The sequence below is a fragment of the Mycolicibacterium vulneris genome, from assembly GCF_002104765.1.
Classification (GTDB): domain Bacteria; phylum Actinomycetota; class Actinomycetes; order Mycobacteriales; family Mycobacteriaceae; genus Mycobacterium; species Mycobacterium vulneris.
Map to the genome: position 1 here is coordinate 1 of NZ_NCXM01000023.1, position 102,557 is coordinate 102,557.

General features: G+C 67.4%; 76 protein-coding genes, 1 tRNA gene and 1 pseudogene. 50 read left to right on the plus strand and 28 right to left on the minus strand.

Going from position 1 to position 102,557, the window contains the following annotated elements:
* Positions 1-485: 485 nt before the first annotated feature.
* On the minus strand, positions 486-1,154 hold the full coding sequence (locus B8W69_RS20430; protein WP_085291601.1) for a TetR/AcrR family transcriptional regulator: 669 nt from the start codon (positions 1,152-1,154) through the stop codon (positions 486-488).
* Positions 1,155-1,383: 229 nt separating this feature from the next.
* Between B8W69_RS20430 and B8W69_RS20435 the strand changes: the two genes are divergently transcribed.
* The 3 genes from B8W69_RS20435 to B8W69_RS20445 all read left to right on the plus strand — a co-directional run bounded on the left by B8W69_RS20435 (position 1,384) and on the right by B8W69_RS20445 (position 4,200).
* Complete coding sequence (locus tag B8W69_RS20435; protein WP_085291602.1) at positions 1,384-2,310, plus strand: oxygenase MpaB family protein; 927 nt, start codon at positions 1,384-1,386, stop codon at positions 2,308-2,310.
* A 161-nt stretch (positions 2,311-2,471) separates the two neighbouring features.
* Positions 2,472-3,755: an oxygenase MpaB family protein gene (locus B8W69_RS20440; RefSeq protein WP_085291603.1), complete on the plus strand. Its 1,284-nt coding sequence runs from the start codon at positions 2,472-2,474 to the stop codon at positions 3,753-3,755.
* A 103-nt stretch (positions 3,756-3,858) separates the two neighbouring features.
* Positions 3,859-4,200, plus strand: a complete 342-nt coding sequence (locus B8W69_RS20445) for a nuclear transport factor 2 family protein (RefSeq protein WP_281255244.1) — start codon at positions 3,859-3,861, stop codon at positions 4,198-4,200.
* 56 nt (positions 4,201-4,256) lie between these two features.
* Here B8W69_RS20445 and B8W69_RS20450 read toward each other — a convergent pair whose 3' ends face one another.
* The 4 genes from B8W69_RS20450 to B8W69_RS20465 are packed head-to-tail and all read right to left on the minus strand — an operon-like array spanning position 4,257 to position 9,915.
* Positions 4,257-5,504, minus strand: coding sequence for an Rv1490 family membrane protein (locus B8W69_RS20450; RefSeq protein ID WP_085291605.1), 1,248 nt, complete (start codon positions 5,502-5,504; stop codon positions 4,257-4,259).
* A complete protein-coding gene (locus tag B8W69_RS20455) occupies positions 5,504-6,841 on the minus strand; it encodes a hypothetical protein (RefSeq protein ID WP_085291606.1) in 1,338 nt (445 codons plus the stop codon). Before B8W69_RS20455 ends, B8W69_RS20450 begins: the two co-directional genes overlap by 1 nt.
* Positions 6,841-8,487, minus strand: a complete 1,647-nt coding sequence (locus B8W69_RS20460; RefSeq protein ID WP_085291607.1) for an ABC transporter permease — start codon at positions 8,485-8,487, stop codon at positions 6,841-6,843. Before B8W69_RS20460 ends, B8W69_RS20455 begins: the two co-directional genes overlap by 1 nt.
* Positions 8,488-8,523: 36 nt before the next feature.
* On the minus strand, positions 8,524-9,915 hold the full coding sequence (locus B8W69_RS20465) for a condensation domain-containing protein (protein ID WP_085291608.1): 1,392 nt from the start codon (positions 9,913-9,915) through the stop codon (positions 8,524-8,526).
* Between the two features lie 985 nt (positions 9,916-10,900).
* On the opposite strand from B8W69_RS20465, the gene B8W69_RS20470 reads away from it, so the two are divergent.
* From B8W69_RS20470 to B8W69_RS20480, 3 genes are all read left to right on the plus strand, one after another.
* The gene (locus B8W69_RS20470; RefSeq protein WP_085291663.1) at positions 10,901-12,565 is read left to right on the plus strand and encodes an NAD-dependent malic enzyme; all 1,665 of its coding nucleotides are present in this window, start codon (positions 10,901-10,903) and stop codon (positions 12,563-12,565) included.
* Between the two features lie 337 nt (positions 12,566-12,902).
* Positions 12,903-14,240 carry a PPE family protein, SVP subgroup gene (locus B8W69_RS20475; protein ID WP_085291609.1) on the plus strand — a complete coding sequence of 446 codons (1,338 nt, stop codon included), beginning with the start codon at positions 12,903-12,905 and terminating at the stop codon, positions 14,238-14,240.
* Between the two features lie 276 nt (positions 14,241-14,516).
* Positions 14,517-15,578 carry a 3-deoxy-7-phosphoheptulonate synthase gene (locus B8W69_RS20480; RefSeq protein ID WP_085291610.1) on the plus strand — a complete coding sequence of 354 codons (1,062 nt, stop codon included), beginning with the start codon at positions 14,517-14,519 and terminating at the stop codon, positions 15,576-15,578.
* Between the two features lie 30 nt (positions 15,579-15,608).
* On the opposite strand, the gene B8W69_RS20485 is transcribed toward B8W69_RS20480, so the two are convergent.
* A complete protein-coding gene (locus tag B8W69_RS20485; RefSeq protein WP_085291611.1) occupies positions 15,609-17,273 on the minus strand; it encodes a (2,3-dihydroxybenzoyl)adenylate synthase in 1,665 nt (554 codons plus the stop codon).
* 106 nt (positions 17,274-17,379) lie between these two features.
* Here B8W69_RS20485 and B8W69_RS20490 point away from each other — a divergent pair, with 106 nt between their 5' ends.
* The 10 genes from B8W69_RS20490 (at position 17,380) to B8W69_RS20535 (ending at position 40,101) form a co-directional block, all read left to right on the plus strand.
* Entirely contained in the window at positions 17,380-20,895 is a 3,516-nt protein-coding gene (locus tag B8W69_RS20490) for a non-ribosomal peptide synthetase (RefSeq protein ID WP_085291612.1), read from the plus strand.
* Complete coding sequence (locus B8W69_RS20495; RefSeq protein ID WP_085291613.1) at positions 20,892-21,647, plus strand: thioesterase II family protein; 756 nt, start codon at positions 20,892-20,894, stop codon at positions 21,645-21,647. The genes B8W69_RS20490 and B8W69_RS20495 overlap by 4 nt, the downstream gene beginning before the upstream one ends.
* The gene (locus tag B8W69_RS20500; RefSeq protein ID WP_085291614.1) at positions 21,644-22,972 is read left to right on the plus strand and encodes a beta-ketoacyl [acyl carrier protein] synthase domain-containing protein; all 1,329 of its coding nucleotides are present in this window, start codon (positions 21,644-21,646) and stop codon (positions 22,970-22,972) included. The genes B8W69_RS20495 and B8W69_RS20500 overlap by 4 nt, the downstream gene beginning before the upstream one ends.
* The gene (mbtD, locus tag B8W69_RS20505) at positions 22,972-26,007 is read left to right on the plus strand and encodes a mycobactin polyketide synthase MbtD (RefSeq protein ID WP_085291664.1); all 3,036 of its coding nucleotides are present in this window, start codon (positions 22,972-22,974) and stop codon (positions 26,005-26,007) included. Before B8W69_RS20500 ends, mbtD begins: the two co-directional genes overlap by 1 nt.
* A gap of 1 nt (position 26,008) precedes the next feature.
* Positions 26,009-32,590 carry a non-ribosomal peptide synthetase gene (locus B8W69_RS20510; RefSeq protein ID WP_085291615.1) on the plus strand — a complete coding sequence of 2,194 codons (6,582 nt, stop codon included), beginning with the start codon at positions 26,009-26,011 and terminating at the stop codon, positions 32,588-32,590.
* The gene (locus tag B8W69_RS20515) at positions 32,587-37,026 is read left to right on the plus strand and encodes a non-ribosomal peptide synthetase (RefSeq protein WP_085291616.1); all 4,440 of its coding nucleotides are present in this window, start codon (positions 32,587-32,589) and stop codon (positions 37,024-37,026) included. The genes B8W69_RS20510 and B8W69_RS20515 overlap by 4 nt, the downstream gene beginning before the upstream one ends.
* On the plus strand, positions 37,023-38,309 hold the full coding sequence (gene mbtG / locus B8W69_RS20520) for an NADPH-dependent L-lysine N(6)-monooxygenase MbtG (RefSeq protein WP_085291617.1): 1,287 nt from the start codon (positions 37,023-37,025) through the stop codon (positions 38,307-38,309). Before B8W69_RS20515 ends, mbtG begins: the two co-directional genes overlap by 4 nt.
* On the plus strand, positions 38,290-38,505 hold the full coding sequence (locus tag B8W69_RS20525; RefSeq protein ID WP_085291618.1) for an MbtH family protein: 216 nt from the start codon (positions 38,290-38,292) through the stop codon (positions 38,503-38,505). Before mbtG ends, B8W69_RS20525 begins: the two co-directional genes overlap by 20 nt.
* 228 nt (positions 38,506-38,733) lie before the next feature.
* Complete coding sequence (locus B8W69_RS20530; RefSeq protein ID WP_085291619.1) at positions 38,734-39,270, plus strand: MTB12 family secreted protein; 537 nt, start codon at positions 38,734-38,736, stop codon at positions 39,268-39,270.
* Positions 39,271-39,579: 309 nt separating this feature from the next.
* The gene (locus B8W69_RS20535; protein ID WP_085291620.1) at positions 39,580-40,101 is read left to right on the plus strand and encodes an MTB12 family secreted protein; all 522 of its coding nucleotides are present in this window, start codon (positions 39,580-39,582) and stop codon (positions 40,099-40,101) included.
* Here the strand turns inward: B8W69_RS20535 and B8W69_RS20540 are convergent.
* The 3 genes from B8W69_RS20540 to B8W69_RS20550 form a co-directional block, all read right to left on the minus strand.
* Positions 40,095-40,991 (minus strand): sigma-70 family RNA polymerase sigma factor, encoded by an 897-nt coding sequence (locus B8W69_RS20540; RefSeq protein WP_085291621.1) that lies wholly within the window; start codon positions 40,989-40,991, stop codon positions 40,095-40,097. The two genes, B8W69_RS20535 and B8W69_RS20540, sit on opposite strands and share 7 nt — an antisense overlap.
* Positions 40,988-41,584: a carboxymuconolactone decarboxylase family protein gene (locus B8W69_RS20545; RefSeq protein WP_085291622.1), complete on the minus strand. Its 597-nt coding sequence runs from the start codon at positions 41,582-41,584 to the stop codon at positions 40,988-40,990. Before B8W69_RS20545 ends, B8W69_RS20540 begins: the two co-directional genes overlap by 4 nt.
* A 77-nt stretch (positions 41,585-41,661) precedes the next feature.
* Entirely contained in the window at positions 41,662-41,976 is a 315-nt protein-coding gene (locus tag B8W69_RS20550; RefSeq protein WP_007770254.1) for a type II toxin-antitoxin system VapB family antitoxin, read from the minus strand.
* A 247-nt stretch (positions 41,977-42,223) separates the two neighbouring features.
* Between B8W69_RS20550 and hrcA the strand changes: the two genes are divergently transcribed.
* Genes hrcA through era form a run of 8 tightly spaced genes read left to right on the plus strand, consistent with a single transcriptional unit; the run spans position 42,224 to position 50,482 of the window.
* Positions 42,224-43,255, plus strand: coding sequence for a heat-inducible transcriptional repressor HrcA (hrcA, locus tag B8W69_RS20555; RefSeq protein ID WP_064954092.1), 1,032 nt, complete (start codon positions 42,224-42,226; stop codon positions 43,253-43,255).
* Positions 43,256-43,313: 58 nt separating this feature from the next.
* Positions 43,314-44,462, plus strand: a complete 1,149-nt coding sequence (dnaJ, locus tag B8W69_RS20560) for a molecular chaperone DnaJ (RefSeq protein ID WP_085291623.1) — start codon at positions 43,314-43,316, stop codon at positions 44,460-44,462.
* Positions 44,463-44,485: 23 nt separating this feature from the next.
* Positions 44,486-45,334: a 16S rRNA (uracil(1498)-N(3))-methyltransferase gene (locus tag B8W69_RS20565; RefSeq protein ID WP_085291624.1), complete on the plus strand. Its 849-nt coding sequence runs from the start codon at positions 44,486-44,488 to the stop codon at positions 45,332-45,334.
* Positions 45,335-45,390: 56 nt separating this feature from the next.
* Positions 45,391-46,449 carry a PhoH family protein gene (locus B8W69_RS20570; RefSeq protein WP_085291625.1) on the plus strand — a complete coding sequence of 353 codons (1,059 nt, stop codon included), beginning with the start codon at positions 45,391-45,393 and terminating at the stop codon, positions 46,447-46,449.
* Positions 46,450-46,468: 19 nt separating this feature from the next.
* Entirely contained in the window at positions 46,469-47,002 is a 534-nt protein-coding gene (gene ybeY, locus B8W69_RS20575) for an rRNA maturation RNase YbeY (protein ID WP_085291626.1), read from the plus strand.
* Positions 46,999-48,267, plus strand: a complete 1,269-nt coding sequence (locus B8W69_RS20580) for a hypothetical protein (RefSeq protein ID WP_085291627.1) — start codon at positions 46,999-47,001, stop codon at positions 48,265-48,267. Before ybeY ends, B8W69_RS20580 begins: the two co-directional genes overlap by 4 nt.
* 12 nt (positions 48,268-48,279) lie before the next feature.
* Positions 48,280-49,590, plus strand: coding sequence for a hemolysin family protein (locus B8W69_RS20585; RefSeq protein ID WP_085291628.1), 1,311 nt, complete (start codon positions 48,280-48,282; stop codon positions 49,588-49,590).
* A complete protein-coding gene (gene era, locus B8W69_RS20590; protein ID WP_085291629.1) occupies positions 49,583-50,482 on the plus strand; it encodes a GTPase Era in 900 nt (299 codons plus the stop codon). Before B8W69_RS20585 ends, era begins: the two co-directional genes overlap by 8 nt.
* A 197-nt stretch (positions 50,483-50,679) precedes the next feature.
* Here the strand turns inward: era and B8W69_RS20595 are convergent, their stop codons facing one another.
* Complete coding sequence (locus B8W69_RS20595; protein ID WP_085291630.1) at positions 50,680-52,158, minus strand: amidase; 1,479 nt, start codon at positions 52,156-52,158, stop codon at positions 50,680-50,682.
* A gap of 61 nt (positions 52,159-52,219) precedes the next feature.
* On the opposite strand from B8W69_RS20595, the gene recO reads away from it, so the two are divergent.
* From recO to B8W69_RS20610, 3 genes are read left to right on the plus strand one after another with little or no spacing between them, the layout of a single operon-like run.
* On the plus strand, positions 52,220-53,017 hold the full coding sequence (gene recO / locus B8W69_RS20600; protein ID WP_085291631.1) for a DNA repair protein RecO: 798 nt from the start codon (positions 52,220-52,222) through the stop codon (positions 53,015-53,017).
* Positions 53,010-53,927 (plus strand): decaprenyl diphosphate synthase, encoded by a 918-nt coding sequence (locus tag B8W69_RS20605; RefSeq protein WP_085291632.1) that lies wholly within the window; start codon positions 53,010-53,012, stop codon positions 53,925-53,927. The genes recO and B8W69_RS20605 overlap by 8 nt, the downstream gene beginning before the upstream one ends.
* A complete protein-coding gene (locus B8W69_RS20610; RefSeq protein WP_085291633.1) occupies positions 53,927-54,355 on the plus strand; it encodes a hypothetical protein in 429 nt (142 codons plus the stop codon). The genes B8W69_RS20605 and B8W69_RS20610 overlap by 1 nt, the downstream gene beginning before the upstream one ends.
* A gap of 4 nt (positions 54,356-54,359) precedes the next feature.
* Here the strand turns inward: B8W69_RS20610 and B8W69_RS20615 are convergent, their stop codons facing one another.
* Both B8W69_RS20615 and B8W69_RS20620 read right to left on the minus strand, forming a co-directional pair.
* Positions 54,360-54,755, minus strand: coding sequence for a Fur family transcriptional regulator (locus tag B8W69_RS20615; protein ID WP_085291634.1), 396 nt, complete (start codon positions 54,753-54,755; stop codon positions 54,360-54,362).
* Positions 54,752-55,180, minus strand: a complete 429-nt coding sequence (locus B8W69_RS20620) for an ArsR/SmtB family transcription factor (RefSeq protein WP_110882005.1) — start codon at positions 55,178-55,180, stop codon at positions 54,752-54,754. The genes B8W69_RS20615 and B8W69_RS20620 overlap by 4 nt, the downstream gene beginning before the upstream one ends.
* A gap of 190 nt (positions 55,181-55,370) precedes the next feature.
* Between B8W69_RS20620 and B8W69_RS20625 the strand changes: the two genes are divergently transcribed.
* From B8W69_RS20625 to B8W69_RS32290, 3 genes and pseudogenes are all read left to right on the plus strand, one after another.
* Positions 55,371-56,762, plus strand: coding sequence for a glycine--tRNA ligase (locus tag B8W69_RS20625; protein ID WP_085291665.1), 1,392 nt, complete (start codon positions 55,371-55,373; stop codon positions 56,760-56,762).
* A gap of 252 nt (positions 56,763-57,014) precedes the next feature.
* Positions 57,015-58,241, plus strand: a complete 1,227-nt coding sequence (locus B8W69_RS20630) for a PPE family protein (protein WP_085291636.1) — start codon at positions 57,015-57,017, stop codon at positions 58,239-58,241.
* 517 nt (positions 58,242-58,758) lie between these two features.
* A pseudogene (locus B8W69_RS32290) lies at positions 58,759-58,909 on the plus strand (hypothetical protein); the annotation flags it as partial.
* Positions 58,910-59,090: 181 nt separating this feature from the next.
* Here the strand turns inward: B8W69_RS32290 and B8W69_RS20640 are convergent.
* The gene (locus B8W69_RS20640; RefSeq protein WP_085291638.1) at positions 59,091-61,082 is read right to left on the minus strand and encodes a TPM domain-containing protein; all 1,992 of its coding nucleotides are present in this window, start codon (positions 61,080-61,082) and stop codon (positions 59,091-59,093) included.
* Between the two features lie 143 nt (positions 61,083-61,225).
* Between B8W69_RS20640 and B8W69_RS20645 the strand changes: the two genes are divergently transcribed.
* From B8W69_RS20645 to dnaG, 3 genes are all read left to right on the plus strand, one after another.
* Positions 61,226-62,491, plus strand: a complete 1,266-nt coding sequence (locus B8W69_RS20645) for a deoxyguanosinetriphosphate triphosphohydrolase (protein WP_085291639.1) — start codon at positions 61,226-61,228, stop codon at positions 62,489-62,491.
* A 66-nt stretch (positions 62,492-62,557) separates the two neighbouring features.
* Positions 62,558-63,175, plus strand: a complete 618-nt coding sequence (gene sodC / locus B8W69_RS20650) for a superoxide dismutase[Cu-Zn] (RefSeq protein ID WP_167665836.1) — start codon at positions 62,558-62,560, stop codon at positions 63,173-63,175.
* A 29-nt stretch (positions 63,176-63,204) separates the two neighbouring features.
* On the plus strand, positions 63,205-65,160 hold the full coding sequence (gene dnaG, locus B8W69_RS20655; RefSeq protein WP_085291640.1) for a DNA primase: 1,956 nt from the start codon (positions 63,205-63,207) through the stop codon (positions 65,158-65,160).
* Here dnaG and B8W69_RS20660 read toward each other — a convergent pair.
* On the minus strand, positions 65,144-65,416 hold the full coding sequence (locus tag B8W69_RS20660) for a hypothetical protein (protein ID WP_085291641.1): 273 nt from the start codon (positions 65,414-65,416) through the stop codon (positions 65,144-65,146). The genes dnaG and B8W69_RS20660 overlap by 17 nt on opposite strands.
* 147 nt (positions 65,417-65,563) lie before the next feature.
* Here B8W69_RS20660 and B8W69_RS20665 point away from each other — a divergent pair.
* Positions 65,564-65,636: transfer RNA gene (locus B8W69_RS20665), tRNA-Asn, on the plus strand.
* 28 nt (positions 65,637-65,664) lie between these two features.
* On the opposite strand, the gene B8W69_RS20670 is transcribed toward B8W69_RS20665, so the two are convergent.
* The 6 genes from B8W69_RS20670 to B8W69_RS20695 all read right to left on the minus strand — a co-directional run bounded on the left by B8W69_RS20670 (position 65,665) and on the right by B8W69_RS20695 (position 72,399).
* Complete coding sequence (locus B8W69_RS20670) at positions 65,665-67,050, minus strand: NtaA/DmoA family FMN-dependent monooxygenase (RefSeq protein WP_085291642.1); 1,386 nt, start codon at positions 67,048-67,050, stop codon at positions 65,665-65,667.
* On the minus strand, positions 67,047-68,168 hold the full coding sequence (locus B8W69_RS20675) for an LLM class flavin-dependent oxidoreductase (protein WP_085291643.1): 1,122 nt from the start codon (positions 68,166-68,168) through the stop codon (positions 67,047-67,049). Before B8W69_RS20675 ends, B8W69_RS20670 begins: the two co-directional genes overlap by 4 nt.
* Entirely contained in the window at positions 68,165-69,280 is a 1,116-nt protein-coding gene (locus tag B8W69_RS20680) for an LLM class flavin-dependent oxidoreductase (protein WP_085291644.1), read from the minus strand. The genes B8W69_RS20675 and B8W69_RS20680 overlap by 4 nt, the downstream gene beginning before the upstream one ends.
* Before the next feature lie 213 nt (positions 69,281-69,493).
* A complete protein-coding gene (gene cysE, locus B8W69_RS20685; RefSeq protein WP_085291645.1) occupies positions 69,494-70,177 on the minus strand; it encodes a serine O-acetyltransferase in 684 nt (227 codons plus the stop codon).
* A gap of 2 nt (positions 70,178-70,179) precedes the next feature.
* Positions 70,180-71,112 carry a cysteine synthase A gene (gene cysK, locus B8W69_RS20690; protein WP_085291646.1) on the minus strand — a complete coding sequence of 311 codons (933 nt, stop codon included), beginning with the start codon at positions 71,110-71,112 and terminating at the stop codon, positions 70,180-70,182.
* Positions 71,113-72,399, minus strand: a complete 1,287-nt coding sequence (locus B8W69_RS20695) for a TQXA domain-containing protein (RefSeq protein WP_085291647.1) — start codon at positions 72,397-72,399, stop codon at positions 71,113-71,115.
* Positions 72,400-72,773: 374 nt separating this feature from the next.
* On the opposite strand from B8W69_RS20695, the gene B8W69_RS20700 reads away from it, so the two are divergent.
* Both B8W69_RS20700 and B8W69_RS20705 read left to right on the plus strand, forming a co-directional pair.
* Positions 72,774-73,697: a family 2A encapsulin nanocompartment shell protein gene (locus tag B8W69_RS20700; RefSeq protein ID WP_085291648.1), complete on the plus strand. Its 924-nt coding sequence runs from the start codon at positions 72,774-72,776 to the stop codon at positions 73,695-73,697.
* Positions 73,684-75,525: a family 2A encapsulin nanocompartment cargo protein cysteine desulfurase gene (locus B8W69_RS20705; protein ID WP_085291649.1), complete on the plus strand. Its 1,842-nt coding sequence runs from the start codon at positions 73,684-73,686 to the stop codon at positions 75,523-75,525. The genes B8W69_RS20700 and B8W69_RS20705 overlap by 14 nt, the downstream gene beginning before the upstream one ends.
* 57 nt (positions 75,526-75,582) lie before the next feature.
* On the opposite strand, the gene B8W69_RS20710 is transcribed toward B8W69_RS20705, so the two are convergent.
* From B8W69_RS20710 to stf0, 3 genes are all read right to left on the minus strand, one after another.
* Positions 75,583-76,713 carry a YeiH family protein gene (locus tag B8W69_RS20710; RefSeq protein WP_085291667.1) on the minus strand — a complete coding sequence of 377 codons (1,131 nt, stop codon included), beginning with the start codon at positions 76,711-76,713 and terminating at the stop codon, positions 75,583-75,585.
* Positions 76,707-76,859 carry a hypothetical protein gene (locus B8W69_RS30700; RefSeq protein ID WP_165762656.1) on the minus strand — a complete coding sequence of 51 codons (153 nt, stop codon included), beginning with the start codon at positions 76,857-76,859 and terminating at the stop codon, positions 76,707-76,709. The genes B8W69_RS20710 and B8W69_RS30700 overlap by 7 nt, the downstream gene beginning before the upstream one ends.
* A gap of 136 nt (positions 76,860-76,995) precedes the next feature.
* Positions 76,996-77,799 (minus strand): trehalose 2-sulfotransferase, encoded by an 804-nt coding sequence (gene stf0, locus B8W69_RS20715; RefSeq protein WP_085291650.1) that lies wholly within the window; start codon positions 77,797-77,799, stop codon positions 76,996-76,998.
* Between the two features lie 619 nt (positions 77,800-78,418).
* On the opposite strand from stf0, the gene B8W69_RS20720 reads away from it, so the two are divergent.
* The 12 genes from B8W69_RS20720 to B8W69_RS20775 are packed head-to-tail and all read left to right on the plus strand — an operon-like array spanning position 78,419 to position 90,748.
* A complete protein-coding gene (locus B8W69_RS20720) occupies positions 78,419-79,186 on the plus strand; it encodes an MlaE family ABC transporter permease (protein WP_065026702.1) in 768 nt (255 codons plus the stop codon).
* Positions 79,183-80,031, plus strand: coding sequence for an ABC transporter permease (locus B8W69_RS20725; RefSeq protein ID WP_085291651.1), 849 nt, complete (start codon positions 79,183-79,185; stop codon positions 80,029-80,031). The genes B8W69_RS20720 and B8W69_RS20725 overlap by 4 nt, the downstream gene beginning before the upstream one ends.
* A gap of 4 nt (positions 80,032-80,035) precedes the next feature.
* On the plus strand, positions 80,036-81,304 hold the full coding sequence (locus tag B8W69_RS20730) for an MCE family protein (protein WP_085291652.1): 1,269 nt from the start codon (positions 80,036-80,038) through the stop codon (positions 81,302-81,304).
* Positions 81,301-82,329, plus strand: a complete 1,029-nt coding sequence (locus tag B8W69_RS20735) for an MCE family protein (protein WP_085291653.1) — start codon at positions 81,301-81,303, stop codon at positions 82,327-82,329. Before B8W69_RS20730 ends, B8W69_RS20735 begins: the two co-directional genes overlap by 4 nt.
* The gene (locus tag B8W69_RS20740; protein ID WP_110882007.1) at positions 82,326-83,510 is read left to right on the plus strand and encodes an MCE family protein; all 1,185 of its coding nucleotides are present in this window, start codon (positions 82,326-82,328) and stop codon (positions 83,508-83,510) included. The genes B8W69_RS20735 and B8W69_RS20740 overlap by 4 nt, the downstream gene beginning before the upstream one ends.
* Positions 83,507-84,853, plus strand: coding sequence for an MCE family protein (locus B8W69_RS20745; protein ID WP_085291669.1), 1,347 nt, complete (start codon positions 83,507-83,509; stop codon positions 84,851-84,853). The genes B8W69_RS20740 and B8W69_RS20745 overlap by 4 nt, the downstream gene beginning before the upstream one ends.
* A complete protein-coding gene (locus B8W69_RS20750; RefSeq protein WP_085291654.1) occupies positions 84,850-85,971 on the plus strand; it encodes an MCE family protein in 1,122 nt (373 codons plus the stop codon). Before B8W69_RS20745 ends, B8W69_RS20750 begins: the two co-directional genes overlap by 4 nt.
* Complete coding sequence (locus B8W69_RS20755; protein WP_085291655.1) at positions 85,972-87,444, plus strand: MCE family protein; 1,473 nt, start codon at positions 85,972-85,974, stop codon at positions 87,442-87,444.
* Between the two features lie 17 nt (positions 87,445-87,461).
* Positions 87,462-88,130 carry an Rv1363c family protein gene (locus tag B8W69_RS20760; RefSeq protein WP_085291656.1) on the plus strand — a complete coding sequence of 223 codons (669 nt, stop codon included), beginning with the start codon at positions 87,462-87,464 and terminating at the stop codon, positions 88,128-88,130.
* Positions 88,127-88,750 (plus strand): hypothetical protein, encoded by a 624-nt coding sequence (locus tag B8W69_RS20765; RefSeq protein WP_110882006.1) that lies wholly within the window; start codon positions 88,127-88,129, stop codon positions 88,748-88,750. Before B8W69_RS20760 ends, B8W69_RS20765 begins: the two co-directional genes overlap by 4 nt.
* A 14-nt stretch (positions 88,751-88,764) precedes the next feature.
* Positions 88,765-89,262, plus strand: coding sequence for a CAP domain-containing protein (locus B8W69_RS20770; RefSeq protein WP_085291671.1), 498 nt, complete (start codon positions 88,765-88,767; stop codon positions 89,260-89,262).
* A 34-nt stretch (positions 89,263-89,296) separates the two neighbouring features.
* The gene (locus tag B8W69_RS20775) at positions 89,297-90,748 is read left to right on the plus strand and encodes an MBL fold metallo-hydrolase (protein WP_085291657.1); all 1,452 of its coding nucleotides are present in this window, start codon (positions 89,297-89,299) and stop codon (positions 90,746-90,748) included.
* On the opposite strand, the gene B8W69_RS20780 is transcribed toward B8W69_RS20775, so the two are convergent.
* The 3 genes from B8W69_RS20780 to B8W69_RS20790 all read right to left on the minus strand — a co-directional run bounded on the left by B8W69_RS20780 (position 90,637) and on the right by B8W69_RS20790 (position 96,005).
* Entirely contained in the window at positions 90,637-91,269 is a 633-nt protein-coding gene (locus B8W69_RS20780; protein WP_085291658.1) for a rhodanese-like domain-containing protein, read from the minus strand. The two genes, B8W69_RS20775 and B8W69_RS20780, sit on opposite strands and share 112 nt — an antisense overlap.
* 71 nt (positions 91,270-91,340) lie before the next feature.
* On the minus strand, positions 91,341-91,613 hold the full coding sequence (locus B8W69_RS20785) for a hypothetical protein (RefSeq protein WP_181447449.1): 273 nt from the start codon (positions 91,611-91,613) through the stop codon (positions 91,341-91,343).
* Positions 91,614-91,763: 150 nt separating this feature from the next.
* The gene (locus B8W69_RS20790; RefSeq protein WP_085291659.1) at positions 91,764-96,005 is read right to left on the minus strand and encodes a bifunctional nitrate reductase/sulfite reductase flavoprotein subunit alpha; all 4,242 of its coding nucleotides are present in this window, start codon (positions 96,003-96,005) and stop codon (positions 91,764-91,766) included.
* Positions 96,006-96,343: 338 nt separating this feature from the next.
* On the opposite strand from B8W69_RS20790, the gene B8W69_RS20795 reads away from it, so the two are divergent.
* Entirely contained in the window at positions 96,344-96,802 is a 459-nt protein-coding gene (locus tag B8W69_RS20795) for an LppP/LprE family lipoprotein (RefSeq protein WP_245843320.1), read from the plus strand.
* A gap of 353 nt (positions 96,803-97,155) precedes the next feature.
* Positions 97,156-98,559 carry a nitrate/nitrite transporter gene (locus B8W69_RS20800; protein WP_085291660.1) on the plus strand — a complete coding sequence of 468 codons (1,404 nt, stop codon included), beginning with the start codon at positions 97,156-97,158 and terminating at the stop codon, positions 98,557-98,559.
* Here B8W69_RS20800 and B8W69_RS20805 read toward each other — a convergent pair.
* Together B8W69_RS20805 and B8W69_RS20810 are read right to left on the minus strand one after the other, a co-directional pair.
* On the minus strand, positions 98,549-100,501 hold the full coding sequence (locus B8W69_RS20805; protein WP_085291661.1) for an acyl-CoA dehydrogenase family protein: 1,953 nt from the start codon (positions 100,499-100,501) through the stop codon (positions 98,549-98,551). The genes B8W69_RS20800 and B8W69_RS20805 overlap by 11 nt on opposite strands.
* A 101-nt stretch (positions 100,502-100,602) precedes the next feature.
* Positions 100,603-102,557, minus strand: a 1,955-nt coding sequence (locus B8W69_RS20810) for an ABC transporter ATP-binding protein/permease (RefSeq protein WP_245843319.1), incomplete at its 5' end; no start/stop codon positions are given.

The window sequence follows — 102,557 nt, forward strand, 5'->3', positions numbered from 1 at the left end:
GTCGAACAGTTCCTCGACTCGCTCGGCAGGGCTCACCGCCACCGGAGACGACGCAGTCGAGGACATAACGACATCATGACAGCCGGGTACGACAACTTTCGGCCATCGATTCGCGCCTCTTGGCGGCGCAGCCGCATTGGCCGCTGAATACGACATTGAGGATCGTCGGCCACTTTTCAGTATCTCGTCAGCGCTTGAAGCGACCGTGCTCGACAGCTCGTTGTCGCTTCGATATCGAACCGATCGTGCGGCTATCACAGCCCGGGTGGAAATCGCGTCAATGTTGAAGCAGCTGTGCCAACAGCAGCTGCTTCGAACTCGAAGCAAACGGGAAGGGCAGACTCACGAAAGCCGTGCGATACCACCGTTATTGCGGTAGAGAAGTCCTGCAGTACGAGGAGACTCCACGACCGGTGCCTGGCCCGGGGCGGGTGCGTGTGAGATGAGCGGCCAGCGGCCCCCGCGATGGCGCCGACACGCTCCGCTTACCGGCTGTCAGGTTGGGATTCTTGGGTGGTGAAGCAGTCCTGTGCCGGTAGGGGCCGCAGGTAGTTGAGGGCGAGAATTGTTACCTCGTCGAGGAATTCGTCTCGACTGATCGATGGTTGGTCGAGGATGTAACGGATTGTGAGGTGTTCAACCATCCGTACCAACATCCAGCTGGCTGTGCCGAACGCGACATCGGGACGGAGTTGCTGGCGGTTGAGCGTCAGGTACGCCAACGTCAATTCGCCGATCCGCTGTTCAAACGCCACTAGCTTGCTGGCCGTTCCCAGCCGCGGGGTGTGCTCCATAACCGCTCGTAGAAACTCCGGATGGACATCGAGTGCGTCGAGTAGCGCTGCGATCGTGCTACGCACATAGTCGGGCGCGGGCTCGTTGAGCCGTTCGGCGACCGCGGCCGCGAGACGCCCGGACAAGTTGTCGCTGTAGCGGTCGATGACGGCGCCGGCGATCGCGTCTTTATTCGGGAAATATTGATACAGCGAGCCGGGACTGATTCCGGCGGCCTCGGCGATGCGGTTCGTGGACGCGCCTTCGTAGCCGTAATTGATCAACACCTGCTCGGCGGCATTCAGGATGCGCTCGACCATGGCGCGCGACCGGTCTTGGCGCGGGGTGCGTCGGGGCTTTGCCGGTGGAGGTCGCTTCATCAGAACGCGAGTTGAACATGAGTTATTGCTCGTGTCAGCATGCTGCCCATGCTCGCACATGCTTGGTCGTTCGTACCCCTGGGGGTGCGGGTCTTGGTGGCCTCTTTCGAATCGCCTGCGGCGCAACAGCCGAGCAGACGCGAGTTCTTCCAACCCGACGGAGTCGCGAAATCCGGCGCGCATGCCGCGGGCAAATTTTTCTAGAACGACACCGAAGGAAGGCGACAACATGGCCAACGAGCCGACGCGCCTCGACCACGACCGCCTCGGGCTAGGTCCGGATTCGCTGTTGTGGCGGTGGGCGGGCGATATGCGCATAGCGTTCGAGGGTGGTACCGCAGGGCTACTGCAAACCATGCATCCCGCGATCGGCCAAGGCCTTGTCGATCACTCCGACTTCTTCAACGACCCGGTCGACCGAGTCTTTCGCTCATTGCCGGGCATCCTCGGCACCGTTTACAACGGCCCGCAAGCCGTCGTGACCGGAATCCAAGTGCGCGACTTTCATCGCGATATCAAAGGGACGCTCCCGAACGGCCAGCACTATCACGCGTTGAATCCAGAAACGTTCTGGTGGGCACACGCCACATTTCAGCGCATGGTCGACCGAGTTGCCTCCCATTGGGAACGTCGACAGCTCACCGCGCGCGACAGCGAATTGCTCTACATCGAAGGTTGCGAGTGGTACCGGCGCTACGGCATGGCCGACACGGTCTTACCGCGTGATCGCGCCGCTTTCGAACGCGAAGTCGATCGCTACTGCCGTGAAGTGCTGCAGCCAAATCCGGCGTCGGACTATCTCATTCAATACATCAAGCGGCCGGCCATCCCTGACATGAGCGCCTCCTCGCAGTACCCCGCCCATCCGCGATTACGTCCACTCGCCGATCTGCTGTTGCCCACTTTGCCGGTGCGTGCCGCGCTGGCGCCACCAATGCGGCTGGTGATCTTCGGCGGCCTGCCGCCGCTCGTGCGTCGCCGGTTCGCCATCACCTGGACCCACCGCCACGAGCGTGCTTACCGAGCCGTCCGGTCCGCTATCGCGAGGACCTGGTTACTGACTCCCGCATCGCTGGCCTGGCACCCGACCGCCCGTAAGGGATGGCTGGGGCAGACCGGTCATGTGCCGAGCCCACGCGTCGTAAACGCCAACTAGTAGCGCTCTCCATGCGCATTCCAATGTGAATTGAATGCGAGTAAAAGCTCGTGTCACCATGAGATCATGAAATTCCCGACGCATGGCACCGGCGATCCGACTGAAGGTCCGTGTTGACCCACGCCAAATCCCACCCCTACGACTACTACTGGCGAAGGGGCATGCCACTGCGGCCCGCCCCGGAACGGTTGCACTTCGAACCGATTTGGACACAGTCGCGCCGCGACACACTCACCGCATGGATGGACTTCCAGGACGTACCTCGTCCGACTGCCTGGACCGACCTGTTCGTTGACCACCTATGGCAGGGCGACGAATTGATGGACGCCGTGGTGGCGCGGTTCCAGCAGATCGGGATGACGGAGGGAAGGGCGTTGCTGGACCGGGCGCTCGATTTCGGCATCGAGACGCTGGACGACCCTCCGGCTGAGTTGGTGGTGTTGTTCGACCAGCTGGACCATCCGCCGGCCTGGTATGACGCGCACATGTGGGAGAAGGGCCGCCAGCTGTGGAACAACGCCTCCCTCGCCGGCAAGTTCGGCATGTTCGTCGGTGACACTTTCGGAACATTCGTCGGTGACGAAGTCGCTTACGCGACAGGTGAAACGGGACGGTTCGTCAACGATTTCTTCCGGCGAAACCTGGAGACAGTAGCGTGGTTTCGAAACATGACGTACCCCTACGCCCTGAACCGCTTTGCCAGGCCGTTCAAGGACACCGTTCGGGTGCGCTTGATGCATGCACAGGTCCGTGCGGGACTGCGACGCACTTGGGGTGACGAGCAATTTGCCCGCCATGGCAACCCGATCTCCAATGCAATGATGATGAACGCCGCCATCACCTTCGGATTGCAGCCACTGCTGATCGATCACCAGCATGGTCGCGCGTGCAGCGCAGGTGATCTCGAGGCGGTATTGATGTATTGGGGTTACATCGCTTACGTCTTCGGCGTCGCCGACGAACTCATCCCGCGCGGCGCCTCTCAGGCGTTGGAGGCGATGGACTTCATCGTCGCCTATGCCGGGGGGCCGTCGGCGTGGACGGATGTCATGGTCGGCAGCGCGGTCAATCGCGCAAGCCGCCTCCAGCAGGCAGCGCTTATTCCGCTTCTTGGTGTGTTCGCCTACTACGGCGGTGAGGACATCACCCGCGCTCTGGTGCGCGCCACCGGCCTGGTGAACGTGAACCTCAAGGCATGGATTCGGATAACGAAAGTCCTGGTGTACGCCAACATCGGTTGGCGCCGGGTGCTCGACCGTACACCCGGCGCTGCACACCGCGCAGCTACGCGAAACAGCGATACGGCGTTGTGGGGTCGGCTGCTGAAGGCGAACCGGCTGCTGGCCGCCCGCCACGGTATCCATGGAACCCCCTACGATCACCACGATTTGACGCCCAACCACGGCGTCGGATGCCCGATCCCGCACGCTGAGCGTCCGAATTAGCACACACCATCGATGGTCGCCGCGATTGTCAGCTCCAGAATTGAGAGAAGAGGAACCGATAGTGCCTGCCAGGGCAAGTGCTCCGTTGTCAGTGGAACAGACTGTGCTGGCAATGTGGAAGGCCGTCTCCGAACGAGATTGGGATACCGCGCACACCTTTTACGCCGAAGATTGCGTCTTCATCGACGTGCCCGTGGGTTCTGCCAATGCCGCCAGGGGACCAGATGACATCGTCAGAAAGCTGAGGATCTCACTGGACCCCCTCGCCGCCTACGTTAACCACCCCGGTCTGATCCTCACTAACGGGTCCGTCGCCATTTTTGAGCATTCCGAGACGTGGACCTGGTTACCGGGACAGTCGACGGTCATGCACTTTGTATCAGTCCATAAGGTCCTTGACGGCAAAATCACCTTCTGGAAGGACTACTGGGATATGGGCGGTTAAATCCGATGCGCAGTTGAGATGGCTCAACGAGCGGGCCGCGTTGCGAGCCGTGCCGCCTAGGCCATCAGCGGCCCGCCGAAGCCCGGAACGGCGCCGACGGGTATCAGCGCGAACGCGGTGACGAGAAGAATGAAGAGCCGCAGGGTTTTTGGTGCGGGCTGCTGGTCGATTTCAGGTCCGCGCGCGGCGAAAAGGATGAACACGATCGCGACATCGAACCCCATGATGGTCAGCCATCGGGTCCAGTCGTAGCCGGTGAGGAAGACCGGGACAACCAGCAGTAGGGCGGCGGTCACCCAGGCCATCCGGCCGTGCAACGCCTCGGCGAACGTACGCAGCGACACGCCGGACAGTTCGCCGAGTCCCCACAGCGTGACCGCGACGGCAGCGGCACCGAATATCAACGAGACGGTGAGACCGAGTGCTCCGATATGGCCGACGGTGCGGATGGCATCCCCGACGCCGTTGTCGTAGTTCGGCATCACGTTGCGGCACACCCAGTCGTGATAGTCCGTCTGGCTCAACCTCCCGTCGATCATGAAGCGCAGCAGCGTCTCCGGTGACGTGACCGTCGCGAAGGGGTTGGGCATCGCGTGATGCGGCACGGTCGCGCACAGTTGGGACGCGACGTCGTGGCGACCGAACGCCGCCACCACGGCCGTGCTGATGACGCCCGGCGTCACGGCCAGGAGCGCGCCGCGGCGCTGGGCGGATTCCAGGGCGCCGCCGAGGACGATGATCGCCAGCACTGCCCCCAACGCGAACTGCAGCCCTATCGCCTCGTGCATCAGCGTCAGCACCGCGATCACGCCGCCATAGATTGCGCACCAACCCATCGCGACCGCACGAGAACGTGTGAACATCAGCGCCGAGCTGAACAGCGCCAGGGCCGCCCCGCCGAAGAGGTCGGGGCGGGCCGAGAACGCCGCGAACGGAACGCCGAAGGGCAGCAACGGAATCACCATCGCAACCATCAGCCGGCGCTCAGACCGTTGGCCACCCAACAGCACCACGCCGGCGACCGTTGCCACTGCGCACAAATAAATCGCCGTCGACAGCCAGCACAGACCGAGCGTGGCCCCGAAGTAGTGTCCCGGGGCTAACCGAACCAGTTCACCGGCGAGCCCGCGGCGGACGAAACCGTGCGTGTAGTCGGCGGCGTAATACGACATCCAGTACACGTCGAGCGGAACAACCTTGATCGCGCACCACAGCACCAGCGCCGTCCACGCCGCGATCGCGGCACCGATACCCAGAAGGCGGTTCCGGGCACGTGGCGCCGCCCTAACACCCAGGTCCACCATCAGATCCGGCCCTCATACACGGTGGTGGCGGACAGCTGCAGGTCGGCCAGCGCGGAACACGCGAGCTCGCGCGTGGCTGTGGTGGCGCCGGCGCCGCTCTGATACGCAACGACGGTGAGAAACCGGCTGCCGTTGACGGTGCCTGTGCCGCAGAATAATTGGCCCTGTGCCTGCTCGATGCGGGCCTGGGTGATGCCCTGCTCGGCGAGCCGCATCGAGACCTCGGTCGCATCGGCGCCATCGATGCGGCTGACGGCGCTGTCAAGGCTCCCGAGGTTGGAACACCCCACCGGAAGCTGGCCGGACGACATGGCGATGCCCTCGGCGCGCCGCACCAGCCAGCGTGGCGTGAACGGAATGAGTGGCAGGCCGGCGAGCATTTCGTTGGGCTCTTGCTCGAGGGCCGTCAGCGATCTCTTGACGTCGGCGCGCACGGCGCTCAAGTCGTCAGCGACCGCTATGCCGTCGACGGTCAGCGTGATCGAGGTCAGCGCGTTGGCGCGGTCGTCGTCGGGGGTGCGGTCGCTGACCGGAAGCACGACCGTCACGGAGTTCCCGTCGGGCAGCACCCTGCCCATCCGGTGAGCCAGGCGAGTGGCGAACGCGACGAAAAGTGCGTTGCCGCTTCCGTTGAGGACGCGCGCTCGCGCCTCCCACGCCGCGGCGTCGGTTTGGATCGTCACCGATGGCGAGGTGTTCGGCTCGTCGTCGATCGGCCCCCCGGGCCGCCGCACCGGCGACTGCCCCCGCTGATCGGACGAGACCCTGCGCAAAATCAGCAGGGTCGCGATGAGCGCGCGGATCGCCGCCGGCAGGGCACGAACGGCATCGACCAGGTCCTCCAAGACCGCGCTGCTCCGCCCGCGTGAATTCGGCCGTGCATAACCAAGATTGCGTCGTTCTCCCTTGACCGCTTCGGCGACGGCCAACACCAGCCCGAGCCCGTCGACTACGCAGTGCGACGCCACCAGGGTGACCGCCGCACCGCCGTCGTCCAACGGCAGCACGCCGAGATGAAACGTCGGGCCGTGCTCGGGATCGACACCCACCCGGCCGCGTCGTTCGAGCCACGCCCCAATCTCACCCCGCGGTCGCCGCGGTTCCCACGCGATGTCGGGCGAGCGGCTGTCGAGCACCCAGCGATGCCGCCCGAACGGCAGCCGCGAACGCTCGATCCGGCGTCCGAGCAAGCCGGCACCGAGATTGTCGTTGAAGGACCGCAATTCGTCGATGTTCACGTCGCGGTCGTAGATCCACGTGGACTGCACGGTGCTGCCCTGACCGGTGGCGCGCAGCCGTAGGAAGGCGGCCTGGTCCAGCAGCGCCAGCCTCGCCATTAGCACCCTGCTTCGGCCGCAGCGCGATACCCGCGCACCGCCACCGGCGCGAACACCGCGACCAGCACGCCGCCCCACAGGCCCGCCTGCCACAGCGGCGACAGCACCGGACCGCCCTCCGCGAGCGCGCGCATTGCCTCGATCGTCGGGGAGATAGGCGAAAATCGCACCACCGGTTGCAGCCAACCCGGAAACACCTCGGCGGGCGCCACACCGGTGTTCAGGAACAGCAGCACTATGCACCCCGCGCCCAGCCAGGTCACCATCGCCTTGCCGTCCGCGCGGGCAGCGATGGCGATGACCAATGTCGCCATGCCGGCCGAGATCACCACGGGCATCAGGACGAAAGCCAGCATTGCGATCCAGCCGTAGTTGAATCGCAGACCCAAGGCGATCCCGAAGACGGTGAGCAGCAGGGCGGACGCGATGGTTCGGGCGGCCTCGGCGACCAATCGGCCCGCCACGGTGCTGGCCCGATGAACCGGCTGCACCCACAGCCTGGTCAGCACACCGGACTCGCGTTCGGATGGCAAAGCCAGACCGGCGCCGAGGGTTCCGAACACCGCACCGACCACCGCGCACATCGGGACCAGCCCATACAGGCTGTCGTGTCCGGTGGCGGCCAGGACGGATTTGCCCACCAGCAGTTTGTAGATGATGAGGAGAAAGGTCGGAAACAACAGCGCTTGCACCGCGACAATGGGGTCGCGGCGCCAGCGGCGCAGCAGCCGTCCCGCTTCCGAAGCGCTTTGACTGACGAAGGCGGTCAGCGACGTAGCGCACGGAGTCTCCTGCCGTACAACGGCACTGACGGCCGCCGGCGTCTGATCTGTGGACGCATGGCGCGCCGGCAACTCGTCTCGACCTGCCCTGCGGACGAGCAGCGGCGCGCCCGAACTTCCTGCGCTGACGCGTCGCTGCATCCGCACCGCGAGAACGCCGAAAAGTGCCAGCAAGCCAAGGCACCACGTCAACGTCACCGTCAGATCCCTGCCGGTGACGTGACCGGTGGCAAGGCCGCGGAGCGTCTCGGTGACCTGAGACACCGGTTGGTTGCGAATGAAGGGTCCAAGCCATGCCGGAAACGATTCCGCCGGAGCGATTCCGGTGGACAACAAGATAAGGACCAGTTGGGGGAGAAGCAGTAATTGGCTCGACGATTCGACGGAGCCGACCCGGGAGCCCAGGGCATCCGCACCGAGACAAACCGCCATCGCGAACGCCACCACGATGATCACGAACAGAACCGTGTCACCAGGGCCGCCTTCCATCCGGAAGTCGAACAACGATCCGACCGCGATGGCCGCGACCAACGCGATGATCGCGCGTGTCAGGCAATAGAGCATCCGCGCGCCCAGCGGCACCGCCGCGGAAACCGGCAGGGTGCGAAGCCGGGAACCGAAGCCGGACAACCGGTCTCGCGCGGCGCGGTCGGCCGTTGTCATGGCCCCGAACAGCATCGCCTGCACGATGACCACCGGAACGACATACTGGGGATAGCTCATCGGGCCGGTGTGGATGAGTCCGCCGAGTACCAGGGTGAACCCCAGGAAACAGCCCACCGGTGCCAGCGCGGCGAAAAGCAGGTCAGCGTCGCGCCGAGAGGCGGACACCGTCCGCAAGGTGAGTGCCACCAGGGCACTCATACCGAGGCCTCCGGCGACGCCATGACCGGAACCACATCACGCATCGATACCCAGTCCGGCATCGCAGACCCGGCTGAACTCGGCGCGCATCGTCTCGACGTAGCGCAGGACGGACCTGCGGGCGACGTCGGTGCCCGGGTAGGCGACCACCAGCTGCGTCTTGTCGTGCATGCGATTGACCCACATGCACACCGTTTCCGACAGCCGGTTATCGCCCCACACGCCGGCGCGCAGGCCGTCGAAGTAATCGCCGAACGGCAATTTGCGGATGTCGATGTAGGACAGCATCGGGACCGGACGGTCCGGGACCTCGATGGGGTTCGACGTCGGGTCGGTGGATTCGAGCAGGTGGTAATACGGCACGGCGCCCAGGGCGGTGTTGCCGTCGAAGGATGCCTGGGCGGCGCTGACCACCTCGTCGAACGACGCGCCGGCGGTCGGAATCGCCAACGGGACGAAACTGGCCAACCAGCCGACCGCCGTGGCGTGCGCGGGATCCCGTCGGTTGTCGAACGGTGTGAGCCCGAAATAGGTTGCGGCGCCAGTCAACCGATGCTCCGTCAGTGCGGCGCAGGCGAACACGCCACCGCTGAAACGCGCACCCGCCGCACGGCACACCGCTTCGAATTGCCGGCCCTGCTCGTCATCGATCAGGTCGAATACGTCGATGGCTCCTGGTGTATCCGCCTTCGACTCACCCAGTTCCAGGGGAAACTTCGGTAGCGCCCCATTGTTCGCTGCGAGAAAGGCCCGCCACGACTGGATTTCTGCTGATTCCTCGTTGAGGCCCCGGGTGTACGCATACTGGTTCGCGCTGTATCCGCGATGGCTCGGGGCGGGCGGCAGCGGATTTTCCGCCCTTAGCACCGCAGCGAAGTATATCGTCTGGATGTCGAGGAAGATCACGCCCGCCGACATGCCGTCGGCACGCAAATGGTCAACGGCGATATAGATGGTGAACCGGTCTTCCGCCTGAATGATGCCGAACGTGAAGCAATCCCATTGCAGCGGGTCGGGCGTATCGAGAAGCAATTTGCGGATCTGGGTCGGCGCCATCCTTCCGAGATCCGTTGGCGCCAAGGTGATTGTCGCAGGATCGGGAATGACATAGCGAATGATTTCGTCGTCGTCGCCGAAGGCAAAGCGGTCGTGGTAGGTGTCGTGCCGCCGCAGATGAGTATTGACGGCCTGCGTCATCGCGTCGATATCGCACACGCCGCTGATTTCCCAAGCCCCGATGCACAGCCGGGGGATATCACGGCCGCGGTTGACCTGGCGCCGGTAATAGCGAAGGTGCTGCGCTTGCTGATAACTCACCGGGGCGGGATGGTGTTGCGCTTCGGCGGCGCGCCGGTAGGTGGCCGCGGTAGGGTACCAGGACACGACGGTGCCCTCGGCTGTCCAGTCCTCAACCGTGCCCAAGAACATGCGCTACCTTTCGTCCGTCAGCTGGCGACGCCGGTTTGGATGACCTTAACGGCAACGCGCATGACTCGCTGAGTAAGTCGGTTGCCGAAGCGGTTGGGTTCCGTCGGCCCAGCAAGTTCCTTGCGGCGCGCGGTGCCGCCGGTGCACGCTGTTGGATGAGCTCGCTGCGATTTCGGTTGACGGTGCGCATGGCGTCAAGCAGCGCAAATAAATGACTCGGCGATCAACCCGCGGCGCAATCATAAAGTCCCCCTCGCGGGCTCGAGCTATCGCCCAGAAAGTTCTGTCAACCGATTGTGTGCTCGTGTGAGGTAGTCGGCAACGTGGGGTCAATTAATTTGCGCTTCGTTAACACGGAACTGCTACTCAAACGAGCATTTATCTCGACGTGATGGCCCAACCTGTCGATTCCCACCCACAAAGCAAGCGCAATCCTGGCGAGGCCAAACGTGACGCTGGCAGGCCCACCGGAACGGCGCTTCGGTTACCATACCGTGATGTATGGCCGTATTGGAATAGTGTCCGCGAAAGATTCATGGGCCGATAAATCGGGCAAACGATTAAGCGAGGCTCAAAAGCGCCGCGGCGCTAGGGACTACGCCGACAAATGGCGACGTCGATAGGGAAGATCGGCGATAAGCCGAAGCGCCGCCAGCAAACTGTGACCTAGGGTGATCCCGACGTAATGGACCAGAAAACGAAGAGCGCACAACGGGTTACGCGCAGGTTAACACGGGGAGCGCCCGAAATCCCGTGCGCCAGCAGGATAGACATCGCAGGCCGCTTAACAGCGTGTAGTTCTCGTCATGGTGAGCAGAGACTCCGCCGGTAGCGCGCAGGACGCAACGTCTCGGGCGGCCCGACCTACGGCGGCGCACCCCGACGGCGGCCACCCGCAGACAAAGCGTCCTCCGATGGTCGATGATGGTCGGGACAACCCGTCGTTTCTCGTCACCGTGAATCTTCGAAAGAACGGATGTTGACGATGCCCGATGAGCTGCGCGGTACGGCTAGACTGTTCGATGCGTTGACCACCAAAGGCACCGCCTTCACCGAATCCGAGCGCCAGCGGTTGGGGCTCTTGGGACTGCTGCCGACGACCGTCAAGACGCTGGAGCAGCAAGCCGAGCACTGCTGGCACGAATTCTCCACTCGGCGCAACGATCTCGACAAACACATCTATCTGCGGGCACTGCAGGACCGCAACGAGACGTTGTTCTACCGGGTGCTGCGTGATCACATCCCCGAGGCGCTGCCGATCGTCTACACCCCCACCGTGGGTGACGCCTGCCAGCGTTTCAGTGAGATCTACCGGCGGCCGCGAGGACTGTTCGTTTCCTACGCCGAGGGTGACTGCCTGGACGAGGTGCTGAACAACCGGCCGCAGCGCGACGTCGATGTGATCGTGGTGACGGACGGGCAGCGCATCCTCGGCCTGGGTGATCAGGGCATCGGCGGGATGGGTATCCCGATCGGAAAGCTCTCCCTCTACACCCTGATCGGCGGGATCGATCCCGCGCGCACCCTTCCGATCGTGCTCGACGTAGGTACCGACAACAGCGAACTTCTCGACGATCCGCAATACCTGGGCTGGCGGCACCGGCGCATCGACGACGACGATTACTACGCCTTCATCGACAAGTTCGTCACCGCGGTGCGCAAGCATCTGCCCAATGTGCTGCTGCAGTGGGAGGACTTCGCCACGACGCATGCGCTGCCGATCCTGGCCCGCTACCGCGACAAGCTCCTCACCTTCAACGACGACATCCAGGGGACGGCCGCCGTCGCCGTTGGAGCGCTGCACGGCGCCGCCAAAGTCGCCGGCCGCCCGCTCTCGCGGCAACAGGTCGTCATGCTCGGCGCCGGCTCGGCCGGCATCGGAGTGCTCGACATGATTCGCCGGCAGATGATGACCGAAGGCTTGTCCGAACAGGAAGCCTCGCAGCGCATTTGGGTTGTCGACGTAGTCGGCCTGCTCACCGATGACCGCACCGACCTGTCCGACGCGCAGCGCGCATTCGCCCAGCCGGCCGGCCGCGTTGCGGAATGGGGTCTTTCCGGGCCCGCCCAGCTCGCCGACGTCGTCCACCATGTCGACGCGGGTGTGCTGCTCGGCCTGTCGACCGCGGCGGGCGCCTTCACCGAGAGCATCGTGCGCGAGCTCGCCGACAAGACCGAGCGGCCGATCATCTTCCCGCTCTCCAACCCGACGAGCCGCGCCGAGGCGCACCCCGCGGAATTGGATCAGTGGACCGACGGGCGCGCCTTGATCGCCACCGGCTCACCGTTCGCGCCGCTACACCGAAATGGCGTGGAACGCCCAGTGGCCCAATGCAATAACGTCTATATCTTCCCCGCGATGGGACTGGCCGTGACCGCGGCTCAGGCGACGCGGGTCACCGACGAGATGATGCGGGTCGCCGCCGAGACCTTGGGCGAGGCATCGCCGGCCCTCGCCGATCCCGACCAGCCGCTGCTGCCCGCATGGTCGGACGTGCCCGATATCGCGGTGCGGATCGCGCACGCCGTCGCCGTGCAGGCCATCGCGGACGGCGTCGCCCCGACGCGCAGCGACGCTGAACTCACCCAACGCATCACGCAGGTGCGTTGGGTCCCCGAATATCCTGCCTCGGGGGACACCACCGGCTAGTAGGCGTCGCACAGGTAGCGGTGCGTCGGCCCGCATGCGCGGCGCGCCTCCTTCGGCCATCACTTCGACTGTCGAAGTGACGTACCGCCGGTTACGGATACCGACCGCGCTGTGAGTATGTTCACTTTCCGCTTTGCGCCAGTCATGGCCGTGGACAACGACTTTGGCGACCGCATGGAAATACCAGCGCAGCAGCGTAATCGGCGAACCGTGCCGAGCGGACGCCGCTACCGGCGCCGATGCGGCAAGCAGGATTGAGAATTGAGAGCACGTGGTACCAAGGGGAACGTGAGCGGGGGCCAGACGACCGACGCCCCCACGATCCCAGAGGAACTCAATGCACTTCGCGGTATTGCCGCCGGAGGTCAATTCCGGCCGCATGTACGCAGGCCCCGGCGCGGGGTCGCTGCTGGCCGCAGCGACGGCGTGGGACGACCTGGCCAATGAGCTGCACACCACGGCGGCCAACATCGAATCGGTGATCTCGGGGCTTACCAGTGAGCCGTGGCAGGGGCCTTCCGCGGCGGCGACGGCGGCGGCGGCCACACCGCTTGTGGCCTGGCTGAACGCCGCCGCTGAGCAGGCCACACAAGCCGGCGCTCAGGCCAACGCCGCTGCGACGGCCTATGAGTCGGCGTATGCGGCGACGGTGCACCCGTCGGTGATCGCGGCCAACCGTTCCCAGTTGTCGTCACTGGTCGCCACGAATCTGCTTGGCCAGAACACGCCGGCGATCGCGGCCACCGAGGTCGCCTACGGCGAAATGTGGGCCCAGGACGTCGCCGCGATGTACGGCTATGCGGGCGCCTCACACGCGGCCTCGCAGGTGACACCGTTCACCCCGCCCAAGCAGACGACCAATCAGGGCGGGCTGGCCGCGCAGACGGCGGCGACGACACAGGCCGCCGGTACCTCGGCCGGACACGTGCAGTCGGCGCTGTCGGGCAACACGATGTCCGCGGTGCCGAACGCGCTGCAAAGCCTCACCATGTCGTCGTCGGCGTCCTCGGGGCTGAGCGACTTCTCCAGCTTCATGAACCCCTACAACCTGGTGTCGCTCGGCTCTGCAGTCCTCGGCAATGGCACCGGGTTGATCGGGGTATCGGGGGCCGCGGGATTCATTTCCGACACCGAGCACAAAATTGCGGAGCCAGGCACGAAGTTGAAGGCCGCGCCGGAAAGGCCGCAGGGTCCGGCAGTTTCGCGCTCGGCCGGAAAAGCGGCGACGGTGTCCTCGGGAATGGGGCGCGCGAACTCGTTGGGCGGCCTGTCGGTGCCGCAGGGGTGGTCCGCGGCGGCACCGGAAGTGCGCCTCACCGCGCTACAGTCGCCCACCGCCGGTGCCGTTCCGTCGTCCCGTGCGGGCTCTGGCCTGTTCAGCGGTCAAATGCCCCTGTTCGGTGGTGCGCCGCTGATGGCGATGCCCGGGCGCGGCACATCCGATTCCCGGGGTCGCCAACCGGCCGCCACGAGCGACGCGCCCGGCCGCCAGGTGCCCGCGGGGGCGGCCCTGCAAGAGCGCAGGCAGTCGACGCGCAACGCTTCGACCGACGCCGCCGCCGAGCTACGCGAAATCACCGACGTGCTAGGTAAACTCGCCGAGCTGCGAGCCACCGGCGCGCTGACCGACACCGAATTCGCCGAACAAAAGCAACGCCTGCTAGGCACCGGCTAGCCACGTCCTGAGTGCCCGTCACCCGTCGGAGCGGCGGGCCGTCAGGCGTCCCAGCACCACGTGGTATCTTTGCCGACGTGAATATCGGCGTGCGCGCGTATTGGCGCTTTATCGTGGCTCCGGGTGGAGCCAGCGATGCAGCGTCTGGTTGACGCAACCGCACGACTGATACCCGGAGCCCGGCAGTGACCACAAGGTCGCTGCTTTTCGTTTTTCAGGGCATCGGGAACCAGCGGGCGTGCCCTGGGAGCCAGCAGAGAAAGGCACACACCCTCCATGTCCATCATCAATTGCGAGACGGCGACCATCGATACGTCCGATCATCGGATCGTTTCGTTCCGGGAACTCTCGGCGCCCGCCGTGATCCGCACCGAGCTGCCGTTGACGGCGCCGCGTGCCCAGGCCGTGCAGTGCGATCGCGAGGAGATTTCGGCGATCCTGGCCGGTGGTGACGACCGGCTGTTACTGGTGGTCGGCCCGTGCTCGGTGCACGATCCCGTCGCCGCACTCGATTACGCGCGCCGGCTCGCGCCGCTTGCCGCCGAGTACGCAGATCGGCTGAAGATCGTGATGCGGGTCTACTTCGAGAAACCACGCACCACCATCGGCTGGAAGGGACTCATCAACGATCCCAACATGGATGGCAGCTTCGACGTCGAACGCGGCATCCGGATCGCGCGCGGCCTGCTGCTCGACATCATCGACGTGGGCCTGCCGGTGGGATGTGAATTCCTGGAGCCCACCAGTCCGCAGTACATCGCCGACGCCGTCGCCTGGGGGGCGATCGGCGCCCGGACCACCGAGTCGCAGGTGCACCGGCAGTTGGCGTCCGGCCTGTCGATGCCCGTCGGATTCAAGAACGGCACCGACGGCAACATCCAGGTCGCCATCGACGGCGTCAAAGCCGCTGCGGCACCGCACCATTTCTTCGGCACCGACAACGTCGGTCGCGCGGCCGTCGTGCAGACTATGGGAAATCCCGACTGCCACGTGATCCTTCGGGGCGGCACCGCGGGGCCCAACTACGACGCCGTGTCGGTGGCCACCGCCATCGAACGGCTGAGCAAGGCGGGGCTTTCCCCGCAGGTCATGCTTGACTGCTCGCACGCCAACTCCGCCAAAGACCATGTGCGCCAGGCCGAAGTCACGGCCGAGGTGGCCGCACGCCTGGCCGCCGGCGAGCGCGGTATCGCAGGTCTGATGCTGGAAAGCTTCCTGGTGGCCGGTGCGCAATCGCTCGGCGGCGAGCTGACCTATGGCCAATCGGTGACCGATCAGTGCATGGACTTCCGGACTACGGCGGGCTTGCTCGCCGACCTCTACGCGGCGATGGCCTGATCGCGGACGACGGCAGAAGCGCGCGCGGCCTCAGCGTCGCGCTTCTGCTTGTTGCGCCGAAACCTGGCCGGCGATCGCCTTTTTGTCGATCTTGCCGATCGGGGTGGTCGGCAGTGAGCTCATCGCGACCAGGACGTCGGGGCGGGTGTGTGCGGCCACACCGCGGGAGTCCAGATAGCCGTTCAATTCCGCCAGCGTCAATTCGGGACCGTTGAAAACGACTGCCGCACAGATTTTCTCGCCCAGGTAGGGGTCGGGCACTGCGACCGCGGCGGCCGAGAAGATCGCCGGGTGGCTATGCATCTGCTCCTCGAGATCGGCCGCGGAAATCGTTTCTCCGCCACGGCAAATCACGTCTTTGACCCGACCGGTGACCACCAGATAGCCGTCGCTACGCAGTCGCACCACGTCGCCGCTTCGGAAGAAGCCGTCGGGGTCGAAGCTGCGTTCGTTGTCGCGGTCGGCGCGGAAGTAGCCGTTGAACGTGTACGGCCCGCGGACCAGTAGTTCGCCTTCCTCGCCCGGGGCCACCGGTTCGCCCGCCGCGTCGACGACGCGCAATTCGTCGGCGGCCGACATCGGTCGCCCCTGCGTGTGCTCGGTGAGTTCCGGGGGATCGTCGGGCCGGGTGTAGTTCAGCAGCCCCTCGGCCATCCCGAACACCTGCTGCAGCCCCGGGGTCAGGGTGCCGCGCACCAAACGGGCGTCCTCCGGCTCCAGCTTGGCGCCGCCAACCTGCAAGAGGCGCAATGTCTTCGGTGTCACGGGTTCCCACTCGCAGGCTTGCGCCCACAACTTGGCCAGCGCCGGCACCAGGGCGGTCACCGTGACGCCGTGGCGTGCGATGGCGGCAAAGGCCGCCTCGGGGCTGGGATCGGTGCCGAAAACGGTAGTGGCGCCGACGGTCATCGCGCCGAGCAGACCCGGACAGGCGAGCGGGAAGTTATGGCCGGCCGAGAGCACCGCGAAATAGACGTCGTCGGAGGTGAGTCCGCAGAGTTCGGCGCTCGCCCTCGCGTTGAAAAAGTAATCCTCGTGGGTGCGGGGGATGAGCTTGGGTGTGCCCGTGGTGCCGCCTGAAACCAGCAGCAGCGCAGGCGATCCCGGGTCGGGCGGCGACGGTCGCGTGCCGGCCGTCGCCTGGTCGCACAGTTGTGTCCACGAGGTGAACGGACCCGGGTCGCCGTCGACCATGACGCGCTTGAGCGCGGCGTGTTGCTCGACGAGCCCTTGCGCCATCGTGCGGTAATCGAAACCCGCTGCGGTATCGGCGATCAGCAGAGCGGTAGCCTCGCTCACCGCGGCGAAATGCCCCAGTTCGGCGGCCCGGTGGCCGGGCAGGCACATCACCGGGATGGCCCCCGCCCGCAACAGCCCGAACAGCGCCACCGCGAACTGGCAGCCGTTCGGCAGCTGCAGCAACACCCGGTCGCCCGGCGCGACACCTGCGCCCCGCAGCCCGCTGGCCGCGCGGTTAGCCTGGTCGTCGAGGTCCGCATAACTGAGGCCGGTGTCGCCCATGGCGTCGAGGACGGCAGTCCGGCCGGGCCACCGCTGGGCCGCGTCGGTCAGGATCGCGTCCAGGGGCCGTCCCGTCCAATAGCCGGCCGCCCGGTAGGTGGCGGCCCGATCAGCGGGGAATGGCACGAACCCGTCGAGGACTCCGGCCGGCGGCCGCGGTGTGGTCGGGCTCATGGCTCCTCTAGCGGGGGCTTCGAACGGGGCTAGTAGCGGGGATGCAGGGAGTAAGGATAGGGTAACCAAAAAATTAGGGCAGCCTGTGCTAATTCAGGGAGGGTCTGTGGTGCACGCCTCGGCACGCTCGGAGGACATCCGGGCGGAGGTGGCCGAATTGCTCGGCGTCGGCGTCGATGCAGTCCAGCCGGGTAGCAACCTCATCGGTCAGGGGCTGGACTCCATCCGGATCATGACGTTGGCCGGCCGCTGGCGCCGCCAGGGCATCGACATCGACTTCGCGACGCTCGCCGAAAACCCTACGGTCGAGGCCTGGGCCGGGCTGATCTCCGCCGGCGGCCAGGACGTCGACCGGCAAACCGTTCCCGCCGGGGCGCCCGCCGACGCCGAGCTGTCCGGCGAGGACGAGCCGTTTGCCCTGGCCCCGATGCAGCACGCTATGTGGGTCGGTCGGCAAGACAACCAGCAGCTGGGCGGGGTTGCCGGGCACCTTTACGTGGAGTTCGACGGTGGCCCGATCGATGCCGAACGGCTGCGCAAGGCGGCCACCGCGTTGGCGCGTCGCCACCCGATGCTGCGGGTGCGGTTCCTCCCCGATGGCACGCAGCGCATCACCCCGGCCGACGAGAGCGGCGACTTCCCGGTGAGCGTCGAGGACCTCCGCTCGCTGAGCGCCGACGAGGTCGAGCAGCGGCTCGCCGCGATCCGGGTTGCCAAATCGCACCAGCAGCTGGACGGTGCGGTGTTTGAATTGGCCATGACGCTGCTGCCGGCCGGGCGGTCGCGGCTACACGTCGATCTGGACATGCAGGCCGCCGACGCGATGAGCTATCGCACCCTGATGGCCGATCTCGCGGCCGTCTACGGCGGCCGCGACCTCCCGGAGCTGAGCTACACCTACCGGCAGTACCGCCAAGCCATCGAGGCCGAAGACGCGCAGCCGCAACCCGCGCGCGAGGCGGACCGGGCGTGGTGGGCGCAGCGCCTCCCGGAGCTGCCGGACCCACCGGCGCTGCCGTCGACCGGTGGCCAGGGCTCGAACGACAGCACCCGACGCTGGCACTGGCTGGACGCGCAAACCCGCGATGCGCTGTTTGCCCGCGCCCAGGCGCACGGCATCACCCCGGCCATGGCCTTGGCCGCGGGATTCGCCAACACCCTGGCGCGCTGGTCGACCACCTCGCGCTTTCTGCTCAACGTCCCACTGTTCGGGCGCCAGGCTCTGCACCCCGACGTCGACTCGCTGGTCGGCGACTTCACCTCCTCGCTGCTGCTCGACATCGATCTCGTCGGCGCGGCCACCGCGACCGCGCGGGCGCAGGTGGTGCAGGACGCGATGCGCACGGCGGCCGCCCATTCCGCCTATCCCGGGCTGTCGGTGCTGCGCGACCTCAGCCGTCATCGCGGGACCCAGGTGCTCGCGCCCGTGGTCTTCACCAGCGCGCTGGGCCTCGGCGACCTCTTCGGCCGCGACGTGACCGACCAATTCGGCACACCGGGGTGGATCATCTCCCAGGGGCCGCAGGTGCTGCTCGACGCGCAGGTCACCGAGTTCAACGGCGGTGTCCTGGTGAATTGGGATGTGCGCGAAGGCATGTTCCCGCCCGGGGTCATCGACGCCATGTTCGGCTACCACATCGATGAGCTGCTCCAGTTGGCCTACAGCGACGATTCCTGGGACGCGCCGGGCCCCGCGGCGCTGCCGGAAGCGCAGCGGGCGGTGCGCGACGCCGTCAACGCCCGCACCGCAGAACCCAGCGGAGAAGCCTTGCACGACGGGTTCTTTCGGCAAGCCGGGCGGCAGCCCGATGCCCCCGCGGTGCTCGCGAGTTCGGGCGACCTCAGCTACGCGCAACTGCGCGACCAGGCGCTGGCCGTGGCCGCGGCGTTGCGCACCGCCGGCGTCACGGCCGGCGACACCGTTGCGGTGATGGGCCCGAAGACCGCCGAGCAGATTCCGGCGTTGCTGGGCATCCTGTCCGTCGGCGCGGTGTATCTGCCGATCGGCGCCGACCAGCCGCGCGACCGCGCCGAGCGCATCCTGGACACCGGTCGGGTGAACCTGGCCATGATCAGCGGGGGACAACGGCTGGCGTTGCCGGTGCCCGAACTGGTCATCGCCGAGGTGCTTCGCGACGTTCGTGCAGGCGCCGAGATCGCCTCAGCGAAAGTCGATCCCGCCGAACTGGCCTACGTGTTGTTCACCTCGGGTTCCACCGGCGAGCCCAAGGGTGTCGAGGTCACCCACGACGCGGCCATGAACACGGTGGAATTCATCGGCCGCCACTTCGAGATAGGCCCCGCCGATCGATGCCTGGCCCTGTCGACCCTGGAAGGCGATATCTCGGTGATGGACGTGTTCGTCACCTTGCGCACCGGCGGGGCCATCGTGGTGGTCGACGAGGCGCAGCGGCGTGATCCCGACGCCTGGGCCCGGCTCATCGACGCTCACAAAGTCACGGTGCTCCACTTCATGCCCGGCTGGCTGGAGATGTTGATCGAAGTCGGCCGCGGTCGGCTGTCTTCGGTGCGGGTGATCCCCACCGGAGGCGACTGGGTGCGACCCGAGGTCGTGCGCCGCCTCCAAACCGAGGCGCCCAACCTGCGCTTCGCGGGACTCGGCGGTGCCACCGAAACCCCGGTGCACAACACGATTTTCGAGGTCACCGAGGCGATACCGGAGGACTGGACGGCCCTGCCCTTCGGTGTCCCGCTGCCCAACAACGCCTGCCGCGTCGTCGACGACGCCGGCGCCGACTGCCCCGACTGGGTCGCCGGGGAATATTGGGTGTCCGGGCGCGGCATCGCGCGCGGCTACCGCGGGCGTCCCGATCTCACTGCGGAACGTTTCGTCGAGCACGACGGCCGAATCTGGTACCGCACCGGCGATTTGGTGCGCTACTTGCCGGATGGCACCCTCGAATTCGTCGGCCGTGCCGACCACCGCGTCAAGATCAGCGGGTATCGCGTCGAACTCGGCGAGATCGAGACCGCGCTGCGGCGCGTGCCCGGGGTGCGGACGGCGGTGGCCGCCCTGATCGCCGTGTCCGGGGAATCCGACGTGCTGGCCGCGCAGGTGTGTACCGATGACACCACCTTGACCGCCGAGCGGATCCGGCAGCGTCTCAGTGACCTGGTCCCCGCGCACATGGTCCCGCGCCACATCACGGTGGCGGAGCGGATCGGATTCACCGATGCCGGAAAGCTCGACCGCCGGGCCGCCGCACGCGACTTGGAAACCGCCGTCTCGCAAGCACAGCAGCCCGGTCACCGCTCACCATCGACGCCGGTGGAATCCGCACTGGCAAAGATCGTCGGTGACCTGCTCGGCCGGGACAACGTCGGAGTCGACGACGACTTCTTCGCCCTCGGCGGCGATTCGGTGCTCGCCACCCAGGCGGTGGCGAGGATTCGGGCCTGGCTGGATGCGCCGGAGATCATGGTCGCCGACATCTTCGCCAACCGAACCGTGGCGGCGCTGGCCGCGGTGCTCAGCGCCGGTGAGAACGACCCCGACCGGCTCGACCAGGTCGCCGAGCTGTACCTGGAAGTGATCGGCATGGACGCCGAATCGGTTCTGGCCGCGTCCGATCGAACCGCGAAATCGCAGATAGCACCATGACATTGAATAATCTGATCACCGCCACGTTTCCGTCCTGGATCAAACTGACCCCGGGCCGCAACAACGGGTCATCCACCGGTGCCACCGTGGTCTTTCCGCACGCCGGCGCCGCCGCCGCGAGCTATCGGGTGCTGGCAACGGCGCTGGCCGCCGGCGGCGATACGTACACCGTGCAGTACCCGCAGCGGGCGGACCGCCTCAGCGAGCCCGCTCACGACAGCGTGCACGACCTGGCCGTCAGCCTTTTCCAGGCCGCGCCATGGCCCAGCGTCGCGCCGCTGAAGCTGTTCGGGCACAGCATGGGCGCCGTCGTCGCCTTCGAGTTCGCCCGCGTCGCCGAAACACACGGCACGGCAGTGCAGAAACTGTGGGTGTCGGCCGGTCCGCCGCCGTGCGTCGTCGCCGAGATGCCCGAACTGCCGACCAGTGACGACGGGTTGCTGGCCGATATCGCCGATTTGGGTGGTACCGACCCCGAACTGCTTGCCGACGAAGAGTTCTCCGAGCTACTGACCACCGCGGTGCGCGCCGATTACCAGGCCTTCAACGGATACAGCCCCAGCCCCGATGTCCGCATCTGCGCCGACATTCACGTACTGGGCGGCCAGGCCGACCACCGCATCGCGACCGGGGTGCTGCGGCAGTGGGAACGGCACACCGCCGGATCCTTCGGTATGTCGCTGTATGACGGCGGCCATTTCTACGTCTATGACCATGTTGACGCGATCGCCGCGCAGGTGAATGCCGGGTGATACCAATGTCTGAGGACGGGTTCGACGCCGAGCGCGCCGACCCGGTTGTGATCGTGGGCATGGGCGTGGAAGCGCCCGGCGGCATCGAAACCGCCGACGACTACTGGGATCTGCTGGCACACGGCCGTGAGGCGTTGGGCCCGTTTCCCACCGACCGCGGTTGGGCGGTGCGCGAACTGCTCGCCGGCTCGCGCCGCAGCGGTTTCAAGGAGATTCACGACCGCGGCGGTTTCCTCACCGGGGCAACCACATTCGATCCAGAGTTCTTCGGCATCTCACCCCGCGAGGCCGTAGTGATGGATCCGCAGCAGCGGGTCGCGCTTCGGGTGGCCTGGCGTGCGTGTGAAAACAGCGGCATCAATCCCGACGACCTGGCCGGGCACGATGTGGGCTGTTTTGTCGGCGCCTCGGCCACGGGATACGGGCCCCAGATGGCCAAATTCACCGAACACAGCGGTCATCTGCTGGCCGGCACCGCGCTCAGCGTGATCTCGGGCCGCATCGCCTACACCCTGGGATTGACCGGGCCAGCGCTGACCCTGGATTCGTCGTGCGCGTCGGCTCTGGTGGCCTTTCATGTCGCGGTGCGCTCCCTGCAGAACGACGACTGCGATCTGGCGATCGCTGGTGGCGTCAACGTGCTGGGGTCGCCGGGCTTCTTCGTCGAGTTCTCCAAACAGCATGCGCTCTCCGACGACGGATACTGCCGTCCCTACAGCGCGCAGGCCAGCGGAACCGTGTGGGCCGAGGGAGCGGCGATGTTTGTGCTGCAACGCAAGTCGGCGGCGCTGCGTGCCGGTCGGCCGATCGTGGCCGAGGTGCGGGCCACCGCCATCAATCAGGACGGCCGCAGCGCCGGTCTGAGCGCGCCCAGCAGCGACGCCCAGGTGCGGCTGTTCCAGCGGGCCATCAGCCAGGCCGGGATCAAGCCCGACGAGGTGGGGATGATCGAGGGACACGGCACGGGCACCCGGCTCGGCGACCGGACCGAGTTGCGCTCGCTGGCCCAGACTTACGGCGATACCGAACCCGGCGCCGGAGCACTGCTGGGCTCGGTGAAATCCAATGTGGGCCACTCGCTGGCCGCCGCCGGTGCGCTGGGGCTGGCCAAGGTGCTGGTCTCCGCCGAACACGGCGCCGTGCCAGCCACCCTGCACGCCGGCGACGCCAGCCCCGAAATCGAATGGGAGAAACAGGGTTTGCGGCTGGCGCAGGCGTTGACACCGTGGCCGGCCATTGACGGCCAGCGCACCGCCGCGGCATCCGCGTTCGGGATCGCCGGCACCAACGCCCATCTGATCGTATCCATCCCCGAGGTCGCATGATGCTGAACCATGGGCTGCCGGACGGGCGCGTCCCGGTGCTGCTCAGCGCCCACGACCCCGAGCTGATCCGCCGAGACGCCGCGGCGATCGCCGCCTACCTGGGCCGCATCGACGGCGCGGCGGACCCGACCGTTGCGGTCGCCTCCACCCTGCTGCGGTTGCGCCGGGTGCGGCGTCACCGCGCGGTGCTGCGAGCCGCCGACAGCACCGAACTCGTGGCGGGGCTGTCCGCGATCGCTCGGGGCGACGAGCACGAGCTGGTCTCGCACTCCGCCAGGGCGACGCCGCCGCGCATCGCGTTCGTGTTCCCGGGTCAGGGCAATCAGTGGCAGGCGATGGGAGCCGACGCCTACCGGCGACTGCCGGCCTACCGCGAGGTGGCCGACCGGTGCGCGCAAGCGTTCGCATCCGGTGGATTTCCTTCTCCGCTGCCCTATCTGGTGGGCGACGAGGAGCGCGAATGGTCACGCCCCGAGATCCAGGGCGCGCAGTTCACCCACGCGGTGAGCCTGGCCGAAGTGTGGCGATTCTGCGGGGTGCTGCCCGACATCACCATCGGGCACAGCCTCGGTGAGGTGGCGGCGGCCTATGTGGCGCAAGCGATCTCGCTGCCGGACGCGGTCGCTCTGGTGGTGGCCCGCGCCACCGTCGTCGACCGGCTGACCGGCCGCTACGCGATGGCGGTGCTCGGCACCGGCCTCGACATCGCGGAGGCGCTGCTGGCAGAGACACCGGGCTGGCTGGAAGTTTCGGCGGTCAACGGGCCGTCGTCGACCGTGGTCGCCGGCGATCACGAGGCGGTGGCCGCCGCGGTGGGGCTGGCCCAACAGCGGGGGATCTTCAGCCAGCAACTGTCCGTCGACTATCCCGGCCACACCAGTGCGTTACGACCGTTGCGGGCGAACCTGGCCGAGCTGACACCGAAGTCTGCGTTCCGGGACGGCCCGGTGAGGTTCATCGGCTCCACGCTGGGCACCGAATCGACCGGCAGCGCCGACTTCTCCGACTATTGGTATGAAAACCTCTGTGGAACAGTGCGATTCGATCTCGCCGTGCAGCACGCCCGCGCCTGTGGGGCCGATGCGTTCGTGGAGCTCTCCGCTCACCCGTCATTGCTCTACCCGCTGGGCGACATCGTCGACAACGGGGCCGTCATCGTCGGCTCGGGGCATCGCGACCGATCCATCACCGATTCGCTGTCCGAGAGCATCGCCGCCATCGCGACCGCTGATCCCGGCTGCAGGTGGGCCGACGCGGTCCCGATGGCTGATCGGCCTGTGCTGCGGGGATTTCCGAACGCGCCGATGCGGGCGGTGCACCTGTGGGCGGCGCCCGAACGGCCGACCGAGGCGGCGCCGACGCCTGCGCCTGCGCTCACCGTGGCTGTCGAGGATTGGCAGCCGGCGACGGCGCCGATCACACCGAGCGCGAGCCCTGTTGACATCGGCTTCTTCGGTGCCGGGGCGGTGACGCAGCGCCTGATTAATGTTGTTGCGGCACAAGGTTTCTGCCGAGCGGTGTCACCGAATGATGCGGAAATCCTCTTGGTGGTCGCCCCGGAACTCGATCAGGTCGATGTCACCGCCGCGATCGGGCAGATCGCCGGTCGGCCCGATGCGGGCCTACCCGATTACCCCGCGCTCATCGGCCCGCGATGCCGCGCCGTCTGGTTGCTCACCGCCGGTGCCGAACTGGTCGACCGCAATGACGCCAACGTCTCTCCGGCACAGGCGGCGCTGGCTGCCATGCATCGCAGCGTCGGCTTCGAATTCCCGGACCAGGCGTTCGGGCATCTCGACCTCGCGCACCGCGACGTCGATGCCGCCACGGCACAAGCGGTCGTCGAGGTGCTGCTCGGCGAGGCGGCCGAGGTCGCGTTGCGGGGCACCGAATCGCCCCGACGCCACGTCCGGACGTTCCGCGCGTGCCGCGAGCCGGCGATCCCGCGGCCCCTCGATGCCGCCGCCCTGGACGACGTGGTGATCACCGGTGGCAGCGGAGCCATCGGACTGCAGTACGCCCGGTATTGCCTGAAACGCGGCGCCCGGAACGTCACCCTGTTGAGCCGCAACGGCGTTGACCCGACCGCGCTGCGCGAGCTCGTCGATCGGTACGACGCGCAAGTGCGTGCTCCGCGATGCGATATCACCGATCGCGCCGCACTGGCGGCGGTGGCCGCCGACTCTGGATCGCACGCGTCCTTGCTGATCCACACCGCGGGCATCGCGTGGGCGCGTTCGCGTGCCGCGCTCGCCGGCTCCGATGTCGCGGCGGTCTGCGCGGCCAAGGTCCGCGGACTGGCGATGCTGGCCGACGTGTGGCCGCTGCGGCCGGACTGCCGGATCCTGGCCTGCTCCTCGGTATTCGGCGTGTGGGGCGGCTACACCCACGCCGCGTACGCGGCGTCCAACCGGATGCTCGACGTGTTGGCAGCCCAGTTGCGCGCCAAGGGCCGCGACTGCACGGCGCTCCGATGGGGCCTGTGGCAAGGCGCCGGGGTAGTGGTCGGCAACGAGATCACCCGCACCGAGCGCTCCGGTCTGGTGGCGATGGCGCCCGAACGGGCCATCGAAGCCAGCCTGTATCGCTACGAGGGCGATCCACTGATTTTCGACGCGGACTTCGATCGGCTGCAGGTGTTCTTCGAAAGCCAGGGAATGCCAATGCCATTCACTGTCTTACGCGTCGGCGAGGATGACGACCGCGCGGCCATCACGGAGAAGCCCCTTGCCGACATCGTGCGGGCCGAATTGGCCGCGACACTGCACCTGGGTGATTCGCTGTCGATCGACCCGGGCACGCCGCTGATCGACCTGGGCGTGGACTCGTTGCTCGCACTCGATTTACGTAAGCGGCTGCGCCGCACGGTAGGCAACTCGGTTCCGGTGTCCCGCATGCTCGGCGGCATCACGGTGACCGAGCTGATCGACGCGCTGCGTGCCGACTCAACCGGGGGCCACCCGGCGCCCCCGTCATTCGAGCGCGCGGGTGCGCAGCACTCAGCGCTCGCGATGCTAGAAAGGTTGGACTCCTAGCGTGACAGACACCACCGGCGTCGGCACCCGCCTCGACGATGAGCGGCTGGAATTGTTGCGCCGCAAGCTCGCTGAACGAGGACTGACCAAGACGCCGGCCGCGATGCCCGCCGCGACCGACGGCGAACCACGCATGTCGGTCGGCCAGCACCGGATGTGGTTCGTGCAGTCCGTCGACCCCGACGGCGCGTTGCTCAACATCTGCGTCTCGTACCGCCTGTCCGGCACCGTCGACACCGCGCAGCTGCACCGTGCGGTCGATGCCGTCGCCGCGCGACACCCGGTGCTGCATACGACGTATGCCACCGACGGTGAGGGCGACCCGTACCCGGTGATCCGCGAGGAACTGCGGCCCGTATGGGCCGAACACGACCTGACCGGGTTGACCGATCAGGCGCGCAGGCTACGGCTGGATGTGCTGGCGCAGAGGGACTTTCGCCGGCCATTCGACCTGAGCAAGGATTCACCGCTGCGAGTCACGGCGGCGCGCCTGGCCGACGACGAACTGATGCTGCTGATCACCGCGCATCACATCGCCTGGGACGACGGCTCATGGGCACCCTTCTTCGCCGATCTGACCCGTGCATACACCGACCCGGCCGAGTTCGCCGATGGCCGCGTGCTCAGGGGCCTTGCCGCGGATGCGACCGCCGTTCGCCAGGCGGACCTGGACTACTGGCGGCCGCGGATGGCCGACCTCCCGGAACCCCTCGAGCTGCCCGGGGCCAACGGTTCGGTGGTGCCCAGCACCTGGCGCGCACAGCGCGCCTTCGCGCAGTTGTCGGCGGACACCGTCGAGCGGGCGGCCGCGCTGGCCCGCGAGACTGGCGCCACCCCGTACATGGTGTTGATGGCCGCGTTCGCCGCGCTCGTGCACCGGTACACGCAGTCGACCGACTTCTTGGTGGCGGCCCCGGTGCTCAACCGCGGGGTGGGCACCGAGGATGTCATCGGGTATTACGGCAACACCGTGGTGATCCGGCTGCGGCCGCGGTCGCACCAGACGTTCCGCGAGCTGCTGGCCCAAACCCGTGAGGACGCGGTGGGCGCCTTCGCCCATTCGCGAGCCGACCTGGACTGGCTGGTGCGCGAGTCGAATCCCGATCGCCGGCATGGCGCGGACCGGATGACCCGGGTGAGCTTCGGGCAACGGGAGCCCGACGGCGCCGGCTTCTGCCCGCCGGGCGTGCGCTGCGAGCGCGGCGAATTGCGCGGCCATTTCAACCAATTGCCGTTGAGCCTGATGGTCGAGCTGGACCGGGCACCGGAAGGTTCAGGCGGTGGCGTGGTCGAGGCCGAGTACCTGGTCGAGGTGATGGATCAGCAGTTGGTCGAGCAATTGCTGCGTCACTACGCCGCCTTGCTGGACGGCCTGCTGTCCGACCCCGACGTGAAGCTGTCGGCGTGCGCGTTGATGAGCGACGAAGACGCCGAGTGGCTGCGCGCGATGTCGACCGGCGAGGAATTCGTCACCCCGGCCAGCACGTTGCCCGAGCTGGTCAGCCGGAGGGCGGGGCTCACCCCCGATGCCGTCGCCGTGGTCTACGAGGGGCGCGCCTACTCCTACCGGGAAATCGACGAAGAGTCGAACCGCTTGGCGCACTGGCTCATCGAGCAGGGAATCGGCACCGAGGACCGCGTCGCGGTGCTGCTGGACAAGTCCCCCGAACTGGTCATCACGGCGCTCGGCATCCTCAAAGCAGGCGGGGTCTATCTGCCGGTGGATCCCACCTACCCCGAGGACCGGCTGAGCTTCATCCTCGAGGACGCGGACGCGAAACTCGTGCTGCGCGAACCGGTTACCGACGTCACGCGCTATCCGGCCAGCGCACCCCCCAAGCTGATCCGACCGTTGAGCCCGCAAAACACCGCCTACCTGATCTACACCTCGGGTTCCACCGGGCTGCCCAAGGGCGTTCCGGTGCCGCACGCACCCATCGCCGAGTACTTCGTCTGGTTCGGCGACGAGTACCGGATCGACGACACCGACAGGCTGCTGCAGGTCGCCTCGCCCAGCTTCGACGTGTCGATGGGCGAGATCTTCGGCACGCTGATCATGGGCGCCCGCTTGGTGATTCCGCGGCCCGACGGGTTGCGCGACATCGGCTACCTCACCGACCTGCTGGGCCGCGAGGGCATCACGTCGATGCACTTCGTGCCGTCGCTGCTGGGGCTCTTCCTGTCGTTGCCCGGCGTCAGCCAGTGGCGGACCCTGCGGCGCGTGCCCATCGGCGGGGAGGCCCTGCCCGGCGAAATCGCCGACAAGTTCCACGCCACTTTCGACGCGTCGCTGCACAACTTCTACGGACCGACCGAGACGGTGGTGAACTGCACCAGCTACCCGGTCGAAGGCACGCAGGGCACCCGGGTGGTGCCGATCGGCCGGCCCAAGATCAACACGCAGGTGTATCTGCTCGACAACGCGCTGCAGCCGGTCCCCGTCGGTGTGATTGGTGAGATCTACATCGCCGGAACACATGTCGCGCACGGATATCACCGCAGGCCGCAGTTGACCGCCGAGCGCTTCGTTGCCGACCCGTTCACACCCGGTGGCCGGATGTACCGTTCCGGTGACCTGGCCCGCCGCAACGCCAACGGTGACATCGAGTTCGTCGGCCGCGCCGACGAGCAGGTGAAGATCCGCGGTTTCCGCATCGAGCTGGGCGAAATCGCAGCCGCCATCTCGGTCGACCCCAGCGTCGGGCAAGCGGTCGTGCTGGCCATGGACCTGCCCCAGTTGGGCAAGAGCCTGGTCGGATACATGACGCCGGCCCAGGGTGCCGGCACGGAAACGGTTGACGTCGAGCGCATCCGGGCCCGGGTGGCCGCCGCGCTGCCGGACTACATGACTCCGGCCGCCTACGTGGTGCTCGACGCGATCCCGATAACCGCGCACCAGAAGATCGACCGCGCCGCGCTGCCGCAACCGCAGATCGCGGCCGCCACCGAATACCGCGATCCCATCACCCCCACCGAACAGCGCGTCGCGCAACTGTTTTCCGGGTTGCTCGGCCACGAACGCGTGGGCGTCGACGACTCGTTCTTCGATCTGGGCGGCCACTCGCTGGTTGCCACCAAGCTGGTCACCGCGATCCGCGCGGAGTGCGGCGTGGAAATCGGCATCCGCGACGTGTTCGAACTCGCGACGGTCGGGGCGTTGGCCGAGCGGATCGACCAACTGGGTTCGGGCGGACCGACGCAGTCACGGCCCAGGCTGATCACCACCGCGCATGACGAACCCATGCCGCTGTCGGCGTCGCAGCTGCGCAGCTGGTTCGCCTACCGCGTGGACGGGCCCAGCCGGGTCAACAATATTCCCTTTGCGGCGAAGCTGACCGGGCCGTGGGACATCGATGCGCTGATCGCCGCCGTCGGCGATGTCGTTGCCCGGCACGAAATCCTGCGCACCAGCTACGTCGAGCTGGACGGCGTGCCCTATCAGGTCGTTGAACCGGCCGGCATCGAGGTTCCGGTGCGCCGCGAAGAGGGACCCGACGAGGCCTGGCTGCAACAACAGCTCGACGTCGAGCGCTGCCACTGCTTCGAACTGGACGCTGAACTGCCGATCCGGGTCGCGGTGCTGCGCGCCGAGAACGCCGCGGAGCAGGTGCTGTCGCTGGTCGTGCACCACATCGCCTCCGACCATTGGTCGGCGGGAGTGCTGTTCGCCGACATGATGACGGCCTACCGGGCTCGGCGCGGCGGAGAGGCGCCGTCCTGGGCTCCGCTGCGTGTGCAGTACGCCGACTACGCGGCCTGGCAGCGCAAGTTCCTGGGTGACGCGAGCGGCCAGGAGTCCGCCATCGCCGGCGGCCAGCGGGAGTACTGGACCCGGCAGCTGGCCGGGATGCCGGAGGACACCGGGCTGCGCCCGGACTTTCCGCGCCAGCCGGTGCCCAGCGGCGAAGGGGAGTCCGTGGACTTCCAGATCGGCTGGGCCACCCGCGCCAAGCTCGGTGAGCTGTGCCGCGAGCTCGGCATCACCGAATTCATGCTGTTGCAAACGGCCGTCGCCGTGGTCTTGCACAAAGCCGGTGGGGGAACCGATATTCCGCTGGGCACCCCGGTCGCCGGCCGCACCGAAGCCGAGTTGGATCAGCTGATCGGATTCTTCGTCAACATCCTGGTGCTGCGCAACGACATGGATGGCAACCCGACGTTGCGTGAACTGCTCAAGCGGGCCCGGGAGACCGCGCTGGCCGCGTACGCCCACCAGGACCTGCCGTTCGACCGTGTCGTCGACAGCGTGAGCCCGGTGCGCTCGCTGTCACGCAACCCGCTGTTCCAGGTCGTCGTGCACGTCCGGGATCACCTGTCCGCCAGCCGGGTCATCGAGGCCGCGGCCCCGGGCAGCGGCGAGCAGGACACCGTGTGCACCTCGCTGGACCCCATCTTCGACATGGCGCACGCCGATCTGAGCGTCAACTTCTTCGGCACCGACGGCTCCGGCGACATCGGCTACAACTGCAATGTCATCTACCGCACCGAGCTTTACGCCAGGACGACCATCGAGCGGCTGGCCGAATGGCTGGCCCGGGCACTCACCGAGTTCGCCGATGACATCGATCAGACTCTGCGTGACGTCCGGCTGATCGATGCCGCGGAACAGGACCGCATTCTGCAGGACTGGAGCTGCGGCGAGCAGCCGCCGCATGACCGGCCGCGCACCATTCCGGAACTGCTGGAACCCAGCCGGGTGTTGGGCACCGACCGCGTCGCGGTGCGCTGCGGCGAGCAGAGCATCGATTATCTTGCGCTGCACCGCCGTTCGGACAACCTGGCCGCGCTGCTCGTCAAGAGCGGGGTGGGCCCCGGGTCGCTGGTCGGGTTGTCGACCCGGCGGAGCATCGAGCTGGTGGTGGCGCTGGTGGCCATCATGAAAGCCGGCGCCGGTTACTTTCCCATCGATCCCGGATATCCGCCGGCGCGAAAGCAATTCATGCTCGACGACGTGCAACCGCCGGTCGTGGTCGCGACGGTCGAAGCCGTGGACACCATGCCGCAGGTGCCCGGGGTCGAGCTGATCTCGCTGGATGATCCACAGGTACGCGCCCTGGTCGACAGTGAGGACGTGGATCCGCTGTCGAGGGAGGTGCGACTGCCGCACCCCGATGACCCGATGTACCTGGTGTTCACCTCCGGGTCCACCGGCAAGCCGAAAGGTGCGGTGGGAACGCATCGCTCGATGGCCGCGCGGCTCGACTGGCAGCTGCGGAACTACCCGCCGCGAACCGATGATGTTCGACTGGCGCAGGCCTCGATCACCTTCCTCGAAGGCGGCATGGAGATGCTGGCCGGCCTGGCGGCCGGCGCGACCATGATCCTGGCCGACGACGCCCAGCACCGCGACCCGGAGGCCCTCGGGGACCTGATGAGCCGGCATTCGGTCGCCCAGGTAACCGCGGTACCCAGCCTGGTGTCGGCGCTGGTGGACAGCCGGCCCGACGCCGTGCGCTCGCTGTCGCGGCTGGTGTGCGGTGGGGAACCGGTGAGCACGGCGCTGCTGCAGCGGCTGGTATCGGTGTGCGCCGACCAGGACGGCGCCGGCACCGAGCTGCTGAACAACATCGGTTCCACCGAGACCTCCGGCGCCGTGTCCCGCGGACGGCTGGGCCTGCCGAATCCGCTTGTCGGAAAGCCGGTCCCGGGGGCGCAGGCTTACCTGCTCGACGACGGGCTGCGCCCCGTGCCGGTCGGCGTCGTGGGCGAGCTGTACTACGCCGGTGACCAGCTCGCGCGAGGATATTGGAAACGCCCGGGCCTGACCGCGACGCGGTTCATCGCCAATCCCTTTGGCGCCGAGCCTGGTTCGCGGTTGTATCGCAGCGGCGACCTGGCCCGGTGGACCGAGGACGGCCGACTGGAATTCGCCGGACGTTCCGACCACCAGGTGCAGGTCCGCGGTTTCCGCGTCGAGTTGGCCGAGGTCGAGTCGGCCCTGGCGGGCGTCGATGGCGTCGCCGCAGCGGCGGCCCGCACCTGGGAGGTGCACGGCGGCACCTCGCTGGCCGGATACGTTGTGCCGCAAAGTCCGATCACCGACGACGCCGCGAAGGCGACATTCGCGGGCGAGGTGCGCGCCGCTATCGCCACGACCCTGCCGGGTTACATGCTGCCGTCGTCGCTGACCGTCCTCGACGTCCTGCCCAAAACGGAATCGGGCAAGCTGAACCGGCCGGGGCTGCCGCGGCCCGCGGTCAGCACCGGCGGGCAGACCGAACCGGCGCGCACCGATTCCGAACGGGCGCTGGCCAAGGTGTTCGCGGAACTGCTGTCCACCCCCGACGTCGGGCGCTTCGACGACTTCTTCGCTCTCGGCGGCGACAGCATCCTGTCGGTGCAGCTCGCCTCGCGGGCCAGGGCGGCTGGGCTGGCCGTGAGCCCGCGGATGGTCTTCGAGAACCCGACGGTGCAGCAGCTGGCCGCCGCACTCGATGCCCTGGGCGACGAAGGGGCCGTCATCGAACGGGACGAGCAGTCGACCGACACCCGTTTCGAGCCGATGAGCACTTCCGGACTGTCGCCCTCGGATCTGGCTGCCGTGACGCAACTCTTCTCGTCGTCGCGCGAAGGCACGACATGACGGCTGCCCAAACCGATGTCGCGCCCGACATCGAGGACGTGATGGCGCTGAGCCCGCTGCAGGAGGGCTTGTATTCGCTGACCACGCTCGCCGAATTCGCCGACGGCGAATCGGCGGACGACCCGTACGTCATCGGGATTGCGGCGGACATCTCCGGCGAACTCGATGTCACACTGTTACGTGAGTGCGCGGAGCAGATGTTGGTGCGGCACCCGAATCTGCGGGCCAGCTTCTTCAGTCGGGGAATCCCGCGACCGGTGCAGATCGTCCCGTCCCGCGTCGAGCTGCCCTGGCGACTGGTCGCCGCCGCACCCGAGGACGTGCCGGCGCTGGAAACCGGCGAACGCCGGCGACCGTTCGATCTGGAACGCGGGCCGGCCATCCGCTTCCTGCTGATCGAATTGCCCGGCGCGCGCTGGCGTTTGGTGCTCACCGCCCACCACATCGTGATCGACGGATGGTCATTGCCGGTGTTCGTCAACGAGATGATGATCCTCTATCAGGCCGGCGGCAACCCGGCGGCGCTGCCCGTGGCCGCTCGGCCCTACCGCGACTACATCGGTTGGCTGGCGAGCCGCGACCCGGAAACCAGCCAACGGGTTTGGCGCGAGCACCTGGCCGGACTGCCGGGCCCCACCCTGCTCGCCGCCGCGCTGGGGTCCATCGAGACGACCGACGGGCGGCAGCCGGCGCTGCCCCGCACCACCCGGCTGCGACTGCCGGCCGACACCACCAGGCGGTTGGTCGACGACACCCGATCGCGCGGCATCACCGTCAACACCCTGATGCAAATGGCGTGGGCCCTGGTGTTGTCGCGGCTTACCGACACCCGCGATGTGGTTTTCGGGGTCACGGTCTCCGGTAGGCCGCCCGAACTGACCGGCGTCGAGACCATGGTCGGTCTGTTCATCAACACCGTGCCGCTGCGGGTGCGGCTCGACCCGGCGGCGACGGTCGGCGAGCAGTGCCGCGCCGTGCAGCGCGATGCAGCGCTGCTGCGCGAGCACAGCCATCTCGGGCATGCCCAGCTTCGCGCCCTCGGCGGGGTCGGGGAGATGTTCGACACCCTGCTGGTCTACGAGAACTTCCCGATGGACGGGCTGACCGCGGGCGGCGAATTGATCGCCGGCGGTGCGACTTTCCGGCCGTCCGCCCTGCAAACCCTGTCGCATTTCCCGGTCGCGGTCGCCGCCCACATGGAAGGCAGCGAGCTGGTGGTGCTGATCGAAGCGATCGACGGCGCGCTGGGCGCCATTCCCGCCGCCACCTTCGGCCAGCGGGTGCTCACCGCCGCCGAGAGGCTGCTGCAGGGCTGGGAGCGTCCGCTGCGCGACATCAGCATCCTGCTGGGCGACGAAGCCGACCCGCTGCGGGCCACCGGCGCGCCAACACCGTTGTCGCCGTTGAGCATTCACGCCCGGTTCGCCGACGTCGTGGCCAGCGCACCGGACAGCCCGGCGGTCAGCTGGGCGGGTGGTGCGCTGAGCTACCGCGAGCTGGATCTACATGCCACCCGGCTGGCGGCACGACTCGCCCACAAGGGGGTCAAGCCCGAAACTCCGGTGGGCCTCAGGCTTTCCCGCGGCCCGCAGTACATCATCGCGATATTCGCCGTGCTCAAGGCCGGCGGCATGTGCGTGCCGATGGAGCCCGGAATGCCCCCCGAACGGGTGGCCTCGATCCTGCGCCAATCGGGCGCGTCGATCGTGTTGGACGACGAGCTGACCGAGGAGCTGCTCGACGCCTGCGAACCGCACGATGACGACTTCCACGCCGTCGACGTTCCCCCCGCGCAGGCCGCGTATGTCGTGTTCACCTCCGGCACGACGGGAGAACCCAAGGGCGTCATCGGAACCCACGGCGCGGTGGGCGCCTACGCCGACGATCATCTGGACCGCGTATTGCGGCCCGCGGCAGGCAAACTCGGGCGGCCGCTGCGCATCGCCCACGCGTGGTCGTTCGCGTTCGACGCCGCATGGCAGCCGTTGGTCGGCCTGCTCGGCGGGCACGGTGTGCATGTCGTCGACGAGCAGACCCAGACCGATGCCGAGGCGCTCGTCGCACTCATCGCCGCGCACGGCATCGATATGATCGACACCACGCCGTCAATGTTCGCCCAACTGCAGGCTTTCGGGTTGCTCACCGAGGCGCCGCTGACCGTGCTTGCGCTGGGCGGCGAGGCGGTCGGCAGCGCGGCCTGGGCCCGGATCCGCAACACCTGCAGCACCTCGTCGATGGCGGCATACAACTGCTACGGACCCACCGAGACCACGGTGGAGGCGGTCGTCGCCACCATCGCCGAGCACGACGAACTTTCCATCGGGCTGCCGACCCGGCATACCCGCGGCTACGTGCTGGATTCCGCGCTGCGCCCGGTGCCGTGCGGGGCGACGGGCGAACTGTATCTGGGCGGTGCCCAGCTGGCCCGTGGCTACCTGGGCCGCGCTCCGGAGACCGCGGCTCGCTTCGTCGCCGACCCGTTTGCGGCGGCCGAACGGATGTATCGCACCGGCGATCTGGTGCGCCGGTTGCCCGACGGCTCAGTGCAATACGTGGGACGCGCCGACGCCCAGGTCAAGATCCGCGGCCACCGCGTCGAACCCGGCGAGATCGCGGCCGCCCTCGAATCGCACCCGGCCGTGCGGCACGCGGGGGTGCTGGTGCAGCAGCGCCGGGGTGTCGCGCGGCTCACGGCGTACGTCGCCACCGACCCGGCGGCCGGGCGGCCCATGACGTCGGAGCTGCGGGGCCTGCTCAGCACCCGGCTGCCGCGCTACATGGTTCCGCAGCGCATTGTCCTGGTCGACGAAATCCCTTTGACCCCCAACGGAAAGCTGGACGAGACCGCACTGGCCGCCTTCGACCGCGCCGAGTCGGAGGTCGGGACGGCGACGCCCGAGACCGCCACGGAATCCGCGCTGGCCGAGCTGCTGGCCGAGCTGCTCGGGCAGCAGCGCATCGACGTCACCGCGGATTTCCTGCAGCTGGGCCTGGACAGCATCATGGCGTTGTCGGTGGTACAAGCGGCCCGCGCACGCGGAATTGCGCTGCGCGCCAGGCTCATCCTCGAGTGCAGTAACGTCCGCGAACTGGCGGAGGCGATCGACTCGGAAACCGCGACCGCCGCCCAGCACGCGGACACCGAATCCGGACCAATGCCGTTGCTGCCCAACGGCCGATGGCTCTACGAATTCGGTGACCCGCGCCGGCTCGCGCAGACCGAAGCCATCCGGCTGCCCGAGGCGCTGCGCCGCGAGCAGTTGGACGCGGCCTTGGCAAGCATCATCGAGGGCCACGAAGTGCTGCGCACCCGGGTGGACCGCTCCACCATGACCCTGGTGCCGGCGCCCGCGGCCGACGCCGTCGAAGCGGTCAAAGAGGTTGAGGTGCTTGGCGATCTGGCCGCGGTGGTACCCGCCCACGTCGCCGAGGCCATCGACCGCCTGGATCCCGAACGCGGAATGCTGCTGTCCGCCGTGTGGTTGCGACCGCCGGCGGGGGAGAGCGTCCTGCTGCTGGCCGCGCACGTCGTCGCGCTGGATCCGGCGTCGTGGCGCGTGATCCTGGGTGAACTCGGTGCCGCCCTGGCGGCCTCGGCCACCGGCCACTCGCCGGCGCCCGTCCGCGAACACACCAGCTATCGGCGCTGGGCGGACGCGCTGACCGCGCGGGCGCATCGGTTGGACACGGTGCAGTTCTGGGCGTCCCAACTGGACGGCGGCGATCCCGACCTCGGTGCCCGCCGCGTGGATCCGAGCCGCGATCGGGCGCGCGACCTGATCGTCCGCAACGCCGCCACCGACGCCGACGTCACCCGCCGGCTGCTGGAGTCGGGCCTGCCGTTGCCCGCGCTGCTGGTCGCCGCGACCGCGGCGACGGTGACGCGCTGGCGCGAGATGCGCGGCCAGGCCACCCCACCGCCGCTGCTCGCGCTCGAAACACACGGCCGCGCCGACGGTTTGGTGGACCTGCCGGGCGCACACACCATCGACACCGGCGACACGGTCGGGTTGCTCAGCTCCATCTACCCGGTGCGGCTCGGTTCGACGGATCCGCGCGAGGTGGGGGAGACGTTGGCGGCGATCCCCGGCGACGGACTCGACTACGGGTTGCTGCGCTACCTGCGCGACGACACCGCCGAGCGGCTCGCCGGGTATTCACCACCGCAGCTGCTGCTGAATTATCTCGGCGCCGCACACACCGACGGCGGCACCGGATTGCGGCTCGAGCGCGAGCTGCTCGCCGGGTCGTCGCCGGTGCCGGAACCGGAAACCGCGGTGCGCCACGAACTCACCATCGCCGCGATGGTGCTGAGCTATGACGGGGAACGGGTTCTGGCCGCGCAGTGGCGCGCCCTGCCCGACATTCTCGATGAGACGGATATTGCCGCGCTGCAAGAGCTTTGGGTTGATTCGCTGCGGGAGATGGTGAAATGAGCACACTTGCGATCTTGGGTGCCGGCGCCAAGGCGGTGGCTGTGGCGGCCAAGGCCTTCGCCCTGCGCGAAATGGGCGTCGAGGTTCCCGACGTGGTCGCGGTGGAGCGGATCGGCGTCGCGGCGAACTGGCAGGCCAGCGGCGGCTGGACCGATGGCGCGCATCGGTTGGGCACCAGCCCCGAAAAAGACGTCGGGTTTCCCTACCGCTCGGCGCTGGTGCCGCGCCGCAACGCCGAACTCGACGAGCGGATGACCCGCTACAGCTGGCAGTCCTATCTCATCGCGATGGCCTCGTTCGCGGAGTGGATCGACCGCGGCAGGCCGGCGCCGACGCATCGCCGGTGGAGTCAGTACCTGAGCTGGGTCGCGCACCACGTGGGCATGAACGTGGTGCACGGTGACGTCGAACGATTGGCGATCACCGGAGATCGCTGGGCGCTGTACACCCACGAAACCACCGTGCACGCCGACGCGTTGATGATCACCGGTCCCGGACAGGCCGAAAAGTCGTTGCTTCCAGGCAATCCGCGCGTGCTGTCGATCGCCCAGTTCTGGGACCGCGCCGCCAATCACGACCGGATCGATGCGGAGCGGGTGGCGGTGATCGGCGGTGGCGAGACGGCCGCGGCGATGCTCTATGAGCTGTTCCGGCACCGGGTTTCCAGCATCACCGTGATTTCGCCACAAGCCACATTGTTCACCCGCGGCGAGGGGTTCTTCGAGAACGCGCTGTTCTCCGATCCCACCAACTGGCCGGCCCTCACGCTTGCCGAACGCCGTGATGCGTTGGCGCGCACCGACCGTGGGGTGTTTTCCTCGCACGTGCAGGAAGCGTTGCTGGCCGACGATCGCATCCACCACCTGCGTGGCCGCGTCGCCCACGCGGTGGGCAAGGAGGGGCAGATCCGGTTGACACTGTCCACCAATCGCGGCAGCGAGAATCTGGAGACGGTACACGGGTTTGATCTCGTCATCGACGGTTCCGGCGCTGACTCGCTTTGGTTCGCAACGCTATTCAGCCAGGAAGCCCTTGATCTGCTAGAACTCGGTCTGGGTGGGCCCCTGACTTCGGAACGGCTGCAGGAGGCGATAGGTTATGACCTGGCCGTCACAGACGTGACACCCAAGTTGTTCCTGCCGAACCTGTCAGGACTTACCCAGGGGCCGGGGTTTCCCAACCTGAGCTGCCTTGGGCTGCTATCCGATCGGGTGTTGGGATCCACCGTCAGGCCGTCCAAGTATCCCGTGAGAAGGAGACACGATGAGCGCGAACCCCTTTGATGACGACAGCGCGACCTTTGTGGTGCTGATCAACGACGAAGACCAGCACAGCCTGTGGCCGACCTTCGCTGACACGCCGGCCGGGTGGCGGGTGGCGTTCGGTGAGGCCAGTCGCACCGACTGCCTGCAGTACGTCGAACAGAACTGGTCGGACATCCGGCCCAAGAGCCTGATCAAGGCGCTCGCCGGGGAGTAGCAGGGGGTCCGCGGGGGCGAGATTTCCGCCGCTACATACTTGCGGCACAGAACAATTAGCGTGTTTTCACACGTCGCGTCCGTAGCGTCGTCGTAACGTGACCGACCTGAGACACAAAATCCGGAGTCACAGGGCACACTTACACCATCTTCAACCATGAAGACCTGTGACCGTGTGCGGCGATCCGCAGGATTTCCGCCACGGTCCATGTGCATCGAAGGGGGACCTGTGAAATCCGTGAAGTCCATTGCCACGGGCGTGGCGGCACTGACCGCCATTGGCGGCGCCGCCGCCGGTGTGGCTTCCATTGCAGTACCGATCGGCCTCGATCAGGTGCAACTGGCTGCGGTCGGCGCGCCACTGCCGCAGGACCCGCCGCCGCCTCCGCCCCCGCCGCCGGGAGCGCCGGGCCAGTTGCCGACGGCGGATCAGTTGGCGAACCTTTGCAACCAAGTAACCGACCCCGGCGTTAACTACAGGGACAAGGCCAACCTCATTGAAAACGGCGTCAGTCAAAACGAGGGTATGGTGGCCGACCACGACCTGCGGAAGGCCTACCGGAACGGGAACTTCCCCGAGCAGTTCAACGTGACGAACATCGCTCCGGCGGGTCCGAATATGGCCCAGGCCGATGTGGCCATCACTGGGCCGAAGTTCGCCGGGCCGGTCAACAAGCACCTGGTGTTCGTCAACCAGGGTGGAAATTGGGTCTTGCAGCACGACGCGGCGCTTGCTCTGGTGCAGGCGGCGACGGCGACCAACTGAGACAGTTCAGCGAGTCCGTCTAGCAACACCGACGTTTCAAGCGGACCCCATGCGCCTCCGTGAGGCGGCGCATGGGGTTCTGCCTTTCAATTCCCCTGAATGACCGGTCGCCCCGGCGGCGTACCAAAGCACGTCCTCGCACAGCCCGCGCACAGTTGGCTCTTGTTTTTTCCACATCGGCTCGCCGTAACGTATCGGTGCCGAGACACGAAGTACCAGACGCAACGGGCACGCCTACACCATCTGAGCCGCCACGCCAGGCGGTGCGGATTGCAAAGCGTCGAATTCGTGCCCACCGAAGGGGGAACCATGAAGACCGTCAAGACCCTTGCCACCGCGGTGGCAGCGCTGGCCATCGTCGGGGGCGCCGCCGCCGGCGTGGCTTCCGTGGCGACGCCGAGTTCGCTGGCCGCTGGGGTGCGGCTGGCCACCGTCGGTGCGCCGCTTCCGCAGGATCCGCCGCCGGCGCAGCCGGTCGCCGGTGCTAACGTGCCGACTCCCGATCAGCTGACGGGCGTGCTGAACAGCCTCGCCGACCCGAACGTGTCGTTCAACAGCAAGGGCAATCTGGTGCAGGGCGGCATCAGTGGCATGGAAGCGCACGTCTCGGACAAGAAGCTGCAGAAGGCCGCCAAGAACGGCGATCTGCCGCTGTCGTTCGACGTCACCAACATCCAGCCGGCCGCGGCCGGTTCGGCGACCGCCGACGTCGCGGTCTCCGGCCCCAAGCTGACGTCGCCGGTCACGCAGAACGTCACCTTCGTCAATCAGGGCGGCTGGGTGCTGTCGCGGGCGTCGGCGATGGAGCTGCTGCAGGCCGCCGGTCAGTGATCAGCGCCCAGCGCGCGCAGGTCTAACCGGGCGATGCGCGCCGGATCCGCGAGCACATCGATCGTGCGGATCCGGCCGTCGCGCACCACGAAACCCATGACGGATGCCGCACGGCCGGCGATGAAAATCACCGCGCCGGCGGCGCCGTTGATGGTCGCGGCACGCGCCTCGCGCTCCGGGCCCGCGTAACCGCGGGCCAGCTCCGCCACCGAGGCCGCGCCCTGAGCGCGGAAGACGGGTGCGGCGGCGCCGAAGTCGCCCCGCAGCACCACGTCGGGATGGAGCACCGCGACCAGGCGGTCGAAGTCCCCACTGCGCCCCGCCGCGAAGAACGCGTCGACCACGTCGCGTTGCGCGGCCAACGCGCCGTCGGGAACCGGATCGGCCTGCTCGATCCGGCGTCGTGCCCGGCTGGCCAGCTTGCGGGCCGACTCCGGCGTCCGGTCGACGATGGCCCCGATCTGATCGAACGGCACGGTGAAGACGTCGTGCAGGACGAACGCCAGCCGCTCGGCCGGCGGCAACGTATCCAGCACCACGAACAGCGCCAGCCCCACCGCGTCGGCCAGCATCGCGCGGCGTTCGGGGTCGAATTCACCCTCTGCCTCGACGATCGGATCCGGCAGGTGATCGACCAGTTCATCGCCGCCGTGAGTCCGGCGGTCGCGCAACATGTTCAGGCAGATGCGCGCCACCACCGTGGTCAGCCAGGCGTCCAGGTTGGCAATGCCGTCCCCGCCGTCCGATTCGGCGCTGCGGTTCAACCGCAGCCACGCCTCCTGCACCGCGTCCTGGGCGTCGTCGATCGAGCCCAGCATGCGGTAGGCGATGGCGCCCAGCTGTGGCCGGGCCGCCTCGAAGCGTGCCGCCAGTGACGCCTCCGCCGTCACGGCCGATCGGTCTCGGCTAAGGCGCACACCCGGTCACCGGAAAAGCCCGACGACCCGATGTCAAGCGCGATGTTGAAACGGGCCCGAAGGTTGCCCAGCGTGATCACGTGGGTCAGGCCGACGAGCTGCGCGGCATCGAAATGCGCGCGCAGCGCGTCGAACAGTTCGTCGCTCACCTCGACCGGGGTGCGGCTGATCGCGGTGGCGTACCGCAGGATGAGCTTGTCGACGTCGGAAAAGCACGGCGCGTTCTGATAATCGGCGAGGGCCAACAGCTCTTCGTCGGTCATGCCCCAGCGGCGCGCGATCTGTGAGCCGAGGTCGATGCAGTATTCGCAGCGCACCGTCGTCGCCGCCTTGAGCTCGGCCAACGCCCGCTGGCGGGGGCTGAGCACGTCCAGCTTCGACTCGGCCTGCTCCAACCTGCCGTACGCGTTGAGCAATCGCGGGATGTGCGCATACATCCGCAGCGGTTCCAGCATCCCGGCGGTTTCCAGCCCGGTCATGTGCGCGAGCTTGCGCTTGGTGAAAAAGAAAGCGATCTTGGCGCCGAGGCCGGCGTCGCGGTCGGAGACTCCTTGCAGCCGTGGCATGGCGATCCTCCTGGCAAGTTGTGTTGCTAATCAACGTCCTTACTAGGTCGACACGCGGCGAGGTCCGAACGTGACAACTACCCGGGCGCGCCCAGCGGCATATCCATGTCGTACACGCGCGCGTGCAGCACGGTGCGGTTTCGCAGCGCGGCGCGCACCGCACGATGCAGGCCGTCTTCGAGATAGGTGATGCCCTTCCACCGCACCGCGTGCGGGAAGAGATCGCCGTAGAAGGTGGAGTCCTCGGAGAGCAGGCGGTCCAGCGCGAGCACCGTTGTGGTGGTGACCAATTCGTCGAGCCGGATCTGCTGCGGCGGTATCTGGGACCAATCCCGGTAGGACAGGTTGTGTTCGGGATACGGCTTGCCGTCGCGTACGCCCTTGAAAATCATCGGCCGACCTTTCCCGACTCATTGCTGCGGCCCGACCGGTTCATTCTGAAAAGGCTAGCCGGAGCGACTTTCGTCAGCACCGATGCGTGCGCAGAAAGTCGTCCGAGCGCCCCCGCCTTCTTCGCGGCGACGACGGGCCGTCATCCCAGCGGCTACCGAGTCCACCGAACCGCGCTGATAACGGTCGGTGCCGCCCGAGCCCGTAAAATGAATCCGGTCAACGCGGTATCGAAGGAGGTGGCGGCCGGTGGGAAGTGCCGATGACCGTCGGTTTGAAGTGCTGCGCGCCATCGTCGCCGACTTCGTCGCCACCAAGGAACCGATCGGTTCCAAGGCGTTGGTGGAGCGCCACAACCTGGGCGTCTCGTCCGCCACCGTCCGCAACGACATGGCGGTACTCGAGGCCGAGGGCTACATCACCCAGCCGCACACCAGTTCCGGGCGGGTGCCCACCGAGAAGGGCTACCGCGAATTCGTCGACCGGCTGGACGACGTCAAGCCCCTGTCCTCGGCCGAACGGCGCGCGATCCAGAGCTTCCTCGAATCCGGGGTCGACCTCGACGACGTGCTGCGCCGGGCGGTCCGGCTGCTGTCGCAACTGACTCGGCAGGTGGCTGTGGTGCAGTACCCCACGCTGTCGTCGTCGACGGTGCGCCACCTGGAAGTGATCGCCCTGACCCCGGCGCGGCTGCTGATGGTGGTCATCACCGACTCGGGCCGGGTAGACCAGCGGGTCGTCGAACTCGGTGACGTCATCGACGACCACGAACTTTCTCAGCTGCGCGAGATGCTCGGCCAGGCGCTGGTGGGCAAGAAGCTGTCGGCCGCCTCGGTCGCGGTGGCCGACCTCGCCGGACAGCTGCGCAGCCCGGACGGCCTGGGCGACGCCGTCGGCCGATCGGCGACGGTGTTGCTGGAATCCCTCGTCGAACACACCGAAGAGCGCCTGTTGCTCGGCGGTACCGCCAACCTGACCCGCAACGCGGCCGATTTTGGTGGCTCGTTGCGCTCCATCCTGGAAGCGCTGGAGGAGCAGGTGGTGGTGCTGCGGTTGCTGGCCGCCCAGCAGGAAGCCGGTAAAGTGACGGTGCGCATCGGCCACGAGACGGCCGCCGAGCAGATATTGGGCACCTCCGTGGTCACCACCGCCTACGGCACGTCCGACACCGTTTACGGGGGAATGGGTGTGCTGGGGCCCACCCGGATGGACTATCCGGGAACTATCGCCAGCGTTGCTGCGGTTGCCCTTTATATCGGCGAAGTCCTGGGTGCGCGATGAACGCGCACCGGCAGAGTGGGTTGGCGCGGGGTAAAGACCAGGTATAGGAGAGTCAAGCGTGGCACGCGATTACTACGGGCTGCTCGGCGTGAGCAGAAACGCCAGCGACGCGGAGATCAAGCGCGCGTATCGCAAGATGGCGCGCGAACTGCATCCCGACGTCAACCCTGACCAGGCCGCGCAGGCGAAATTCCAGGAGATCAGCGTCGCCTACGAGGTGCTGAGCGACCCCGAGAAGCGGCGCATCGTCGACCTGGGCGGTGACCCGATGGAGGGCGCGGCCGCGGCCGGCGGCGGCTTCGGCGGCGGCTTCGGTGGCCTGGGCGACGTGTTCGAGGCCTTCTTCGGCGGCGGCTTCAGCGGCGGCGCGACCACCCGCGGCCCCATCGGGCGGGTCCGGCCGGGCTCGGACTCGCTGCTGCGGATGCGGCTCGACCTCGAGGAATGCGCCACCGGCGTCACCAAGCAGGTGACGGTCGACACCGCGGTGCTGTGCGACCGTTGCCAGGGCAAGGGCACCAACGGCGATTCCGCGCCGGTGCCGTGCGACACCTGCGGTGGCCGCGGCGAGGTCCAGACGGTGCAGCGCTCGCTGCTGGGACAGGTGATGACCTCACGGCCGTGCCCGACCTGCCGCGGCGTCGGCGTCGTCATCCCCGACCCGTGCCACCAGTGCATGGGCGACGGCCGGGTGCGGGCCCGCCGCGAGATCAGCGTCAAGATCCCCGCCGGTGTCGGCGACGGCATGCGCGTGCGGCTCGCCGCCCAAGGTGAGGTCGGGCCCGGCGGCGGGCCGGCCGGTGACCTCTACGTGGAGGTGCACGAACAGCCCCACGACGTCTTCGTCCGGGAGGGCGACGACCTGCACTGCACCGTCTCGGTGCCGATGGTCGATGCGGCGCTGGGCGCCACCGTCACCGTCGACGCCATCCTGGACGGCGTCAGCGAGATCACCATCCCGCCGGGCACCCAACCGGCGTCGGTCATCACGCTGCGCGGCCACGGCATGCCGCACCTGCGGTCCGGCACCCGCGGCGATCTGCACGTGCACGTCGAGGTCGTGGTTCCGGCCCGCCTGGATCACCGCGACACCGAATTGCTGCGCGAGCTCAAGACGCGCCGCAGCCGCGACGTGCCCGAGGTCCGCTCGACCCACGCCGGCGGCGGCCTGTTCAGCCGGCTCCGCGAAACCTTCACCGGACGCTAGCCGGGAGCCGCGAAGGCGCGCACATGGTCGCGACCCTGTTCTACCTCGACGCTCTGCCGCAACCCGGCTCGCTCGCAGTGCTGGGCGGTGACGAGGGCTTTCACGCCGCCACCGTGCGACGCATCCGTCCCGGCGAGCGGCTCGTGCTCGGCGACGGCGCCGGAGCCCTGGCCCACTGCGAGGTGGAGCACGCCGGGCGCGACGGGCTGCGCGCGCGGGTTCTCGAGCGCTGGAGCGTCCCGCCCGGATCCCCGGCCGTGACGGTCGTGCAGGCGCTGCCCAAGTCGGAGCGTTCGGAGCTGGCCATCGAGCTGGCCACCGAAGCCGGCGCCGACGCTTTCCTGGCGTGGCAGGCCGCGCGGTGCGTGGCCAACTGGCAGGGCAACCGGGTCGACAAGGGGCTGCGCCGGTGGCGCGCCGTCGTCCGTTCGGCGGCCCGGCAATCCCGACGCGCGCACATCCCGCCGGTCGATGGCGTGCTGTCCACCGCGCAGCTGACGCGGCGGATCCGCGACGAGGTGGCCGCCGGCGCAACGGCGCTGGCCCTGCACGAGTCGGCCACCGACCGGCTCGCGGATATCGAGGTGGCACAAGCGAAATCACTGCTGCTCGTCGTCGGCCCCGAAGGGGGGATCGCCGACGACGAGATGGCGGCGCTGTCCGACGCGGGCGCGGCGGGGGTGCGCCTCGGTCCCCAGGTGCTGCGCACGTCGACCGCCGCGGCGGTGGCCCTGGGCGCACTCGGCGTGCTGACCCCGCGCTGGGACCGGCGCGGCGACATCCCGGCAAACGGCCTCACGCTGCAGGTTCGCGACACCGGTCCGTCGTCGAGTACGTTGCTGAACGCTGACCAACCCGGGCCCTCGGCGTAGACTGAGACGGCCCAGCAACCCACCGACAAGCCGAGAAAGCAGGCATCGAGAGCCACGTGACGCCCCGCGAGACCAGCGCTGCTGACGCAGCCGGAGCCGTCCCGGCCTCTGCTCAGGTTCGCAGCAGCATCGACGTTCCGCCCGATGTCGTCATGGGCCTGTTGGGTTCGGCGGACCAGAACCTGAGGGCCCTGGAGCGCAGTTTGAATGCCGACCTGCACGTGCGCGGCAACGCGGTCACCGTCGCGGGTGAGCCCGCCGACGTGGCGCTCGCCGAGCGGGTGATCTCCGAGCTCGTCGCCATCGTCGCCGGGGGTCAGCCGTTGACCCCGGAGGTGGTGCGGCACAGCGTCGCCATGCTGGCCGGCACCGACAACGAGTCACCGGCCGAAGTGCTCACGCTGGACATCCTGGCGCGGCGCGGAAAGACAATCCGGCCCAAGACGCTCAACCAGAAGCGCTACGTCGACGCCATCGACGCCAACACCGTTGTCTTCGGGGTCGGCCCGGCCGGCACCGGCAAGACCTATCTGGCGATGGCAAAGGCGGTCAACGCCCTGCAGACCAAACAGGTCAGCCGCATCATCCTGACCCGCCCGGCCGTGGAAGCCGGTGAGCGCCTTGGCTTTTTACCCGGCACGCTCAGCGAGAAGATCGATCCGTATCTGCGGCCGTTGTATGACGCGCTGTACGACATGATGGATCCAGAGCTGATCCCCAAACTGATGACCGCCGGAGTCATCGAGGTGGCGCCGCTGGCATACATGCGCGGACGCACCCTCAATTCCGCGTTCATCGTCCTCGACGAGGCGCAGAACACCACCGCCGAGCAGATGAAGATGTTCCTCACCCGACTCGGCTTCGGGTCGAAGATCGTTGTCACCGGCGACATCACGCAGGTCGACCTGCCCGGCGGCGCCAAGTCGGGCCTGCGCTCGGCGATGGAAATCCTGGACAGCGTGGAAGACATCCACGTGGCCGAGCTGACCAGCGTGGATGTGGTCCGCCACCGGCTGGTCTCGGAGATCGTCGACGCCTATGCGAAGTTTGAAGAGCCCGGTCTGGCGATGAACCGGGCGTCGCGGCGGGCAACGGGCTCGCGCGGTCGTCGATGATGGTGCGGTGAGCGGGTTTATGAGCATTGAGGTATCCAACGAATCGGGTATCGACGTCTCCGAAGCCGAGCTGATCAGCGTCGCGCGGTTCGTCATCGCCAAGATGGACATCAACCCGGCGGCCGAGCTGTCGATGGTGCTGCTGGACACCGCCGCGATGGCCGACCTGCACATGCGCTGGATGGATCTGCCCGGCCCGACCGACGTGATGAGCTTTCCGATGGACGAGCTCGAGCCGGGTGGTCGCCCGGACGCCCCCGAGCCGGGCCCGTCGATGCTGGGCGACATCGTGCTGTGCCCAGAATTCGCGGCCGGCCAGGCCGCCTCGGCGGGGCACAGCCTGGGGCACGAGTTGGCGCTGCTGACCATCCACGGGGTGCTTCACCTGATCGGCTACGACCACAGCGAGCCGGACGAGGAGAAGGAGATGTTCGCCCTGCAGGACCGGCTGCTGGAAGAGTGGGTGGCCGATCAGGTCGAGGCCTACCGCCAGGACCGCCAGGAGGAGCGGGACCGCCGATTGCTCGATAAGTCAAGGTATTTCGACAATTGAGGGCCCTCAAGATCCTGGCGGCAGCCGCCATCGCGTTCGCACCATTGTCGGTGTTGGTCACCACCACCGCCCCGGTGTCGCAGGCGGCCCCGTGTGCCGGAGCGGGATCCGACCCCGTCTCCTGCCAGCACTGCATGTTCTACGTGAACGCTTATCACACGGCGAACGTGTGCAACGAGGATCGCCGCGGGGTGCAGGGGCCCCCGAGCAACGCGCCCACGCGGGCCCCGGAAGTCCCCATCCCGGTGTACGAGCCGCCGCCGATGCCGCCGCCGGCGCAGAACCCGCTGGTCCTCCCGCCGCCCAACTCGGGTCAGAACGTGCCGGTGCTTCAGATCCCCCCGCCGGGCCCCGACGCGCCGCGCAACGCCCCGGTGGTGGCACCGCCGCGCGGGCTGGATGCGCCGTCGCTGGCGATCGCGGCGGCCAAGGCCGCGCCGGTGACCCGCGTCGACCCCGCCAACCCGCCGAAGCCGCCTACCCAGATCGATTTCGACCAGCAGGTGCAGAACGTCGTCAGTTCGCACCGGGAGAACGTCGACATCCTCAAGGTTGACGACCAGAAGTTCGTCCGCCCGCGCCATTGGGACTACCTCGACTACGACGACGCCTACCGCCGCCCGACCATCTACAACCCGCTCAATCAGCCGATCACCTTCCGCTACTTCTACAACGGCGCCTACCAGCAGGCGTACCTGCCGCGCGGAGCGCGCATGGTGCTCGACGCGACGACCGTCGGCGTCGTCCCGTTCACCGCGGCCGGCGACAGCTATGTGGCGGCCGGCAGCTTCTACGGCGGGGGGTCGATACCGCTGAACGGATACAACGGCCCGCCGCCACCCGATTACAAGCCACCCGCGCCCCCGAAGCTGTACGAGAACGTCACCGTGTTCGTCCCCGCCAAGGGCGAGACCGTCGAAGTGGGCCACGTGTCGGTGGTGGGTCACGACGGCAGCCAACCCGCGGGCGGCCAGGACACCTTCCTGCTCGACGACTCCACCCTGGCCTGGGGCCAGATCGACAACTCCACCAGCGCCCCCTCCCAGATCCGGGTTATCAAGACCCAGCCGACGCCCGGAGTCGGCCCGACCGACGACGGCAGCTTCTTGGTGCTGCTCGCCGTCCACCATCAGGAGCCCGGGCAACCCAACCAATCCATCTGGACTATGGCGCTGCGCTACGGTGGATTCGCGGTCGTGGTGTGCCTGGTCGCCTGGCTGCTCGCTCGCCGGAGCCGGACCGAGGAGCAGGACGCTGACACCTAGGTATGTCGAGAATTGACGGGCTGGTCTGAGCTGCTCGGCGCAGTCGCGCTGATTGCGCTGGGCGGACTGTTCGCGGCGATCGATGCGGCCATCAGCACGGTGTCGTTGGCCCGGGTTCACGAGTTGGTGCGCGACGAGCGGCCCGGCGCGGTGGCGTTGTCCAAGGTGATGTCGGAGCGGCCCCGCTACATCAACCTGGTGGTGCTGCTGCGGATCACCTGCGAGATCACCGCGACCGTGCTGCTCGTGGTGTTCCTCTACGACAACTTCGGGCTGCGCTGGGGATTGTTCGGCGCCGCGGCCATCATGGTGGTGACCAGCTTCGTCGTCATGGGGGTGGGGCCGCGCACCCTCGGCCGGCAGAACGCCTACTCCATCGCATTGACGACGGTGCTTCCGCTGCAGGCGATCTCGTGGCTGTTGATGCCGATCAGCCGGTTGCTGGTGGTGCTGGGTAACGCGGTCACCCCGGGGCGCGGCCTGCGGAACGGGCCGTTCGCCTCCGAGATCGAGCTGCGTGAGGTCGTCGACCTGGCCCAGCAGCGCGGCGTGGTCGCCGCGGAAGAGCGCCGGATGATCCAGTCGGTCTTCGAACTGGGTGACACCCCGGCCCGCGAGGTGATGGTGCCGCGCACCGAGATGATCTGGATCGAAAGCGACAAGTTCGCCAGCCAGGCGATTAACCTGGCGGTGCGCAGCGGACATTCCCGCCTCCCGGTGATCGGCGAGAACGTCGATGACATCGTCGGGGTCGTGTACTTGAAAGACCTTGTCCAGCAGACGGTTTTGTCGGGCGACGGCGGCCGGACCCCGCCGGTGTCGAAGGTGATGCGTCCGGCGGTTTTCGTGCCCGACTCCAAACCCCTGGACTCGCTGCTGCGGGAAATGCAACGCGACCGCAACCACATGGCGCTGCTCGTCGATGAGTACGGCGCGATCGCCGGCCTGGTCAGCATCGAAGACGTGCTCGAAGAGATCGTCGGCGAGATCGCCGATGAGTACGACCAGGCGGAGACGGCGCCGATAGAAGACTTGGGCGACAACCACTTCCGGGTGTCGGCGCGGCTGCCGATCGAGGACGTGGGCGAGCTGTACGACGTGGAATTCGACGACGATCTCGACGTCGACACCGTCGGCGGCCTGCTCGCCCTGGAATTGGGCCGGGTTCCGCTGCCGGGCGCCGAGGTGGTGTCACACGGCCTGCGGCTGCAGGCGGAGGGCGGCACCGATCACCGGGGCAGGGTACGGATCAACACCGTCCTGCTCAGCCCGAGCCAATCCGACAGTCCGTCCGATGGCGAGGAATCCGTGCAGCATGACTGAATTCCGTTCCGGCTTCGTATGTTTCGTCGGTCGTCCCAACACCGGGAAATCGACACTGACGAACGCGCTCGTCGGGACCAAGGTCGCGATCACCTCGATGCGGCCACAGACCACCCGGCACACCATCCGTGGCATCGTGCACCGGGACGACTTCCAGATCATCCTGGTCGACACTCCCGGACTTCACCGGCCGCGCACCCTGCTCGGCAAGCGGCTCAATGACCTTGTGCGCGACACCTATTCCGAAGTCGACGTAATCGGGCTGTGCATCCCGGCGGACGAGGCGATCGGTCCGGGCGACCGGTGGATCGTCGAACAGATCCGCGCGACCGCGCCGAGGACGACCCTGGTCGCCATCGTCACCAAGATCGACAAGACGCCCAAGGACCGGGTGGCCGCGCAGTTGATGGCGGTCAGCGAGTTGGTCGGTGGCTCGGCCGAAATCGTGCCGGTGTCGGCGGTGACCGGCGCGCAGGTCGACATCTTGATCGATGTGCTGGCCGCCGCGCTGCCGCCCGGCCCCGCGTACTACCCCGACGGTGAGCTGACCGACGAACCCGAAGAGGTCCTGATGGCCGAGCTGATCCGGGAGGCCGCGCTGGAGGGCGTTCGCGACGAGCTGCCGCACTCGCTGGCGGTGGTCATCGACGAGGTCAATCCGCGGGAGGGTCGCGACGACCTGATCGATGTGCACGCCCTGCTCTACGTCGAACGCGACAGCCAGAAGGGGATCGTCATCGGCAAGGGTGGCGCCCGGCTGCGGGAGGTCGGCACCGCCGCGCGCGCCCAGATCGAGAAGCTGCTGGGCACCAAGATTTATCTCGACCTGCGCGTCAAGGTCGCCAAGAACTGGCAGAGCGACCCCAAACAGCTTGGCCGACTGGGCTTTTAGCGGCCACAGCGGTTCTGTGCGGCTGACCCGCCCAACAGGTGGGTTTCATGCGTGCTAGCGCCGGTGCTAGCGCATGTGGGAAAGACCACATGCCAGGCAGAGGCTACGCAAAGTTCTGGTCCCGATAATCGGCCAGCGCATCGAGCAGGGGAGCGGTCGATTGGTCCACGCCGGCCGGGTAATCGGATTGTCAGCGGCTAATTGGCGCCGGGCGCATCGGTGGTCTGGTCCCACCACGACTGGGGCTGTTGGCTCGCCCATCCGCAGACGGCCTCCAGCTCGGCGGCAAGAGAAATCAGCATGCCCTCGCTGTTCTCCGGACCCATCAGCTGGACACCGATCGGCAGGCCCTCGGACGTGAAGCCCGCCGGAACGTTGATCGACGGCCAGCCCAGCACGTTCCACGGGAACGTCAGGGGGCACGCCGCGATCATGGCGCGGTCGGTGCCGAAGCCACTCAACCGGTCGAAGGCGCGCGCCAGCGGCGGCGGCTGCGCCGTGGTCGGCGCCAGCACCACGTCGACGATGTCGAAGATCGACCCCACCCGGCGTTGGTCGGCCGCTTCGTGGCGGCGGGCGGTGCGCAAGATCGCCTGCCCCAGCACCGCTCCCATGCGCAGGTTGGACAGGGTGCGGGGGTCCAGCACGACGCCGTCGCCCAGCCGCTCCTCCCAATCTCGCAGGCCCGAGGTGGAGCGGGCGAGAAAGTCCCAGGACAGCCGCATGCCGTAGTCGGGGTTGCCGGGCACCACGGTGTGGCCGAGCAGCTCGAGTTGCTTGCCGACGGCCCGCGTCGCGGCCAGGATCTCCGGGTGCAGCTTCGGCCGGAAGCCGGTGTACGGGAACCGGGTGGACAGCGCGATGTTCAGCGGGCCGGGGGCCTTGCCCACATAGTCGGACGCGGTCAGCGGGGGCGGCTTGTGCCGGTCGCCCTCGACGTTGCCCGACGCGGCGTCGAGCACCAGCGCCGCATCGGCCACGGTCCGGGCCAGCACGCCGTTGACCGTGATGCCGTTGAACGCCTCCGGCAACGGCCAGGTCGAGATGCGTCCGCGCTGCGGCTTGATGCCCACCAAATGCGTCCACGCCGCCGGAATCCGGATGCTGCCGGCGCCGTCGGAGCCGATGGCGGCGGTGACCAGTCCGGCCGCCACCGCGGCCGCGCTGCCGCCCGACGATCCGCCGGGGGTGTGCCGGCGCGACCAGGGGTTGCGGGTATGCCCGAAGCCGGGGCCGCTGGTGAACGGCCATTGGCCGAGTTCGCAGGTGTTCGTCTTGCCGACGATCACCGCGCCGGCCGCCTTGAGGCGGCGCACCACCTCGGCGTCGTGCGTGGCGGGGGCTACCGACCCCTCGGTCCCGAAGGCGGTGGGCACCCCGGCAACGTCGACATCGTCTTTGACCGCGATCGGGACGCCCAGCAGCGGGGCGGTGTCACCGGCCGCGCGGCGCCGGTCGGCCTCCGCCGCGTCTGCCAGCGCCGACTCGGTGAGCACCACCCGGAAGGCGTTCAGCGTGGGCTGGCTGGCGTGGATGGCGTGCAGGGAGCGACCCACCAGCGTGGTGGATGTCACTGAGCGGCTGGCCAGCTGATAGAGCAGGTCAGTGAGTGTGGGCAGGCGCCGGTGGCCGGATCCGGAAATGGACCCGGGACCCGACCCAGAAGCGCCAATCACGGGGTACGAGACTAACGGCGCGGATACCCGTAATGTCGCGGCGGGGTGCAAAACTATTGTGATGCGGCTATACCGAGACCGAGCTGTTGTGTTGCGCCAGCACAAGCTCGGCGAAGCCGACCGGATCGTCACCCTGCTGACTCGTGATCATGGACTGGTCCGCGCGGTGGCCAAGGGCGTGCGCCGCACCCGCAGCAAATTCGGTGCGCGGCTGGAGCCGTTCGCGCACATCGACGCGCAGCTACATCCCGGCCGCAACCTCGACATCGTCACCCAGGTGGTCTCCATTGACGCGTTCGCCACCGACATCGTCAACGACTACGGCCGTTACACCTGCGGCTGCGCCATGCTGGAGACCGCCGAGCGCCTCGCCGGCGAGGAGCGGGCGCCCGCCCCGGCCCTGCACGGGCTCACGGTGAGCGCGTTGCGGGCGGTGGCCGACGGCCGCCGGTCCCGGGACCTCCTGCTGGACGCCTACCTGTTGCGCGCGATGGGCATCGCCGGATGGGCGCCCGCGCTCAATGAGTGCGCCCGGTGCGCCACCCCCGGTCCCCATCGGGCGTTCCACGTCGGCGCCGGCGGCAGCGTCTGCACACACTGCCGCCCGGCCGGTTCGACGACGCCGCCGCCGGGGGTGTTGGATCTGATGTCCGCGCTGCACGACGGCGATTGGGACTTCGCCGAGCAGACGCCGCAATCGCACCGCAATTACGTCAGCGGTCTGGTGGCCGCGCACCTGCAGTGGCATCTGGAGCGACAGCTCAAGACGTTGCCGCTCGTGGAACGGACGTATCACATCGACCGGACCATCGCCGACCAGCGCGCGGCGCTGATCGGGCAGGATATGGACTGTGGCTAAACTCTGGGCCGGCGGCTCCGGTCGAAAGGCCGAGCGCGCCACGGCGTCAGCCGAATTCCCGCAGCTGCCCCCCGCGCCCGACGACTATCCGGTGTTTCCCGACAAGTCGACCTGGCCGGTCGTCTTTCCGGAGCTGCCGCCGTCCCCGGACGGCGGGCCGTCCCGGCCGCCGCAGCACATCTCCAAGGCGGCCCCGCCCAAAATCGAGGCCGATCGACTGCCCAACCATGTGGCCATCGTGATGGACGGCAACGGCCGATGGGCCACCCAACAGGGGCTGACCCGCACCGACGGCCACAAGGCAGGTGAGGCGGTGGTCATCGACATTGTCTGCGGCGCAATCGAACTCGGAATCAAATGGCTGAGCCTGTACGCCTTCTCCACGGAAAACTGGAAGCGTTCCCCCGAGGAGGTCCGCTTCCTGATGGGGTTCAACCGCGACGTGGTCCGCATGCGCCGGGAGAACCTGAAGACGATCGGGGTCAAGATCCGGTGGGTGGGTTCGCGGCCGCGCCTGTGGCGCAGCGTGATCAATGAATTGGCGATCGCGGAGGACATGACGAAGGACAACGACGTCATCACCGTCAACTATTGCGTCAACTACGGAGGGCGTGCCGAAATCGCTGAAGCCACAAAGGAAATCGCGCGCCTGGCTGCCGCCGGCCGGCTGAACCCGCAACGCATCACCGAGTCGACGGTGTCGCATCACCTGCAGCGGCCCGACATTCCCGACGTCGATCTGTTCCTGCGGACCTCGGGGGAGCACCGGTCCAGCAATTTCATGTTGTGGCAGGCGGCGTACGCCGAATACGTCTTTCAGGACAAGCTGTGGCCCGACTACGATCGCCGCGATTTGTGGGCGGCGTGTGAGGAATATGCTTCCCGCAATCGCAGATTCGGGAGTGCATAGTGCCGTCACTGCAGGAACGTCTGGCGTCGATACTCGGCGAAGTCCTCCCGCTCGAGGAGGAAGCCGACGGCGCGGTCACGGTGCGCCACGACGGCACCATCGCCTCGTTGCGGGTGGTCAACATCGCCGAGGGCCTCGATCTGGTGTCGCTCACCCAGATTCTGGCGTGGGATCTGCCGCTGACCAAGAAGGTCAGCGAGCAGGTGGCCAAGGAGGCCCGTGACAGCAATTTCGGCAGCGTGAACCTGATCGAGAAGGTCAATGAGAAGGCCGTGCAACGCAATTCGAGCAAGGGTGCGTCGAAAACCGCCGACGTGATGCTGCGCTACAACTTCCCCGGCGGCGGCCTCACCGACGACGCCCTGCGGACGCTGATCCTGTTGGTGCTGGACACCGGCGCCGGGATACGCCGGACGCTGACGGCCTGACCGGCTAGCGGCCCCCGCAGTCCGAACAGGTGCCGAAGATCTCGATGGTGTGGCTGACGTCGGAGAAGCCGTGTTTGGCAGCCACTTCCGCCGCCCACTCCTCGACCTCGTGATCGCCCACCTCGATGGTGGCGCCGCAGCTGCGGCACACCAGGTGGTGGTGATGGTGCTCGGAACACCTGCGGTACACCGATTCACCGGTGTCGTTGCGCAGCGTGTCGATCATCCCGGCGGCGGCCATCGACTGCAGCGTCCGGTAGACGGTGGTCAGGCCGATGTTCTCGCCGCGGCGGCGCAGCTCGTCATGCAGCTCTTGGGCCGAGCGGAACTCGTCGAGCGTCTCCAGCAACGTGGAGATCGCCGCACGCTGCCGAGTGGAGCGGACGCTGGTTCCGGTCATTGGCGCGGCTCCTCACTGGCGTGCGCGACGGCGTCCACCACGATGTGCGCGAGGTGATGATCGGCGAGCCGGTAGAGCACCTCGCGACCGGACCGCTCCCCGGTGACCACGCCGGCCGCCTTCAGAATCTTCAGGTGCTGGCTGACCAGCGGCTGGGGCACGCCCAGCGCATCCACCAGCTCGTGCACGCAGCGGTGGGACTCGCGCAGCTGCAACACGATCGCGATCCGCACGGGCGCGGCGAGCGCGCGCAACAACTCGCCGGCGGCATCGAGGATGTCTCGCGGCGGCGGGACGGGGTAGGCGGTGACTCCGGAGTGCCCGGCGGCGCCGAGCGCGTCGTGGTCGTGCGCGATCACACCGGGGTCCGAGTCGCCGTCGTCGGCGGCCGGCATCGATGCAGAAGGTGACGGGGACGTCATCATGGGAGCGGCATCACCTCGAGAAGTGCCAGGTAGTGGGAAGTATCGGACATTGAATATCGTTGTCGGCTGCCATCCACTGTCACATGCATGATGACGCATGTCAAAGAGCGCGGCGTCGATCGCTACCATGACTGATGCTCTGCGCACCGCGGTTGACCGCCGCGCGTGCCCGCCCGAACCCGGAAAGGGAGTGCACCGCCCCGTGGCGTCCGTCATCGACACCGTAGTGAACCTGGCCAAACGGCGCGGCTTCGTTTTTCCCTCGGGGGAGATCTACGGCGGCACCCGGTCGGCGTGGGATTACGGCCCGCTGGGTGTGGAGTTCAAAGAGAACATCAAACGTCAGTGGTGGCGCTCGGTGGTCAGCGGTCGCGACGACGTCGTGGGCCTGGATTCCTCGATCATCCTGCCGCGCCAGGTGTGGGTGGCCTCCGGCCACGTCGAGGTGTTTCATGACCCGCTGGTCGAGTCGTTGATCACCCACAAGCGCTACCGCGCCGACCATCTCATCGAGGCCTACGAAGCCAAGCACGGACATCCGCCGCCCAACGGGCTGGCTGACATCCGCGACCCGGAAACCGGCGAGCCGGGCCAGTGGACCGAGCCGCGCGAGTTCAACATGATGCTCAAGACCCACCTGGGCCCGATCGAGACCGAGGAGGGCTTGCACTATCTGCGCCCCGAGACGGCGCAGGGCATCTTCGTCAACTTTGCCAACGTGGTGACGACCGCCCGTAAGAAGCCGCCATTCGGAATCGGCCAGATCGGCAAGAGTTTTCGCAACGAGATCACCCCGGGCAACTTCATTTTCCGGACCCGCGAGTTCGAACAAATGGAAATGGAGTTCTTCGTCGAGCCGTCGACCGCGAAGGAATGGCATCAGTACTGGATCGACACCCGCCTGCAATGGTATGTCGACCTGGGCATCGATCAGGGGAACTTACGGTTATTCGAACACCCCGCGGACAAGCTGTCGCACTACTCCGACCGCACCGTCGACATCGAGTACAAGTTCGGTTTCGCCGGTAACCCGTGGGGCGAGTTGGAAGGTGTCGCCAACCGCACGGACTTCGACTTGTCGACGCATGCAAAGCATTCCGGCGTCGACCTGTCGTTCTACGACCAGGTCACCGACACCCGGTACACGCCGTATGTGATCGAGCCGGCCGCAGGCCTGACGCGGTCGTTCATGGCCTTCTTGATCGACGCCTATGTGGAGGACGAGGCCCCGAACGCCAAGGGCAAGATGGAAAAACGCACGGTGCTGCGTTTGGACCCGCGCCTGTCTCCGGTCAAGGCCGCGGTGCTTCCGCTGTCCCGTCACGCCGACTTGAGCCCAAAGGCGCGGGACTTGGCCGCCGAGTTGCGCAAGTTTTGGAATATCGACTTCGACGACGCCGGTGCGATCGGACGACGTTATCGGCGCCAGGACGAGATTGGTACGCCGTTCTGCGTCACGGTCGATTTCGACTCACTCGAGGACAACGCCGTGACGGTGCGCCGGCGCGACGACATGTCCCAGGAGCGCGTCCCGATGAATGCCGTGTCCGACTATCTGGCGATGCGCCTGAAGGGCTGCTAATCGGCCAGTTGGTGGCGCGGTCTTGCATATTGTCTGTCCCGTTGCGCCGACGCACGTCTGATGGCCCCGCGCGGCTGGCGATGCGCCATCACCGACGCCGGATTTCCGAAATAAGGTTTGGTTAAAGTTCGGCCTTTCGCGGTGACGGTGCCTTAGGATCCCCTCTGGGGCAAAAGTAGGTAGCTAACGGCCGCGGGCGGACGTCGGGCCGTCCGGGGTAGGAGCCGTTGACTCGGTCGGTTGGGGTTGCAAATGATTCCCGCGTTTGTGTTCTTCCCTCCTGAGATCAACTCGGCCTTGATAGTTGGCGGCCCGGGGGCCGGGCCCCTGTTCGAGGCGGCCTCGGCGTGGGATGGGCTGGCCGTTGAGCTGTCATCCTCGGCATCGTCGTTTCACACCACGGTTTCCGATTTAGCCGGTGCCGCCTGGATGGGGCCGTCGTCGATGTCGATGACCGCTGCCGCGGCGCCCTATGTGGAATGGCTGATTATCGCCGCGGCGCAAGCAGAGGTGGCGGCCCTGCAGGCCCGGCTGGCGGCGTTGGCTTTCGAGGGCGCTTTGGTGGCGACGGTGCCGTTGCCGCAGGTGTTGGCGAACCGCGCCCGGCTGCTCGTGCTGATCGCGACGAACTTCTTCGGCATCAACACGGCGGCCATTGCGCAAACCGAGCTCGAATACGTCGAGATGTGGGCGCAGGATGTGGCGGCGATGTTGGGCTATCACGCCGGGGCTCAATCGATGGCGCTGGCATTGCCGGAGTTCAGCGTGCCGCCCGCGGCCCTGGGGGGTAGCGCACCGTCCGCGGACCTGGCGGGCCTGGCGGGATTGGTGACTGCTCCGCTGAGTTTGGCATCGCAGTTCTTCCAGGGCCTGTCCTCACTGGGGACCGCCTTCGCCTCCGAACTGCAGTCGGTGTTCGGCGCGCTCTCGCCGGCCGTTTCGTTGCTTACGTCGACGCCGGTGGCCACGTTGACGACGGTCGCGCAGGCCGGGATGTATCCGGCCACCGCTTTGATGACGCCCATGGCGACGCTCGCCCATAGTGCCGGACCCGCGGGCCCAACTGCGGCGCCCGCGGCCGCGCCGGCACTGGCACCGGCGTTGGTCGGCGCAACCAGTGCGCCCCTGAGCGCGCCACACAGCGCGGGTAGCCCGCTATCCGACCTGCAGCCGTTGGCCGGTGGTGGGTTGGGCGCCTTGGGCGTTGCGACGGCGGGCCTGGGGAGCGCGCGGTTCATCGGGTCGATGTCGGTGCCCGCCGCGTGGGAAGGGTCGATGCCGGCGTACATCGCCACTCCGGCGATGTCGGGCGTGGGCTCCGGAGCGCCAACCGTCGCCGCGGCCGCGGGGTCGGGCAGTGGTGTGCCGATGGCCGCGATGCCGGTGGGCGACAAGAGCCCCGAAGGCGAGGACCGCGGGACGCGAGCCCAGGTGGTGAGGTCTCGTCCCAAGGTGGTCCCGCGCAACCGCCCGGGATAGCGGCGCGGTACTGCTGTTGCAGACGTGAATATTGTGCAGTAGGGCGCGAATTCATACTTTCGGTTATGCGGGCTTGCGTGGCAACGAGCGTTGTATCGTGCCGCGCGAATTAATCCGTTGCTCCTAGTAACAACTCGCAACCGGTCCACTCGTTCAGCGGATGAACCGAAAGGGACCTATTGCAGCGACGCGCCGCGAAGCTACGTCCGCCCGTCGAAGTTGGGGGGCGACCTCGATGAGAGCTCTAAAGCGTTGCCCGCCAACGAATCTAGGTCCGACGATGCGGTCGCATGACACCGCCCGTCGAGCGTCGGCACACGGCGTTGTCGATGCGGGCGGTGATCCGCGGCTGCCGTCGCGGACCCGGCGAAGAGCCGCCCGCTGTTGCGCACGTTTCCAAGATCGAAACTGGCAATTCACACATATTTTCTTCAGTTTGCCTTACGATGTGACCGGTTGGTGTAAGTAGGTTCGCCACAGCGCCCGAACGCTCTATCGGCTGTGGAAGGGGGCAGGGGTGCTTTTGCCTCTCGGTTCGCCGTTGCCGGATGACACGGTGTCGGCAGTTCGAGGTGAGTCCGGCATGCTCGGTGGTCTGTCGGTTCCACTCAAGTGGGGCGTGGTCGTCCCACCAGATGACTACGACCACTGGGCGCCGAAGCCGGACGTCAGTGCCGAAGCTCCCGAAGAAACGGCCGACGTCCCCCGCCCGACAGCCGTTGCAGACGGCTTGTGGAGCGGGTGGGAAGGTGACAGCGTCCCACGCAGCCCGGGCGTGATACCGCATTCCCCGGCAGCCGGCTGAGACCGAAGCAAACCCAAAAGCTGATCGTCGGCGTCAGGCACGGCTCAGAATCGGCCGCCGCCGCCCATGAAACCGCCGCCTGACGAACTCGGGCTGCCGCCGAACGAGGTCGGGCTCCAGCCGCCGAATCCGCCTTGCATTCCTCCGCCGAGGACTTTGCCGATGATGATCCCGCCGAGCATCGCGCCCATGTCGCTGCCGCCGCGGCCCAGGTAGGCACGCTGCGCCAGTTGCACATCGTCGTTGGCCAGGGACTGCGCCGTGGCGGCCAGCGTCGACGCCGCATTGGCGTGGGTGATCGCCTCGGTCGGCAGCGTCGCCCGTTTGTCCTCCGCGGCTTGGAGATGCCGTCTGGCCTCGGCCAGCCGGGTGCGCGCCTCGGGGCCGATGCTGCCCCGACGCGTGTCGACGTAGTCCGACACCGCGCGCACCCTCGACTGCGCGGTGAACAACGCCTGCTCCAATGACCGGTTGAGTTGTTCGGCGGCGGCCTGCTCTCGGGCCAGCGTGGCCAGTAGCGCGTTGAGGCCGGCGTCGGCCTTGGTCAGCTGACTGAACTCGCCCAGCGGATCGTCGGATGCGCCGGCTCGTGCGCTCTCGACGGCCCTGACGGCCGCGTCGCGCGCCGCAACCAGATCACCGCGGTGCGCGGGTTTGGCGTTCGCTGTTTTCTTCAGGAGTTCGTCCGCGCGGTCGATGCCGTTCTGGATGTCGGTCATCGCCGACGGCAACCGGTCAATGGCGTGCTGAATGTCGTTGGCGGCGTTGTCCACCGCGTCGAGCAACGCGCGTGCCTGGCCCAGCGCCGACTCTGCGGCGCGGACGGCATCGACCAGACTGGCCTGCTGCCCGCTGACGGCTTGGGTGGCAAGCTCACGGGCGCTGCCGATGTTGCGGTCGGCGAATGCCAGGCGTTCCTTGGCCGCCGTGACATTGCCGGACACCGAGGTCAGTGCGGCAGCACTGAAGTCCTTGTGCAGCGCGGCAAGTCGTTCCTCGGCCGGTGCGATGCGGGTGGTGAGTTCCACGTACTGCTGCGTCAGCGAGTCCAGCCGGGTGGGGGCGTTGATCACCAAATCGCGCAGCTTCTCGAATGCCTCGGTCTGTGACTCCAGTTCGCGGTCGGCCCGCGCCGCCGAGACGATCACCTGGGTGAGCAACTCACGCCGCTGCGCCGGCGTGTCCGGCGTCGCGTCGTCGAGCTGCTGGCGGATCGTGAATGCCTGGGACAGAGCCGCTTTCGCGTTGGTCACGGCCCGGGTGAATGGCTGGGTGCGGTCTTCGCCGAATTCGCTGACCGCCAGGTCCAATTCGTTGGCGCTGGTGCGTACCGCATTGTCGACGTCCACCACCAGCGCGCGGGACAGGTCGTCGAGTGCCTGCGGCGGCACCGCGGCCAGCGCATCGGCGTCGGTGGGGTCGACCCGGCGTGCCGCGGCCAACGCCGCGGCGCGTCGGCGCCGGCCACGATAACGCATGACCAGCAACAGGACTGCCAACGAGACGAGAATGCCCGCCAGCACGGCCAGCAGTGCCACCCGGCCCGACGAACCGGGCGAGGTGTCGAGCCCGTTGGCCGCCGCGACGGCGGCCCCACTCCAATCCCCGTTGTGCAGGGCGGGCTCGATCTTGTTGCGCCGCAACTTGTCGACCTGGTTTGCGTTGATGCTCTTGATCGTGGTGGGCACCAGGAACGCGTATTCACGGCTGGTGGTGCCGACGGCCAGCAGCGCGTCGTAGGCGCCCAGGTCGCTGCTGCTCACGGTGCGCTGTGCCCATTCGGCCGGGGCCTGCCCGGAGAAGCTGTCGACGTAGACCACCCACAGCCGGATGTGGCGGTCGGTGTACAGCTTGTTGAGGGCGGAGCTGACCGCGCTGTGCCCGGAATTCGACAAGGCCCCAGCGGGATCAGTGATGTAGTCGGCCAACCGGAATGGTGGTTGCGCGCCGGCGGACGGTGCCAGGAGCAGGCTGCCGCCGAGGCTAACCGTGAGGATCGTCGCGAGCACGGCGATCAGACGAGCGGTGCAGCGCATAGGGCCAATCTAGCCCCGCGACGATGCAGGCCAGTAGGCCCGATGAGGAGTGGGGCGGTCAGGCACGGGTCCGCCGCGACACACGCCAGCAGGCCTGAGTCGAGCCAGACTTCAGCGGGCATTCCCTGGCAGACTGTGCGTCGGTGACCAGGAATCAGCACGACCCATACGACGACTTCGACCGTCACCGACGGGTGGCCGAAGCGCCGAAGACTGCGGGTCTGCCGGGTACCGAGGGTCAGCACCGCACCGACTTCGCTCGCGATCGCGCGCGCGTCCTGCACAGCGCCGCGCTGCGCCGATTGGCCGACAAGACCCAGGTGGTCGGGCCCCGCGAAGGCGACACGCCACGCACCCGGTTGACGCATTCGCTCGAGGTCGCCCAGATCGGGCGGGGGATGGCGATCGGGCTGGGCTGCGACCTCGACCTGGTCGAGCTGGCGGGACTGGCCCACGACATCGGCCACCCGCCCTACGGCCACAACGGTGAACGGGCGCTCGACGAGGTCGCGACGGATTATGGCGGCTTCGAGGGCAACGCCCAGAACTTCCGAATCCTGACCAGTCTCGAGCCCAAAGTCCTTGACGAGCAAGGCAATAGCGCGGGGCTGAATCTGACTCGCGCGTCGCTGGACGCGGTCACGAAGTATCCGTGGCCCCGGGGCGAAGGACAACGCAAGTTCGGGTTCTACGACGACGACCGCGAGCCGGCCGCCTGGGTTCGGGCGGGCGCGCCGGAGGGCCGGATGTGCCTGGAGGCGCAGGTCATGGATTGGGCCGACGACGTGGCGTATTCGGTGCACGACGTCGAGGACGGTGTGGTGTCCCAACGCATCGACCTGCGGGTGCTCTCCGACGACGACGAGGCCGCCGCGTTGGCCAAACTGGGCGAGACCGAATTCTCCCGGGTGTGTGCCGATGACTTCATGGCGGCCGCGCGACGGCTCGCCGCCTTGCCGGTGGTCGCCGCCGTCGGCAAGTACGACGCCACGCTCGCGGCATCGGTCGCGCTGAAGCGGTTGACCAGTGAGCTGGTCGGCAGGTTCGCCTCGGCGGCCATCGCCACCACCCGCGCGGCGGCCGGCCCCGGACCCCTGGTGCGCTACCGGGCCGAGCTGCACGTTCCCGACCTGGTGCGTGCCGAGGTCGCCTTGCTGAAAATCCTGGCGCTGCAATTCATCATGTCCGATCCGCGGCATCAGGAAACCCAAGCCGGGCAGCGCGAACGCATCCACCGGGTCGCGCACTGGCTGTATGCCGGGGCACCCCGGACGCTCGATCCGGTCTTTGCTGCGGCCTTCAACACCGCGGCCGACGACAGTGCGCGATGGCGGGTCATCGTCGACCAGATCGCCTCGTTCACCGAGGGCCGGCTCGAACGGATCGACGTCCGCCAGGCCGCTCCGTAGTCGCGGCGGGCATGAAGTCGTCCGGTCCGGGCATCGGCGGGGCCGCCGCGAGTTAGGCTGCCCGACGTGAAGAAATTCAGCGGCTCGCCCTTTGCGGCCTCCTTCTTGATGGGACTGCCCGTCGTCGCCATGACAGCCTGCAGTTCACCGCAGCATGCGAGCACCCAGCCGGGCACCACCCCGCCGGTGAAGAGTGCCGCTCCGACGTCCTCCGGTGAGACGACGACCCCGGCACCGGCCGGCGGCCCGCTCAGCGCGGAACTGAAGACGCCCGATGGCCGCTCGGCGGCCACCGCGACCTTCGACTTCACCGGCGGCTACGTGACCGTCACCGTGAAGACGGCGGCGCCCGGCATCCTGACGCCCGGCTTCCACGGCCTGCACGTGCACGAGATCGGCAAGTGCGAGCCGAACTCTGTGGCACCCACCGGCGGTGCGCCCGGGAACTTCCTGTCCGCCGGCGGTCACTATCAGGCGCCCGGTCACACCGGGAAGCCGGAAAGCGGCGACCTGACGTCGCTCGAGGTCCGTCAGGACGGCTCGGCGTACCTGGTCACCACCACCGATTCGTTCAACCGGGACGACCTGCTGGCGGGTAACAAGACCGCGCTGATGCTGCACGGCGCCCAGGACACCGAGAACGCGATGGACCGGGTCGCCTGCGGCGTCATCGGTACCGGCTAGCTTTCGCCGTCGCGCCTTAGACTGAGCCGATGTCAAGCCCGGCAGGTTCACGCGCGGAGGGAGATGGCCGTTCCCGGGGTCGCGGCCGGATTCCCGACCGCGACATCGCGGCCATCCGCGAACGGGTGCGCATCGACGAAGTCATCGGCGATTACGTCCAATTGCGGCGTGCCGGCGCCGATTCGCTCAAGGGCCTGTGTCCGTTCCACGACGAGAAGTCGCCGTCATTTCACGTCCGCCCCAACCACGGCCACTTCCACTGCTTCGGCTGCGGTGAGGGCGGCGACGTGTATGCGTTTATCCAGAAGATCGAGCACGTCAGTTTCGTCGAGGCGGTCGAACTGCTCGCCGACCGGATCGGCCACACCATCAACTACTCCGGCCCGGCGACCAGCGTGCAGCGCGACCGCGGTAGCCGCAGCCGGCTCGTCGCGGCCAACGCGGCCGCGGCGGAGTTCTATGCGGCGGCGTTGGAATCCGCCGAGGCCGCACCGGCGCGGCAGTACCTGACCGAGCGGAACTTCGACGCCGAGGCGGCCCGTCGCTACGGTTGCGGCTTCGCACCGTCGGGCTGGGATTCGCTGACAAAGCACTTGGTGCGCAAGGGCTTCGAGTTCAAAGAGCTGGAAGCGGCCGGCCTGTCGCGGCAGGGACGGCGCGGACCGATGGACCGCTTCCACCGCCGATTGTTGTGGCCCATCCGCAGTTCGGCCGGTGAGGTGATCGGTTTCGGGGCCCGGCGGCTGTTCGACGACGATCCGATGGAAGCCAAGTACATCAACACGCCCGAGACGCTGCTGTACAAGAAGTCGAACGTGATGTTCGGCATCGACTTGGCCAAGCGCGACATCGCCAAGGGGCACCAGGCGGTCGTCGTCGAGGGCTACACCGACGTGATGGCGATGCATCTGAGCGGGGTCACCACCGCCGTCGCCTCGTGCGGCACCGCGTTCGGCGACGAGCATCTGTCGATGCTGCGCCGACTGATGATGGACGACAGCTTCTTTCGCGGCGAACTGATCTACGTTTTCGACGGTGACGCGGCCGGGCGGGCCGCCGCGCTCAAAGCCTTCGGCGGCGAGCAGAATCTGGCGGGGCAGTCGTTCGTGGCAGTCGCGCCGGACGGCATGGATCCGTGCGATCTGCGGCTGAAGTCCGGCGACGGCGCGCTGCGCGACCTGGTGGCGCGGCGAACCCCGCTGTTCGAATTCGCGATACGTTCGGCGCTCGCCGAGATTGATCTGGACAGCGCCGAGGGCCGCGTTGCCGCGCTGCGCCGCTGCGTGCCGATGGTGAGCCAGATCAAGGACCCCACGCTGCGCGACGAGTACGCCCGCCAGCTCGCCGGTTGGGTCGGCTGGGACGACGTCGCGCAGGTGATCGACCGGGTGCGCAGCCAGGCCAAGAGCTCCCACACGCAGGCCCGCGGCGGTTCCGCGCCCAAGACCTCCCGCCGCGCGGCCGAGCCGGCGCCCGCCGCCGCCCAGGCCGCCGCCAGCCGCCCGGACCCGCGTGACCCCACCCTGTGGCCCCAACGGGAGGCGCTCAAGGCGGCCCTGCAGTACCCGGCGTTCGCGGGGCCGGTGTTCGACACACTGACCGTGGAGAGCTTCACCCATCCCGGGTACGCGGCCATCCGCGCGGCCATCGAGACCGCCGGGGGTACGTCGAGCGGGGTCACCGGCGCGCAGTGGATCGAGGCGGTGCGTGACCAGGCCTCCTCGCCCCTGACGGCCGGCCTGGCCAGCGAGCTGGGGGTGGAGGCCATCCAGGTCGACGAGGAGAAGCTGCCGCGCTACATCGGCGGCGTGCTGGCCCGGTTGCAAGAGGTGTGGATGGGCCGGCAGATCGCCGAGGTGAAATCGAAGCTGCAGCGCATGTCGCCGATCGAGCAGGGCGACGAGTATCACGCCCTATTCGGCGATTTGGTGGCGATGGAGTCCTACCGGCGCAGCCTGTTGGAGCAGGCTAGCGGCGACGATTAGACGGCGCGAGCGCGTCGTCGGCCTCGACGTCGCGTTCCATGATCGCCGTTTGGTCGTCGATCTCCGTCAACGTGACGAAACCGGCGTCGGGGGAGATCCGATTGGCGACCTTGCGGCGTCCCCCCTCGATCATCGACTTGGCCACCGGACTGCTGGTCAGCGCGCGATAAGTGCCGACGAGCTGCTCGTATCGGCGACGCCCGGCCTTCGAGCCCAGCACGTAACCCAGTCCAAGCACCACGACATACCGGATCAAAACGGTCCTCCCGACTATCGATGGCTCCATCCTGCCTCACCGCCCGGCGACCCGCTGCGTCCGGCCACGCCGCGCTTGCGATCGCCACTGGTCCGCAGTTGGGTGCGGTCGTGCCAGTACGCTAGAGTCGTCCCGCGATCGGGTTAGTCCCCTGTAGCTCAATTGGCAGAGCATTCGGCTGTTAACCGAAGGGTTCCTGGTTCGAGTCCAGGCGGGGGAGCAAATTCACGGTGCCGCTCTGCCGGCTCTCATTGGCCGATCGCGATGCCGGCCGAATTTCCCGCCCACCCCGGCGTGGGTGACAGGCCCAGATGCTCGCGCAAGGTGTGGCCGCGGTATTCGGTGCGAAAGCTACCGCGTTCCTGCAGCAGCGGCACCACCTTGTCGACGAACTCGTCGAGGCCGTGCGGCGTCAGGTGCGGCACCAGGATGAAGCCGTCGCAGGCATCCGACTGCACGTAGCGGTCGATCTCCTCGGCCACCTGCAGCGGAGTCCCGACGAACTGCTGGCGGCTGGTCACCTCGATGATCAGCTCGCGGATCGACAGGCTTTCGGCTTCCGCTCGGGCCCGCCAGGTTTGGGCGACCGTCTTGGGATCGCCGTGCCGGACCCGTCCGCGCGTGATGTTCGGGTTCTCGACGGGGTCGACGTCGGGCAGCGGCCCGTCGGGGTCGTAGGCCGAGAGGTCCACGCCCCACACCTGTTCGAGGAACGCGATCGCGGTCGGGCCGCTGACCTGTTGTTCGCGGATGTGGCGGGCGTTGTCCTGCGCCTCGGCGGGCGTGTCACCCAGCGCGAACGTCGCGCCGGGCAACACCTTGAGCTGGTCGGGATCCCGCCCGTAGACCGCGGCGCGGCTCTTCACGTCGGCGTAGTAGCGCTGGCCCGCCTCGAGCGAGCCGTGCAGCGTGAACAGGGCGTCGGCGTGCCGGGCGCCGAAGTCACGGCCGTCGTCGGAGTCGCCGGCCTGCAGCAGCACCGGGTGGCCTTGCGGGCCGGCGGGCAGCGACGCCACGCCGTGGACGCGGAATTGCGGGCCGTGGTGCTCGACGCTGCCGATGCGAGCCGGATCGGCATAGATCCCCGCATCGACATCGGCGACGACGGCATCGGCCGCCCAACTGTCCCAGAACTTTCGCGCCACGGTGATGAATTCCTCGGCCCGGTGGTAGCGGTCGGCGTGCGCGAGAAAGCCGCCGCGGCGGAAGTTCTCCCCGGTGAACGCGTCCGAGGAGGTGACCATGTTCCAGGCCGACCGCCCGTCGGACAGCTGGTCCAGCGTCGCGAATTGCCTTGCCACCTCGTAGGGTTCGTTGAAGGTGGTGTTGATGGTGCCGGCCAGGCCGAGCCTGTCGGTGACCGCGGCGAGCGCGGCCAGCACGGTGAAGGTGTCGGGTCTCCCGACGACGTCGAGGTCGTGGATCTTGCCGCGGTGCTCACGCAGCCGCAGGCCTTCGGCCAGGAAGAAGAAGTCGAACAGCCCCCGCTCGGCCGTCTTGGCAAGGTGCACAAACGATTCGAACGCGATCTGGCTGCCCGCACTGGGGTCGGACCACACCGTGGTATTGTTCACCCCGGGAAAGTGCGCGCCCAGATGGATCTGCTTGCGGCGGGTCACTTTTCGAACGCTCATCCGGTAAGCCCCCATCGCTTGGCGATCAGTTCATGCGAGCGCAGCCGGTCGACGTGCCGGTGCGTCACGGAGGTGATCACCAGTTCGTCGGCATCTGTGGCCCGGCGCAGCAGCTCGAGCCGGTCGGCGACCTCGTCCGGATTACCGACGAATTGTGTTGCGGTGCGGTCGGTCACCAGCGCCTGCTGGCCCTCGGTCAACGGCTCGCAGAAGTCGGGGTCAGGGTAGGGGACCGCACCGTGGCCGCTGCGGATGGAATGCACCCAGCGGCCGTAACCGGACGCGAGGTGGCGTGCGGTCGCGCTGTCCTCGGCAACCACGACGTCGGCCGACACCACCACGTATGGCTCGGAGAGCCGGGCGGACGGTCGGAATGCGCTGCGGTAGGCGGTGATCGCGTCGAGCGCCGTGCCGGGGGTGATGTGGTAACTGGCGACGAATGGAAGTCCACGGGCGCCGGCCACCTCGGCGCTCTGGCCTTTGGTGCTGCCGAAGATCCACGGTGTCAACTGGGCGTGCTCGCCCGGAACGGCGTGCAGCTCATGGCCGTTGACGGTATACGTGCCGTCCAGCATCGCCTCGATGTCGGCCAGCTGGTCGGCGAAGTCGGGGGGTTGAGCACACGGCTGGGCGAGCACCGACGCCTGCGCCCGGATCCGATCGCTTTTCATCAGCGGCGTCTGGTCGAAGGGTGTGGGGATGACGACGCCGGCCACCTCACGCCACGGCGTGGGCGCGCGTTCGGGTACGGGCGGAGACGACGTGGCCGCCTCTTGGCGACGCTGCCCGGACCGGCCCAACCCCATGTCGATGCGGCCGGGGTAGAGCGCGTCGAGGATGCCGAAGCTTTCCACCACCGCGAGCGCCGTCGTGTGCCCGACCTGCACCGCGGCCGATCCGACGTGAATTCGCTCTGTGGCCGCGGCGATTTGGCCGATCAGCGTCACCGGTGACGAGCTGGCCACTGCGACGAAGTGGTGCTCGGCGAGCCAGTAGCGCCGATAGCCCCAGCGCTCGGCGTGCTGGGCCAGGTCGATGGTGTTGCGCAGTGCCGTCGCGGCGTCGCTGCCGGCGCTGATGGGCGCGAGGTCGAGGATCGACAGGGGAGTGACGGTCATGACGGCACCGTCGCGTACCGATTGGGTGCGGCGGCCAGGCCCAGGCGTTCGCGCAGCGTCTCGCCGTCGCGGTAGCCGGTGCGGAATCGGCCGGCGTGCTGCAGCCGTGGCACCAGGTCGTCGACGATGGCGGGCAGGTCGATGGCGTTGATCGCAGGCCGCAGCCGCACGCCGTCGACCCCGGCGTCCTGCCAGGCGAGCAGGAGATCCGCGAGATCGCTTGCGTTACCAGTGAATACGTGCGCATCGGAGGAGATGGCCGCTGCCGGTGCCAACGGATCGTCGGCCAGCGAGACCACCAGGTCCGCATAGACTCCGATCTCGCGGTCCGCGGCGCGCTGCGCGTGGCGGACGTCGGCCAGGATCGCACGCAGCGAGCCCTCGTCGTGCGGAGTGACGAACACCAGGTCGGCGTTGGCCGCGGCGAATTCGTAGACAGCGTGTGCCAGCGCCGCCACCACCGGCTGGCCCTGGGGTGGCCGCGGGGTGATCGAGGGCCCCTTGACCGAGAAGTGCTCTCCGGCGAAGTCGATGTAGTGCAGCTTGCCGCGGTCGATGTAGCGGCCGGTCGCGACCTCGCGGATGATGGCGTCGTCCTCCCAGCTGTCCCACAGGCGGCGCACCACCTCGACGGCGTCGGCGGCCTCGTCGAAAAGTTCGTCGGCGGCGGGGGCGGCCCGCCGGCCGAACAGCGCGGCTTCGTGCGCGGTCGGGCTCACCCGCACCTGCCAGCCCGCCCGCCCATGCGAGATATGGTCAAGCGTCGCAATCGCTTTGGAGACGTGGAACGGCTCGGTATGGGTGACCGTGGCAACGGGGACCAGGCCGATGTGCTTGGTGACCGGCGCGACCCGGGCTGCCACCAGCGTGGCATCGGCGCGCCCCGCCAGGCGCCGCGGGGAGATTTCGGCCCGGCGGCCCGGCTGTACGTCCAGGCTGTCGTCGATGGTCAGGAAATCAAGCAGCCCGCGCTCGGCGGTGCCCGCCAGCGCGGCCCAGTAGCGACCGCTGAGTTGCCCGCCACCGGTCGCGTTGTGCGCGAACGCGTATCGCCACGCCTGGGGATGCCAACCGTAGCCATCCAGGCCCACGGCCAGGTGCAGCTCGGTCATGATCGGACCCCGAGGGTGTCGCCGTCGCGCGTCGTGGTCATAACCCACTGTGCAACGCTGCGGACGGTGATGCATTCCATCAGGGGGTTAAGTTCAGCGTGAGTAATACTCCGCCGAGCTCAACCCCGCGGAACGCGCCGACGGGGATTCGGTGCAGCGTGGCGAATACCGGAGATCACGGTGTGTTCAGCGGGCTCCACGATCTTTCACAGATCAGATGGAGAAGTCCTCGCCGTGCCAGACACCGGCCTCGGGCGGCCTGATGACGTGATTGCTCTGGGAGCCGTCCGCCCGGGCTTCGAGTTTGGTCACGCGGGTCAGCAGCGACTGCAGGCTGACGCCGACGAGGTCGGGCATCATCGAGTCGTCCGGACTGCCGGGACGGCTGCGGCTGATGACCTGCCCAGGCACCCCGACGACCACCGAGCTCGACGGAACCTCTTTGACCACCACGGCATTGGCGCCGATGCGGCTGTCGTCACCGATTTTGATCGCGCCCAAGATCTTCGCGCCGGCGCCGATCGTCACCCGATCACCAATGGTGGGATGGCGTTTTCCGGTGTCCCTGCCGCTGCCGCCGAGGGTGACGCCGTGGTAGATGGTCACGTCCTCGCCCACCTCGGCGGTCTCGCCGATCACCACCCCGGTCGCGTGGTCGATGAAGAGACCGGGCCCCAGGACGGCACCGGGATGGATCTCGACGCCGGTCAGGATCCGGGTGATTTCGGCGGTGATGCGCGCGATCAGCCGTGCGCCGCGATGCCACAGCCAGTGGTTGATGCGGTGGCCCCAGATGGCGTGCACGCCCGGGTAGGCCAATATCACCTGCAGCGTGGTCGGAACGGCCGGATCGCGCTCCCGCGCCGCTCGTATGTCACGTCGGATGGCTTCGAGCATGGCTAATCGGCCAGATCGGCGAACAACGGCGTGCTGAGGTACCGCTCGCCGAAGTCGGGCAGCACCACGACGACGAGCTTTCCGGCGTTCTCGGGCCGGCGGGCCACCTGCAGGGCGGCGACCACCGCCGCGCCCGAGGAAATACCGACCAACAGTCCCTCTTCGGCGGCCAGCCGCCGGGCCAGCTCGATGGATTCCTCGTTGCCGACGGCGATCACCTCGTCGACCAGATCCATCGCGAGCACCGGCGGGACGAACCCGGCTCCGAGGCCCTGGATGGGGTGCGGCCCCTTCTGTCCGCCGGACAGCACCGGGGACGCGGCCGGTTCCACGGCGATGAACTGTGCCGAGGGCTTGCGTTCCTTGATCACCTGGGCGACGCCGGTGATGGTGCCGCCGGTGCCCACGCCGGCGACGAAGATGTCGACCTTGCCGTCGGTGTCGCGCCACACTTCCTCCGCGGTGGTCGCGCGGTGGATCGCGGGGTTGGCCTTGTTCTCGAATTGCTGTGGCACGAAATACCGTTGGTCGCTCTTGGCCAGTTCCTCGGCCTTGGCGATGGCACCCGGCATGCCGTCCGAACCCGGCGTCAAGATGATCTCGGCGCCCAAGGCGCGCAACAACATTCGTCGCTCGACGCTCATGGTCTCCGGCATGGTCAGCACGCAACGGTAGCCGCGGGCCGCGGCCACCAGCGCCAGGGCGATGCCGGTGTTGCCGCTCGTTGGCTCGAGGATGATGGTGTCCGGTTTGATCAGGCCCGCCTGCTCGGCCGCGTCGATCATCGCGACCCCGATGCGGTCCTTGACGCTGTTGCCCGGGTTGAAGAATTCCAGCTTGGCGACGACGTCGGCGACCGCACCTTCAGTGACCCGGTTCAGCCGGACCAGCGGCGTGTTACCGATCAATTCCGTGACGTTCTCCGCGATGCTCATCTACCTATTGTCTCCAACGACGTAGGACCAGGCCTCTGCCTGCCAGCTAATATCGAACTCTATGTTCATCTCGGTGGGGATGGCTAGCGCCACCGGGGTAAAGCGTTGTGACGCTTCATCCAGGGCCACCCCGGTGAGCACGCGTCCATGCAGATCGCCAACCGTTTTCGCGGTGAGGGTTATTCCCGAAGTGTCGGGTGCCTGACGTAGGTAGAAATCCGTGCCGGGTTCGATCGCCCCGGCGACGGCGAAGCCGTCAGCGTCGACAAGTTCGTGGCCGTCGTTCGCGCTGAGTATCAGCGGGATTCGCACCTGAAACGGTCCGACAAGCCCCGAGTCCGCGGTCGCGTGGTGATCGACCAGCAGCGCTTCCTCGGTCTCATGCGTGGCCTTTCGCGCCTGCGCGAGCAGGTAGTTGTACAGATGCACGACCTTGTCGGCGTTGCGATAGTGGCGGGAACCGGTGAGCCGGAAGCTGACGTGCTCGATCCTGGGTGTGCCCATCTCGGAGTATGCGACCAACCGGTAGTAACGGTACCCGCGCCCGCCGCGGCCGTGGCTGCTCGACGACAGTGTGCTGCCCTCGCCCAGCGTGCGCTGATGACGGCCCTCGCCGGGGCTCACGATCAGCTCCGATCCGGAAACATCCTGCCAGTCAACATGATTGGCCGATTTCTGCAACCGCACGGTGACGGCGACATCCGAGGCGGTCCAGACCGAATAGCCGCCGAGCTGTGGTGCACCGTCGAATTCGAACGTGATCACCGGTCCGGCGGACCGGTCAACCGCAACGGGCACGTTGAGCGGCCGGGTGTCCAGCGCCAGGCCATTGGTGAAGAACCAGATCGCCGCCTGAGTGGCCGCGATCGCCTCGTGTTCGCTGATGTTGGCCGGTCCCAGCGGATAACCGGCCTCGCGCACCCGCCGGCTCAGTTCGGCGGTGGAGTGCATCGGAAAGGAGTGCCGCAGGATCCAGTCGACCTTGGCTTCGTGGCCAGACGTGCGCAGATGCGGCAGCGCGGACCAGGTGTCGACACGATAGCGCGACGGGTGCTGCGGCGCGATGCCGGTGAAATCCAGCGAGTAGGCGTGCACGTTCGGGTTGAGCCTGATCAGGTCGGTGCGCGCCCAGCTGCCGTCGGTGAACACGACCCGATCGACGGTGTGGGAATACGTGCCGCCCCGGTATCGGGTCATGCGGTTGAGCGCGGTGGCCGGTCGGACCACGGAACGCCCGCGGGTTGCCACCTGTGCCAGGGCACGGTTGGGCTCGGACAGAATCGTCATGGGTTGTTGATCTTCCTGAAAGGCTTGTCATGGGCCCGCGTCTGCACGCCGCCGGGCGATGACCCGGCGATACCGCCCCTGAAATGGGCTGGCGCGGGGATTTCTACAGCGACAGAGGGCTTGCGGAAATCAACAACAACAACAGCAACAGCAGTCGACGCAGCGCGACGGGACAAAGCGCAGCTGTACGGGGTGTTGCATGGCCCCCACTATAGGGCATCGGCGCTTTTCACTCGTTTCGCTCAGCCCGGCTCTAAACCTTCTGGCCACGTCCTACTGTTGCCTAGGCTCGGCGCGCGGACCCGCTGCTGGTGGGGGACGATAGATCCGCCCGACACAGGCCGCAGTATTCGACCAAGTACGGAAGGACCACGATGACGTCGGCTCAAAACGAGTCTCAGACACTTGGTGATCTCGCTGCCAGGCAGCTTGCCAACGCGACCAAGACGGTTCCCCAGCTCTCGACGATCACGCCGCGCTGGCTGTTGCACCTGCTCGGCTGGGTCCCGGTGGAGGCCGGCATCTACCGGGTCAACCGCGTGGTCAACCCCGAGCAGGTCGCGATCAAGGCCGAAGCGGGAGCCGGCACCGACGAACCGCTCCCGGAGACCTATGTCGACTACGAGACCAGCCCGCGTGAATACACGCTGCGGAGCATCTCGACCCTGGTCGACATCCACACCCGGGTGTCCGACCTGTACTCGAGCCCCCACGACCAGATCGCCCAGCAGCTGCGGCTGACCATCGAGACGATCAAGGAACGTCAGGAATTCGAGCTGATCAACAGCCCCGAGTACGGGCTGCTTGCGCAGGCCACGCCCGAGCAGACCATCCAGACGCTCGCCGGTGCGCCCGCGCCCGACGACCTCGACGCCCTGATCACCAAGGTCTGGAAGACGCCCAGTTTCTTCCTCACCCACCCGCTCGGTATCGCCGCATTCGGCCGGGAGGCCACCTACCGCGGCGTGCCGCCGGTGGTGGTGAGCCTGTTCGGCGCGCAGTTCATCACCTGGCGCGGGATCCCGTTGATCCCGTCGGACAAGGTGCCGGTGGAGGACGGCAAGACCAAGTTCATCCTGGTCCGCACGGGCGAGGAGCGTCAGGGCGTGGTCGGCCTGTTCCAGCCGGGCCTGGTCGGGGAGCAGGCGCCGGGGCTGTCGGTGCGGTTCACCGGCATCAACCAGTCCGCGATCGCGACCTACCTGGTCACGCTGTACACGTCCTTGGCGGTCCTCACCGACGACGCGCTCGCCGTGCTCGACGACGTGGCCGTGGATCAGTTCCATGAGTACAAGTGAGTACCGCTCGGTAGACGCCGAAAGCGAGCTGCCCATCAGCGCCGCGGAGCTCGCGGCGCTGGCCACCCAGCTGTATGCGGCCAGCATCCGGCCCGGCCCCGACAGCCCTCCGCAGACGGCGCCGGTGGCCCCGCGCGGTAGCGCGCCCGATGCCACGGCGGCGACGTCGGCCGGGCGGGCGGCCACGGGTGCCGCCGACGTGTTCCCGGCGCCGATCCCGCAGCTGGGCGTCGCCGACATCTACCTGCCGGCCCCGACGTCCGCCGAGCCCGAGGCCCCGCCGCAGACCGTGCCGGCGGCCCCGCGGGGTTCGGTGCCAGGCACGATCGCCGCGCCGGATCCGTGGTTCGGCGGCAACCCCAGTGCGTTCGCGGTGCCCCGCGGCATCGTGCCCACGGTGCCCGGTGTGCTGGCCGGGACGGCACCGGCTCTACCCGCGGGTTCGCGCGGTTCGGCACCGCCGTGGTTGCCCGCGGCGCCGTCGGTCACCGACCTCGGCTGGTCCGACGCGCCCGCGCCGAATGCGCCGGACGGTGACGAGAGGGACTACCACTTCCTGACCAAAGCCGATCCCGTGCCGCAGTTGCGCGACGAGCACGAGGTCTTCGACGTCAATGCGATCCGCGCCGATTTCCCGATTCTGCGGGAGACGGTCAACGGGAAACCATTGATCTGGTTCGACAATGCCGCGACCACGCAGAAGCCGCAGGCGGTCATCGACCGGCTGGCGTACTTCTACGCGCACGAGAACTCCAACATCCATCGGGCGGCGCACGAGCTGGCCGCTCGCGCCACCGATGCCTACGAAGAGGCCCGCGAGACGGTGCGCCGGTTCATCGGCGCGCCCAAGGCCGAGCAGAACATCTTCGTGCGCGGCACAACCGAAGCCATCAACCTGGTGGCCTACGCCTGGGGCGGCAAGCATCTGGGGCCGGGCGACGAGATCGTGATCACCCACCTCGAGCACCACGCCAATATCGTTCCGTGGCAACTGCTTTCACAGCAAACCGGCGCGGTTCTGCGGGTGGCGCCGGTCGACGACGCGGGCAACCTGCTGCTGTCGGAGTTCGAGGATCTCTTGGGGCCCAAGACCAAATTGGTGGCGGCCACCCAGGTGTCGAACGCGCTGGGCACGGTCACGCCGGTGGAGAAGATCGTCGAGCTGGGCCACCGGTACGGCGCGCGAGTGCTGATCGATGGGGCGCAGTCGATTCCGCATCTGCCCATTGACGTCGCCGAGCTCGGTGTCGACTTCTTCGTGTTCTCCGGGCACAAGATCTACGGGCCGACCGGGATCGGGGTGCTGTACGGGTCCGAGGAGGCCCTGGCCGAGACGCCACCGTGGCAGGGCGGCGGCAACATGATCGCCGACGTCACGCTGGAACGCTCGCTGTACCAGGGTCTGCCCAACAAGTTCGAGGCCGGCACCGGGAACATCGCCGACGCCGTCGGGCTGGGGGAGGCGCTGCGCTACGTCGAGCGGGTGGGCATCGAGCGCATCGCGGCCCACGAGCACGCGCTGCTCGAGTACGCGACGCCGCGGTTGGCCGACATTCCGGGTGTGCGCCTGGTGGGCACCGCCGAGGAGAAAGCCAGCGTGCTGTCATTCGTGCTGGCCGGCCACGAGCCACTCGAGGTGGGCAAGGCGCTCAACGCCGAAGGCATCGCGGTGCGGGCGGGCCATCACTGTGCCCAACCGATCCTTCGTCGCTACGGGCTCGAGGCCACTGTGCGCCCGTCGTTCGCGTTCTACAACACATTCGAAGAGATCGACGTGTTCCTGAAGGCGGTGCGCAGGATCGCCGAGGGCGGTGCCAACGTCGGCTGATGGCTGGCGTACCGAGGCCGAATCGGTTCGCACGCAAAGCGGTTGGAGCGCTGAACCTTAGGCTGTTGCGCCCCAACCGAACACGCGTGACGTCAGCAGCACGATGCCGAGTGAGACCGTGGCGACGACGGTGAGCCCGATGACCGCGACCACCAGCGGACGCCACCCGGTGCGCGCGATCTGACGGATGTCGGTGTTGAGTCCCACACCGGCAAAGGTCAGCAGGAAGGCCCATTTCGAGACGTTGGCGAGGTTGGCGGTTTGCCCCTTGGTCAGCCAGCCGGCGGTGGCGATCGCCGAGACCACCAGAAAGCCGAGCACGAATTTCGGGAACTTGTTCCAGACGAACGCGGCCTTGGCCCTGGCGCCCCGCGCGATCTCGTCGGCTTGCCCCCGACCCGCCCAGAACAGCGCGAAGCCCAGCACGACGAACCCGATCAGCGCGTTGCGGGTCGACTTCACCAGCACCGCGGTCTTGCCAGCATGGTCGGAGTACAGGTAGCCGGTCGCGGTGGTCTCGGCGGTGTTGTCCACCGAAAGCCCCGCCCACAAACCGAATTCGTGGTCGGTGAGTCCGATCGCATGCCCCAACGGCGGCAACACGAACAGTGACACCGCGCCCAGCGCCAGGATCGCCGCTATCGCGTAGCTGACATCGGAGTTGCGGGCCCGGATCGCGCCCTTGGCGGCCACAATGGCCGACACCCCGCAGATGGACGTGCCTATCGCCAACAGCGAGCCGAGCTTGCCCGATAACCCGAACGCGCGGGCCACGACGATGATGATCGTTCCGGCAATGGTCATGTCCACCAGGATCTGCACCAGGCTGATGCCGCCCAGTTTGGCGATATCGCCCAGCACGAATCGCGAACCAAGCGCCACGATCCCGACTTTGAGCCAGAACTCGTAGGTCAGCACACCGGGCCGAAATATCGGGTGCAGGCCTATCGTGTTGGTGATGAGCAGCCCAATCACGATCGCCCACAACACATATTCGATGTCGGGCACGGTCCAGTGCTGCTGTTTGGCCAGCGCGTTCCACCAGATCTGGGCGTATTTGCCCAACACTCCCACGCCGATCAGCAGCAGGATGCCGGGCACATAGTCGAGCGGACGGGTGCTGGTGAAGGTGGCTTCATCCGACGTTTCGTCGGGCGCCACCTGGACCGTGCTCACGCCGGTCACCAGGGGATCTTCGGCAGCGCGTTGGCCACGGCCAACGCGACGAGCACACCCGCCACCGCGGTCGCCCACCAGTCCACCGACACCGAACCGAACCGGGCAGCCCAATCCGGCGGCTGCGGAGCGTCGGGGTCCTTTCCGTCAGTTGGCACGCCTTCAACCACTTTGACCGCTCCTCAAGCGCCCACGGCGGCGTCTCCCAGCCGCACCCGTCGACTCCGAATGGTGGCTTCCGCGCGCGCCACATCCAAGTGATTGGCTCGGGCTGAATTTAGCTCTGCCGGTCGATCAGGTTGGCAGCCCGTGTTTCTCGGCGTCGGCGCGGTAGCGGTCCACCCATTCGTCGGAGCGCTGGTCAGCCTGGCGCTCCAGCACCGGCTTGGGCGCCAGCTGTGGGTCCAGCCCCAACGCCTCCAGGATGGAACCCACCACCTGAGTCAGGTTGCGCCACAACACCGGATACGAGATGTCCATCGGCTCGATGCGTTCTTCGGCGAACCAGTTTCGCCAGCCCTCCTCCTGCGCGCGCAGCATGGTAACGACGTGCGCGATCGCTCCGGCGTGATATGTGGCGCGGGCGTCCCGCACCGGATCGGGCCGGCCCCGCCAGACCCGCGTCTGCACCGCGCGCCAGAACGACACCGCCTGCGAAATCACATCGGGCCGGTACACGTGAATCAGCAGCGGCTGCTCGCCCACCACGTCGGTGATCGCCGCGAGCAGGCCGTCACCGCTGCGATCCGGCAGGTTCTTGGCACGGTCCAGCAGCAGCGGCGTCTGGTTCCACATCAGCTTGCCGCCCCACACCCCGTTGGGTGTCCGGCCGACCGTGCGGATGTAGGCGCGCCAGATCTCGGGCGGCGCCAAGTCCGGCGTCCCGACGTCCAGCGGGTCGAGCAGGCTCAGGATCGACTCGTCCTCGACGCCGGCGAACCATTCCCGCGGCTGCGGGGACTGGCTGGTGGACGGGAGGTACTGGAAGAACTCCTGTGGCTCGCCGGCCACGCCGGTGGCGCGCAGCGACTCGACCAGCAGCGTGCTGCCGCTGCGCTGCGACGCCAACACCAGATATGACGACGGGCTATTTGTCACCGGCAGAGTGTATCCAGAACCTTCAAATCTTATCCGGTGGTAGCGCGATTATGGTCAGGCTGAAGGAAACCCTTGATTCGAAACCGACTTACCCGAACTGTGGCGTTCGGCGACGACAGCCGAACGGGACGGTGGCATGGGTGCTCATCTGGTTTCGGAGCGGACGGAAAACCGCGTCAGCGGCGCGTGCCGTGTTGCGTTGAGAAGCGTTGCTTCGCAAGATGTTTCTGGCGGTCATCCGGTCTTACCCGTCGATCGATCCTGCCGCCTGCGCGCACCACCGGCCGGGCATCGGACCCGTCTGCTGGAGCCGCCGCGCGGCCCCCCGCGTCAGGCCGACGCCAAGCAATCACGCGGGCTCGCGGCCTGCCGATCCCAGTGGGCGATAGCAATTTCGGCCGGAGCCCATCGGCCGCCGCTAACATTTCTTCTTGTTGATTACAAACCTGACGCCGGGCATTGCTTTGGCCGTACATTCCCTCATCATGCGCTCGAACAGACGCGGCCCAGGTAAACGGTGTTGTTCGCTACGGGGTCAGCGAATTACGAACGTATAAACGGCGTTACGAAAATGGGGGTCGGGTTGAGTCAAGGACCGCCATTGGGTTGGGCAAGCGGCGTGAATGCGACGACCCTCGCGAAGCCCATGAACGCGCTGGGCCAATTCTTTCTGCTCAGCGCCGAGGCATTGGTTGCCGCGGTGCGTGGGCCCTGGGCGTGGCGTGAGGTCCTCGAGCAGATTTGGTTTGTCGCCCGGGTTTCCATCTTCCCGACCATCATGTTGTCGATTCCGTACACGGTTCTCATCGTGTTTGTCCTCAACATCCTGCTCGTCGAAATCGGTGCGGGCGACCTGTCCGGTGCCGGTGCCGGACTGGCCTCGGTGACCCAGGTCGGACCCGTTGTCACCGCGATGGTCGTCTCGGGCGCCGGCTCGACGGCCATGTGCGCGGACCTGGGCGCGCGCACCATCCGCGAGGAAATCGATGCGATGAAGGTGATCGGCGTCAATCCGATTCAGGCGCTGGTGGTTCCGCGCATCATCGCGGCGACGTTCGTCGCGGTCCTGCTGTACTCGGTGGTGGCGGTGACCGGGTTGACCGGCAGCTACATCTTCGTGGTCTTCGTCCAGCACGTCACGCCCGGTGCGTTCATCGCGGGAATGACCTTGGTGACCGGGCTGCCGCAGGTGGTGATCTCGCTGATCAAGGCGACCCTGTTCGGGCTGTCCGCCGGCCTGATCGCGTGCTACAAGGGCCTGTCGGTGGGTGGTGGCCCGACCGGCGTCGGCAACGCGGTGAACGAGACCGTGGTGTTCTCGTTCATGGCCCTGTTCTTCATCAACATTTTGACCACCGCGCTCGGTGTGAAGGTGACCGCCAAATGACCGACGCCGCACGCGAACCGTCGTGGTTCGTCACCCTTGGCCCCCGGCTGACGGATTCCACCCGCAAGCTGGGCGAGCAGACCGCGTTCTACGGGCGATCCCTGACCGCCACCGTCGATGCGGTACGGCGCTACCCGGGAGAACTGCTGCGGCTGATCGCCGAGATGGGCATGGGCACAGGCGCATTGGCCGTCATCGGCGGCACGGTCGGCATCATCGGTTTTCTCACGCTGACCACCGGCGCCCTCGTCGCGGTGCAGGGGTACGACACACTGTCCAACATCGGCGTCGAAGCGCTGACCGGGTTTCTCTCGGCGTTCTTGAACGTCCGGATGATCGCGCCCTGCACGGCCGGCCTGGCCCTGGCCGCCACGATCGGCGCGGGCGCGACGGCGCAACTGGGCGCGATGCGCATCAACGAGGAGATCGACGCGCTGGAAGTCATGGGCATCCGGGCGGTCACCTATCTGGCGTCCACCCGGATCATCGCCGGCATCCTGGTCGTCATCCCGCTGTACGCCGTCGCCGTGCTGATGTCGTTCGTCGCGGCGAAGTTCCTGACGATCTACGTCTACGGCCAGTCACGCGGCGTCTACGAGCATTACTTCGCAACCTTTTTGCGACCCACCGACCTGTTCTGGTCGTTCCTGGCGGCGCTGACCATGGCGGCCGGGGTGATGGTGGTGCACACCTACTACGGCTTCACCGCGACGGGTGGCCCCGCGGGCGTCGGGGAAGCGGTTGGCCGGTCGGTGCGGTCGTCGATGATCGTCACGGCGTTCGTCTGCCTGATGATCTCGCTGTCCGTCTACGGCCAGTCCGGCAACTTCAATCTGTCGGGGTGACCGGATGAGTGATCACACGGCCGGCGGGCCATTACAGCGAAACAGGACCCGCAGCAGCAAGATTGACCCGATCTGGTGGGCACCCACGCTGTTCATCCTCATCGGTGGTCTGATCGCGATGACGGCGGCCTCGTTCTCGGGCAAGTTCCAGGACTTCGTCCCGCTTACGCTGGTGTCGGACCGCGCGGGGCTGGTGATGGAAGACGGTGCCAAGGTCAAGCTGCGTGGAGTCCAGGTCGGCCAGGTCGCGTCCATCGGCACCGATGTGAAAACGGCTCGGCTGCAACTGAAGATACAACCGGACGCCTTCAAGTATCTGCCGAGCAACCTCGAGGCCGAGATCAAGTCGACCACCGCGTTCGGCTCCAAATTCGTCGACCTGATCGTCCCCGGCCATCCCAGCGCCACGTCGCTGAAGCCCGGCGCGCTGCTGCACTCGCGCAACGTCACCGTGGAAGTCAACACGGTGTTCGAGAACCTGCAGGCGGTGGTCCAGGCGCTCGACCCGGCAAAGCTGAACTCGATCCTGTCGGCCTTCGCGCAATCGGTTCGCGGCAAGGGCGAACGCATCGGACAGGCGATCACCGACGCCAACAACGTGCTTCTCACCGTCAACCCGCGCATGGACACCATCGGTAAGGACTGGCGGCTGTTCGGCAAGACCACCGCCATCTATTCCGATGCGGCACAGAACATTCTGTCCATCCTGGATTCCGTGACGACGACCAGCGCCACCATCACCGACGACCAGCGTTCGCTCGACTCGCTGTTGCTGTCGGCGATCGGCTTCAGCCAGACCGGCATCAACGTGATCGGCCGCAACGAATCGAACATCGTGCGGTCGATGAACCTGCTCGACCCGACCATGGCGCTGTTGGAGAAATACTCCCCGACCTACACCTGCCTTTTCCAGGGCGCGCAATGGTATGTCGACCACGGCGGCCGCGACGCCCTGGGCGGCAACGGATACTCCGTGATCCTGGACGCGGCACTGCTTTTCGGCGACGACCCGTACCGCTTCCCCAAACACCTGCCCAAGGTCAACGCCACCGGCGGCCCGGGCGGCAAGCCCAGCTGCGGTTCGTTGCCCGATCCCAGCGCGAACTTCCCGGTGCGCGCGCTAGTCACCGATACCGGGTGGGGGGCGGCCCCCAACGAGATCCGCACCAACGTGGCCGCGGGTAATCCGTGGTGGGCCAACTGGTTCCCAACCACCAAGAACCCGCCCGAAGGACCACGCTACTTCTGGCGCGGGGGGCAGCCGCCGCCATGAGAAGGAAGCTATCCAGCATCATCCTGCGCGTCGGGATCTTCACCGCGGTGTGCCTGCTGTTCACCTTTGCGCTCATCGCGGTGTTCGGGCAGTTGCGCTTTGAGGACCGCACGGGCTACCGCGCGATCTTCACCAACATCTCCGGCCTGAAGTCCGGCAACTTCGTGCGCGTCGCCGGAGTGGAAGTCGGCAAGGTCGGCAACCTGAGCCTGCATCGTGACGGCACCGTCACCGTCGATTTCGAAGTGGACCGGGGTGTGCGCCTCAGCGAGGGCACCAATGCGGTGGTGCGCTACGAAAACCTGATCGGTGACCGCTATCTCGCGCTCGAGGAGAGCCCCGGGCCGCCGCGCCGGCTGCCGCCGGGCGCGACCATTCCGCTGGCACGGACGTCGCCCGCGCTCGACATCGACGCCCTGATCGGCGGCTTCCGCCCGTTGTTCCGCGCGCTGGACCCCGATCAGGTCAACGCCCTGTCCGGCCAACTGCTGCGGATCTTCCAGGGGCAGGGCGGGACGCTGGCCTCGGTGCTCTCCCAAACGTCGATCCTGACCTCGACCCTGGCCGGGCGCAGCGAGCTGATCGGCCAGCTGATCACCAACCTGAACACCGTGCTGCACACCTTCGCCACCCGCGACCACGAATTCTCCGATGGCGTGGACAAACTGGCCCAGCTGGTGGACGGGCTGGCGCAGCGCAGGAACGACATCTCCACCGGGCTCGCCTACATCAACGCGGCCGCGGGCTCGATCACCGACCTGCTCGCCCAGTCCCGCCAGCCGATCAAAGACGTTGTGCACGAGACGGATCGGGTGTCCGGGCAGGTGCTCTCGGACAAGGAGTACGTCGACAAACTGCTCACGGACCTGCCGGACATCTACCAGGTGCTCGCCCGGCAGGGCCTGAACGGCGACTACTTCGGCTTCTACTTCTGCGAGGTATTGCTCAAGCTGAACGGTAAGGGGGGCAACCCGATCTTCGTCAAGCTGTTGGGCCAGCCCAGCGGGCGGTGCACGCCGCGATGAAGCTGAAACTGCCCAAGGTGAAATCGGCTGACCGCCGCAGCCCCTTTGTGCTCGGAGTGAGGGGAACCGTCATCCTGGCCTGCGTGACCGTCGTCGCCTTTCAGTACAACAAACTCCCGTTCATCAAGAACACCGACGACTACGCGGCCTACTTTTCCGAGGCCGGCGGCATCAAACCCGGTAACACCGTGCGGGTTTCGGGCATGGGTGTTGGCCGGGTCTCCGACCTCCGCCTGGAGGGCACCAAGGTTCGTGTCGGCTTCACCGTACGCAAGGGTGTCGAACTGGGCGATCGGACCGAGGCGGCGATCAAAACCGAGACGATCCTGGGCGCCAAGATGCTCGAGCTGACTCCGCGGGGCGGCGGGCAACTATCGGGCACCATCCCGTTGGAACGCACCACCTCGCCGTACGAGCTGCCCGACGCGCTGGGCGACCTGACGACCACGATCAGCGGCCTGGATACCGCCCAACTGTCCACGGCCCTCACGACATTGGCCGACACTCTCAAAGCGACGCCATCCAACCTCAGGCCCGCCCTGGAGGGTGTGGCCCGGTTCTCGGACACCCTCAACGGCCGCGACGCGCAGCTGCGCAGCCTGCTGGGCAATGCCAACAAGGTCTCGACGGTGCTGGGCAAGCGCAGCCAGCAGATCGCCGGGCTGGTGGCGAACTCCAACGCGCTGTTGGCCGCGCTGCTCGACGAGCGAGACTCGCTGGACGCTTTGATGAACAACCTGACCGCGGTTTCGCATCAGGTCTCCGGGCTGGTGAACGACAACCGAACCCAGCTCAAGCCGGCCCTCGACAAGCTCAACGGCGTGCTGGAGATCCTGGACAACCGCAAGGAAGACATTCAGAAGACGCTGCCCAAGTTCAAGCGGTATGCGATGTCCTTCGGCGAATGCCTCGGCTCCGGACCGTTTTTCAAGGCCTACGTGGCCAACCTGGTTCCAGGCCAGATCGGCGGCCCGGTGCTCGACGCGGACATGTATGACCGGTTCCTGGACCCCAACCAGAAGCTGCCGTCGGAGGCGGTCGACCCGCCCACCGGCACGCCGCCCGTGCCGCCGGAGAACGCGCCGGTGCCGCTGTGGTCCCAGCCGCCGTCGCCGCCGCCGTCGACGCCGCCCATCCGGACCGTTCCGCCGCCCTCGCCGCACGATTTCGATTCGCCATGAACATGACTCGAGGCACCCTGCGCAAGGTGACCGCCGCCAGCCTGATCCTGACGCTGGCCGTGGGGTCGTTCTTGGTCGGCGGCAAACTGTGGAAGGACGTCGAAAAGAACACGTACTCGGCGTATTTCGCGGAGGCCAACGGCCTGTTCGTCGGCGACGAGATTCGCATCCTCGGCGTCGCCGTCGGCGTGGTAGACAAGATCGAGCCCCAGCCGGCCAGCTCCAAGGTGACGTTCTCGGTCGACAAGCAGTACTCGATCCCGGCCGATGCCCGCGCCGCCATCCTGTCGCCGTCGCTGGTGACCTCCCGGGCCATCCAACTCGTCCCGGCCTACTCCGGCGGGCCCAAGTTGGGCGCCGGCGCCTCGATCCCGCTGAGCCGCACCGCGGTTCCGGTGGAATGGGATGACTTCCGCAAGCAGCTGGAGAAGCTGACCGACGCCCTGCAGCCCACCAGCCCGGGCGGGGTCAACTCCGTCGGCGAGTTAATCGACTCGGCCGCGGACAACGTGCGCGGCCAGGGCGACACCGCACGCGACACCGTCATCAAGCTCTCCGAGGCGACCTCGGCGCTCGGTGATCACGCCGACGACATCTTCAGCACCGTGCGTAACCTGCAGCTGCTGGTGTCCGCGCTGTACTCCAGCAGCGACCTGCTGGCCTCGTTCAACCAGAACCTGGCGAGCGTGACGACGCTGCTGTCGAACACTCCCAACGAAGTCGGCAATGCCTTGAAGTCCCTGGACGGGGCGCTCACCGATGTGCGCGATTTCCTGGCCGAGAACCGCGAAGCGGCGGGCGTCACGTTCGACCGGTTGGGTTCCATCACCACCGCGCTCAACGACAGCCGCGGCGACATCAAGCAGATCCTGCACATCGCCCCGACGGTCTTCCAGAACTTCCTGAACATCTACCAACCGGCGCAGAGCGCGATGACCGGCATCCTGGCCCTGAACAACTTCGCCGACATCCCGCAGTTCATCTGCAGCTCGATCGAGGCGGCGTCACGGGCGCGGTTGGCGCGGGTGTCGAAACTGTGCCTGCAGTACCTCAACCCGATCATCAAAAACCGTATCTACAACTACATTCCGGTGGGCATCAACCCCTTCGTCGGGACGCAGGCCCGGCCCAGCGAGATCACCTACAGCGAGGACCGGCTACGGCCCGGGTACACGCCCCCGCCACCGCCCGACGCATCCGCGCCGCCGGCTGCCCCGGCGCCGTCGCCCGAGCAGCCGGCACTCGCCGATCAGCCGCCACCCGGCGAGCCGCCGCCGGCAAACACGACGTCCAACTCGATCGAGGTGCTGCAGAACCTGATGCTTCCGACGGGGCCATCATGAGGACCGCGGTAGCCGTCGTCCTTGGTCTGGTGTGCGTCGCGTCGTTGTCGGCGTGCGGCTGGCGCGGCCTGAATTCGTTCAGCCTTCCCGGCACCGCGGGTGGGGGACCGGGCTCGTACACGATCCAGGCGCAGATGCCCGACGTGGTCACGATCCAGGAGAACACCCGTGTCCGGGTGGACGACGTCAACGTCGGCAACGTCACCAAGATCGAGCTGCAGGATTGGCATGCTCTGGTCACCATGCGGATCAACGGCGACGTGCACCTGCCGGCCAATTCGACCGCCAAGCTCGGGCAGACCAGCCTGCTCGGCTCGATGCACATCGAACTCGCGCCGCCCAAGGACGAGCGGCCGGTCGGTCAACTCAGGGCGGGGTCGGTCATCCCGTTGCCGCGCGCCAGCCTGTATCCCACCACCGAGCAGACGCTGGCCTCGGTGTCGATCCTGCTCAACGGCGGCGGAATCGGGCAGCTGCAGGAGATCACCCAGGCCGTCGCCAAGGCATTCGCCGGCCGCGAGAACGACATGCGCAGCCTGCTGAGCCAGATCGACGAGTTCATCGCCAAAACCAACGACCAGACCGCCGACATCATCACCGCCGCCGAGAATCTCAACGCGTTGGCCGGGCAGGTCGCCGCCAACGACCCCGTCGTCGACAAGGCGCTGACGTCCGTGCCCAAGGCGCTGGACGTCCTGGCCAAGGAGCGCGCCAAGATCGCCGACACGATCGATCAGGTCGGCAAATTCAGCGCGATCGCCGCCGACACCATCCACCAGAGCAGGGAATCGCTGGTGAACAACCTGCGCAACATCGCACCGGTGCTGCGGTCGCTCGCCGACGCGGGACCCTCGCTCACCAAGGGGCTCGACGGCCTGGCGACCTACCCGTGGCCGGCATCCACCGTGCGGAACTGGTTCCGCGGCGATTACGCCAACCTCACCCTGGTTGTCGATCTGACGTTGAGCCGCATCGACCAGGGCCTGTTCACCGGCTCGCGATGGGAAGGCAACCTCACCCAACTCGAACTGCAGTGGGGCCGCACCATCGGCATGCAGCCGAGCCCGGTCACCGGGGGCAACCCGCTGACCTATCCCTATCACTTCGGGGGGTACTGAGTGCTGCGGTTGAATCGCCGGACGTGGATCCAGCTGTCAATCCTGACGCTGGTGACCGTCGTTTCTTGTGGGGCAATGGCATTCAACTTCATGAAGCTGCCCGCCACGTTGTTCGGGATCGGGGAGTACAAAGTCACCGTCGACCTGCCGCAGTCGGGTGGGCTCTATGAGACCTCGGTGGTCACCTACCGCGGTACCGATGTGGGCCAGGTGAAGTCGGTCGGCGTGACCGCCACCGGGGTGCGCGCGGTGCTGGCCCTGCGGTCGGGAGTCGAGGTGCCCTCCGACGTGCAGGCGTCGGTGCACAGCCGCTCGGCGATCGGTGAGCAGTACATCGAGCTGACGCCCCAGCCCGGCAAGGAGGACGGCCAGCATTCCCGGCCGCTGCGCGACGGCGACGTGATCACCGCCGGACATGCCGACGTTCCCGTCGACATCGGGCACCTGCTCGACATGACCAACCGTGCGCTGCAAGCGATTCCACGGGACAACTTGCGCACCGTGATCGACGAGACCAACCGTGCGGTTGGCGGCCTCGGGCCGGAACTGTCCCGCATCGTCGACGGGTCGACCGCGCTGGCCATCGCCGGCGGCCGGACCGTCGATCCGCTTGCCGCCCTCATCGACCAGGCGCCGCCGGTGCTCGACTCGCAGGTCCAGACATCCGGTGCGATCGCCACGTGGGCCGGACGCACCGCGGCCGTCATGGCGCAGTTCAAAGCGCAGGACGCCGCGGTGCGAGAGCTGTTGACGCAGGGCACGTCCGGCATCGAGGAAGGCCGCGCGATGCTGGACCGGGTGTCGCCTGCGTTGCCGGTGCTGTTCGCCAACCTGGTGAGCCTCGGCGATATCGCCGTCGTCTACCGCCACGACATCGAACAACTCCTGGTGCTGCTGCCGCAGGGCATCGCGGCCATGGCGGCGATCATCGTGCCGAGCTCGAACACCAAGCAGGAGTACCGGGGCGCCCAGCTGGACTTCAACCTCAACCTCAACCTGCCGCCGCCCTGCACGACGGGATACCTGCCGCCGGCGCAGCGCCGATCGCCGGCCAGCGTCGACGCTCCGGACCGGCCCGCCGCCGACCTGTATTGCCGGGTACCGCAGGACTCCGAGTTCAATGTCCGTGGCGTGCGCAACATTCCGTGCGAGAGCAAGCCGTGGAAGCGCGCGCCCACCATCGAATTATGCGAAAGCGACGAAGATTACGTGCCGCTCAACGAGGGCTACAACTGGAAGGGCGACCCCAACGCCAGCACCAGCGGTCAGGGCGTCCCGCAGTATCCACCGGGCCAGGACCCGCGGCTGCCACCGCCGCGGGGCACCGCGCCACCGCCCGCGCCCGTAGCGGTCGCCACCTATGACCCGGCCACCGGCGAATACATCGGCCCGGACGGTCGCCGCTACACGGAATCGGACCTGGCGCACCCCCGCGCCAAGAGCTGGCAATCACTCCTTGTCCCGCAACCCTGAGAGTTTGAAGGAGCGCCATGGCGGACAAACCCGATACCCCCACAGCCGAGGAAACCCTCGACGAGTCAACGGCACTCGACGCCGAAGACATCGACGTGGACGAGGCCGAAGAGGCTGAAAAGATCCACACCGAAGACGGTGACGGCGGTGAGAGTCCATCTCCGGGCAGGCTCGCGCGGTGGCGCGAGATTGCCCGGCGGCGGCGGCTTTCGCGCACCGGGTCGGCGTTGGTGGTCAGCGGCCTCATCGTGGCGACGCTGGCCGGCCTGAGCGGCTGGCTCGGGTACCGCGCCTACGAGAAGCACGACGCCCAGGCCCGGCAGAGCCTGTACGTCGCGACGGCGCGTCAGGGCGCGGTGAACCTCACCACGATCAACTACACCCAGGTCGACGCCGACGTGCAGCGGATCCTCGACCTGGCCACCGGCGCATTCCGGGACGACTTCGAACAGCGGTCCAAGCCGTTCATGGAGGTTGTCAAGGCGGCGCAGTCGAAATCGGAAGGGACGGTCACCGATGCCGGACTGGAATCCCAACGCGGCGACTCCGCCCAGGTTTTGGTGGCGGTCGCGGTGAAGTCCCGTACCGCCGCGGGCGAGGAGGCGCCGCGGGAATGGCGCATGCGAATCGAGGTCCGATCCGTCGGCGATGACGCCAAGGTTTCCAACGTGGTGTTCGTGCCATGACGACACTGGAGGAAGACGTGAACCTCGATACCGCCGACGAGGAACTGGACTCGGCGGGCGAAGGCGCGCAACAGGAGTCCGACGCCACCGAATCGTCCGCCGAGGTGCAGTCGAAGGCCGAGCGGGCATGGCGCCCCATCGTATGGTCACGGGTATTCGGCTACGGGATCTTGCCGGCCCTGGCGCTGGTGTTGGCCCTCGGCGCGGGGTACCTCAAGTGGTCGGCGGGGGCGGCGGACGATCTCGCACGGGCCCGGGCCGAATCGGTGCAGGCCGCCCGCGACGACGCGGTCACCCTGTTGACCTATCACGCCGACACGGTGGACAAGGACCTCGCCGCGGCGGGCGAACGGCTCACCGGTGAGTTCAAGGATGCCTACGCCGAGCTGACCCGCCAGGTTGTCGTGCCCGGCGCCAAGGAGAAGCACATCTCCTCGGTCGCCAAAGCCAATGCGGCGGGGTCGGTTTCGGCGACCACGAATCACGCCGTGGCGCTGGTGTATGTCGACCAGACCGTGACCATCGGCGCGGGCGCCCCCACCGACACCCAGCCCGTCGTGCGGGTGACCCTGGACAAGGTCAACGGCCGGTGGCTGGTGTCGCGCTTCGACCCCGTGTGATCCGGGGAACCGCCATGGGAGTCTCGCTACGCCGCTGTTTGGCCGTGGGCGTCGTTCTCTTGGGCACGGCCAGTGTTGCGGCTCCCGCCGCGCGGGCCGACAACAAACGGCTCAACAGCGCGGTCGTGTCCGCCGTCTACACACTGCAGCACCAGGCGGGCTGCACGAACGACGTCATCAGGAACAACGCGCTCACACTGGCCGCCGAGTGGCACGCAGACGACATGATCAACAACCGAAACATCAACGACGACACCGGCTCCGACGGCTCGACGCCACAAGACCGCGCCAACGCCGCGGGCTTCCGCGGCAGGGCCGCCGAGACGGTGGCCATCAACCCGGCCATCGCCATCAGCAGCCTGGAACTGGTGAACCAGTGGTATTACAACCCGGATGACATGGCGATCATCCGTGATTGTGCCAACACCGCCATCGGGGTGTGGTCGGACAACAGCATGGACCGCACCGTGGTGGTGGCCGTGTACGGGCAGCCGGAACAACCCAAACGGTAAGCGGTAGAAGAAAGTTACTCCGGGGAGGCGTTCGATGATCTTCACGCAGCACTATCTGAGTTGTTTGTCGCAGGCGTCCTACTTCATCGGGGACGAGAGCAGCGGCCGCGCGATCGTCGTCGACCCGCGCCGCGACGTCGGCATCTATCTCGACCAAGCGGCCGAGCATGGGCTTCGCATCGAGCGGGTTATCGAGACGCACATCCATGCCGACTTCCTCAGCGGTCACTTGGAGTTGGCAGAAGCCACGGGGGCGGTGATCTCCTACGGGGAGGACGCCGACGTCGAATTCTCGATCGAGCCGCTACACGATGGGCAGCGAATCTCCTTGGGCGAGGTAACGTTCGAGGTGCTGGCGACGCCCGGCCACACCCCGGAGTCGATATGCATCGTGGTCTACCAGCGTCCCGGCGACGAGGTGCCCTACGGTGTCCTCACCGGCGACACGCTGTTCGTCGGCGACGTCGGGCGGCCGGATCTCTGCTCGTCGGCGGGCATTACCACCGAACAGCTCGCCGAGTCGCTCTATGGGTCCTTGCACGACAAGCTGCTCAAATTGCCCGACGCCACGCGGGTGTTCCCGGCGCACGGCGCCGGATCCTCCTGTGGCAAGCAACTTTCGAGCGAGACCAGTTCGACCATCGGTGAGCAGAAGAAGAGCAACTACGCGCTGAACAAGCCAGACGTGCACGCATTCATCGCCGCTGTCACCGACGGGCAGTCGGTGCAGCCGCCCTATTTCGAGTTCGACTCCAAACGCAACACGGAGGCGCATCCACTGCTCGATGACGACCCGCCGCCGCTGCTGGACATCGACGAGGTGCTGCGGCACGCGCAGCGAGGCGCCATCCTCCTGGACACGCGGGAGCCGAGTGATTATGCCTGTGGCCATCTGCGCGGTGCCGTCAACGTCAGCCTGCAGGGGCGCTTCGCCGAATGGGCCGGCAACGTGCTGTCCCCGGATCGCGACATCGTGCTGGTCGGTGATCCCGTGCACGCGCATGAATCCAAGATCCGGCTTGCCCGAGTCGGTTTCGACCGGGTGGTCGGTCAGTTGCGCGGCCTCGCCCAGGTTGTCAACCCGCGGGGCGATCTCGTGTCGGCCGCTTCCCGGTTGAGCGTCCATCAGCTCGCCGGATTGCGCGATGCGGAGCCCCGGCTGCAGGTGGTGGACGTGCGAGGGCCCGGCGAAGTGGAGGATGGGACCATCCCCGGTGCGAGTGTGATTCCGCTATCGGCGCTGAAGGCTTCGTTGTCAGAGATCGATCAGAGCGCACCCGTCGTCGTCTACTGCGCAAGCGGCACCCGCTCGATGGTGGCCGCCAGCGTGCTGCGGGCGTCCGGCTACGGCGACGTGTCGGACGTGCTGGGCGGCTATGGCGCCTGGATGGGGGCCGAACTGCCGACCGAAGACGTCAGCGCCCAGCCCTCGGCGTCGAGCGCGGACAAGACCGCCTCGGGATCCGATGTGGCGCCACGGTTGTAGGGCAGCTTGGACAGGGCCGTAGCCATCGCGCACGTGTTCGTGAGGGCAGCGAAAGTCAGCCCGCTCCCGATGGCGGCGGCCACCCATTTGAGCCGGGGGAGTGCGACGCTGCCCAGCACCGAGGACAGCACCACGGATCCGGCGACGAGGCGCACCTGACGTTCGAGCTCCCAACGCTGCGTGCCGCGGTGGACGGCGAAACCCCGGCGCTCCCAGTCGACGATTCCTTTCTCGAGGACGCGCCCGCCGTTCAACCCCGCGTCGCGCAGCAGTGCGTGGGCTTTGGTCGAGCGTTGTCCCGAGCGGCACACCAGCACGATGTCGCGGCCGTTGTCGAGGCGTCCGGCGATGTCGCCGGCGTGGTCTTCCAGCACATCGAGTGGCACGTTGTACGAGTCCGCGATGTGCGCGGTCTCGAACTCGGCGGGGGTCCGCACGTCGAGAACGCGCGGAGCGGTGGGCGACTCAAGCAGCGTGCGAAGCTCGACCGAAGTGATGGCGTCGGCGCTCGTCGCGTTCATTGATCCTCCGGGGTGGGCGGTGGGCGTTGTGCTCTATCTACCCCGGCTCGCCGGCGACGCCGACGTTTGGATCAACGTGAATCTGAGACGATCTGCAGCGTCTCCGCGGCGTCAAGCTCGTCGGCGGTCTCGCAGACGCACACATGGGCGCCGTGTCGCCACGGCCCGAACTGCGTACCGCGCCTGCGTAACAGATGCTGCCAGTAGACCTTGTCGCGTTGATCGCGCGAGAACGCGAAGTCCAGGTTGATGGGCAGTCCCGCCCAGTCGACCTGGTCGCTGACCGGTTCGTCGACCGTGCCGCCATACCGCAGCCGGCATTGCAGCGGGCAACCGTTCCTGATGACCCGATCGGGTCCATCACACTCCTGAGCCACGATGACGTCACTCCTTCAGGTGCGCGACCTTGTGGGTGCATCGTGCGACGCCGAAGTTTCGGCTGCGGGTGTGCGGTGTTTCCGCTGTGTTACGGCTTCGGCGGCGGCCGATCAGCGCTAGTAGACGTCGCGGTGGTAGCGCTTGTCGGCGCTCAACGTTTGGACGTAGTCCTTCGCCGCCGCCGGGTCGAGCTTGCCGAATTCGGCCGCGATCTCGCGCAGCGCCCGGTCGACGTCCTTGGCCATGGGATCCGCGGTGCCGCAGACATACAGCTGGGCGCCGTCCTGCAGCCAGCTCCACAGCTGCGCCCCACGGTTGCGCATCAGGTGCTGCACGTAGACCTTCTGCGGCTGGTCACGGGAGAACGCCAGGTCCAACTCGGTGAGGAACCCGTCGTCACGCATCTGCTCGAGCTCGTCGCGGTAGTAGAAGTCGGTGGCGGCGTGCTGCTCGCCGAAGAACAGCCAGTTGGGTCCGGTGTGGCCGAGCGCGCGCCGTTCCTGCAGAAAGCCGCGGAAGGGCGCGATGCCGGTGCCGGGTCCGATCATGATCATCGGAGTGTCCGAGTCGCTCGGCGGCCGGAAGTTGCTCGACTGCTGCAGATAGACGGCGATTCGATCGCCGGGGGAGCGGTCGGCCAGGTAGGTCGAACACACCCCGCGGCGCGGCACGCCCTGGAAGTTGAAGCGCACCGGGGAGACCGTCAGGTGGACCTCGCCCGGGCACGCCTTGGGGCTCGAGGAGATCGAGTACAGCCGCGGCTGAAGGCGCTTGAGGACCCGCAGCCACTCGTGCGCCGACGCGGAGACCGGCAGCTTCGACAGCAGGTCGATGGACTGGCGCCCCCACGTCCAATCCGCGAGCGCGCGTTTGTTTTCCGGCTTCAGCAACTCCGCGAGGGTAGGGTCACCGGTGCGCTCCTGGACGAACCGCACCAGGTCCCGGCTGATGTGGGCGATCTCGATGCGCTCGGTGAGCGCGGAGCGCAACGACATCAGACCGTGCTCGCCGACCTCGACCGGGGTCTGGCCGTTCAGCCCGGTCACCGACAGCCATTCGTCGACCAACTGGTCGCTGTTGCGCGGCCACACCCCGAGCGCGTCACCGGCCTCGTAGGTGACGGCTTCTTCCGGCAGGTCGAACACCAAGTGCCGCACGTCTTTTGTCGATTCGGGCTGACTCAACACGGTGTTGCGGACCATGCCGGTGATCAGCGGGTGCTTCTTGCTGTAGCCGCTCGTCGCGTGGCCATTCTGCTGGGACGGTACCGCTACCGGGGCAGTGCGGGCCGGGGCCACCGCGGCTCCGTCGCCGCCGACGGCCGTGGGCGTCTTGGTCAGCGCGTCGATGACGTCGCCCACCCACTTCGCCGCGGTGTCGTCGTAGTCGGGTTCACAGTCCACCCGATCGGCGATGCGGGTCGCCCCCAGCTCGGCCAGCCGCGCATCAAGATTGCGGCCGTGACCGCAGAAATTTTCGTAATTGGAGTCGCCCAGTGCGAGCAGGGCATAGCGGGTGTCGGTGAGTCGCGGCGCACCCTCGCCGGCCAGCGCCCGCCAGAGGCCGGCGCCGTTGTCGGGCGCTTCGCCGTCACCGGTGGTGCTGGTGACGAACAACAGCTCCTTCGTCGTCGCCAATTCGGCCACAGGGAAGTCGTCCATGCTCTGCAGCGTGACCGGAAGTTCGGCGGCGCCCAATTGCGCGGCGATCTCGGCGGCGAGCTCTTCTGCGTTCCCGGTCTGCGATGCCCAGAGCACGACGATGGGAGCGCGCTCGGCCGCGGGTTTCGCATCGGCCGGCGCGGCGGGCGGTTGCTGAGCCGCCGGCAGCGGCGTCGGTTGGACCCTCTCGGGCAGCGCTACCGGCTGGGGTCCGTCGATGCGCGAGAACAGTCCTGCCACCAGGCCGTCCACCCACAGCCGGGTGCTGGAGTCGAACGGCGCGCTCAGGGGCAGGGTGGGCACCCCGCCGGCCTTGCGTCCCGCGTCCGAGCGAAGCCCGGACAGCATGCCGGCCAGGTAGGAGCGACCGAGTTCGTCAAATTCCGGCTTGGGTTGTGTTGCCACACCCAGCAATTCACCGAGGGCGTCGACTTGTGACACGCTGATTTCTCGTATCTCCGTGGGCGCGGGTTCTGGTGTGTCGGTGGGCACCGGCGTCTCGGTGGCCGAAACGGGTTGAGAGACCGCGATCTTCGTCAGCGCAACGGCGCACACCTTGAATTCCGGCTGGCTGGAGATCGGGTCGACCGCGTCGTTGGTGACGGCGTTGATCGACAGGTATTCGCCGAAGGCGTCATTCCAGTGGAAGGGCGCGAAGCAGTTACCGGGCCGCACCCGGTCGCTGACGACGGCGGGCAGCACGGCGCGGCCTCGGCGGGAAGCGATTTCGATCTGATCGTCGTCGGCGATCTGCAGGAGCGCGGCATCATCGGGGTGGATCTCGACGAACGGCCCGGGATTGAGCTTGTTGAGCTTGGCGACCTTGCCGGTCTTGGTCATGGTGTGCCATTGGTGCGGCAGGCGACCGGTGTTCAGCAGGAACGGGTAGTCGTCGTCGGGCATTTCCTCGGGCATCAGGTGCGGGCGGGCGAAGAACATCGCACGACCCGTGGTCGTGGGAAAGGCGAATCGCGGCACGCTACCGTCTTCGCGCACCAACTGCGTCTGGCTGACACCGTCATTGAGATAGCGGATCGGGTTGCGGTCACCGTCGCCCTCCGGTGGGCACGGCCACTGCAGCGGGCTCTGACGCAGCCGCTCATAGCTGACGCCACGCAGGTCATAACCGGTCTTCGGGTTCGAGAACCGCTTGATCTCTTCGAAGACTTCCTCGGCGGAGTCGTAGCTGAACGCCTCCGAAAAGCCCATCTCGCAGGCGATCCGGGCGATGATCTGCCAGTCGGGCAGGGCGTGGCTCGGCGCCTGGACCGCGGGCTGGAACAATGTCATGTTGCGCTCGGAATTGACCATGACCCCTTCGGATTCCGTCCACAGGGTCGCCGGCAACAACACGTCGGCGTACTCGTTGGTCTCGGTCTGGAAGAACGCGTCCTGCGCCATCACCAATTCGGCGCGCTCCAGGCCGGCCAGCACCGTCTTTCGGTTGGCAACGGAGGCAACGGGATTAGTGCAGATGATCCAGCAGGCCTTGATCTGCCCGTCGGCCATCCGGGAGAACATGTCGATGGTTCCGCTGCCCACCTCGGTGCGCAGCGTTCCGCGGGGAATGCCCCACAGGTTTTCCACGAATTCGCGGTCGTCGTCGGATGCCACCGATCGCTGGCCCGGCAATCCCGGCCCCATGTAACCTATCTCGCGACCGCCCATCGCGTTGGGTTGTCCGGTGAGGGAGAAGGGGCCACTGCCCGGTTTGCAGATCGCGCCGGTGGCCAGGTGCAGGTTGCAGATGGCGTTGGTATTCCAGGTGCCGTGCGTGCTCTGATTGAGGCCCATCGTCCAGCAGCTCATGAAATTGTCAGCCTCGCTGATCATTTGAGCCGCCGCGCGGATGTCCTCTTCGGGGAGGCCGGTCGTCGCGCTGACCATGTCGGGGGTGTACTGCTCCAGGAAACTGGGCATCACCTCCCAGCCTTCGGTGAATTCGGCGATGAAATCGGCGTCGGTGTGCCCGTTCTCGACGATCAGGTGCAGCAGTCCGTTGAGCAGGGCCAGATCCGAACCGGGCGCGATCTGCAGGAACAGATCGGCCTTGTCGGCGGTCGCGGTGCGGCGCGGGTCGACGACGATCAGCTTTGCGCCGGCCTTGACCCGGTCCATCATGCGCTGGAACAGGATGGGATGGCAGTCGGCCATGTTCGCGCCGATGACGAAGAAGACGTCGGCACGCTCGAAGTCCTGGTAGGACCCGGGCGGCCCGTCCGCACCCAGTGAGAGCTTGTAACCGGAACCCGCGCTGGCCATGCACAGTCGCGAGTTCGACTCGATCTGGTTGGTGCCGATGAAGCCCTTGGTCAGCTTGTTCGCAAGGTACTGCGCCTCCATGGACATCTGACCGGACACGTACATCGCGAAGGCGTCCGGGCCGTGTTCATCGACGATCGCCCGTAACCGCTTCGCACACTGGGTGATCGCCCGGTCCATGTCGATGGGCTGGAGCGGTTCGCCGCGGTCGGCCCGCGCATGCGCCGAGTCCATCCGGCCCGGCGCGCCCAGCATGTCCGCGGTGGTGGCGCCCTTAGTGCACAACCGGCCGAAGTTCGCCGGATGTTCCTTGTTCCCAACCGACTTGGTGACGTGATCGCGGCCCGTTTTCGGATCCGTTGTGATCTGTAACACCAATCCGCAGCCGACGCCGCAGTAAGCGCACATGGTGTTCACGGCGTTCACACGCGCCATGGACTCCCTCGCCACGCTCACGTCCCTCCGTCGAGTGCGTACGGGTTAGCTCCGTATCGGGTGAGTTCATTGTGGAGCAGGCATGTTTCGGCATCGCTGCTCGAAATGTCCCCCGGTTTACTTCTTCCTCTCAACGGCCAACGCGCCGTTGTGAAATCGCCGGGGGAATTCACGGCTCAAGATTGCGTTAGCGCAGGTCACCGTTGACCGCCCGCCCCGCTTGAGGCTACTCAGCGCGAGCTTCGAAACGCTTCTCAGAACGAGGTTTTTGACCAAACCGACGGGACATTCACAGTCTTCGCTAAGCTCACCGCGTGCGTCAGCTCATTGTGATCTTTATGGTTTTGCTGGCCTCCGGCTGCGGCTGGAAGCCGACCGCGCCACCGCAGGCCCGACCCGACACCTGCAAGGACTCCGACGGGCCCACGGCCGGCACCGTGCGCCGGGCCATCACCGCGGTCCCCATCGCCGTTCCCGGCACGATCTGGGTCGAGATGGGCCGGGGGCACACGCGAAACTGCCGGTTGCACTGGGTGCAGATCATCCCGACGATCGCCAGCGAATCAAGTCCACAACAACTGCTGTTCTTCGACCACAACACGCCGCTCGGTAGCCCCACCTCGAACCCGAAGCCGTATATAACCGTGCTACCGCCTTCGGATGACACCGTCACCGTTCAATACCAGTGGCAGAAGGGAAATGATCAGATGTGCTGTCCCACCGGGATCGGAACGGTCAAGTTCCGGATCGGCCCAGACGGCAAGCTGCAAACCCTTGGCAAGGTCCCGAATCAATAACGTTGCACACCAATGACTTCCCTGCACACCCGAGACTCCGCCGGAAAACCAATGCCGTTGTGTAACAGTCTGATCACGCCAACGCGGCCGCAATGCCGTGGCCAGGCACAATCCGGGATTCAAAACCGTCCGGGGCGAAGGCATTTCGGCCCGGGGTACAACAGCAACGAACCCGCACGGCGTTGATTCAGGAGATTCTCATCGCACGATGCGGGATTGCTTGGGAAGTCCTGTCATCCTGGATGGCCGGTGCCGGGTGATTATTGCGGAGCCACCGACACGTAATTGGCCGGCGGGCGGCCCGGCATCCGCGTGTGACGCCTACGAGCAGTGAGGCTGGAAGGCAGGTTTGGATGGGGCGGTCACGACGGATCGCGCACTGGGACCCCGAAGACGATGCGGCATGGGAAGCCGGTAACAAGGTCATCGCCCGGCGCAATCTGATCTGGTCCATCGCGACGATGCACGTCGCCTTTTCGATCTGGTACCTGTGGTCGGTGATGGTGCTGTTCATGCCGCAGTCCGTCTACGGTTTTTCCACCGGCGACAAGCTGTTGGTGGGCGCCACCGCGGCGCTGGTGGGGGCGCTGGTGCGCATCCCTTACGCCATGGCCACGGCGAGGCTGGGTGGCCGCAACTGGGCGGTGTTGTCGTCGCTGGTGCTCCTGATCCCCACCGTGGCCGCCATCGTGCTGTTGGCGCACCCCGGCCTGCCGTTGTGGCCGTATCTGGTGTGCGCGGCGTTGACCGGCCTGGGCGGGGGAAACTACGCGGCTTCGCTGGCCAACGTCGAATCCTTCTTCCCGCAGCGTCGCAAAGGGTTCGCGCTGGGGCTCACCGGCGGGATCGGCAACCTGGGCGCGGCGAGCATCCAGGCCGTCGGGCTCGTCGTACTGGCCACGGCGGGCAACCAGGCGCCGTATTGGGTGTGCGCCGTCTACCTGGTGCTCTTGTCCGTCGTCGGCGTCGGGGCCGCGCTGTTCATGGACAACCTGGATCACTTCATCGAGGTCGCGCACGTGCGCTCCGTGCTCGCGGTGCCCGACACCTGGGCGATCTCGTTTCTCTACATGTGCGTCTCGGGCTCGTTCATCGGGTTCGCGTTCGCGTTCGGCCAGGTCATTGCCCACAACTTGATCGCCGGCGGGCAGACCCATGCGCAAGCGGCCCTGCACGCGGCGGAGATCGCCTTCCTCGGACCGCTGCTCGGATCGGTGGCGCGGGTGATCGGCGGCAAGCTGGGCGACCGCTTCGACGGCGGCCGCGTCACCCTGACCGTGCTGGCCGCGATGGTCGGCGCCGGCGGGTTCCTGGTCGCTGTGAGCATCCACGACGACCTGACCCGCGGCGCACCGGTGTCGATCTACACGACCGCCGGCTACATCGCCGGATTCATCGCCCTGTTCATTTTCTGCGGCCTCGGCAAGGGCTCGGTCTTCAAGCTCATCCCCTCGGTCTTCGCCGAGCGCAGCCGCGCGCTGGACCTGGACGACACCGAGCGCCGCCATTGGGAACGCGTCAGGTCGGCGGCGTTGATCGGGTTCGCCGGATCGTTCGGCGCGCTGGGCGGCATGGTGATCAACCTGGCGCTGCGAGAGTCCAACACCATTACCGGCACCGAGACGCCGGCCTTCTGGGCGTTCATGATCTGCTACGTCGCCGCGGCGTTGTTGACCTGGGCGAGGTACGTGCGGCCGCAACGCGCGACCCGCGCACCCGGCCGCGAGGCGATCGCCGAGCAGCCCGTCAGCTCGTGACGGCCTCGGCCAGGTTCTCCGGATGCAGCATCTCGACGTAACGCAGCCGCTCCGGGACCCCGAACCCGTCGACAAGCGTCTCGGCGTGCGGTCGCAGCGCACGACATCGGTCGTTGATTCCCCGGGTGACCGCCTTGGCGCGTTCGGTGGACAGGTAGCGGTGCTCGATGTACCAGGCCTTGTCGTCCTCGATCACCGACAGCGCGTACAGGTCGCACAGGATGCCGAGAAGTTCGCGGGCCTGCTCGTCGGGGCATGCGTCGATCCCGGCGACGAACGCCTCCAGGATGACGCGATCGATGTGCGCGCTGGCCGCATGCAGCACGTGATCCTGTACCGAGTTGAACGCGTCGAATGCCGACATCTCTTTGGATTTGGCCTGCAGCCGGCGCGCCACGGATGCCAGCAGATATTCCTCGCGGTCCTCGAACATCTTGATCTGGGTGCCGCGGTTGAACAGGCTGCCCTCTTCTTCGCTGTCTTGCCGCGCATCCACGATCGTCTGGATGATCGTTTCTGCCGCAGTGCGTTTCACGACCCGTTCGCCAACGGTGTTAGCGGCGAAGCGAACCCATTCGACAGGGCTCATGCTCTTGATGTCGTCGGCGTAGGCGGTCAGCAGTTCCTTGGCCACCAGCTGGGTCAGCACGTGGTTGTCGCCCTCGAACGTGGTGAAGACGTCGGTGTCACCCCGCAGCCCGATCAGCCTGTTCTCGGCCATGTAGCCGGCACCGCCGCACGCCTCGCGCGACTCCTGGATCGCGCGGCTGGCGTGCCAGGTGTTGGCGGCCTTCAGCCCGGCGGCACGCGCTTCCAGTTCGCGTTGCTCGTCGGCGTCGGGGGCGTCCGCGCTCTGCACGTCGTGACACTTGCCCACCAACTCGTTCTGCGCGAATTGCAGTGCGTATGACTTCGCGATCAGCGGAAACAGCCGCCGCTGGTGCACCAGGTAATCCATGATCAGCACCTCGGAATCGTCATCGGGTGCGTTGAACTGCCTGCGCTGCAACGCATATCGGGTGGCGATGTCCAGGGCCACCCGGCCGGCCGCACCCGCGCTGCCGCCCACGGTGATCCGGCCGCGGACCAGGGTGCCCAGCATGGTGAAGAACCGGCGGTTCGGGTTCTCGATCGGCGAACTGTACGTGCCGTCCGCGGCGACGTCGCCGTACTTGTTCAGCAGGTTGACCCGCGGGACGCGGACATGGTCGAACACGATGCGGCCGTTGTCGACGCCGGGCAGCCCGCCCTTGTATTCGCAGTCCGACGTGGTGACGCCGGGCAGGTCGTTACCGTCCTCGTCGCGGATCGGGACCAGGACGCAGTGCACACCGTGATTGACCGGCTTGCCCTCCTCGGTGGTGATCAGTTGTGCGAAAACGGCTGCCATGGTTGCGGTTTCGGCGGCGCCGCCGATGTAGTCCTTGCGGGCCGACGGGGTTGGGGAGTCGATGACGAACTCTTGGGTCTCAGGGTCGTAGGTTGCGGTGGTCTCCAGCGACTGCACGTCGCTGCCGTGCCCGGTCTCGGTCATCGCGAAACAGCCGCGCAACTCCAGGCTGATGATCTGGGGCACGTAGGTCTCGTGGTGGCGCTCTGTGCCCAGGTTCTCCACGGCCCCGCCGAACAGCCCCCACTGCACGCCGGCCTTCACCATCAGCGACAGGTCCGACATCGCCAGCATCTCGATCATCGTGATCGCCGCACCGACGTCGCCGGTGCCGCCGTGTTCCTTCTTGAAACTGTCGGCGGCCGCGCCGAACGCCGCCATGATCCTCATCTGCTCCGCCACCTTGGTGCGGGCGATCACGGTGTTCGGTGTGTAGTGCGGGCGGAACAGGTCCTCGGAGAGCGTGTCCCGCATCCGGTTTCTGACATCGCGCCAGCGCCCGTCCAGGGCGTTGCGCAGATACTCGGCAGTGCTAGTCGTTTCAGGCGCCATAAGCCGACAGTAATGGGCGGGTCGCGTCGCGGGAACAACGGCGACAGTTCATGTCGCCGAACGGAAGTTCGCGGCCGCCGTCGGCCGCCGGCGCCGGAAACTCAGAACTCGGGATGACGGGCTTGCGGGGCGGGATCGGGAGACGGGCCGCGGCTGTGGCCGAGGGGCGACCGCAGCCGGTAGAGCGCGAACCCGGCCGCGATGACGCCGAACAACACGAGCATCCCCATGTCGAACACCCACCAGCCGCTGTAGTGGGTCCACGTCACGGCGTCGGCCGCCAGCGAGTCGACCCTGCGCAGATTCGCGGTGGAGGCTGCGGCCGCGAAACCCCACTGGGCCGGGACGAACCAGCTGATCTGCTGCAGGCCCAACACGCTTACCAGCTGCACCAGGCTCCCGTTGAACAGCGCAGAGGCCAGGATCACCGGAACCACCAGCGGCAGGACCTCCCGCGGCGACTTGCCCAGCGACGACAGCGCGAGGCCGATGACCGCGGAGACGATCGCGGTGACGGCCACGCTCACGTAGAGCTCGACCGTGGCGTTGTGCAGCAGGACGGCGCTGCGTTCCGGCTCGCCCTTGACCGCGATGACGATCGCGAACACGACGGCCGTCCAGACGGCCGCGGCCAGGCCGTAGACGGTGAACTTGGCGGTCAGGTAGGCCGGCGCGGACAGGCCGACCTCCTGCTCGCGCCGGTAGACGCGATGTTCGTTCACCACCGCGCGGATGGTCAGCGCCGTCCCGATGATCACCGCGGCGACGTTGAAGGCGGCCAGGATCTCGATGGCTTCGTGCGCGTTGGCGCTGCCCGGATCGGGCCGCGTCAAGCCGGAATCACCCGGGATCAGCAACGCGAGCCCGGCCAGCACGAACGGCAGGATCGCCAGGAACGCGAAGTAGATGCGATCACCGAGCAGCAGGCGAATCTCGCGCCGGGCCAGTAACCGGATCTGCCGGTTCCTGGACAGCACGGGTGGCGGCGGGCCGGGTGCCGCGACTTCGGGCGGGGCGGTCGGTGCCGCCGTCTGCGGCCGCGCGCGGAAGGCGCGGTGGGCACCCTCGGGATCGGCGCCGACCTGCGCGAGCACCCTCGACCAGTCGTTGGTGCCCATCGCGGACTCGACTTGCAGGGGCGTTCCGAGATACGCGACTTTGCCCGCGGCGGTGAGCACCAACACCTGGTCGCACGCGTTCACGTCGGTGAGCGACGTGTGCGCCGAAATCGCGACCACGACGGCGCAGCCGATGTTGGCCTGGTGTCGCAGTATCGCCATGACGTGACGCTGCTGGGCCGCATCCAGTCCGGCGGCGGGTTCGTCGACCACGAGCAGGCTGGGCCGGCTGACGAGCTCGACCGCCAGGGCGGCGCACCGGCGCGCCTCGGGTGAGAGCTTGCGGATTCTGGTGTCCCGGTGCGGGGTCAGCTCGAGTTCGTCGAGAACCTGGCTGACCACGCGCTCGCGCTGCTCGGCCCCGGTGTCCGGTGGCAGCCGCAGTTCGGCGGCGTACTCCACCACCTGCGCGACGGTGAGCTGCCGGTGCAGGCGGTCGTCGCGCGGGACCACCCCGATGCGGGTGCGCATGAACTCCGGCTCGGCGTGGACGTCGTGCCCGTCCACGATGACGCGCCCGGAGCTGAGTTCCCTGGTGCCGGCCAGCAGCGCGAGCAGCGCGGAATTGCGCGCGGCGGACGGTCCGATGACCGCGGTCATAGCGCCGGGACGCGCGGTGAACGAGATGCCGGACAGCGTCTCGCGGCCGTCGACCGTGAGGCCTAGCTGATAGGCCACCATGCCGGTGGTGCGCGACGCGGTCAGCAGCGGCAGCTGAAACGTGGAGTTGGGTTCCTCGGTGCGAAAGGATGGGCGCTGGGCGGGCAGCTTGCTGGTCACCATCCGCTCGATCAGGCTCGCGCCCTTGTGCTGCTCGGGTTCCGCGGCTGGCGGGGGGACCGGCGGAGCCGGTGGCTGAGCCGGGGGTGCCGCGGCCGGGAGAACCGCGCCGGGAGGCGGTGGTGGCGGTGGGCTGGCCTGGGCAGGCCGTTGGGCGG

Bases quoted from the DNA above. Each gene is read 5' to 3' on its own strand.
- B8W69_RS20430 (WP_085291601.1), bottom strand. From the start codon at position 1,154: ATGAAGCGACCTCCACCGGCAAAGCCCCGACGCACCCCGCGCCAAGAC.
- B8W69_RS20435 (WP_085291602.1), top strand. From the start codon at position 1,384: ATGGCCAACGAGCCGACGCGCCTCGACCACGACCGCCTCGGGCTAGGT.
- B8W69_RS20440 (WP_085291603.1), top strand. From the start codon at position 2,472: ATGCCACTGCGGCCCGCCCCGGAACGGTTGCACTTCGAACCGATTTGG.
- B8W69_RS20450 (WP_085291605.1), bottom strand. From the start codon at position 5,504: ATGGTGGACCTGGGTGTTAGGGCGGCGCCACGTGCCCGGAACCGCCTT.
- B8W69_RS20455 (WP_085291606.1), bottom strand. From the start codon at position 6,841: ATGGCGAGGCTGGCGCTGCTGGACCAGGCCGCCTTCCTACGGCTGCGC.
- B8W69_RS20460 (WP_085291607.1), bottom strand. From the start codon at position 8,487: ATGAGTGCCCTGGTGGCACTCACCTTGCGGACGGTGTCCGCCTCTCGG.
- B8W69_RS20465 (WP_085291608.1), bottom strand. From the start codon at position 9,915: ATGTTCTTGGGCACGGTTGAGGACTGGACAGCCGAGGGCACCGTCGTG.
- B8W69_RS20470 (WP_085291663.1), top strand. From the start codon at position 10,901: ATGCCCGATGAGCTGCGCGGTACGGCTAGACTGTTCGATGCGTTGACC.
- B8W69_RS20475 (WP_085291609.1), top strand. From the start codon at position 12,903: ATGCACTTCGCGGTATTGCCGCCGGAGGTCAATTCCGGCCGCATGTAC.
- B8W69_RS20480 (WP_085291610.1), top strand. From the start codon at position 14,517: ATGTCCATCATCAATTGCGAGACGGCGACCATCGATACGTCCGATCAT.
- B8W69_RS20485 (WP_085291611.1), bottom strand. From the start codon at position 17,273: ATGAGCCCGACCACACCGCGGCCGCCGGCCGGAGTCCTCGACGGGTTC.
- B8W69_RS20495 (WP_085291613.1), top strand. From the start codon at position 20,892: ATGACATTGAATAATCTGATCACCGCCACGTTTCCGTCCTGGATCAAA.
- mbtD (WP_085291664.1), top strand. From the start codon at position 22,972: ATGCTGAACCATGGGCTGCCGGACGGGCGCGTCCCGGTGCTGCTCAGC.
- B8W69_RS20515 (WP_085291616.1), top strand. From the start codon at position 32,587: ATGACGGCTGCCCAAACCGATGTCGCGCCCGACATCGAGGACGTGATG.
- mbtG (WP_085291617.1), top strand. From the start codon at position 37,023: ATGAGCACACTTGCGATCTTGGGTGCCGGCGCCAAGGCGGTGGCTGTG.
- B8W69_RS20525 (WP_085291618.1), top strand. From the start codon at position 38,290: ATGAGCGCGAACCCCTTTGATGACGACAGCGCGACCTTTGTGGTGCTG.
- B8W69_RS20535 (WP_085291620.1), top strand. From the start codon at position 39,580: ATGAAGACCGTCAAGACCCTTGCCACCGCGGTGGCAGCGCTGGCCATC.
- B8W69_RS20545 (WP_085291622.1), bottom strand. From the start codon at position 41,584: ATGCCACGGCTGCAAGGAGTCTCCGACCGCGACGCCGGCCTCGGCGCC.
- B8W69_RS20550 (WP_007770254.1), bottom strand. From the start codon at position 41,976: ATGATTTTCAAGGGCGTACGCGACGGCAAGCCGTATCCCGAACACAAC.
- B8W69_RS20565 (WP_085291624.1), top strand. From the start codon at position 44,486: ATGGTCGCGACCCTGTTCTACCTCGACGCTCTGCCGCAACCCGGCTCG.
- ybeY (WP_085291626.1), top strand. From the start codon at position 46,469: ATGAGCATTGAGGTATCCAACGAATCGGGTATCGACGTCTCCGAAGCC.
- era (WP_085291629.1), top strand. From the start codon at position 49,583: ATGACTGAATTCCGTTCCGGCTTCGTATGTTTCGTCGGTCGTCCCAAC.
- recO (WP_085291631.1), top strand. From the start codon at position 52,220: ATGCGGCTATACCGAGACCGAGCTGTTGTGTTGCGCCAGCACAAGCTC.
- B8W69_RS20615 (WP_085291634.1), bottom strand. From the start codon at position 54,755: ATGACCGGAACCAGCGTCCGCTCCACTCGGCAGCGTGCGGCGATCTCC.
- B8W69_RS20620 (WP_110882005.1), bottom strand. From the start codon at position 55,180: ATGATGACGTCCCCGTCACCTTCTGCATCGATGCCGGCCGCCGACGAC.
- B8W69_RS20630 (WP_085291636.1), top strand. From the start codon at position 57,015: ATGATTCCCGCGTTTGTGTTCTTCCCTCCTGAGATCAACTCGGCCTTG.
- B8W69_RS20640 (WP_085291638.1), bottom strand. From the start codon at position 61,082: ATGCGCTGCACCGCTCGTCTGATCGCCGTGCTCGCGACGATCCTCACG.
- dnaG (WP_085291640.1), top strand. From the start codon at position 63,205: ATGTCAAGCCCGGCAGGTTCACGCGCGGAGGGAGATGGCCGTTCCCGG.
- B8W69_RS20670 (WP_085291642.1), bottom strand. From the start codon at position 67,050: ATGAGCGTTCGAAAAGTGACCCGCCGCAAGCAGATCCATCTGGGCGCG.
- B8W69_RS20675 (WP_085291643.1), bottom strand. From the start codon at position 68,168: ATGACCGTCACTCCCCTGTCGATCCTCGACCTCGCGCCCATCAGCGCC.
- B8W69_RS20680 (WP_085291644.1), bottom strand. From the start codon at position 69,280: ATGACCGAGCTGCACCTGGCCGTGGGCCTGGATGGCTACGGTTGGCAT.
- cysE (WP_085291645.1), bottom strand. From the start codon at position 70,177: ATGCTCGAAGCCATCCGACGTGACATACGAGCGGCGCGGGAGCGCGAT.
- cysK (WP_085291646.1), bottom strand. From the start codon at position 71,112: ATGAGCATCGCGGAGAACGTCACGGAATTGATCGGTAACACGCCGCTG.
- B8W69_RS20695 (WP_085291647.1), bottom strand. From the start codon at position 72,399: ATGACGATTCTGTCCGAGCCCAACCGTGCCCTGGCACAGGTGGCAACC.
- B8W69_RS20700 (WP_085291648.1), top strand. From the start codon at position 72,774: ATGACGTCGGCTCAAAACGAGTCTCAGACACTTGGTGATCTCGCTGCC.
- B8W69_RS20705 (WP_085291649.1), top strand. From the start codon at position 73,684: ATGAGTACAAGTGAGTACCGCTCGGTAGACGCCGAAAGCGAGCTGCCC.
- B8W69_RS20725 (WP_085291651.1), top strand. From the start codon at position 79,183: ATGACCGACGCCGCACGCGAACCGTCGTGGTTCGTCACCCTTGGCCCC.
- B8W69_RS20730 (WP_085291652.1), top strand. From the start codon at position 80,036: ATGAGTGATCACACGGCCGGCGGGCCATTACAGCGAAACAGGACCCGC.
- B8W69_RS20735 (WP_085291653.1), top strand. From the start codon at position 81,301: ATGAGAAGGAAGCTATCCAGCATCATCCTGCGCGTCGGGATCTTCACC.
- B8W69_RS20740 (WP_110882007.1), top strand. From the start codon at position 82,326: ATGAAGCTGAAACTGCCCAAGGTGAAATCGGCTGACCGCCGCAGCCCC.
- B8W69_RS20745 (WP_085291669.1), top strand. From the start codon at position 83,507: ATGAACATGACTCGAGGCACCCTGCGCAAGGTGACCGCCGCCAGCCTG.
- B8W69_RS20750 (WP_085291654.1), top strand. From the start codon at position 84,850: ATGAGGACCGCGGTAGCCGTCGTCCTTGGTCTGGTGTGCGTCGCGTCG.
- B8W69_RS20760 (WP_085291656.1), top strand. From the start codon at position 87,462: ATGGCGGACAAACCCGATACCCCCACAGCCGAGGAAACCCTCGACGAG.
- B8W69_RS20765 (WP_110882006.1), top strand. From the start codon at position 88,127: ATGACGACACTGGAGGAAGACGTGAACCTCGATACCGCCGACGAGGAA.
- B8W69_RS20770 (WP_085291671.1), top strand. From the start codon at position 88,765: ATGGGAGTCTCGCTACGCCGCTGTTTGGCCGTGGGCGTCGTTCTCTTG.
- B8W69_RS20775 (WP_085291657.1), top strand. From the start codon at position 89,297: ATGATCTTCACGCAGCACTATCTGAGTTGTTTGTCGCAGGCGTCCTAC.
- B8W69_RS20780 (WP_085291658.1), bottom strand. From the start codon at position 91,269: ATGAACGCGACGAGCGCCGACGCCATCACTTCGGTCGAGCTTCGCACG.
- B8W69_RS20790 (WP_085291659.1), bottom strand. From the start codon at position 96,005: ATGGCGCGTGTGAACGCCGTGAACACCATGTGCGCTTACTGCGGCGTC.
- B8W69_RS20795 (WP_245843320.1), top strand. From the start codon at position 96,344: ATGGTTTTGCTGGCCTCCGGCTGCGGCTGGAAGCCGACCGCGCCACCG.
- B8W69_RS20800 (WP_085291660.1), top strand. From the start codon at position 97,156: ATGGGGCGGTCACGACGGATCGCGCACTGGGACCCCGAAGACGATGCG.
- B8W69_RS20805 (WP_085291661.1), bottom strand. From the start codon at position 100,501: ATGGCGCCTGAAACGACTAGCACTGCCGAGTATCTGCGCAACGCCCTG.